Genomic DNA, 104,307 nt, shown 5'->3' on the forward strand with positions numbered 1-104,307 from the left:
CCTTCGGTCGCCGTTTCATGCTGATCTGTGCGAACTGGTTCGTCTATTATCTCTGCATGGAAGCCTGGCGCGCGGCCTCGTTTGCCCGCAAGGGACCGAAGATCGCCTTCACGCCGCATCGTCCCCGGCCCTGGTATTTCGTCTGGCCGGCCCTTCATGCCGCTGGCGGCCATATCGTCTCGCGGCCCGAAGACGCCGACATTGTCATGTGCTTCGAGGACGCCACGAAATCGACCCTGCCTCCGGCTTTCGACGGCAAGCCAACACTCAATTTTGGCTGCAATGACGTGACCAAGAGCAAGGTCGCCCAGGTATTCGAGGACGTCTTCGGCTATCCGCTCCATGTCGACCCGGCCACCCATGACGGCCAGATGGTCGAAAAGTCCGAGATCAACGGTGCCCATGATGGCCAGGTCATTTCCGGGCCGCAGCAGGCCCGGCCCGGCTTTGTCTACCAACGGGTTGTCGATAACCGCACCAATGGTGATCTGGTTGAAGACTATCGCTGCCTCGTGATCGGCAAGTCCATTCCGCTCGGCTTCATCAAGCGGCGCCCGATGGAACGCCGCTTCACCAATGCCAACACCGAAGTCCAGCTGGTCGAACCGATCGCCTATCTGTCGGCCGAGGAAATTACCAAACTGCTCGAATTCGCGAGCCGCATGGGTCTGGAATGGGGCGCACTGGATGTCCTGCGCGACCGGACGGACGGGCGAATCTACGTCGTCGATGTCAACAAGACCAATATCGATCCGCCTATCGCCCTGCCCCTGCACCAGAAGCTGAAGGCCACCCGCCGTGTTGCCGGTCTGCTGCGCGAAATGGCCGGGATGAGTCCCGACTAATTCCGCGCGTTTCGCTGCTTACGGATAAAGACGGTCGGTCTGCCAGGGGGATGCCGGCGACTCGCGCCGGAACACCAGCCGGTCATGGAGGCGGAAGGGGCGGTCCCGCCAGAATTCAAACGATTGCGGGACCAGCCTGAACCCGCTCCAGTGGGGCGGGCGCGGCACCTCACCCAGCCCGAAGCGGGCGGCCTCCCGCGCCACGGCCTTCTCCAGCGCGAAACGGCTTTCCAGAGACCTAGATTGCGCCGATGCCCAGGCCCCAATGCGGCTGTCACGCGCGCGCGATGCGAAATAGGTATCCGCCTCCTCGGCCGACACCGGTTCTATTGCACCCCGCAGACGCACCTGCCGCCGCAGGCTCTTCCAGTGAAAGCACATGGCCGCTTTGGGATTGGCCGCCAGCTGCATCCCCTTGGCGCTTTCCAGATTGGTGTAGAACACGAAACCAGCGGCATCCGCGTCCTTCAACAGCACCATGCGGACATCGGGCAGGCCATCAGCGTCTGCCGTGGCCAGTGCGACAGCATTGGCGTCATTGGGTTCCTTCCGGCGGGCATCGGCCAGCCAGTCCGCGAACAGCGCGACCGGATCTGTTTCGGTAAATATCTCGACCGCATTGGCATCCGCCGTCTGCGCATAGTCCGCCTCGCTCGGTGACGGCGGGATATCCGGTGTCGCTTTTTTCATGGGCAGGCTCCTTGCGCAGGCCGTCATCTTCTACGCCCCCGTCAACCTTTCGGGAACCCTGTTGGACCTAGCCTGTCAGCATGGTGGGACAAGATCACGACCGGCAGGCCGCATTGGCGGTACTGGGCCTCGATCCCGGCGCGAACAGCGACGCGGTGCGTGCGGCCTTCCGGCGGCAGGTCAAGGCCCTCCACCCGGATCATTGCGCTCCGACACCGGAAAGCCTCTCCCGCCTCGCCGAAACCCTGTCGGCCATGCGGACGCTCGAATCGACCGGTGACGACCTCAGCGAAATCGAGATCGATGCCACGGCCGCCCGACAGGGAATCGTTCGCGTTGTCGCACGGATCGGCGGCAACCTGATCTTGCGCATCCCGGCGGGCGTTGGGGACGGTGACATCGTGACAGCCGTTGGCTCCGACACCGGGGTCCGGATACGCATACGTCCCGAATCCGGACCGATCACCGTCGCCCAGCCTGATCCCGGACCGGATCTGTCCGGATTCGTTGAACGGTTTGCCGCGCCCTCCCCGGCTTCGCGTTTTGCCGGATGGGTGCGCAGGCGGCCGCCAGCGGCGTGACGGGGAACGACCGGCGTTCTAGTCTGTCATTTCACTGCTTCCTGATCGGACCTGACCGCCCATGTCCTTCAACACGTTCGGCCGCATGCTCCGCGTCACCACCTGGGGCGAAAGCCATGGCAAGGCACTGGGCGCGGTCGTCGATGGCTGTCCGCCGGGCATTGCCCTGACCGAGGCCGACATCCAGCCCTTTCTGGATCGCCGCCGCCCGGGGCAAAGCCGGCACGTGTCACCGCGGCAGGAGCCCGACCGGATTGAGATCCTCTCCGGTACGTTTGAGGACGACCGCACCGGCGGTCCGCTCACGACCGGCGCGCCGATCAGCCTGATCATCCGCAATGAGGACGCTCGTTCGGGCGACTACAGCGCGATCCGGGACAGCTGGCGGCCCGGCCATGCCGATTTCACCTATGACATGAAATACGGCGTCCGCGATTATCGCGGCGGCGGGCGGTCGTCGGCACGCGAAACCGCGGCCCGCGTCGCCGCCGGTGCGATTGCCCGGAAAGTCCTGGGTCCGTCGATCAGGATTCGCGCGGCACTCGTGCAGCTCGGGGATCAGGAAATAGACCGGGCCCGCTGGGACTGGAATGACGTTGACCAGAACCCGTTATTCAGTCCCGATGCGGCCATTGTTCCGGACTGGGAAGCCGCCCTGGATCAGCTCCGCCGCGATGGCTCGTCAACAGGCGGCATCGTCGAAGTCGTGGCAAGTGGCCTTCCCGCCGGCTGGGGTGCCCCGGTCTACGCCAAACTTGATGCCGATATTGCCGGTGCGATGATGTCGATCCCGGCAGCCAAGGGGGTCGAAATCGGAGCCGGCTTTGCCGCTGCAGCCATGCGGGGCGAGGACGCCGCCGATGAGATGCGCAAGGGGGATGACGGCCCGGTTTTCCTGTCCAACGCCAATGGCGGGACATTGGGAGGCATTTCGACGGGACAGGACCTGGTTGTCCGCTTCGCGGTGAAGCCGACCTCGTCGATCCGGATACCGCGGCGGACGCTGACCCGGGACCTGGACGAAACCACGATTGAAACTCGGGGCCGCCACGACCCCTGTGTAGCCATTCGCGCCGTCCCGGTCGGTGAAGCGATGCTGGCGCTGACGCTGGCGGATCACTACCTGTTGCACCGTGCCCAGACTGGGCAATCGGGCGAACCTGACTAAACCGTTCATCCTGCGCTCATGGCCAGGCCGTTAACCTTGCGGCAAGGTCGCCGGACTCGAGGCGACGCCTCCAGGAAGGACCCAGCGATGAAACTGTTCCGATCGACGCTGCTGGCTGCGAGCTCCATGACGCTTGTAATTGCCGGCGCGACCGCCTTGACCGCGCCCGGTGCCCTCGCCGACGACGCGGCGTTTGAGTATGGCGATATCCAGACGATTGTAGCGCTCCAGGACCGCGGCGATGACCGGCGCGGCGGACGTGGTGCCCGAGGCGGCCGCGGCGGTAGCGATGATGGCGCACGCGGCGGCAACCGCGGCGGGCGCGAAGGTGCCCGGGGCGGAAATCGTGGCGGGCGTGACGGCGCACGCGGCGGCAACCGCGGCGGCCGCACCGACGGTCCGCGTCGACCCGATGTCCGGATCCCGGACGAAAGACCGGGCGGCAATTTCCGCGGTGGACGCGGCGACAATCGTGGCGGCGAGTGGGGCAATCGCGGTTCGCGGGGTGGCAATCGCGGGGGTGAACCTGGCCTGCATGGCGGCAACCGCGGCGGACGTGAAGGTGCCCGGGGCGGAAATCGTGGCGGACGTGAAGGCGCACGGGGCGGCAACCGGGGAGGCAACCCGCGCTTCGACAACCGCAATCGGGGTGGACGCGACGGACTCCGCGACCGCAATCGAGGGAACCCCCGGTTCGATAACCGCAACAGAGGCGGCCGCGACGGCTACCGCGGCGGCAACCGCGGCAATCCGCGTTTTGACAACCGGCACCGCGGCAACCCCCGCTTCGACCGCCACCGCGGCGGGCCGCGCTACAACTACCGCAATAACCACCGGGGCCGGTATGTCCCGCCCCGGCGCTATCGCGCCTACTCGGGCCGCTATCACCGTCCGGCGCGGGCGAGCTGGCGGTATCACACCTACTATTATGACCATGGCTATGACCGCTATAACTGGCGGTATTACGACCGGGCCTGCCATGCCAATGGCGAGAGCGTCATCGCGGGCGCACTGCTCGGTGCGCTGTTCGGCGCGGCAATCGCCGACGACGATGCAGCGGGAGCCCTCTTCGGCGGCTTCCTCGGTGCCAGTGTCGGCTATGGGCTCAACGACTGCGACCGGGGCCAGTACCGCTATGCGGTGACATACGCGTTCAACAACAACTCGCCCTACTACTGGCACAACCCCTATTCGGGTGTCCGCGGCGTTGTTTATGCCCGTGACTATTACAGCTATCGCGGCCAGCGTTGCCGGTATGGCGATGCAGAGATCTTCATGCCGGACGGGTCGGTCGAATATGACCAGGTCCGGATGTGCCAGGACCGCTATGGCCGCTGGCAGGTCGCGAACTACCAATAGGGCTTGAAGCCCGTATCTTGCATGGTGAAGCCGGTCCTGAACAAACAGGGCCGGCTTCGTTCATGTCAGGCTCATCGGACCTTGCTAGTGTCCGTATCGAACCACCGGGCAATCGGGCCCGGAGAAACGCCAAAGGGAGTTTCGCCATGACCCTGTTACGCGCCACGCTGCTTGCCGCCGCCTCGACGATGATTCTCGTCCCGGCCGCCGAAGCCCAGCATTCTTATTCCTCACAGGACTGTGAGTCCCAGCGCCAGGGCCGCCAGGTCGCCGGTGCGATTGTCGGCGCGATCCTCGGCGGAGTCATCGGTGCCGAAATTGAAGACTCGATCGACGACCGCGACAATCATCGCGGACGGTACGGCAGGGGCCGCCACCGCGGCGGACGCCATTACCGCGGTCGTGATCGCGGCAACGAGAACGACCTCGCGGTCGCCGCCGGTGCCGGTATCGGTGCCCTGGTCGGCGCCGGCGTCGCGGGTGGCAACCCCTGCGCCCCGGCCCGAAACCCGCACTATGACAGCGGCTATTACGGCGATCCGTATGACGGCAAGCCGGCCGGCTACAATGACGCCTATTACGGCGATGCGGGCTATGGCTATGACGACGGATATGACGGCTATGGCTATGAAAACGACGCCTATGTCCGCGACTATGACCCGAACACGCTGGCCGGTGGCCCGGAGGGCTATACCTACACCCAGCCGGACTACACGGGCGATGCCCGCGTCTACACGGCGACCTCGGTGACCGGGAATTGCCGCTGGATGCAGTCCCGCAGCCAGAACAGCTACGGTCAGGTCACGACCAACGACGTCTATATGTGCCAGGGATCGGACGGCATCTGGCGTCCCGCCCAGTAAGACACTTACCCCGCTTCAAAGGCCCTGCTTGCGGGCGGTGATGAGGAATTCGACATTCCCGTCGCCGCCCGTGATCGGGCTTTCAATCATTCCCCTCACCTGAAATCCGCTTCGCCCGTCGAGCCAGCGCCTGACGGCTGCAATGGCGCTTTCGCGCGCGGCGGCGTCGCGCACGATCCCCTTCTTGTGAAGGTTTTCGCGCCCGACCTCGAATTGCGGCTTGATCAGCGCCACGAGATCACAGGTGTCTGCCGCCAGCCCCAAAGGCCGTTCAAGGACTTTCGCCAGACCGATAAAGCTGGCATCGCAAACAATCAGGGCCGGAGGTTCGCCGATCCGTGTCGCGTCGAGTGTACGCGCATCCTGGCCTTCGAGATTGAGGACGCGCGGATCGCCCGCCACATCCGGGTGCAGCTGGCCGTGCCCGACATCAACCGCATGGACCCGTGTCGCGCCGCGTTCGAGCAGTACTTGCGTAAACCCGCCGGTTGACGCTCCGACATCTAGACAGGTCTTCCCCGCAGGATCGATCTGAAAGGCGTCGAGCCCGGCGACGAGTTTCAGCGCAGCGCGGCTGACATAGGGGTGTGCCGCTTCAGCCACCACGGCGGCACCGTCCGCGATTTTCTGGGAGGGCTTGGAGATCACAACCCCGTCAGCCGTCACTCCGCCCGCGGCTATCGCGGCCTGCGCCTTGGCCCGGGTCTCGAAATACCCGTGCTGAACGAGAAAAAGATCGGCGCGTTGTGGAGGCCAAACCAAGGCTGGCGATCAAACAGCCGCCGCAAGCGTTGCGGCTGCCTCATCGGACCGGCCGATAGCCTCGAGCGCAGCGGCCGCGATATGGCGGGCGTTGAGGCCTGCGGCTTCGTACATGGCGTCGGGCGTATCCTGGTCCTGGAAAATGTCCGGCAGGGTCAGGGTGCGGATCTTGAGGCCGCCATCAAGCACGCCTCTTTCGGCGAGCATGTGCAGGACGAAGGCACCAAACCCGCCGCGTGCGCCCTCCTCGACCGTGATCAGGACTTCATGTTCGCGGGCGAGGCGAAGGATGAGGTCTTCGTCGAGCGGCTTCGCGAAGCGGGCGTCTGCGATCGTCGCGGACAGGCCACGCGCACCAAGATCATCGGCGGCCTTGAGGGCTTCCTGGAGGCGTCCGCCTAGTGACAGAATGGCGACTTTCGAGCCTTCGCGGACAATCCGGCCCTTGCCGAGGTCCAGCGGCTCGATGGTCTCCGGCATCTCCAGGCCCAACCCGTTGCCGCGCGGATAGCGGAAGGCGCTGGGCGCATCGTCGATCTGGGTTGCCGTGGCGACCATGCGGGCCAGCTCGACCTCGTCGGCCGCGGCCATGACGACCATGCCCGGCAGCTGGCCGAGATAGCCGATATCGAAAGACCCCGCGTGGGTGGCCCCGTCCGCGCCGACCAGACCGGCGCGGTCGATGGCAAAGCGCACGGGCAGTTTCTGGATCGCGACGTCGTGGACGACCTGGTCATAACCGCGCTGCAGGAAGGTCGAATAGATCGCCGCGAAAGGCTTCATGCCGGCTGCCGCGAGGCCCGCGGCGAAGGTCACGGCATGCTGTTCGGCGATGCCGACATCGAAACTGCGGTTCGGGAAGCGCTCGGCAAAGGTATCGAGACCCGTTCCACTCGGCATGGCGGCGGTCACTGCCACGACGCTGTCGTCGCGTTCGGCCTCGTTGATCAGGGCTTCGGCAAACACCTTGGTGTAGCTGGGCGGGCCGCCAGCGGACTTCTTCTGCTCGCCCGTGACGACGTTGAACTTGGCGACACCGTGATACTTGTCGTCCGCGGCTTCGGCGGGAGCATAGCCCTTGCCCTTCTGCGTCACCGCATGGATCAGCACCGGGCCGTCAATGCCATCGCGGACATTACGAAGGACCGGTACGAGCTGGTCGAGGTCATGGCCATCGATGGGGCCGACATAGCGGAAGCCCATTTCCTCGAACAACGTGCCGCCCATCGCCATGCCGCGCATGTATTCCTCGGCCCGGCGGGCCGCTTCCTCGACGCCGATGGCCTTGGCCACGCCTTTGCCGAGCTTGCGGATGCTGCGATAGCTTTTCGAGGAAACCAGCCGCGCGAAATAATGGCTCATCGCCCCGACAGGCGGCGCGATGGACATGTCGTTGTCATTGAGGATGACGATCAGGCGCTGACCCAGCGCGCCGGCATTGTTCATGGCCTCATAGGCCATGCCCGCCGACATCGCGCCGTCACCGATCACGGCGATGACGTTGGAATTGCCGCCCTTGAGATCGCGCGCCACGGCAAAGCCGAGGGCTGCGGAGATCGAAGTCGAGGCGTGCGCGGCACCGAACGGGTCGTATTCACTTTCCGAGCGCTTGGTGAATCCGGACAGTCCACCGCCTTGGCGCAGCGTGCGGATACGATCACGCCGGCCGGTCAGGATCTTGTGGGGGTAGCACTGGTGTCCGACATCCCAGATCAGCGTGTCGTCCGGCGTATCAAAGACGGCGTGGATGGCCACGGTCAGCTCGACCACGCCCAGACCTGCGCCCAGATGCCCGCCGGTGACCGACACGGCATCAATAGTCTCGGCCCGCAATTCGTCCGCCACCTGTCTTAAGGTCGGCAGGTCGAAATTGCGCAGATCGGCCGGAACCGTGACGCGGTCCAGTGTCGGGGTTTCAACGGGCATCAGCTCTCGCTTTCGCTTCAGGAGCGGCGGGTGAGGACATAATCCACCGCCTCTCGCAGGATGTTTGCACGTTCACCGAAGGGATCAAGGTGATCCTTGGCCTGCGCGGCGAGACGCCGCGCCTGGTCGCGTGCCTCGGCCTCGCCCAGAATGGTGACGAACGTGGCCTTTCCTTGACCGGCGTCCTTGCCGGTCGACTTGCCCGTCTCACTCGCACTACCGGTGGCATCAAGCAAATCGTCAGTGATCTGGAACGCCAGCCCCAGATCGTGGGCAAAACCTTCCAGCGTCCGCCGCACTCCGGCATCGGCCCCGGCCAGGATCGCCCCGGCTTCGGCAGCGAACCCGATCAGGGCCCCGGTCTTCATGCGCTGCATCCGCGTAACGATGGAAATGTCCCATTGTTCCGCCGGCGCGGCCATGTCGATCATCTGCCCGCCGACCATCCCGCGCGCACCGGCCGCAGCCGACAGACGCGTCACCAACTCACAACGGCGCGCCGCGCTGGCATGGGTGTCGGGGTGGGCCATGATCTCGAAGGCCAGCGTCAACAGCCCGTCCCCGGCCAGCACGGCGGTCGCTTCGTCATACGCCTTGTGGACGGTCGGGCGGCCCCGGCGAAGGTCGTCATCGTCCATACAGGGCAGATCGTCATGGACCAGGGAGTAGGCGTGGATGCATTCGATCGCCGACGCACAGCGCAGCAGACCGCGTTCCTCGGCTCCCACCAGACGCCCGCACTCGATGGCCAGGAATGGCCGGATCCGTTTGCCCGGCCCCAGTGCCGCATAGCGCATGGCCGACAAAAGCGGCGTCTCAGGACCGTTGGCGCGCGGCAGCAGCGCGTCGAGCGCGACCGTAACCCGGTCGGCGGCCTCTTCAATCGTTTTGAGGAAATCCGCCATCAGGCCATCCGCGCGCCGCTCGGGACATCACTGTCCGGTCCGAGCAGAACGATATCGCCGGATTCATCAGGCAAACCGAGGACCAGGACCTCGGACATGAAAGGGCCGATCTGGCGCGGCGGAAAATTCACAACGGCAATGACCTGCCGGCCCACCAGGGCTTCGGGACTGTAATGGCGCGTGATCTGGGCTGAGGATTTTTTCACGCCGATATCCGCGCCGAAATCGATCCACAGCTTGATCGCCGGCTTGCGCGCCTCGGGAAACGCTTCGGCGCGCTCGACCCGACCCGCACGGATGTCGACCTTCAGGAAATCCTCAAAGGCGATTGGTGAAGCGGCCGCACCCAAGGTCATCTCAGTCGATGCCGGCCGGCTCGGTCCGCGCCGTGCCGTCTTCACCCAGCACGATTTTCTCGACCTTCAGCTCGGCGTCCTTCAGCTTCTTCTCGCAATGGGCTTTCAGCGCCGCACCGCGTTCATAGATCGCAATCGACTGTTCGAGCTCCACCTCACCGGCTTCCAGCCGCTTGACGATGGACTCCAGTTCTTCGAGCGCTTTTTCAAAGCTCAGCGATGCGATATCTGAATGGGCATTTCCGGCCATGCCGGGATCCTCCGAAAATTCAGGTCTTGCCGACGTCACCATAGAAAGGCGTTCGACGCGCGGCAACGCGCAGGAACGGCCCGCTAGCGGCCGACGTATTCGTAGCGCCGGAAGGTCCAGTACTTGTCCCCGCCATCGCGCACACAGCGATAGCCGAGACGCCGCATTTCCGGGCGCATCATGCGGTTGAACCAGCCATGCGCGCACAGAAGCACCGGCCCGTCCTCGGCGGCCTCGACCAGTTTCTTCGCCGCTTCGCGCGCCCGGCGTTCGGCCTCGCGACGTGATTCCATTCCCCGTGCCATTCCGTGCCACCAGGTGATGCGCGCGAACACGCCCCAAGTGTAGGCGCGGTACCGGCCGGTGATGGGGGGCGGCGGAAGCGCGGCTTCCACGAAGATCGGGTCAATGACCAGATCACGACCAGGCGCTGCGGCTTTCGCCGTCTCGATGGCGCGCGGCAGTGTACTGGCAAAAATGGTTTTCGCCTGCTCGGCTTCAGCGATCAGGTCGGCCGGCGGTTCCTGTCCGGGTGCGAGCCCGGCGGCGTCATAGCCCTTCCACCATTCTTCATAGCCGCGCCAGTCAACGGATTCGCGCCGGTTCTTGTCCGGGCGTCCGTGACGGGCAATCGTGATAGCGCCACGCGCGGGAGAGGATGGGGACGGATTGTCTGGCATGCGGATGGATCGTGAGGGGCTCTAGTCTGGGCGGCTTCGGCGCCGGTCACGCCTCTGCCAAGGATTGCACAAATGCGGCTGCAGACCGCCCGAGCGCAGGCAAGTCGTATCCGCCCTCCATCAGGCAGACAAGCCGCTTGTGTCCGATTTCGCCAGCCAATGCCGCAAGATGCGCTGCTGCCCACGCGAAATCTGCTTCCTGGAGTTGCAGTCCCGCCAAGGGATCATCCGCATGCGCATCGAATCCGGCGGACACCAGAATCAGATCAGGCGCGAATGCGCGCAAGGCCGGTGTGATCTCCCGCTCGATGGCCGCCCGCCAGCCCGGGCCGGACAGGCCGGCACCGACGGGCACATTCACGACATTGCCATCAAGCCCCGTTTCACCGGCCATGCCGGTTCCCGGATAGAGGGGCGACTCGTGAATGGACGCGAAGAAGACGCGCGGTTCGCGCTCGGCCAGTTCCTGGGAGCCATTACCGTGATGCACGTCGATATCGACGATGGCGACACGGCTCAGGCCATGGGTTTCCAGCGCATGCATCGCCGCAATGGCGATATTGTTGAACAGGCAGAACCCCATTGGCCGGGCTCGCTCGGCATGATGGCCCGGGGGGCGTATCGCGCAGAAGGCCGCGTCGAATTCGCCCGACAGGACCGAATCGACAGCGGCCATGCCCGCGCCGGCGGCGCGCAAGGCGGCCTCCAGCGAGCCCTTTGTCATGAAGGTGTCCCAGTCGAGACCCACGAGCGTGTCATCGTCCGGCTCGCTGGCGAAGATCCGGTCGACATGGGCTTCTGTATGGACCCGCTCGAGCGCAGCCCGATCAGCGCGTGGCGCATCGATTCGCGGCAACGCCGCCAGATCCGGCGCATTCAATGCGTCGAGGACGGATTGCAGGCGGGCGGGCTGTTCGGCATGCGCCGGCGGGATGCGGTGCTCGAACCCCGCCTTCGCAGTAATCACTCCGGTATTCATGGACCTTTGCTCGCCTTGGCTGCCACGCGCATGTTCACCGCCGCGCGGCAGTAAAGGCAAGGCGGTCAGGCGGTGATTTCCGGTCCGTGCCCATTAAAATGACCATTCGCAATCACGGCCGGTGACGGCACGCGCGACGGCAGAATGGTCACTTCGGACATGAAGTGCCGGTAGTCACAGGTCAGTTCCTCGCCTGCCGCAATGTTGCGGGTGGCATAGCCATCCCCGTCAGCACGGAATTCGATGGCCGGCCACTCACTGTGGTTGAGAAAACGGGAGTGATCGCCGTCGAGCAGGAAGGCATTCAGTCCGGCGTCGAAATAGGCGTACCGGTCTATGAAGTCCTGCAGGGGTTTCGGGCTGGCCCGGTATTGCTCGTGGCTGATCAGGCGGTCGAACATCGGGTTGAGCGTCCAGACATGTTGTCCGGCCATGATCGGCTCACCCGCAAAAACGCCGGTGCCCTCGATGGCACTCGAACCCACATAGGTATCGATAAGAAGCATGAGGCTTGTAATGACCCATCCTGCCAGCGCGTCGACGCAGGCGATGAGACAGGCGGGCCGGTAGGCCCGCAGAGTGCGACGCTCCAGCGCCTATGTTGCGCAATCTGTAAAAAACGCAAATCACATTTTTTGCGGACAAGCCGGCACCCCGGACCGGTTCCGGTCCGGGGTGGGCAAGTCGGTTTTCAGGCTGGCTTATCCGCCGACCTGACCGGTGGCACTCCCCGTGGCGGAGAATTCCGACCTTGTCATGCCGAGGACCACGGCATTGGCATCCGAATCGAAGAAGGCCGAACCGGAGGCAACCGGTTTGGAGGGGCCACCCGACCGCGTCGAGACGAAGACGCGTCCCTGACCGGAACCGCGTGTATCGACACGGTCCACCGTACCGACCTGGAAACCATCCGAGGAATAGACCCGGACGTCCGCGTAATTGCCCTCATGGCGTGCGTGGGCATTGGCGCTGGTTCCCATGGATGCGCCCGCCGGACTGCGCAGGCTGGCCCGGGGCATGCGGGGCGGTGTCGCTCGCGCCCGGCCATAGGCGGCTGCATCGGCTTCGAGCGCCTGGCGCAGGCGCGCATTCGCGTTGGCAGCGGCATAGTGCGGCAAGGAGGCACTCAGATCCGATACGAGATCGGCATTCAGAGCCATGCCGGTGCGCTGGTCGACCATCACGTCAGCGGTGTCGTTCAGCGTGCTGTCGAGCCGGGTGTCGATCTGCGTCGACTGGTCCACCGTACCGCGCACTCCGCCGACCACATCGCCGAGCTGGGCGTGGGCTCCGGCGCTCAGCGCGAGCGCGCCGACCGAAGCGAGAATAAGCGTTTTCATGGCGTTCTCCCTTACTTGAAGGAACACCCGTCAAACGCATCCGACACGCAAAGGTTCGAACTTAATGACAGATCGCGCGAAGATTGCGTGCCAAGCTCAGAGGAAACCCGAACAGCCCTACAAGGTGGATCAGGTCAGCGAGACATTCATGATCTTCACGCCCGGCGGCGCGGGCGGTTCGTCAGGCACGAAGAAGTCCGGCAGCAATTCCACGCCCGGCTCGACGCTGTACTGGTCGAGATCGGTTACGCCTTCGGCGGCGAGGAAGCTGTCGTCGATGAGGAAATTGCCGGTGAATTCCGCCGCCGGCTTGGTCAGGACGCGATACGCGACATCGGCCAGGATTTCCGGCTTGCGGCAGTTGCGGAACGCCTCTTCCCCCGCGAGCACATTGGCGATGGCCGCCGTGGCGATCGCGGTACGCGGCCAGATCGCATTCGCGCCAATCCGGCCTTTGAACTCACCCGACCAGCCGAGGATGCACAGGCTCATGCCGTACTTCGCACTCGTATAGGCGACGTGCGGCGCGAACCATTTCGCGTCCATGTCGAGTGGCGGCGACAGGGCAAGAATGTGCGGGTTTTCCGCCTTCAGAAGGTGCGGCAGGCATTTCTGCGTCACCAGGAAGGTCCCGCGCGCGTTGACCTGGTGCATCAGATCCCAGCGTTTGATGGGCGTGTCGGCTGTCGACCGCGGAAAAATCGCCGAGGCATTGTTCACGACCGCATCAATGCCGCCGAATGTCTCGACCGTCTTGGCGACAGCCGCCTCCACCGAGGCTTCGTCGCGGATGTCACAGACGATGGGCAGCGCCTTTCCACCAGCGGCTTCGACCGCCTCGGCAGCGGTATGAATGGTGCCGGCAAGCTTGGGGTGCGGCTGATCGGTTTTAGCGGCGATGACGATATTCGCGCCGTCACGTGCGCAACGTTCGGCAATCGCCAGCCCGATTCCCCGGCTTGCGCCGGTGATGAAAATGGTTTTTCCGTTCAGCCCCATGGCCTCGCGACTCCCTTCTACTTAGGTCCGGGAGCCAGACTAGGGCGAAGTTACAGCCCGCGCCACACCCGGCCGGTCGGGCAGTAATAACCGTCTTCGTCCCGGCAGCGGTGCAGGGTGAACATCACCGTCTCGGCCCGTCCGACAATTTCCGACAGGCGGACATAACCCGGACCGCCACTGCCATTGATGCCGGGCGGAACACGGCTGTCCGTCGAGCTGTCCCGGTTGTCGCCCATGACGAAGGCATGCCCGTCCGGCACGCGGTAAGGGCCGGCATCATCGAGACCGCCGACATCCGACTGTTCGTAAATTAGGTGACTCGCGCCGTCCGGCAGCATTTCGTCATAAACCTCGACCTCGACGGTGGGGCCGCGGTGCATGCGGTAGACCCGGGTATCGACCGGCTCGCGATGGACCAGCTCGCCATTCACATAGAGACGGCCGTCGCGATAGGTGATAATGTCCCCCGGCAGGCCGATCACGCGCTTGATCAGGTTGCGGCGCGACTCCGGATTGCGAAAGACCACCACATCGCCGCGCTCCGGTGTCCGGCCCAAAATGCGCGCATTCCAGCTTTCGGGCAGGTAGTAGCCAAGCCCAAGCGGCAGCGAGTGGCGCGAATAGCCATAGGCCCATTTCGACACCAGAACCCGGTCACCGACTTCCAGTGACGGCTGCATGCTTTCAGACGGGATGTGGAAGGGCGCGAAGATCAGCGTGACGATGAAGAACCACACGCCAGCAACCCCGGCGATAAAGCGCACGGTTTCACCCACTTCGCCGGCAGCTTTGTCCGCCATGCGCTTGAACACTGATGTCATTTCAGTTTTACCGCCGTTCCATACGCCAATATCTCGGAAGTCCCTTCCATAATGGTCGATGTGGAAAAGCGGAAGGTAACGATCGCATCCGCGCCCATTTTCTCGGCGTCTGTGACCATTCGGCCAAAGGCCTCGTCGCGCGTCTCCTCCAGAAGGCGCGTGTATTCGCTGACTTCACCGCCGACGAGATTGCGCAAGCCCGCCACGAAGTCGCGCCCGACAAAGCGCGCCCGGACAATATTGCCCCGGGCTATGCCCAGCGTTTCGGCAATCTCCCGGCCGGGAATCTGGTCATTCATCGTAACGATCATGTCTTTGGCCCCTCCTGGGGCGGAGGCGGCGGGCCGGCCCGGTCAATCGCGGCGCTGTGAAACAGCAAGGCAATGCCTGCAGCAGGCACGGCAGCGACGATGATCCAGACCAGGGCAAATGGATAGTCAAACCGCACCCCGGCCAGCCGGTCGAGCGCGACCAGGGCGACCACGGCAGCCAGACCTGATCCGGACAGCAGATAGGCCAGCCGGGTTGTGGAACGGGACAGGGACATGCGGCTTTACCCTTGAATAGGAGTCAGGGCATGGTGCGGTGCAATGCCCGACATGACAAGCAGGACATAACTTCCATGGCTGACTCGACGCCCGTTCCGGCAAACTCCGATCCCGGCAATGATCGGATTATCGCCTCGATAGTCTATGTGCTCTACCTGATCGGGCCAGCGAATGGCTTCACCGTCCTGATCGGCGTCATTATCGCCTTCATGCGCAAGGACAAGGCCCCGGCCTGGCTCGCCTCGCACTACGAATTCCAGATCCGCACCGTGCTTTATGCCATCGCCCTCGTGCTGATCGCGATTATCGGCGTGTTCACCGTGATCCTGATCCCCTTGAGCTTGCTGATCTGGCTGTTGCTGGGGCTGTGGATCGTGGTCCGGTGCGTGGTCGGCCTGATGCGGATCGTCGATGCCCGGCCCAACCCGGACCCGACGAGCTTCCTGGTCTGAGCCTAGCGGCCCAGCGCCTCACGCCAGTGTTTGCGGCACAGTGACTTGTAATCTGACTTTTCCACGCCGACCTGTGCCCCGGACGTAACCGCGGCCCCGGCCTTGTCACGGCGCAGATTCATCGTCGCCTTCTTGCCGCAATGGCAAATCGTGCGCGCTTCGCGCAGATCGTCGGTAATGGCGAGCAAAGCCGCCGAGCCGGGAAAAAGCGCGCCCTGAAAATCGGTCCGCAAACCGTAGCACAGGACCGGGATGCCCAGGTCGTCACCGACGCGGGCCAGCTGCCACACCTGGTCAGGGGTCAGGAATTGTGCCTCGTCGACAAAGACCGCATCAACCGTGTGTGCCGTCCTGTGGTCGCGAATGGCCTTGAACAGGTCCACATCATCGCGGAAGGCATGCGCCCCGGCGCGCAGGCCGATGCGGGATTCGATCTCGCCGGCCGGGGCCGTGGGGTCCTCGGCGTGATGGACCGAAGTCCACAACATCACCTCCATCCCGCATTCGCGATAGTTGTGGGCCGCCTGAAGCAGGATGGCCGACTTGCCCGCATTCATGGCGCTGTAGGTGAAATAGAGTTTGGACACGCAGATTTCCTGTCAGGTGGGGACGATGTTCCGACTAGCGCGATTCCAGCGCCTCGTCCTCGGGCAGGAAATCCGCGCCCAGACGAATGGAGTCGACCAGCGCCGGCGCGGCGGTCAGCGTCGTTTCGGCATAGAAGCGCGCAATGTCGATCCGCCCCTCGGCGAAATCCGGATCGCCCTCGCCTTCCTTCAGCCGCCGCTGCCCGGCGACCGCACCGATGGCAAGTAGCCAGCCGCCGGTGACGTCTCCCGCCAGTTTCAGGAACTCCGTCGCACCGGTCAGGCTATCGGCGCGGTCCCGGCCCGGCTTCATCAGCCATTTCGCGGCTTTCTCCAACGCGTCGGCTCCCTTCGCCAGCCGCGCACCGATCTCCGGCAGGTCGGGATTGGACGAAGTCTGGCAGTCCTCGACCGTCTGGCGGATGTCGGTCAGCAGTTCGCGGATTGGCGCACCGCCGGCCATCGCCAGCTTGCGGCCGACCAGGTCGATCGCCTGGATGCCGTTCGTACCCTCGTAGATCGGGGCGATGCGCGCGTCGCGATAATGCTGGGCCGCGCCGGTTTCCTCGATGAAGCCCATCCCGCCATGGATCTGCACGCCCAGCGACGTAACCTCGACACCGACATCGGTGGACCAGGCCTTGGCGATGGGCGTCAGCAATTCCTCGCGACGCTTGGCAAAGGCGCGGTCTTCGGCATCCGGCTCATGCTCGGCTTCGTCGGCCGAGGTCGCGCAATGCAGGCAGATCGCGCGTGCCGCCTCGATCTTCGCTTTCATGGTCGCCAGCATGCGGCGCACGTCGGGGTGGTCGATGATCGCGTGCGGGGCCGGTTCGTCGATATCCGGCGCGCGCCCCTGGCGGCGGTCTTTTGCATAGGCCAGCGCCTGCTGATAGGCGCGCTCGGCGATACCGACGCCCTGAACACCGACAGCGAGACGGGCCGAATTCATCATCGTGAACATGCAGGCGATGCCGCCGAATTCCGGCCCGATCAGCCAACCTTTGGCACCGGACATTTCCATGGTGCAGGTCGGGCTGCCGTGAATGCCCATCTTGTGTTCGAGACCAATCGCCTTGATCGCATTGCGTTCGCCGGGATTGCCCTCCGCGTCGGGCAAGAATTTCGGGATCAGGAAGAGCGAGATGCCCTTCACCCCGTCCGGACCGCCCGGCGTGCGGGCGAGCACCGGGTGGATGATATTCTCGGCGCAATCGTGCTCGCCCCAGGTGATGAAGATTTTCTGGCCTGTAATAGACCAGCTGCCATCGCCATTGGGCTCGGCCTTGGTGCGCAGGAGGCCGACATCGGATCCTGCGCCCGGCTCGGTTAGCTGCATGGTCGAGGACCACTCACCCGTGATCAGCTTCGGCAGATAGAGCGCCTTCTGCTCGTCCGAGCCATGGGCAATCAGGGCCTCGATGGCGCTGAAGGTCAGCATCGGGCCGAGGCTGAACGCCATGTTGGCCGACTGCATCATCTCCAGAACCGCCGTGCCCAGCGCCTTGGGCAGCCCCATTCCGCCAAATTCTTCCGGGAATTGAAGGCCCTGCCAGCCGCCCTCGACGAATTGCGCGTAAGCCGCCTTGAAGCCGTCTGGTGTCGTGACCTCACCGTCCGTCAGCGTACATCCTTGCACGTCGCCGCTCCGGTTCAGGGGCGCGAGCACTTCATTGGCGTATTTCCCCGCCTCGGTCAGGATCGCGGTGACCAGATCCGTCGAGAGGTCCGGAAAGTCGCCGGACTTTTTCAGTCCGTCCAGCACGGCGATCTCGTCGAGCGTGAACAGGATGTCGTTGACCGGCGCGCGATAGCTCATGGAAGTGTCCTCTTGTCCCGAGACGGCCAAGATAACGCGGCGGCGGGCCACGTCGACCGTGGAATTCCGTCGCACGTCGCTGTGGCCGGATCGTCAACAGCGATTTTCCATTGCGGCAGCATGACGCGCGCGCGGAAGCGAGTAAAATGAGACAATCAACAGATCATCTGATCTCTGGACGGAAGACAGCCATGACCATGACGAACCGGTACTCCACCGTTGCCATAATCCTGCACTGGACCATCGCAGTCCTGCTGGTCTCGATGATCTTCTTCGGCTGGTACGCTGACGACCTGCGCGAAGCGCTGCCGCAAGGCGGTGCCACGCTGGGCGAAGTCCGGACTGCATTCAGCTGGCACAAGACGTTCGGGATACTTGTCCTTCTGCTCAGCCTGGTCCGGCTCGGATGGCGGTTGACGCATACGGCTCCGCCCCTCCCCGACGCCATGCCGGCTTGGGAGAGGTTCGCGGCCCGGTTTACCCACGTCGCCTTTTATGTCCTGATGATCGGCATGCCATTGCTGGGCTGGCTGGCCGCCTCGAGCTCGGGTATCGGCAGCTTCCTGTTCGACAATCCGCAAATTGTCCTTCCAGACCTGCCTGTCCCCGAATCGGAAGCCTTGCACGACACCACGGCCTGGCTGCACGGCCGCGGAGCCTGGGCCATTCTTGTTCTGCTGGCACTTCACGCAGGCGCGGCCCTCAAGCACCACATTCTCGACAAGGATGACGTGCTCACTCGCATGCTGCCCTTCCTGCCCCGCCGTTAGAGGAAACCCATGTTCAAAACCGCGTTGATTGCGCTGCTGGCGGCTCCCGCTGCCTGGGCGAGTGACTGGGTCGTGGATACCGATGCCAGCACGATGACGTTCGAAACCGAAGCCTTCGGCGGGCCGGTGTCCGGCGAGATCACGGATTTTGAAGCCGATATCCGCCTTGATCCCGACGCGCCCGGTGATGGCCGGATCGAAGCCCGCGCTGGCGTAGCCTCAGTCGATGCCGGCTCGAGCGAATTCAACGATCCGCTTCAAAGTCGAGCCGGGTTCAACCCGGAAGCCCACCCCGATGCGCGCTTTGTTTCTACGGCGATTTCAGAGGTGATGGATTGCGAAGCAGAACCACCCGCGCGCTGCTTTTCTGCCGACGGCGAACTGACGATCAGGGGTGAAACACGCCCTGCCACGCTGGACTTCCGCCTTGCGATCGACGGCGCGCGCGCGACAGCCGACGGCCAGCTGGTCGTGCACCGGGACGATTTCGGAATTGGCGGCTCGGCCTGGGGCGACGCCGCGGTCGACGTGACGGTCAATATCCATATTGAGGCCACAGAAGCGCCCTAGGCTTGCCGGGCAGCACAGCCCGGCGATACTGCGCGCCATGACCGCCGCCATCCTGCCTGCCGACGACACGAACGCGCTGGAACGCGCCGCGCAGATATTGCGCGAGGGCGGGCTTGTCGCCATGCCCACCGAGACGGTCTATGGCCTCGCTGCCGATGCCGCGAACGGGAGGGCCGTCGCCCGGATTTACGAAGCCAAGGGCCGCCCGCGTTTCAATCCGCTGATCGCCCATGTCTCGGGTCTCGACATGGCCCGGACCTGCGCCGAAATCGGGCCTTTGGCCGGAACCTGCATCGCGGCGTTCTGGCCAGGCCCGTTGACGCTGGTTCTGCCGCGGCGTGCCGATGGTCCGGTCAGTGATCTGGCGAGCGCGGGCCTCGACACGATAGCCCTGCGCCAGCCTGACCATCCTGGTGCCCTGGGCTTGCTCACCACATTCGTCGGACCGCTTGTTGCCCCCAGCGCCAATCCGTCCGGCGGAGTCAGCCCGACGACCGCGGCCCATGTCGCGGAAGGGCTGGGCGACAAAATCGACCTGATCCTTGATGGCGGACCGTGCCGGGTCGGCCTTGAATCGACGGTTATCTCCCTCGTCGGCCCGAAGCCGGCCCTGTTGCGCCCCGGCGGCATCGCCCGAAAAACAATCGAAGCGGTGATTGGTCCCCTTGCCCGGCCTGCGCCGGATGGTCCGGTCGCGTCACCGGGTATGCTGGCCAGTCATTATGCGCCGCGCACGCCGCTACGGCTGAACGCCAGTTCGGCACGTCCCGGAGAGGCTTTCCTCGGATTTGGCAATACCCCGCGCGCCACACTCAACTTGTCCCGTAAGGGAGATCTCGCCGAGGCCGCCGCCAACCTGTTTGCCCATTTGCGCACGCTCGACCGGACCGGCGCGGTTCGGATCGCTGTTGCACCCATCCCGGTTGAAGGCCTCGGCGAAGCCATCAATGATCGCCTGGAACGCGCTGCCGCGCCGCGAGGACTGGCATGATCAACACCGCCACACTGGACCAGCTGAAAGCCGCGCTGGGGCCGAAAGGCTGGAGCGACGACCCGGCGGAACTGGATCCGCACGTCACGGACTGGCGGGGGCGCTATCGCGGCGAAACCCCCATCCTTTTAAAGCCCGCCACGACAGCGGAGGTCGCCGAAGCGGTCAGGATCTGCGCCGCGAACGGCATCGCCATCACCCCGCAGGGCGGCAATACCGGGCTGGTCGGTGGCGCAACGCCAAAGGGCGAAGTGCTGATCAGCCTCAAGCGCATGACCGCGATTCGCGAGACCGATACGGCCAACGACTCCCTCACCGTCGAAGCCGGCTGCATTCTTGAAACCGTGCAGGAGACCGCGCGCGAGGCCGGCCGCCTCTTCCCCCTGAGCCTGGGCAGTCAGGGCAGCGCCACGATTGGCGGGCTCATCTCCACCAATGCCGGCGGCGTCCATGTCCTGCGCTACGGCATGATGCGCGACCTGGTCCTCGGGATTGAGGCCGTCCTGCCTGACGGCCAGATCTGGAACGGGCTGCGGGGCCTGCGGAAAGACAATTCGGGATACGACCTCAAACAGCTTTTCATCGGGGCGGAAGGCACGCTCGGCATTGTCACGGCAGCAACGCTGAAACTGTTTCCCCGTCCCGCCGAAACCTGCGTTGCCTGGGCTGCGGTCGCCTCGCCGGACGATGCGGTTACCCTGCTCGGCGATCTGAAAGCTGCGACAGGCGGTGCCCTCTCGGCTCTGGAACTCGTACCGCGCAATGCGCTCGACCTGGTGCTGAAGCACATTCCAGGTACGCGCGACCCGTTGGACAGTCGGCATCCCTGGCATGTGCTCGTGGAAATCGGCGCGGCGCGTAACGGCGAAGGGCGCGCCATGATGGAAGCGGGCCTCGGCCATGCACTGGAGTCCGGCCTGGTGAAGGACGCTGTGATCGCTGAAAACGAGGCCCAGGCGCTGGCGCTCTGGCAATTGCGCGAGCCTATCGCGGAAGCGGAGAAAGCGCACGGCAAGGCGGCCAAGCACGATCTGTCGATCCCCGTTTCGCGCATGCCCGCCTTCATCAAGGAGGCCACGGCGCTGATCGAGTCCATGATCCCGGACGCGAATGTCATCGCCTTTGGCCATGTCGGCGACGGCAATGTCCATTTCAACATCGCCAGCCAGCAGCCCGGCACCGGAGAAGACTTCCTCGCCTCCTGCCGCCCGGCGACCGAGGCCGTGTTCGAACTGGTCACGCGATATAATGGCTCGATTGCCGCCGAGCACGGGGTCGGCGTTCTTAAAAGCGCGGATCTGGCCGCGCGCCGCCCGCTCGATGTTGCGCTGATGCGCAGCGTAAAGGCCGCGCTCGACCCGGAAAACATCATGAACCCGCGAGTGCTGATCGCGGACTGACCCTTTGACGCGGACCCACCCGCCGCTACATGGGAAGGCAAGGAGGCTCAATTCCCCATGCTGATTCTGCTCTCGCCGGCCAAACGGCTCGATTTCGATCCCGCCCCGATTTCCCCGGCCACGACCGAACCGGAATTGATGGATCGCGCTGCGATCCTGTCGAAGACGACCCGCAATCAGACGCGGACGAAGATCAAGTCGATGATGGGCCTGTCGGACGATCTCGCCCAACTGAACTATGAGCGCTTCCGGGCCTTCGACCCGGCGAAGAATGCCGACGGTCAGCCAGCGATCATGACGTTTGCCGGCGAAGTCTATCGCGGTCTGGACGCCCGATCGATGAAGGCCGGCGATCTCGATTGGGCGCAGGACCGGTTGCGCATGCTGTCCGGCCTTTACGGTGTGCTGCGCCCGCTTGACGCCATTCAGCCCTATCGGCTCGAGATGGGTACCAGGCTGAAGACCCGCCGCGGCGAGACGCTCTACGATTATTGGGGTTCCGACATCGCGAAGACGCTCAACAGGACGCTCGATGGTCACAAGAGCCGGACCATTCTCAATCTTGCGTCCAATGAATATTTCCGCGCGGTCGACAAGAAGACGCTCGACGCCAACGTGATCGACGTCGCCTTCAAGGAGATCAAAGGCGGCAAGGCCCGCTCACTCTTCATGTTCGTCAAGGTCGCACGCGGCCTGATGGCGCGCTGGATCATCGACAACCGGATTGACGACCCCGCGAAGTTGAAGGACTTCAATGTCGAGGGCTATCGCTTCGATCCCGAAGCCAGCACCGACACCACGCTTGAATTCTCGCGGCCCCAACCCGCGCCGAAAAGAGGCTGATCACACGACATGTCCGGCATAAAGACCGATCTCTCCGGCCAGACGGCCGTCATCACCGGCTCGACGAGCGGCATCGGGGCGGCTCTCGCCGAGGGCCTCGCCGCGAACGGCGCGAATATCGTCCTCAATGGCCTCGGTGATCTCGATTCCATCAAGGCGCTGCGCGCCCGCATCGCAAAGGACCATGGCGTCGAGGTGCGCTATCACGCGGCGAACATGCTCAAGCCTGACGAGATCGCGGAAATGATCGCTTTCGCCCAGTCCGAGTTCGGGCGGGTCGACATTCTCGTCAACAATGCCGGCATCCAGCACGTCGCCCCGGTCGATGAATTCCCGACCGAGAAGTGGGATGCCATTCTGGCCATCAATCTCAGCTCGGCTTTCCATACGATCAAGGCGGCGGTGCCGATCATGAAGGCACAGGGCCGTGGCCGGATCGTCAATCTGGCGTCAGCCCATGCCCTCGTCGCCTCGCCCTTCAAGTCCGCCTATGTCGCTGCAAAACATGGCATTATGGGGTTGACCAAGACCGTCGCCCTGGAAGTCGCCGAGGCCGGTATCACCGTCAACGCGATCTGTCCGGGCTATGTGAAGACGCCGCTGGTCGAAGGCCAGATCGCCGACACCGCCAAGGCGCGCGGGATCAGCGAAGAAGAGGTCGTTCGCGACGTCATGCTCGCCGCCCAACCGACCAAGAAATTCGTCATGTATGACGAGCTTGTCGGCGCGCTGCTTTACCTGGTGTCGGACGCCGGGGCCTCATGCAACGGCACCTCGATCTCGGTCGATGGCGGCTGGGTAGCGAAATAAACCCAGGGCACCAGTCTAACCTTTCGCGGCCTCGAGATACCCGTCGGGTGCCGGTTGCAGCATGTCCTTGATCACCGGCAGCGGTGATTCGGCGTTCAGCCAGACATCCCACTGATCGGGCCCGAGAATGACCGGCATCCGGTCGTGATAGTCAGCCACATCACCATTCGCCGCGCAGGTCAGGATCGTATAGGTCAGCTTCAGTTCGCCACTGTCTAGCTTTCGCTTTTCCCACAGACCGGCGAACACCATCGGCGATCCATCCGGCCGGGTGAAGCGATAGCGGGTCTTGGCCCCTGGCTCGCCCTGCCACTCATAGAAAGCCGAGGCCGGGGCCAGCGCCCGCCGTTTGGCAAAGGCGGTGCGGAACATCGGTTTGTCCTCCACCGTCTCGGAACGGGCATTGAAGATCGGCCGCGACGGCGGCTCGCGCATCCAGCCCGGCTCCAGCCCCCAGCGCATCACGACGGCCTTGCGGGTGCCGTCGGCACCCAATGCGACAACGGCTCCGGCGGCCGTCGGCGCGATCTCTCCGGCCGGTAATGTGTCGCCGGTCAGGCCAAGATTGAACAGCAAGGCCATCTGGGCAGCCGAGTCCGATATGTCGTAGCGTCCGCACATGGGTCGATTTCCTGAATTGTCCCGCTAACCTGCCGCCCTGGAAGCCAAGGTCAAGGAGTGCCCGAATTGAGCGACGGTCAACGCCCCCTCGCCTGCGTCGGTGTCGTCTGCCGCAAAGGGGATCAGGTCCTCCTGGTAAAACGCGGCCGTGAACCGCTGAAGGGCCGTTGGTCCATTCCCGGCGGCAAGCTCGATTTCGGCGAAACGGTCCGCGAGGCCGCGCTGCGTGAGCTCGCTGAGGAAACTGGCGTGACCGCCCGCATCACCCGCCTCATCGACGTGGTCGATTCGATCATGGACGGACAGCACTATGTGCTGATTGATTTCGAGGCCGAATGGGTGTCGGGTGAACCGGTGGCTACGGACGATGCCGCCGATGCCCGCTTTTTCCCCGTGGAGGACGCCATAAAGCGGGTGGAATGGGACGAGACACGGCGCGTCATCGCCCCGCCTTTGCCGCAATCGGGCACTTAAAGCATCTGCCATGAACCGCTTCGCCGCCCTTGCCTGTCTCCTGCTCCTGTCCGGAGCCGCCACCGCGCAGAAGCCGGACGGCGAGGACGCGGAGCGCGATCCCTTTGCCGATCCGGGGCGGTCCCTGCCCTATCTCGCCTACACGCTCGGCGAACTGCACTACCTCGCCTATTCGTGCGAGGGCAGCTCGGCCCAGCAATGGCGCGCCCGCATGATCGAGCTTCTCGAGCTGGAGGCACCTGTCTCCGGCAATCGCCGCGAACGCCTGATCCGGGCCTTCAATGACGGATACCAGGTCCAGCGGAGCAGCCGAATCCGCTGCGGGGCCGAAGCAGAGGCTGAACGCCGGGAACTCAGCGTACGGGGACAGCAATTGTCGGACGCCTTACTGGCATCAGTACTGGAATAGCCCTACCAGGCCGACGTCCGGGCCTCGCCGGAAAACACCTCGCGCAACCGCCGCTGCGTGCCGCCGGTTATGCCTTCAGGCGGATGATAGGGATCAAACCAGCCGGTTTCGGCAATTTCCCCAGCCTTCTCACCACCGCACACTTGCCAGTGCCGCACCCGGTAGAGCAGGACGTGATCACCGCGGAAAACCCGCTCATTGGAATAGATGCCGAACAGGTCCGGTGGCGCGGTCGGCGCTATGCCCGCCTCTTCGGCCAGCTCCTTGACGAGCGCGTCTTCAGCGGTTTCGCCGCGCTCGATCCCGCCGCCGGGGAAAAACCAGCCATCGACATAGGTGTGCCGGACAAGGAGGACGTGACCTGCGTCATTTTCGACCAGGGCCCGCACCCCCATCGTCATTGGCCGCCGTACACGCCACCAGGCCTGCATCAGCGGGCGCAGTACCGGTTCGGCTTTGACACGAAGGCTCATGCAGATGACCTACACTTCCCGGCATCCTTGTGCTAGCCGGGGAGGGAAAGGCGCGGTATGACTGCGCCAAATCCGGATCAACTCCATTTCAGGGAGTCACGCGCATGTTCTCACTCGTCGCGCTCGGCAGCGTTGTCGGCATCTTCGCCCTGCTGAACCTCATCGAATTCAAGCGTCTCGACTGACCGGCCACGGCCTCACTTCAGACCTGAATGTCCCTGACGCTTGCCCTCGCCCTGATACTGATCGGGATCGTCGTCCTCCTGTTTGGCGGCGATCTCCTGATCCGCGGAGCTGTTGCCCTCGCCGGACGATGGAAGCTTCCGTCGCTTCTGGTCGGGCTGACCATTGTCGCGTTCGGAACGTCGGCACCGGAACTCGTCGTCTCGATTGATGCCGCGCTTTCGGGTGCTCCGGGGCTGGCGGTGGGGAATATCGTCGGATCGAACATCGCCAACGTGCTGTTCGTGCTCGGCGTCCCAGCGCTGTTCGGAGCCATTGGCACATCTAGCCCCGGCGTCAAACGCAACGCGCTGATTGCGCTGATTGCCAGTGGTGCACTCATTTATGCGGGCCGCGACGGCGCGATCGACCTGATCGAGGGTGCGGTGCTGTTTGCGTGCATCGTTGCTTTTATCGGCTATCTCGGTCTTCTGTCGCGCCGAAAGCCGGATGACCCGATGGTCGCCGAATTGCTGGAAGCCGAGACCGCACCGGGCCTGCCCAAATCATCAGCGACGATCGCCCTGATGCTGATCGTGGGCATCATCGCCCTGCCTGGTGGTGCCCACATGATCGTGCTGGGCGGGTCGCGGGCTGCCGAGCTTCTCGGCGTCAGTGACACCGTGATCGGTCTGACCGTCCTGGCACTGGGCACGTCATTGCCCGAATTTGCCACCGTCCTCGTCGCCGCCTTCCGCCGTCAAGCCGATCTGGCCATCGGTAATGTGCTCGGCTCAAATGTGTTCAACGTCTTCGCCGTGGGCGGCGGGGCCGCTCTTGCCGCCGGTGCCGCCGGAACCGAACTCACCGTCGCCGCCTCCTTCATGGACTTTGATTTCTGGGTGATGCTCGGCGCGAGCACGCTCCTCTTCTTGTGGATCCTCACCAGCCGCCCCATCGGGCGTGTGATGGGCGGGCTTTTGTTCCTGGGCTATGGGGCGTATATCGCCGCCCTCGCCTACATGAACCAGATCCAGCTGCCCTGACAGGCCCCTCGCCCATGCCGAACACACGACTGGAAATCTCGAAGGACTTTACCTTCGAAGCGGCTCACTATTTCGAGCACAAGCCGGATGCTCATCCGTTCAAGCGCATGCACGGACATTCCTTTGCCGGCACGGTGACGCTCGCCGGTCATCCCAATGACGAGGCCGGCTGGGTCAAGGATTTCTGGGAAATCGAGGCGGCAGTGAAGGCCGTGATCGACACGATTGATCATCGCCTGCTCAACGAGATCGAAGGCCTGGAAAAACCCTCCCTCGAAGCAATAGCCGCCTATGTCTTCGACCGGCTGGAGCCCACACTTCCGGGTCTCGTCGCGGTCGAAATCCGCCGGCCCTCCTGTGGGGAGAAAGCGGTTCTCCGCCGGGGCTGACCCCGCCTGCCGATATTGCCATACTGCTCCGAAACGCCATTTCGGAGATCTCAGTCATGCGCCTCTTCGCGACCGCCGCACTTGCTACCGTCCTCACCGCTCCAGCGCTCGCCGGCCCCGATGCCTTTCATCCCGGATCGCTGATCCCGGAGTTTGGTAATGTCGCCGCCGTCGATACGACAGTCGATGTGCCGGAAACCCTGCGCCTCAGTTTCGATACCGCGACCGAAGCCGAACCGGGCGAGCTCCATCGCACACTGACCTCGGCCGCGCGTTTCCTGAACATGCATGCTGAGGCGGGGGTCGATCCGGCGAACATCAACCTGGCCGTCGTGGTCCACGGTCGCGCGGTACGCGATGTCGCGAATGCAGACGTCTATGGCGCGGCCCACGACGGCGCGGAAAACGCCAACGAAGCGCTCATCGCTGCGCTCGTGGCGCAGGGCGTGCGTATCTATGTCTGCGGCCAGTCAGCGGCTTATTACGATGTGGGAACCGGCGATCTTCAGCCCGGTGTCGACATGGCGCTGTCGGCGATGACCGCCCATGCCATGCTCCAGGCCGAGGGATACGCCATCAATCCGTTCTGACGCATATTATTTCCGGCGGAAGCGGGTGAGTCCGACCGATTCGGCGTGCTCATAGACATCGGTTTTGCGCGTGGTAACGGCCGCGGCGAGCACCGGTCCTGGCACGAGGGCCGCGTCGAGAATTTCCCCGCACAGCGTTTCCTGCAGGTCAAACTGGCGTTCCTGCAGCGTCTCGATGGCGTCGAGCAGATAATCGTAATCGACAACGCCGCCGATCGAATCCGAACCGTCCCAGTCCTTCGCACTGACGACGGTGACGACATCGACGCGGATACGCTGACGGCGGCCGCGTTCATGGTCATGAATGCCGATCTCGATATTCAGCATCACCCCGTCGAGCCGATAGACGAATACGTCGTTCCCGGCTGAACCGGTGAGCGCGTCCTCGATGATCTGGGCCAGATTCATGACCGGTCCTTTCCGTCGAACATCACATCGTGCGGGCGCGGATCGAGATGCTGGCCCCCGTCAATGGCAATCGTCTCGCCTGTCATGGATGGCGTCGCAAGGATGAAGCGCACTGCACGGACGATGTCCGCCGGCTCTGCCCCGCCCTGCATCGGATTGTTGCGGTGGGCGCGTTCGAAATCAGCCTGGCTCTGGCCAGCAGATGGCAGGGTGATGCCCGGCGCGATTCCGTTGACCCGCACACGCGGGGCAAACGCCATCGCCATGGTTTCGGTCGCCGCCAGCAATCCGGCCTTTGACAGCGTGTAGGAGAAGAAATCCGGATTGAGATTGAAGAGCTTCTGGTCGAGCAGATTGATCACACAGCCGGAACTGCGCCCCGTATGCCCCTTCGCCATCGCGGACGCCAGCAGCGCCGGGGCCATCAGATTGACCTTCAGCGCCAGCTCCATGCGGTCATGGTCGATGTGCTCGGGCGCATCGAACTCGAAGACGGAGGCGGAATTGACCAGGATGTCAATCCGCCCCAGCCCGTCCATGAAATTGGCAATCCCGCCCGTGTCGGACAGGTCAAACCCGGCAGTCCGTGCCTGACCACCGGACGCACGAATTGTCTCAACCGTGGCGTCGGCCTCGTCTGCCGAGGTGTTGAAATGAACGATCACCTCATGCCCGTCCGCAGCGAGGCCCTTGGCGATCTCTGCACCCAGCCGCTTGCCAGCGCCGGTCACGAGCGCGATTTTGGTTGTCATGAAAGCCTCCCGACCCGACCGGCCACCGATTGACGCGGGCGACGTTCCGGCCCCGCCGCCAGAAGATGGTGCCGGGCGGAGCGGACCGCAAATTATCGCTGCATATGTGAAGAATCTGCCCGGCAAGCCCGGTGTCTACCGCATGTTCGGCGAGGACGGCGAAGTGCTCTATGTCGGCAAGGCAAAAAACCTGAAAAACCGGGTGTCGAACTACGCCAAGACCGGCGGTCACACCAATCGCATCGCCCTGATGATCGCCCTGACCCGGTCGATGGAGTTCGTCGTTACCGCGACCGAGACCGAGGCGCTGCTGCTCGAAGCCAACCTGATCAAGCGCTTGAAACCGCGCTTCAACATCATCCTGCGCGATGACAAGTCCTTCCCCTACATCCTCATCCGCAAGGACCACGCTGCGCCGCAGATCCTGAAACACCGTGGCGCGCGCAAGAAGAATGGCGACTATTTCGGCCCATTCGCCAGCGCTGGGGCGGTCAACCAGACACTCAACACGCTGCAGAAAGCCTTCCTGCTGCGCACCTGTTCGGACAGCGTCTATGAGGGCCGCACACGCCCCTGCATGCTCCACCAGATCAAGCGTTGCGCCGCGCCCTGCGTCGGGCTGATCAGTGAGGACAGCTATGGCGCGCTAGTCGATCAGGCCGAAGCCTTCCTGCGTGGCAAATCGAATGCCCTGCGCGAAGGCCTCAGCAAGGAAATGGCCGAAGCCTCCGACGCGCTCGACTTCGAAACCGCAGCGCGACTGCGTGATCGCATCCGCGCTATCGCAGCCGTCACGACCGACCAGGGCGTCAATCCCGATGGCGTTGAGGAGGCCGACATCGTCGCGCTCGCACAGGATGGCGGGAAGAGCTGCGTGCAGGTCTTCTTCTACCGGGCCGGGCAGAACTGGGGGAACCAGTCCTTCTTCCCGCGCCATGAAGCCGACGCCGAACCGGCGGAAATCATCGCTGCCTTCCTTGCCCAGTTCTACGACGACCGCCCCGCCCCGTCCCTGATCCTCACCTCTCATGCGCCGGAAGATTCGGACCTGATCGCGGAAGCGCTGACGATCCGGGCGAACCGCAAGGTGACGATCCATGCGCCGTCACGCGGCGAAAAGAAGAAACTCGTCGCCCAGACCCGCAACAATGCGCGTGAGGCGCTGTCGCGCCGCCTATCGGAAACCGCGACCCAGAACCAGCTTCTGAAGGGTGTGGCGAAAGTCTTCGGCCTCGACGCCCCGCCCGAGCGGATCGAGGTCTACGACAACTCACACATCCAGGGCACGAATGCGCTCGGTGCGATGATCGTGGCCGGACCGGAAGGCTTCTCCAAACCCCACTACCGCCGCTTCAACATGAAGGGCGACGATGCGGGAACGAATGACGATTTTGCCATGATGGCGGCGATGCTTCGCCGCCGCTTTTCGCGGCTGCTGCGAGAGCGCGAGGATGGGGCTCCCGTGCCCGACCTCGTCCTGATCGACGGCGGCAAGGGCCAGCTTTCCGCGGTGATGGAGGTCATGGCCGATCTCGGTCTGGAAGACATCCCGGTCGCCGCCATCGCCAAGGGGCCGGAGCGCGATGCGGGCCGCGAGGCCTTCTACATGCCGGGAAAACCGCCCTTCAAACTGCCGATGAATGACCCGGTGCTCTATTATCTCCAGCGCCTGCGCGATGAAGCCCACCGCTTCGCCATCGGCGGACACAGGGCCAAGCGCCAGCGCGCCATTCGCGACAATCCGCTCGATGGCATTCCCGGTGTCGGCCCGTCGCGCAAGAAGGCCTTGCTTGCCCATTTCGGTTCGGCCAAGGCTGTGGAACGTGCCGCCCTCTCTGATCTCGAAGGTGTCGACGGGGTCTCGGGCGCGATGGCCAAACGCATCTATGACTGGTTCCGCGAGGGCTGAAATGATCCGCCAGATACCGAATATCCTGACGCTACTGCGCTGCGCGGCCGGTCCGGCGGGGGCCGTCTGCCTGTGGATCAGCGCGTCGGCCGCCAGTGAGGCCGACGCCGAGCAGTGGTGGCTCTATGCCCTCATTCTGTTCATCGCCGGTGCGATAACCGACGGGCTGGATGGATGGCTGGCGCGCAAGTTGAACGCCGTCTCGAACTTCGGCGCAGTGATCGACCCGATTGCCGACAAGATTTTCGTCGCGTCCTTTCTGGTTGTCTTTGTACTGATGGCGGACGGCTGGATCATGATCGCGGCACCGGTGGCCGCCATTCTCGCCCGCGATGTCGTGATGACAGGGGTCCGTTTCGCCCGGCTGGGCCAGTCGTCAAACCCTTTGCCCGTGACCTTTTCCGCCAAGATGAAGACGGTCATGGAAATGGCAGCAATCGGTTGGTTTTTCCTGCTCCGTATTCTGGTCGAGGACGGCGGGAGCTGGGCCTATGAGACCTGGATTGTCCTCCTCTGGCTGGCGGCTGCGCTGAGCCTCTACACGGGCCTCGGCTATCTGCTTCCCCGGCGCGGGAAAAGCGGCTAGGACGCGAAGACCATGGCCAAGACGTCCGATAATGACGCACACATTCTCGTCGTCGACGATGACGACCGGATCCGCAATCTGCTGAAACGCTTTCTCGGCGAGCGCGGCTTCCGCGTCAGCGCAGCCCCGGATGCGGCCAAGGCCATCGCCATGTTGCGTTCGGTCGAGTTCGACCTCCTCATTCTCGACGTGATGATGCCGGGCATGAACGGGTTCGACCTGACGGCCGAGGTCCGCAAGACAGGCGACACGCCGGTCATCCTCCTGACCGCGCGCGGGGAGGCCGAGGATCGCATCAAGGGGCTGACCCTGGGGGCTGACGACTATCTGCCCAAGCCCTTCGAACCGGAAGAACTGGTTCTCAGGATCGGCGCGATCCTGCGCCGCTCACGCGTGGTCGAGACCGGCCACACCAAGGTCCGCTTCGGCAACTGGACTTATGACATTAGCCGCGAAGCGCTCGAGCATAATGGCGAACGTGTCCGCCTTACCGGTGGAGAAGCGGCCTTGCTGACCGCGCTGGCGACAACGCCCGGCGCGACCGTCAGCCGCTATGATCTCTCGGAAACCGCGGGAGGCGGCGAACGCGCCGTCGATGTCCAGATGACAAGGCTGCGGCGCAAGATCGAAGCCGACCCCCGCCAGCCCCTGCACCTGCATACCGTGAGGGGTGAAGGTTACAAGCTGATGGCCGACGCCGTCTTCGAGGACTAGGATCGCGGCATGGGTCCGCTCAAACGCTATCTGCCCAAGGGGCTGTTCGCCCGCTCGCTGCTGATCTTCGTCTTCCCGGTCGCGGTAATGCAGGCCCTGATCGCCTGGGCCTTCTTCGAAGAGCACTGGGAGACTGTCACCAGCCGCCTGTCGGAGAGCGTCGCGGGCGATGTCGCGATGATGACCGAACTGTTCGAACAGACCGGCGAGGACGAGATCGCGTTTGAACCGCTCGCAGAGACCGCCTACCGGACCATGCGCCTGTCGGTGGATTTCCGCCCTGGCGAGACGCTGCCGACCAGCCGCCGAACCTCCTTCTTCCGGACGCTCGACCGAACCCTGCGGCGGGCCCTGACCGCTGATATCGACCGCCCGGTCTGGTTCGATACCACGCGCTATCCGGCCTATGTCGATATCCGGGTCGAAACCGAGACCGGCGTGTTGCGTTTCATTGCCGTGCGGGAGCGGGTCTTCGCCACGACGGGCCATATCTTCCTGTTGTGGCTGGTCGGCGCGACGGCGCTTCTAAGCCTCGTCATGGTTGTTTTCATGCGCAACCAGGTCAAACCCATCCGCCGCCTCGCCGAGGCCGCCGAGCAGTTCGGACGCGGCCAGGACGCGGAGAATTTCAAACCCGCCGGGGCCCGCGAGGTGCGTCAGGCTGCCCACGCCTTCCTTGAAATGCGCGGACGCATCAAGCGCCACCTTGAACAGCGCACCGAAATGCTCGCCGGGGTCAGCCACGACCTCCGGACCCCGCTGACCCGGCTGAAGCTGCAACTCGCTCTGTTGCCGAAGACCGACGAGACCGAAGAGGCCCGGCGCGATGTCTGCGAGATGGAAATCATGCTCGACGAATATCTCGCCTTCGCACGCGGTCAGGCCGGCGAGGAAACGCAGACTACCGACCTCACCGCCCTGGTTCGCGAGACGGTCGAGGATACGCGCCGCACCGGCGCTGCCGTGACGCTCGAAGCCGAGGACGGGATCTTCGCCGACATCCGCCCCGGCGTGATCAAGCGCTGCATGGCCAACTTGCTGACCAATGCCGTGACCTATGGCGAGACGGCCGCGGTGTCGGTGCGGAAAAAGGGCAGCCGGGTGGAAATCATCTTCGACGATGACGGTCCGGGTATTCCGGCCGAACTCCACGAGGAAGCCTTCAAGCCGTTCTCCCGGCTTGATGACTCCCGCAATCTCAATACCGAAGGGGTTGGGCTCGGCCTTGCCATCGCCCGGGATGCCGCGCGGGGCCATGGCGGCGAGATACGCTTGTCGGAAAGCCCGATGGGCGGCTTGCGGGCGACGTTGACGCTTCCGGTGTAGACGGCCCTAACGGCCCGTACCCGAACCCAGCTTGCGCGATTGGCGCTCGGCGGCATTGATCGCCCGGCGCATCATTTCCGGCAAACCGCCGCCTGCCATCATCACGTCTATCGCGGCCTGGGTCGTACCGCCCGGAGACGTCACAGCCCGGCGCAGGGTTTGCGGGTCCTGACCGGTCTTCTCCATCAGGGCCGCGGCCCCGATAATTGTCTCGCGCGCCAGCTTCTCGGCCAGCGGGCGCGGCAGACCTTCACCCACGCCCGCGCCGGCCAGCGCTTCGGCCAGCAGGAAGACATAGGCCGGTCCCGAACCGGAGACGGCTGTGACCGCGCCCATCAGGCGTTCGTCCTCGATCCATTCGACCGGACCGCCAACCTTGAGCAGTCGCTCGGCCTCTGCCTTGCGCGCCTCACCGGCCTCGTTGGCGATGGCCACGGTGATTCCCTTGCCGATGGAGGTCGGCGTATTGGGCATGGCACGGATGATTGGCCGGTCGCCGAACACTTCCTGCATGTGCCGGATTCCGGTCCCGGCGAGGATGGAAACGATCGCACAATCCTCGGGCAGAACCTCGGCGAGCGCGGGGGCTGCCTTCTCGAAATGCTGGGGTTTGAAAGCCAGCACGACAAGTCCGACCTCCTTGGCCATGCGCGGTCCCAGCGCCTCGACTCTTTTCAGCCCGTGCTTGCTGACAAGGGCCTGCCCGGGATCGCTGAGCGACGGTGCGACGACCAGCAGGCGCGCCGGGTCGAGGCCGCGCTTGCCGCGCAGCCAGCCTTCGGCCAGGGCACTTCCCATGCGGCCGGCTCCAACGAGCGCGATGCGGCGTGTGTCAGGCACGGTCTGGTCTCAAGCCTCCCCGGCGGTTTCGAACATGGCAGCCTGCGCGGCTTCTTCCACACTCTTGCCGCCCCAGATCAGGAACTGGAAGGCCGGATAGAATCGTTCGCCGGCTTCGCGCGCTGCCCCCAGCATCAGGGTAGCCTGGTTCGGCGACAGGGTTTCGCCCGCCGGAACCGGTACCGAATGGCGGTACATGACCCCGCCGTCCTCGGCCCAGACATCGAAATGCCCGAACCAGAGTTTCTCGTTCAGGCGTGCAGCGAGCTCGCAGACCTCACGATAGCGGTTGGCTGGTGTTTTCAGCTCCAGGCTGGCGCAGATGTGGATCGCGTCGAGCTCGGGACGCCAGGCAAACCAGATCTGGTGGTCGCGCCAGGCTCCCGGCGCGCTCAGATGCAGCTCGCCGCCATCATCACGTTCATAGGGCAGCTGTTCGGCGATGACGGCCTGCTCTACCGCGTCGAGCGGATCGCTGACCAGCGTGGTGTATTCGGAGGCAAGTTCCATGTTTTCCCCCTCGTGGCGGGCGTTTTCAAACGAATCGCGCCGCTCGCTTCGACGGTAGGGCCGAAGCGGCGGCGGGCGCAACTTGGCGCAGTGAGATCAGGGACGGGTCAGGACGATTTGCGGGTCGTCTTCTTCGCAGCCGCTTTCTTCGCCGGAGCCTTGCGGGCCACAGGTTTTGGTGCCGCGGCGGCTTCCAGTACCGCGATACGCTGTTCCAGCGCTTCGACCTCGGCCCGTGCCGAAGCGGCAACAGCTTTCACCGCCTCGAATTCCTCGCGCGGGACCAGATCCATGTGCGCGACGAATTTCTCGGCCTGCGCGCGCATCGCCGTCCGCGCCTCGTCGCCCGCGGCCTGCGCTGCAGCGAAGGCGTCGGTCATCAATTCAGCGAAATCGTTGAGAAGCGGGTTGCGTGTCTGCATGGAAAAGCGCCATTACCTTTGTCTTCGTTCTCCCCTATATGCGGTCGGACGCCCGGCCATGCAATGTGGCACCCTGGCACGAGGGAAATTGCGAACCATGATGTCCTGCATTCCGGCCTTCGACCTGATCGATCCCATTATCTTCACGATTGGCCCGTTCGAGGTTTTCGGCCGCGAACTGCAATTCGATCTGCGCTGGTATGCCGTCGCCTATATCGCCGGGCTGATGATTGGCTGGCGCTACATGATCGCGCTGGCGCGCCGCCCGAAACTGTGGACGCCGCACGGCGGCAAGGAACGCGCTTCGCCTTTCAATACGGAGGACGTCGACGACCTGTTGTTCTGGGCCGCCATCGGCGTCATCGCCGGAGGACGGCTCGGCTATGTCCTCTTCTACCAGATCAACGCGATCTGGGAGCGTCCGCTCTGGATCGTCACTGGAATAGTCGAAGGCGGCATGGCCTTCCATGGCGGCCTGATCGGTGTCGGCCTCGCCCTCTTCTTCGTGTCGCGCGCCCGCAAATTGTCGCTATGGAATGTGGCTGACGCAGCGGCCGTCGTCGCGCCCATCGGCCTGTTCTTTGGACGGCTGGCGAATTTCATCAATGGCGAGCTGTGGGGCCGGGCTGCGGACGTGCCATGGGCGATGCGGTTCGCAACCGACCCGGCCGGACTCTGCCGTCACCCCAGCCAGCTCTATGAAGCGGCACTGGAAGGACTGGCCATCTTCGCCATCGTCAATATCGCGACCTGGCGCTTCCGCTCGCTGGCACGCCCGGGTCTGAATACCGGCCTGTTCCTGCTCTCCTACGGCCTGTTCCGGGCGCTGCTCGAAACCGTGCGGGAACCCGACAGCCACATGCCGGAGGCCCTGCAGGGCTATGTCACCATGGGCATGCTGCTCTCCATCCCGATGATCGCCGTTGGGGCCTGGCTCGTGCACCGCGCGCTGAAAACCGGTTCTCCGGCCCGGGCCTGAGGGTTTTCGTGACAGAGTCGACAGTCACGGAACGGCTAAAGGCCCGGATTCGCGAGACCGGCCCGATCAGCATCGCCGCGTTCATGGGCGAGGCGCTCTTCCACCCGCGCGACGGCTATTACGCCACCAAGAATCCGATTGGCGCGGGCGAAGATTTCATCACCGCGCCCGTCATCAGCCAGATGTTCGGCGAGCTGATCGGCCTGTGGTCGGCGCAAATCTGGATGGACATGGGCCGGCCATCGCCCTTTCACCTGGTTGAACTCGGCCCTGGCACCGGAACCATGATGGCCGATGGCCTGCGCGCCGCGCGCGCAGTTGACGGATTCGCCGCTGGCGCTTCCGTCACCCTGATTGAAGCCAGTGCTGCGCTGAAGGCGGTACAGGCCCGCACCCTCGGCGATTCAGGCGTCGCCCTGCGGTGGGCTGACGGACTCGAAAAGGTAAAGCCCGGACCGGCAATCATCTGGGGCAATGAATTTCTCGACTGCCTGCCGGTTCGTCAGGCCGTGCGCAAGGACGATGTCTGGCACGAACGCCTGGTCGGCTTCGTACCGGATGATGAGAACACGCTCGCCTACGTCCTCGGCCCGCCTCTTGGTCAGGACGACGCGCTGGTTCCTGACCGCCTGACGGACGCGCCGGATGGCAGCCTGGTCGAACTCCGGCCCGGTGACCGGCAGCTGGTCGACGCGCTGGCCAACCGGTTCGGGCAGTCACCGGGCGTCGCTCTTTTCATCGATTACGGCCCGGCGCAAAGCGAGACCGGTGATACGCTGCAGGCGATCCGGTCCCACGAGAAAGTCGACCCCTTGAGCGAACCGGGAACAGCCGACCTCACGGCCCGGGTTGATTTTGAAAGCCTCGCCTCGGCCGCACGCGACGCCGGGCTGACCGTATCCGGTCCCGTCACGCAAGGTGCCTTCCTGACCGGACTGGGAATCGAAGCCCGCGCCGCCGCGCTCCTTCGCGCCAACCCTGGCCGCAAGGCCGACATCGCCCGCCAGCTGTGGCGGCTGACCGATCCGGGTCAGATGGGCGATCTGTTCAAGGTCATCGCGATCGGCGCGCCTGATATGCCTCAATTGCCGGGATTTGACCGGCCCGGATGAATTGACGGGTTTAATGCTTGGCCCCGGTCTGATAAGCGGAGGCCCGGTTCGGGCACAGACGAGGCAGGCATGGCGGGGCGCTCTCCAATGAAGCTTATGGCCGGTACGGCGAATCGTGACCTGGCGAAAGCGATCGCCAACTATCTCGACTCGCCGTTGACCGAGACGGATATCGAACGGTTTTCCGACGGCGAAATTTTCGTCCGTATCGCCGAGAATGTGCGCGGCGAAGATGTCTTCCTTATCCAGTCGACATCCAATCCGGCCAACGACCACCTGATGGAATTGCTGATCTGCATCGACGCGCTCAAGCGCGCGAGCTCGAAGCGGATCACGGCGGTTGTCCCCTATTTCGGATATGCGCGTCAGGACCGGAAAACGGGGGGCCGGACGCCGATCACGGCCAAGCTGGTTGCCAACCTGATCTCGCAGGCTGGGGCCGACCGGGTGCTGACGCTCGATCTGCACGCCGGCCAGATCCAGGGATTCTTCGACATCCCGACCGACAACCTCTTTGTTACACCGGTTTTCGAAGATGACATCCGCCGCAAATACGGCGAGTCCGACCTGATGATCGTTTCCCCTGACGTCGGTGGTGTGGTTCGCGCCCGCGCGCTGGCCAGCCGTCTGAACGCCGATATCGCCATCGTCGACAAGCGCCGCCCCAAGGCCGGCCAGTCCGAAGTGATGAACATCATCGGTGATGTTGATGGCCGCCGTTGCATCATCTTCGACGATATCGTCGATTCTGGTGGCACGCTGTGCAATGCCGCCGCGGCATTGAAAGAGCGCGGCGCCATTTCGGTCGCCGCCTATGCGACGCACGGCGTCCTTTCGGGCAAGGCCCGCGAGCGGATCGACAAGTCCGAACTGACCGAACTCGTGGTGACTGATTCCATCGCGGTCGGCGATGGATCCTTCAAGACCAAATCGGTTCGGGAATTGTCGATTGCGCCGCTGCTGGGTGAAGCGATCCGCCGGATCGCGAACGACGAGTCGGTGTCGAAACTCTTCGACTAGGCCGCGTCTTCCGCATCGTCACTGGACTCGTCGACCCGCTCACACGCTTCGGTTTCCTTCTGGGCCTTGATCCGCGCCTCGTCCTGGGCGCGCTTCCACGGCCCCTGGAAGATCGGATCCTGGCGGCGGCGGCGGTCCGGGCCAAAATATCCCGGTACCCGCACGAAACGTCGGGGCCGCTCGATCAGTGACACCATACGATTATAAATGTCGATCGGGCGGACAGGTTTGGCGAGATATTCGTTTACGCCAGCATTGATCGCCTCGATGACGCGCGTCTTGTCGGTATGCCCGGTGACCATCAGCAGCGGCAGGTACTTGTTCGGACTATCTGAATCATTGCGGACATAGCGGGCAAAATCGAGCCCGGTCATCTCGCCGTGGAGCATGTAGTCGACGACCACGATGTCCGGGTTGAATTCATGAAGTGTGGTGATGGCAGTTTCGGCATCGCGCGCTTCCTCGATCACACGCACGCCGAGCCCCTGAAGAATAACCCTCAGGATTTTCGACATGTGCTGATTGTCCTCGATGATGAGGACGCGCACGCGATCAAAACTGCCGGACATACGTCTTGGATTACCCGGGCTGCAAAAGAACGTTCGAACAGTGTCAGATTGCCCTCGCGGCCCTTAACCAAGGGTTATGCCCGCAGAGACGGAATGGAATTTTCCCGGGCCTGTGTCCGACGTATCGGCGACTTTGGCCGCCTCCCCCTGAACCGGCAAAGGGGTTCATGCGTATTCCTGTGCGAGACCAGTTCAGGAGACCCCATGCCCTTGCCCCGAGTTCTAGTCGCTGCTGCTGCGACCCTTGCCGCAGCGGCCTGCAGCAATCCGCCCGACCGGCTGGCCGGGGATACACCACCGCCCGTGGCCCCGAATGTCGATCTCGACCGCTATCTCGGCACGTGGTTTGAAATCGCCCGCGCCGACCACGGCTTTGAACGCGGCTGCCACGGTGTGTCTGCTTATTACGAGTACCGCGAGGACGGCGATATCCGGGTCATCAACCGCTGCTGGAAGGACGGGCTCGACGGTGAGCTTGATATCGCGGAAGGCCGCGCACGCCTCATCGAGCCGGGTGAGAGCGCGAAGCTGGAAGTCAGCTTCTTCGGTCCCTTCTTCGGCGATTACTGGATACTCGACGTGGCCGAGGACTATTCCTGGGCCGTCGTATCTGAACCCGCCGGCCGCTATCTCTGGATCCTCTCCCGTGAGCCGCAGATGGACGAGAGCGTTCTGGATGCCCGCCTGACTTTCCTGCAGGGGCTCGGTTACGACACCGAGGGCCTGATCTATCCCGACCAGTGGGAGAGCGCGGAAGCCGCGCCGCGTGACGGCCTTCCAGAATCCGCCGGTTAGGACACACTGCCGGGCGGGGTCGCTGGATCGATGGGCAGGCCGGCCGCCTGCCTCCGTTTCAGCACACGCAGCCAGCCGTGAATGCCTTCAGCGTCGAGCCCGTGCAGCATCAGACGGTGCCCGGCCTCGAAGGTTGAGAGCGGTACCATGGGGTGGCCATTCTTGATGAAACCGAGGTGATAATCGGTGCCGAGAATTTTCGCGATATAGATGGCAATGGTCTCGTCGAGCTGAAGCGAGTTGGCAGCCCGGACGAAATCATTCTTCGGCAGGAAGAGCGCGTAGAGCGGCGTGTAGAGCTCAATCGCGGTCTGGATATCGGCGAAATTGAGCGGCCCGTCCGGGAAGTCCTCGAATTCAAATGGCCCGTCGGTAATCATCGACAGGTCGAGCGTGCCCGGCGGTGACAGATCCCGCCCCTGCGCGCGCAGATCGCGGTTCAGCTCGATGATGAAATTGTAGATATTGAGGTCGTGCTGGAGAAAGACATTGTCTTTCAGATCGGCCAGTGTCTTGGGCCGCAGCGGGAAACTCTCGATCGTCACCGGACCGGCATTCGCCTTGATGAAAGCGAGAATCTCCGTGCCGATATTGAAATGCCGCATGATCAGCAAATTCGCGTCCGGCGTCGCGAACGTCTTCAGCCCCCAGTGAATGAGGCTGTGCAGCGCCTTCGGCAGATTTGGCCAGTGCAGGAAGACACGCCGGACAATGTGGACCAGCACGAAGAAGACAAAGACGAAGGGCCGCAGGAAGGGCAGCAAAAAGCGCCGCGAATAGGAATCATGGCCGCGTAAAAGCGCGGCCTTTGCGTCGTCGTCTATGGGCAAGCTGGTATCGAGCCACAACGCCAGCCAGGGATCGGGGTCCTTCGGATCATAGTCCGCCGCGTCGAACCGCTTTCCGAGCCGGTCGGGCATATTAGAGGATGTCCCCGATCTGCATGGCGTAGAGCCGTCCCGTCACCCGTGCGCAGGTCACGATCCGGGTTTCCAGAGCGGAATCAAGGGGAAGCAGGCGCAGCATGTCCTCGAACTCCTCCATGTGATCAGCGTCATTCTCGCCGTGATAAAGGAGGAAAGAGACCGCCTTTTTGTCCAGTCCGAGCTGGTCGGCGACGGCCCGGCCCCAGCCGGCGGCCTTGGTGGAGCCCAGCCCTTCGATGATGAACATTGCGCCAATCATATCAAAGGGATCGGGCTTCGAGGCGGTGTGAAACATCCAGGCCGAGAGTGCTTCGGAACCCGGGTTTTTGTTTGCCGTTCTTATGGCGTCTCTTGTCCCTCCCGTGGCACAAAAGTCGTCTTCCAGTAGTCGGTAGTCGCGGTGTTCGGTCGCGGCATGGCGGATCAGGGTCGAGCGCAACTCGAAATGGTCTTCAGAAATGTTCGACGCCGCCCGCGCGATCCAGCACGCCCCGTCGACGACCTGCTGGCGCAAATTGACCAGGAAGGCCTGATAGTCGGTAAGCCGGAGTTGTCCCCGGTTCAGCTTCCGGATGAGGTCGGTTGCCTCCAGTTCGCCCTCGAACTCGGTCCAGACGATGGCGAGCTTCCTGAGGACCGACTGGACGGCAGCGTCCTGGATATCCTTGGCAGCGACTGGGGCGTTCATGGGCGCGTCTCCTTCTCCGGCGCGACGGCGGTCAAATGCATGAAGCCGACCATGGCGCGCCCGCTTTCCGGCACGATACACAGGATTCGCTCGCCCGGCATGAAAGCGCGAGCAGCGAACAACTCCTCCAGCATGATCCAGATCGAGGCTGAACCGGTATTGCCCTTGGTCCGGAGGTTATTGAACCAGCGGTCCTCGTCGATCATCCCGCCCGTGGAGTCGAGGAGACCGATAATCTCCTCGCGCAGGGATTTCGCCGAGTAGTGCAACAGGAGGCGGTCAATCTCACCAGGGATAATGCGGCCGGCATCCACTTTTTTGAGATACTCCCCGATCCAGGCGCGGATGATGGTTTTCAGGAGGGTGAAGTCCTGCATCAGGGCGATGGCACCGGCTTCGAAGGCGGCCTGTGGTCCTTTCGCGGACCAGCCTCCGGTGAGGTCATGCGCCCTGCCCGGCGCGGCCCCGGCCCACATGCACGGGTCATAGCGGTGGGCGAGCGAGACCATGTCGATCCAGTCCACCCGCAGCGAGACGTGCTGAGGGGAAGGCGCGGGCCGCATCCACACCGCCCCGGCCCCGTCGGAGAGCGTCCACCGCAGGAAGTCGGCCTGCATCCCGAGCCGGCCCTTCGCGTCGATGAGGGCGGAGCCGTCATAGAATTCCGGGCGGAACCAGCGCGAGGAAAACTCGCTTGCCGCGGCGACGGCGGTGTCAGCCTCGCCGGCGCGGATATTGAGCCAGGCGGTCTTGGCGGCCATGAGGGCCGAGGCGCAGACCGACTGGAAGCTGGCGACTTCGAGCGGCCCCACACCAAGCTCGGCCTGGACCTGCACGCCATGGCCGGGGACGAGGAGATCGCCCTGCGTCGTGGCGGTAGCGAGGAGGTCGAGCGCGGCCAAACTCTCGCCGGCGGACTCGGCGGCGGCGCGCACGGCTGCGGCGCACATGTCGGCCCCGGAATGGCGATGCGTGCCGTCCGGGTCGAGCGCGTAATGGCGGGTCTCGATCCCGTTCCAACGCAAGGCCCGCCGCCCGAGCGAGGAGGCCCGGCCCTCGACCTGGCCGAGATAGCGCTCCATGTCGGCACTGGCGACCGGATCGCCGGGGAGAAACGCCCCCGCGCCGGTGATGTAAACGTCGCGCAAGCCTTGGCGCATGACACCTCCCGTCTTCCCCCGCGCCCCGATGGGACGGGGACAATGGGGCCTAAAAAAGGAGGCGGACGCAAGGCGGAACAAACTGGAAACCTGCGCGCCGATACCCTACATGGGAGCGATGGCACGACTCACGGCAGACGACAGCGCGATGCGCGACATGGGACAGGCGGACTTCGTCCTCGACAAGATCGCGACAACCCCGGCGCTGTGGACCCCGCACCGTCCCGAACGCCCGGAGAAATCCGAAGGCGGGGTGCGGTTCAAGTGCGTGTCGGACTTCGAGCCGATGGGCGACCAGAGAACGGCCATCCCCGAACTCGTCGACAACCTCAATGCCGGGGAACGGGACCAGGTTCTCCTCGGCGCGACGGGCACGGGCAAGACGTTCACCATGGCGAAAGTCATTGAAAAGGTTCAGCGCCCCGCGCTGGTCCTCGCCCCGAACAAGACGCTCGCCGCGCAGTTATACGGCGAATTCAAGAGCTTCTTCCCGGACAATTCGGTCGAGTATTTCGTCTCCTACTACGACTACTACCAGCCCGAAGCCTATGTCCCGCGCACCGATACCTTCATCGAGAAGGAATCCTCGATCAACGAGGCCATCGACCGCATGCGCCACGCCGCCACGCGGGCGATCCTGGAACGCGATGACGTCATCATCGTCGCCTCGGTCTCCTGCATCTACGGCATCGGCTCGGTCGAGACCTACACCGCGATGACGTTCGAGCTGAAAGCCGGCCAGACCATCGACCCGCGCGCCGCCGCGAAAGACCTCGTCGCGCTCCAGTATCAGCGCAATGATGCCGCCTTCCAGCGCGGCACGTTCCGGGTCAAAGGGGACGTGCTGGAAATCTTCCCGGCGCACTACGATGATCGCGCCTGGCGGGTGGACTTCTTCGGCGACGAGATCGAGTCCATCACCGAATTCGACCCGCTGACCGGCAAGGCCCAGGCCGATCTCAAATCGATCAAGGTCTACGCCAATTCGCACTATGTGACCCCGCGCCCGACGCTCCACCAGGCGATCTCCAGCATCAAGACCGAGCTGAAAGAGCGCCTGAAATGGATGGAGGAGAACGGCAAGCTGCTCGAGGCCCAGCGCCTCGCCCAGCGCACCGAATTCGACATCGAGATGCTCGAGGCCACCGGCGTGTGCAACGGGATCGAGAACTATTCGCGCTATCTCACCGGCCGCAAGCCGGGCGAACCGCCCCCCACATTGTTCGAATACCTGCCCGAGGACGCGCTCATCTTCGTTGACGAGAGCCATGTCGCCATCCCCCAGCTCGGCGCGATGTACCGGGGCGACTTCAACCGCAAGAAGACGCTCGCCGATCACGGATTCCGGCTTCCCTCCTGTCTCGACAACCGGCCGCTGAAATTCGAGGAATGGGATTTGATGCGCCCGCAGACGATCTGCGTCAGCGCCACGCCCGGCGGCTGGGAGCTGGAGCGAACGGGGGGCGTCTTCACCGAACAGGTGATCCGCCCGACCGGCCTCATCGACCCGCCGGTCGAGGTCCGCCCCGTGGCGAAAGACGGCGCGAGCCAGGTCGACGATGTCATCGCCGAGGCCCGCGCGACGGCGGAAATGGGCCTGCGCACCCTCGTCACCACGCTCACCAAGCGCATGGCCGAGGATCTCACCGAATACATGCACGAGCAGGGGCTGAAAGTCCGCTATATGCATTCCGATGTCGACACGGTGGAGCGGATCGAGCTGATCCGCGATCTGCGCCTGGGGGCGTATGACGTGCTCGTCGGCATCAATCTCCTGCGCGAGGGGCTCGACATTCCCGAATGCGGCCTCGTCGCCATTCTCGACGCCGACAAGGAAGGCTTCCTGCGCTCAGAGACCAGCCTCGTCCAGACGATCGGCCGTGCGGCGCGCAATTCCGAATCGAAAGTCGTGCTCTATGCCGACCGCATCACCGGCTCGATGGAACGCGCGATGGACGAGACCGCCCGTCGGCGCGACAAGCAGACCGCCTACAATCTCGAACACGGCATCACGCCGACCACCATCGTGCGCGGCGTCTCCGACGTGCTCGAAGGCGTGATGGAAAAAACCGCCAAGGGCCGCTCGGCGCGCGCCCGGGACCGTAAACGCTTGACCGCGCGCGAAGAGAGCGCAACATTCGATCCCAACAATCTGCGCGCGCATATCGCCGAACTTGAAAAGCAGATGCGGGAAGCCGCGGCGAATCTGGAATTCGAGGAAGCGGCGCGGTTGAGGGACGAGATTAAAGGGTTGGAGGGGGAGTGATTTATGTGGAACCTACGTACTTTTACTTTCCAAATTTAGGGCCTCTATGGCCTACGGCGTAGCTCAGCCACGTTCAGAAGAGATTAAATGAATATCGATAAATTTGAAATTCACGGACTATTCGATCGCCATGATGTCAGTTTAGATATCGAAGAAGGTCGCCGTATAATAATTGGCCCAAACGGGTACGGCAAAACAACTATTTTAAATTGTATGTACTATTTTGTTAGCAGACAATGGCAAAAACTTGAACGGATACCCTTTCGAGAAGCCTCGATAACTATTGGATCCGAAAGCATAAAGGTCACTCATGATCAGCTACGTTTTCTAGATAAACGTGGTCATCGCTACATGCGTAGATTTTACGACTTGGCACGCCACACAGATCTATTGGATCAGATTCGAACTAGCAGCTCACCAAGTCCTAGTCTAATTCGTCATATCGCCCGAATCACAAACTCAACACCACATGCCGCAGAACAAATCTATTGGGCTTCTCGTGAAGAAGAACCAGATTTATTTTCTGAGCACATTCAATCAATTAATGCATTCATGCGAGAGAAATTTCCTCATAAATTTTACTACCTCCCCACTTATCGACGAATTGAAAAAGATTTGTCGGATATTTTCCCCCACTTAGATTCTGAGCGCTTGCCGTCGAAATTCTTACGCGGCGATAGTGAGAGATCGATCGTCGAAATAATTCAATTTGGTATGGATGACGTAGAGTCTATTTTCAAGGACGCAACTTCCGAGGCGCGATCCTATTCACATTCAGAACTCAATAATCTTGCCGGCCGCTATTTAAAAGAAGTTATTTTGAAGTCGCGTAGGAACTACGAAGATCAACCGGTCGACGTCGTGAGCGATGTTGAAATATCATTAAAGAAAGTGAACGAAAATGTACTTTCTGACGGCGAAAAACAAAGAGTATTAAATCTTGTAAAAGAGATTGAACAAAAAGAATCTCTTAGCAATGACGACAGCTACGTTCTATCCTACGTACAGCTATTGAATGACGTAATTAGCAACATCACTAAAAATGATAAAAAAATAACGAATTTTGTAAATAATATTAATCAATACTTACTTCCCTCTAAGTATCTAGAGTTCGATGATATCAATTATGAAATAAGCATTATTGAATCGAAGAGAGAAAATTTGTTAAGTTTGTCAAGTTTATCGTCAGGTGAAAAACAAATCGTATCATTGTTCTCACATTTGTTTTTACAGAATGAAGATCCTTTTTATATTTTTATTGACGAACCCGAACTATCACTGTCTGTGCCTTGGCAACGAAACTTTTTGGAGGATATATCGCGGCATTCAAACTGCGAGCTATTGGTATCAGTTACGCATTCTCCGTTTATCTGGGAGAATAGCCTCGAAAACTATGCGACCGATATTCGACAGCTGATCATGGGCGATTGATGAACGCCGATTTTCGACAGCTGCACCTTGAAGCACGCCACTCCCCTCAGTCTTTGGTCCAGGATCTCGCGAGCCGGACTATAGGCGTTGATTTCTATGCCCTATTTGTTGAAGGCGATGTGGATGCAATTTTTTACGCACGACAACTGCGGCTATACTCGGATCGCGCGAAGTCAGTCAAATACGTCTGTGGTGGCAAAGGGGCTGTACTAAAATGTTATCACCTAGCCACAAAAGTTATCTCTAATTCAGATAATTGCCTTTACTTCGTCGATAGAGATTACAACATCGAAGACTGGGTAAAAGATAACGGATGTTTTTATATAACCCCGTATTATTCCGTTGAGTACTTTATATGCAACATGAATGCATTATCGGGATTTCTCACCGATCACGCTAACTTAGACGATCATCAAGTAGATGCTTTGCTCGATGGACTCTCGAATTTGGAGACCGTGGCGAATTTGACAGCGGATACAAGGGCGTTATTATATATCGTTGCGTTGAAAGTATTGCGAAATTTAAATCCTTCTGCGTCAATTGATAGAATTCGTGCAGTCGATTTTGGCGGTATCAATGAAGCAGGGTGCATCACTGGTCGGCGAACTAGGCGTCTAACATTAAAAAAACAAATAGGAATATGCGGAGTTGAGGATCGGCTACCAACGATCACGGAACTAAAAGCGGAAATGAGTACTGCGGATGATATCGCGATAGCTGAAGTTTTACGCGGAAAACATTTTTCCGAACTCTTATACAATCTGATCCTTGAGCGAGCGCGAGCCCTCTTAGATACGGCCAATGACAATGATCGACGTTCGCTCGAACGTATAAGAAAAACGAGCCAGGTAGAGTTTGTAGAGCAGGTATTGGTTCGAAGAGTATTAATTACAGATGTCGAAAATTATTTTCGCTCTCGATTTATTCCTAGATCGCGGGGCGCCGATTAGTTGGTGCTTTTTCGTTATCACTAGATTCTCCATACTCCCGGCCATGCCCCGGCGCGTGAGTACGCCCGAAACGAGAGCGCGGATGCAGGCCGCCGCCCGCGTCCTGCGGCGCGGCCGGGGTCAGCACCTGACGGGCCGCGATCTGGACCCCGGCGTTCGCCGGGGGAACGGGTTTGGTTTTTAAGTCCTGATAGCATGGGCGCCCCTCCTTCCCCTCGAGGGGGAAGGTGCTGAGCGAACGCGAAGCGGAAGGGGTGGGAAACACAGGCGTTGGAGTAGCCCACCCTCTCCGTCCGCTTCGCGGACACCTCTCCCCTCAAGGGAGAGGAGGGTGCTCCTGAATGGTGACCTCTGTCCTCCCTCATGCTGAGGTGCGAGGGCCGAAGGCGCGAGCCTTTCAAGCACGCTGTGCGTTTGAACCCTCCTTCGAGGCTGCCTGACGGCAGCAACTCAGGATGAGGGGATTGTCTGGAACGAAGACCCCTCACCCGGCCCTGACGGGCCACCCTCTCCCTGGAGGGAGAGGGTGATATCCCGGAACCCGGCCAGGGGCGAAAACGTTTTAAAGGCAGAGGCCCCGAGCGCCTCACGGTTCGACCCCCCTCGTTTCCGTTCGAGGGGAACTCGCCCGCTCCGGTTTCCTGACCATTCCGGGGCGGGCTTTTTTTTCGTGATCACAGCAAACCCCACCCCTACCCTCCCCTCGAGGGGAGGGAGGACGCGCAGCGTCAGGGTGGGGTAAACTTACCCGAAGGTGCGTTCGATGACGTTGCGCTTGTCGCGGTCCGGGAAGAAGGCGGCGGAGAAGCTGGTCGCCACGATGGCGATGATCACGCGCGCGATGATGGTGAAGAAGAGGAAGGTGATCTGCTCGTCACCCAGGAAGATGCGCACGAAATTGTTATAGCGGTTGGGAAGCCCGGTATGGGTCAGCCAGTCCTCGACCAGTTCCGCGCCATTGATGATCCAGTTGAGCCAGTCCGGCGCATAGAGCCCCAGCGTGACCAGCATCGCGGTCGCCAGGATGAAGGCCAGGAACAGCGTCGCGCTGACCGAACCGATGCGGGCGAAAATCAGACCCATGCGGGCACTCCCCTTATTCCGTGTGCTGGCAGCGACACTAGCACGAAGCATGCCGGACCGCCGCCCCTCCTCGCCTAACGCGCGAATTCGCCGGCACGTTCCTTGTGGGCGGTTCGGGCAGGTGTGCGCCCCCCTTCGCAGGCCTTCCGCTTCAAAGGAAAGAAAGGCGGCGCGCCGGCGTTCGGGCTGGAAGACCGCGAGGGAGGTGGATCCGCCCGCCGTCCGGCCGGCGCACCGCGAGGGGCGCACGAGGGGGAGAGTGCGTTAAAGCGGCTGAATACAGGCTGACGGGCGACGCCTTGCTTTGGCCGTGAAACCGCCTCAGCGACGCCGGACGAGGCGCACCGCGATGAGCAGGACGAGCGCGCCGGCGATGGCGGCGGTAAAGGTCAGTGTCAGCCCGAAGGGCAGGCCGGGGACGAAGGCGATGTAGAGCCAGCCCGCCGCGACCGCACCAACAAGCCCCAGCGCCAGATCGGCGAGCAGGCCGAAGGGCCGGTCCCTCGTCACCAGACCGGTGACATGACCGGCGGCAAGGCCGGTCAGCGCAAACAGCGCCAGCGGGATGAGGGTCGCGATCAAAGGGCAGGCTCCAGCGTCTGTCGTTCGCGCCGCAGGCGAAACGGAACGGCCGAATTCGCCTTCACGTCTTCCCTTTGTGGTTAACGCATGATTAACTTCGCGTCCCGCTGGGGGGCGGATACTTCTATTCGGGGGACCGAAACATCATGAAACACCTTATCGCAGGCCTGGCGCTCGCCGGGCTGATGACCGCGCCCGCGCTTGCCGATGGCATGGACAATGCCGTGGGCAACACGGTGCGCGTGATCATCGACGAGGCCGGACACGGCTTTGACGCCTTCTTCGACGCGGATGGCTCCTACTCCGACAGCCTCGGACGCACCGGTGCCAGCTGGACCTGGTCGGACGGCCAGCTCTGCATCGTGCCGCCGGCCGAGGCCGAGGGCGCGGAACCGGCCTGTGGTCCGTGGGACGGCTCGCTCGCCGTAGGTGGCAGCGAGACCACCTCGGACTGGTCCGACGACGGCTCCTCGGTCACCATCTCGATCCTGGAAGGACGCGGCCACGAGGCACCGACCCCGCCGCCCGCCCAGTAAGCCTTCATCACAAGCCTACCCTTCGTAACAAACCTGAAAACGGGCGGTCCGGGGAAACCCTGGCCGCCCCTTTTTTGTCCGCTTATCCCCCAGGGGGCGAGTTATGCTACACTTGCAACCGGGAGCTTTACCGACGAGAGCCTAACATGAACCGGCCGGACCGCGCCGCCATTCACGCCGCCATGACCACGAAGGGCTACCGCCTGTTCGAGAACGCGAAGGGGTTCGACCTCAACATCGTCGGTATCCGGTCAGCCAGCACCGTGCCCGACCGGTTCGATGACTGGATCACGGTCAGCTATCGCGACGGCGTAGCCGGCGACTGGGCCTTTTACGCTTGGCCGGGCACGACCGATCCGGGGCTCTACTATCTGCGCAGGCCGCTGAACGTGCACGGCACGGCGATCCTCAAACCCGGCCAGTACCGGTCCAGCCACGCCATCCGCAAACACCAGGGCCGGTATGAAGCCGTCTGCCAGAAGCCCGGCACAAACCTTCCCGTCCACCGCGACCGCAATGAAGACGGCACGATCGACCTGGATGCCGAGGTGATGACCAACGGGACCGGTATCAATATCCACCGCGCGGGTGACACCCGCGCCTCGACCGTGGTCGGCAAGTGGTCGGCAGGCTGTCAGGTCTTCGCCGACCCGACGGACTTTGATGTCTTCATGACGCTGGCCCGGCGCGGCCGAGACATTTATGGCAACGGCTTTACCTATACGCTGCTGGAAGACGGCGACCTCTAGGGTCCCGCCCCCAATTTCCGGGTCGCGCCGGCGCACGCCATGCGCTAGAGCGGTGCGATGACCGAGACGATGCTTTCCCGCTGTCCCTGGGCACCGGATGACGATCCGCTCTATGCGGCCTATCACGACACCGAATGGGGCGTGCCCGAGTATGACAGCCGCGCCCTGTGGGAAAAGCTGATCCTCGACGGCATGCAGGCGGGGCTCGCCTGGATCACGATCTTGCGCAAGCGCGATTCACTGCGCGCCGCCTTTGACGGCTTCGATCCGGACATCATTGCGGGATATGGCGAGGCCGATATCGCCCGTCTCCTCGCCGATCCGGGCATTATCCGCAGCCGGTCCAAGATCGTCGCGACCATCGGCAATGCGCAGGCCTATCTCGCCATGCGCGAGGCGGGCGAGGATTTTTCCGCGTATCTGTGGGGCTTTACCGGTGGCCGGCCGATCCAGAACCGCTTTACCGCGATGCGCGACGTCCCCGCCAAGACGCCGCTAAGCGAGACGATTTCGAAAGACCTCAAGAAACGCGGTTTCAAATTCGTCGGGCCTGTGATCGTCTATGCCTTCATGCAGGCGGTCGGGATGGTCAATGATCATCTGGTCGCCTGCCCGCGCCACCTGCCGGTGCGCAAGATGGGAGAGACTTCATGACGCGACGTCTGGCGATTGCATCATTCGCGCTGCTGGCCACCGGGTGCAGCACACTGAACTGGGAACGCGACGAGGACGGCCCGCAGGCCCGCGACATGAGCCGCGCCGAATGCGGCCTGGGCGGTGCCCATACACCCGCCGGACCGGGCGATTGGGTCTGTGAAACCAATGGCGACACACATCGCCAGACGCAAAACCCGGTTTATCCCGCCGAGGATTAGGCGTATTGCGCCACTCCTAAAGGATTCCTGTACTACATACGCGGCAGAGCTCGCATCCGAGCCAGAGGCAAGTCATTCCATGATCGCAACGGCAATCCAGTCCACCGGCCTGTGGACACCGGGCGAAGTGCTGACCAACCAGGAGCTGGTGGAGAGCTACAACGCCCATGTCGTCCGCTACAATGCGGAGAACGCCGATGCGATTGCCCGGGGCGAGCTGGCCGAGAAACAACCCTCCTCGACCGAATTCATCGAGAAGGCTTCGGGCATCAAGGCCCGATACGCGATTTCCAAGTCCGGCATTCTCGATCTCGACCGGATGAAACCGGACATTCCTTTCCGACCCGATGACGAGCTGTCCTGGATGGCCGAAGCCGGTGCCGCGGCGGGCAAGGACGCACTCGAACGTGCCGGGTGGGGTCCGGCCGATGTCGACGGCGTCATCTGTTCGGCAACCTCGATGCAGCGCGCCTACCCCTCCATGGCGGTGGAAATCCAGCAGGAGCTGGGCATTGGCGGCTTTGCCTACGACATGAGCGTGGCCTGCTCGTCGGCGACATTCGGCATCACGGTCGCCTCGAACCTGATCACGTCAGGACAGGCGCGCTCGATGCTGGTCGTGACGCCTGAACTCGCCACGCCTCAGGTCAACTACAATGACCGCGACAGCCATTTCATCTTCGGCGACGCGGCGACCGCTGTTCTTGTGGTCCGGGAAGACGATGCGACGGACGGTTGGTCCATTCGCGGCATGAAGATGAAGACAGAATTCTCCAACAATATCCGCACCAATCTGGGCTTCCTGAACCGCTGCGAGACACCGCAGCGCAGCGAAGCGGATCAGCTTTTCTCCCAGCAGGGGCGCAAGGTCTTCAAGGAAGTCTGCCCGATGGCGGCCGATTTCATTCTTGAGCACATGGGCGAGCTGGGCCTGACACCCGATCAGGTCAAACGCCTGTGGCTGCACCAGGCGAATATCAACATGAATTCCATGGTCGCGCGGAAGGTTTACGGCCGTGACGTTGCGCCGGAAGAAGCGCCCATCATCCTCGATGAATTTGCCAATACGGCGGGCTGCGGTTCAGTGATCGCCTTCCATCGGCATAATGATGATTTCGTGCCTGGCGAGACGGGGCTTATCTGCTCCTTCGGCGCGGGCTATTCTATCGGTTCGATATTCGTGGAGAAGCGGGCTTCGTGACTGACTGCGTTATACGTTCTACCGGCTGGCACGCGCCGGATGCCAGGATCACCAATGCTGAACTGGTCGAGGTGTTCAACGCCTATGTCGACCAGTTCAATACCGAGAATGCGGCCGCCATCGAGGCCGGCGAAACACAGGCGATGCTGCCCTCCAGCGAGGAATTTATCGTCAAGGCCTCCGGTATCCAGAACCGTCATGTTCTCGACCGTGACGGTCTGATGGACATTACACGGATGCGTCCGCGCCTGCCGCACCGGCCCATCGATGAGCTGTCCGTCCAGGCCGAGTTCGGACTGATCGCCGCCAAGGCGGCGCTGGAAAAGGCCGGCCGTTCGGCCACTGACGTCGACGGCATCATCGTTGCCAGCTCGGCCCAGCAACGCAACTTCCCCGCCGTCTCCGTCGAGATCCAGAACGCACTCGGCATCGAGGGCTGGGCCTACGACATGACCATGGCCTGCGCCTCGGCCCTGTTCGGCCTGCAGCAGGCCCGCGACATGATCCGAGCCGGATCGGCCAATTCAGTGCTGATCATCAGCCCGGAGATCATGAGCGCGATCAACCATTACCGCCGCCGGGAAGTGCACTTCATCTTTGGCGACGCGTCGGCCGCCATCCTGGTTGAACGGGCCGATATCGAACCGGGCGGCTGGCTGGTGCGCGGAACGCGCCTGCAGACGGCTTTCTCCAACGCCCTGCGGTCCGATTTCGGCTTCCTCAATCACGCCGAATTCGAGGAAGGCGAGGAATTCGAGGCCTTTGTCGACCAGGACGGCCACCGTGTCTTCCGCGACGTCATCCCGTTCGCGTCATCGGTTTGCGAAGCCCTGATCGCCGATTGCGGCCTGACCGGCGCGGACATCAAGCGCGCCTGGATGCACCAGGCCAATATCCGCATGGTCCACGCCATTTCCAAGCGCGCGCTGGGTCGCGACCCGACGCCGGAAGAAGCTCCGGTCATCCTGGACGAGTATGGCAACACCTCGTCCTCGAGCGTGGTCATGACGTTCGACATGAATTCCGCTGACATGACGGCCGGCGAAAAAGGCATCATGGCCGCCTTCGGGGCCGGCTATGGCTGCGGCACCGCCATCGTGGAAAAACGCTGATCGCTTCCATTGCCCGAAAGGCACGCCCATGACCGCCACCCGCCTGATTACCGCGTCCACGCTGGTCCTCGCCCTCACCGCCTGCTCGGGTGGCAACGACCCAGCCACCGGTACCGATGAAGCCGCCGCGGCCGATACCGTCATCGACACAGTCGAGGCGTCGGCCGGCGACATGACCGACGACAGCTCCGCCGGCGAAACCGGCACTGACGACGCCGACGCGGACGAAGAGGCAGTCGGCCTGCCGGGCATGGATATTTACCTGGCCGGGCTCAGCTGGGTCGACGGCGTACCGTCCATTGGCACGCCGCGAAACGTCACCAACCAACCCGGCTATGACAATCAGCCGGCCTTCGTGCCCGGCAGCCACGATTTCTATTATTCGGCCGAGTCCGAAGCCGGAACGACCGATGTCTATCGCTACAATTCGGTCGACGGTACCCGCGTCCAGGTGACCAACACGCCTGAGGACGGGGAGTATTCTCCCCGCCTGCTGTCGGACGGCGCGTCGATCGCTTTCCTGCATCAGGACGCGGCCGGAACCCAGCTGATTACGCGCACCGATCTGGACGGCGGCAACCGCGAGGTCATGATCGACCTGCACCCGGTCGGCTATTTCGCCTTCAGCCCGGACGAACGGCAGGCTGCCATGTTCGTCCTGACCGAACCCTTCTCGTTGCAGGTCGCTGATCTGGATGCCGGGACGGTCGAAACGGTCTACGAGAACATCGACCGGGCGCTTTATGCGACGCCGGACGGCACCGGCGCGATCTTCACGACCCCGCGCGAGGATGGCGGCTTCCAGGCCATGCACTATGGCTTCATTGATGGCGAAACCGCCTACCTGTTCGACCTTCCGGGCCTGTCACAGGATTATGCGCTCGCCTCGGCTCCCGATGGCCTGGCCGGCGCGTTCGCGTCCGATGACGGCATGCTGGTCTGGCGCGATGCCAACAGCGCCGACTGGACGCCCGTGGGCGATCTTTCCGCCTTCGGCCTGACCGGCATCACCCGCATGGCTGTCAGCGACGATGCTTCGGTGATCGCCATCGTGGCCGCGGAGTAACATCGCTGTCGGCTGCAGAAGCGCCCCTCTCCCCTTGGGGGAGAGGGTAGGGTGAGGGGTAAATGGAACGACCCGGAACCAAACAAGCCCGACAGCTGCGCCGCACACCGACAGATGCCGAAACGCGGCTCTGGCGTTACCTGAAAAACCGCAACCTCGAAGGCTGGAAGTTTCGTCGGCAAGCGCCGATAGGTCCCTATGTGGCCGACTTCTTTTGTCCAGATGCCAAGCTTATTATTGAAGCCGATGGTGGCCAGCATGCGCTAGAAGTAGCCAGAGATGCCCGCCGGACCCGTTGGCTGGAATCCGAAGGCTATCGGGTGATCCGTTTCTGGAATAACGATATACTTTCAAACACGGACGGCGTTCTGACCGTAATTCTGGAGGCGCTTAGCGCCACCCCTCACCCCAACGCTCTCCCCTAAAGGGGAGAGGGAATCTGACCGAGAGCGACAATCCTGATGCCCCGCCAGAGCTTCTATTTCTTCGACATCGACGAGAACATGCTGCACCTGCCGACGCGGTCGCACCTGCTCAACACGATGACGGGTGAAGAGAAGTCGATGACCCAGGCCGAATTCGACGGCATCCGGGGCTATCTCGGCGTTGCCGGAGACTGGGAAGACTGGGCCGCGCCGCCTGAGCGCGCTTTCCGGGAATTCGCGGACGGCAAGGACCGCAATGGCGAGGAATATCTCCTGCGCGATATCCGCCGGGCGCTCGACGCCGGTGATGGCTGGATGGGGCCGTCCTGGGATATTTTCAAGTACGCCGTCCTGCGCCGGCGCCCGATCGCGATCATCACCGCACGCCAGCATTCCGAAACCATCATCAAACAGGGCATTTCCCTGCTGAAAGAGGCCGGGAAAATTCCCGAGGAGCCCAATTACCTTGCCGTGTTCGGCGTCTCCAATACGGCGGTACGAAAGGAATTGGGCGAACACCTGACCACGGCGGGCCTGAAGCGCGCCGCTATCCGGCGCTGTGTCGAGATGGGGCTGGAACAATACGGCCGCGACGAAGCCCACAGTTTCGGCATGTCCGACGATGACCCCAAGAATGTCGACCTGATCACTTCGGCCATGCTCGAATGCAAGCTGGACTATCCCGACAAGCGGTTCTTCGTCATCTCCACCAACCGGCGCCGGCATGTGAAGCTCGAAGTCCTCTCCCCGCACAAGGAAGAGTCAAAACTCCGCGCCGCCGAAGAAGACTATTACGGCTGAACCGTAATCCGGGCGGTCATGCCGTCCGCCGCTATCCCGTCCTCATGGCCTTCCAGCCGGTCGAGCCGCAGTCGCGCGATGGCGGCCTCACCCGCTGACGAGGTGATCTCGCCCAGTGGCGTGTCACCGGCCATGACCGGCGTCCCGGCGGCTGGAGCCTCAACCTCAAACGTCAGCCCCAGCGAGCGCTTGCGGATCGTGCCGCGCCGCTTCATCCGCGAGACGACTTCCTGGCCAACGAAACAGCCTTTCTTCCAGCCCACCCCGCCATAGAGGTCGAGATTGACGTCGGTCGGGAACACGTCGGCTTCCGCGTAGTCGCGCCCGAAAGCGGGCACGCCCTGCGCGATCTCGGCGGCGTCCTGGTCTGCGTCGCCGTCGCCGGCAGGTGCGTCTTCTGATCGAACTACCGCGCGCGTCGGCAAGCCGGCATGGCGCGGGTCCTCGGCCCCCTTGCCCGCAACGACAACAAGATCCTCGCGTAGGGCGATATCGGCTTTCGCGCGCAGCCGGTACATCGACAACCGTTTGACCAGCGCGTCGGCGGCCTCGCCGTGGACGTCCAGGAACACCCCGCCCTCGATCCCGTGCACAAGGAAATCAACCAGGATTTTCCCCTGCGGCGTGAGCAAGGCAGCAGGCCGGATCGCCCCGGTGTCGAGCGTTGCAAAATCCAGCGTCAGGACGCGCTGCAGGAAGTCCCGGCTTTCCTCGCCCTCCACCGAGATAACGGCGCGGCGGGCGAGGCGGGCGGGGGGAAGGGTTCCGGTGCTCATCCCCCTCATATGGACCCGCTGGATCGTCTGGCCAAGCGCCCCCCTGTAGGCTATGCCGCGACGCATGGAACGCATCCTGTTCATCACGTCGACACGGATCGGCGATGCCGTCATCAATTCCGGCGTGCTGGACCATCTCGTCCGCACACGGCCCGACGCCCGGTTCACGATTGCCTGTGGCAAGCTGGCCCAGCCCATCCTGGAAAACACCCCGCGGCTGGACCGGATCATCATCGTCAACAAGAAACCCCTGGGCCTGCACTGGCTGGGCCTGTGGCGGCGTGTCGCCGGGACCAAATGGGATCTCGTTGTCGACATGCGCGGCTCGGCCATCGCCGCCCTCTTGCGCGCTGATGTCCGCAAGACGCTGCGCTCGACGAAAATCCCGATGCACAAGGTGCGCGAGGCGGCCGGCGTGTTGCGGCTGGAACCGCCGCCCCTGCCGAAAATCCACCTGCCGGAGGATGCCGAGACGCGCGCCGCTGGCCTGTTCCCGACTGGGCGGCAGGTCCTGGCTGTCTGCCCGTCAGCCTCCCTGCCCTTCAAGATGTGGCCCGGTGACCGTTTTGGTGAGCTGGTCAAGCGCATGGTCGGTCCCGGCGGGCCGATGGCCGGCGCGCTGGTCGTGATCTTCGGCGGGCCCGGTGACGAGGTTCACGCCAAGCCGATCCACGAAGCCCTGCCCGACGCCGGCGTCTTCGACCTGACCGGCAAGCTCTACCTGACCGATGTCGCGGCGTGCCTGGCCCGCGCCCGGCTGTTCATTGGCAATGATTCCGGGGTCATGCATATCTCCGCGGCGATGGGTACGCCGACACTCGGCCTGTTCGGCCCGTCCGACGAGCGCCTTTATGGCCCCTATGGCGAACAATGCGCCGTGGTGCGGGGCGCGCGGAATTTTGATACCATCCAGGACGAGACGCCGAACTGGAAGGCCCACCCGACGAGCCTCCTGATGGACCTCTCCGTCGACGCCGCCTTCGAAGCTGCCACGCGCCTGCTGGAGCGCACCAAGACATGAGCCGGACTTTCGACCTGATCATCCGTGGCGGCGAGATCGCCAACCATGCCGGGCGCGGCCGCGCCGACATCGGCGTCACCGGCGGGCATATCGCCGACATTGGCGACCTGTCCAAGGCCGATGCGGGCGAGGTCTTCGACGCCGCGGGCCTGACCGTCCTGCCGGGCGTGATCGACACCCAGGTCCATTTCCGCGAGCCGGGCCTGGAATGGAAGGAAGACCTCGAATCCGGATCCCGCGCGGCGGTTTTGGGCGGGGTCACGGCGGTGTTCGAAATGCCGAATACCAGCCCGGCGACCACCGACATGGATGCGTTGAATGACAAGCTGAAGCGCGCCCGGCACCGCATGCACAGCGATTTCGCCTTCTATGCCGGCGCGACGAACGAGAATGCCGACGTCCTCGCCGAAATGGAAAAAGCCCCCGGCTGCTGCGGGGTCAAGGTGTTCATGGGGGCGTCGACCGGCGACCTCCTCGTCAAGGATGATGAGGGCGTTGAGCGGGTTTTGCGCGCGATTTCACGGCGCGCGGCTTTCCATTCCGAGGACGAATACCGGCTGGAAGAGCGCCGCGCCCTCGCCGTGGACGGGGACTGGCAGAGCCACACGGTCGTGCGCGACGCCAAGGCCGCCATCATGTCGACCGAGCGCCTGGTGCGCCTGGCCCGCAAGACCGGCAAGCGTATCCATGTCCTGCATATCTCGACAGCGGAGGAAGTCGACTTCCTGATGGACTGCCGCGACGTGGCGAGCTGCGAGGTCACGCCCCAGCACCTGACGCTGGAAGCGCCCGACGCGTATGACCGGCTGAAGGCCTTCGCCCAGATGAACCCGCCGATCCGCTCCGCCGAGCACCGCGCCGGCCTGTGGCATGGCGTCCAGAACGGCCTCTTCGACGTAGTTGGTTCCGATCACGCCCCGCACACGCGCGAGGAAAAATCCCGCCCCTATCCGCAGAGCCCGTCGGGTATGCCCGGCGTACAAACGCTGGTCCCGGTCATGCTGAACCATGTGGCTGAAGGCCGGATGAGCCTCGAACGCTTCATCGACCTGACGAGCCACGGCGCGCAGAGGATTTTCGGCATTGCCGGCAAGGGAAGGATGAGCGTGGGTTATGACGCCGACTTCACCATCGTCGACCTGAAGGCCAAGCGGACCCTCACCGAGGACTGGGTTGAATCCAAGTGCGGCTGGTCGCCCTTCACCGGCGACACCGTCACCGGCTGGCCGATGGCGACGATCGTCCGCGGCAGCACGATCATGCGCGATGACGAGCTTGTCAGCCCCTCGATGGGCGAGGCTGTTCGCTTCCAGGAGACTCTGGGCGCGGCCTAGACCTTCACCGCTTCGGTGATCTTGTAGGTCAGTGCGTCGCCATCGGCTTCGTGGATGGTAAGGTAGTCCCCCAGCCGCATCGTGTGGTCGCCGAGCCGGTAGACGGGCTCGTCCGGTCCCTCGTCTTCCTCGTCATAGTGGAAGAACCAGTTCGCGCCGCGATGGGTCAGCCAGCCATCGGCCTTTTCATCCGGGTCGGGCGAGAAGCGATCAACCGTGCAGGCCTTGCGGTTCTCCCGCCACAGATCGGCGTCGAGTTTGCCGCCCTCATCCAGTGGCGCGACGATGACATAGCCGCGATGGTCGTCACCACCGGGATAACCGGCGTCCGGATTGCGTCCGAGACGCATGACAATACGGGTCAGGGGCATGAGATCTCTCCTTCCCGCCTCCACGGGGAGGCGCTGTGCCCGCTAGTGCGCCAGAAACAGGCAGGGTCCGTCAACGGCATTCAGGAGCGACTTTGTGACGCCGCCAAAGACGAATTCACGCAATCGCGAATGGCCATAGGCCCCGGCAACGATCAGGTCAGCTCCCTTTGAGGCATCGAGAATGCCCTCAACAACATCCTCGTCCGGGTCCAGTTCGCGCACGATGGCGTGCTGCCCGCGGCCGCTGAGCCAGTCGACCAGGCGGTCGGGCGGAGCCATGCGCCGGTCTTCGAAGTCGATCCCCTTCTCCGACTGAAGAACGATGACCTTCCGGGCCTGGGTCAGGAAAGGCGCGGCCCCATAGACCGCGCGCGCGGCCTCCTTCGATCCGTCCCAGGCGACCGTTACCGTTTCAGGAGGTGAAAAACCGCCGCGCGCGACATAGACCGGCACCTGTTCGTCGATCAGCACCGCGGTCACGAAATCGGAGAGGGAGCCGCGCCCGGCGGCCGAGTCTGCGTCCGTTACCATCATGCGGGCCAGGCGCGCTTCGGAGGCGACTTCAGAGGCCATGCCCGACACACGTACGAAGCGGCCGCGGACGGCATCCAGCCCGCCGGCCTCCAGACCGTTCTGGAAACTTGCCTTGGCGGCATCGGCACAGCGATCACTTTCGTCGCGGACCGCGTCAACCGCGGTCGAAACGACCGAGGCCGCCGCGGCCCCCGGTCCGGTCCAGAGCAGATAGCTGGATGGGTCCGGCTCGATAAACAGCCCCTCCAGGTCTGCATCCACGACCCGGGCCAGCTTGGATGCGGTTCGGGTCAGGCTTTCGTCGTCCTCATGCCCCTGCAGGGTCACGATGATGCGTTCGCGGGCCATGGCTTGCCTCCCCGGGCTTCATTGCAGACGCTTGATCTTCGCCGCCACCGGCTTAGGAAGAGCGCCCCGGAGAGCATTAAAGCCGATTCAGGCCAAAAAGGATAACCGCGCAATGGCGCAAGCGAGACGCAAGACCAAGGATCAGCCCCGTGCCTGGCAACGGATGATTTCCGGGCGCCGGCTCGACTTGCTTGATCCCTCGCCCATGGACGTGGAAATCGACGACATCGCCCACGGCCTGGCCCGGGTTGCCCGCTGGAATGGCCAGACGACCGGCGACCATGCCTTTTCCGTCGCCGAACACAGCGTCATCGTCGAACGCATTGTCGGCGAGCTTTATCCCGACCTCGAGCCGAAATGGCGGCTCGCCGCCCTCCTCCACGATTCATCGGAATATGTGATCGGTGATATGATCAGCCCGTTCAAGGCGGCGCTGGGGGTCGACTACAAGGTGTTCGAGGAGAAGCTGGAAACTGCGGTCCATGTCCGCTTCGGCCTGCCCGCAAAAACACCGCTGGCGGTGAAGAAAAAGATCAAGCGCGCTGATCGTATGAGCGCCTATTTCGAGGCCACCCAGATCGCCGGATTCAGTCACGAGGAGTCCGCCGATTTCTTCGGACGCCCGCCCGCCGGGCTGCATGTCGACATCAACCCCGCTCCTCCGAAAATCGCGCAGCAGGCCTTCGTGGCCCGCTTCGAGGAATTGCTCAGGGACGTCGACGCCGCTGCGCGCAAGGACACACGCAAGCCACGGCTGAAAGCCGCGCGGGCGCGGCGGCGGTGAGTGCAACGGCGGGTCTTGCAGTCGGCCTCAACGCCGTCATTCTTTCGGTCGCCGCCGACAGTCCGCAATTGCTCGTCGTGCCCCATGGTGCGGGCGGAGCCGCCCTGCCCTTCGGGCCGTTCGATCCGGATCGCCACCGGACGTTCGAGATCGGCCTGCGGGAATGGGTCAGCGAGCAGGCGCACTTCCAGCTCGGCTTTGTCGAACAGCTCTACACATTCGGCGACCGGGGCCGCGAAGCCCCGCTTGCCGATCTGCCCGCACCATCGGAAGCCCGCATCATCTCGGTGGGCTATCTGGCCCTGACACCGGATGCGACCGAACGCCCGGCCGGCGGTGGCGTCTGGCGCGACTGGTACCGCTTCTTCCCCTGGGAGGACTGGCGCGGCGGCAAACCCGCGCTGCTGACCGATCAGATCGAACCGGCCCTGCAGCGCTGGATCGATGGAGCGGAAGGCGAAGGCCGGCGGGAATCGCGGCGCGACCGGGCCCGGATCACCTTCGGCATCGATGGGCGCGGCTGGAATGAAGAACGCTGCCTTGACCGCTATGAGCTTCTCTACAGCGCGGGCCTGGTCGCCGAAGCTGTACGCGATCGCGCCGACGGGTCGGTGGAAACCCTCCTCGGCGAAGCCATGGCCTCAGACCACCGGCGCATCGTCGCCACGGCCCTCAGCCGCATCCGCGCCAAGATCAAATACCGCCCGGTCATTTTCGATCTGATGCCCGAACGCTTCACGCTGTCAGCCCTCCAGCGCACCGCCGAGGCGGTGATCGGCTATCCCCTGCACAAGCAGAATTTCCGCCGGGCGCTTGACCGTACCGGCTTCGTCGTCGGCACCGGACAGATGGATGCGGCCACCGGTGGGCGTCCGGCCGAACTTTTCCGCTTCCGCCGCGAAGCGTTGAAGGAAGGCCCGGCCTCGGGCATCGCCACGCCAAGGCTGCGGTAGGCGGGCTTCAACCGCCAATTTTACTCCCCCTCACCCGGCCCTGACGGGCCACCCTCTCCCTCGAGGGAGAGGGAGGGGACCCGGCCTGAAGCGATAGCGAAGGCTGGGGAGGGTGAGGGGGTAAAATCCAACGATCCCCTGTTGACCTTCACGTCACGCAGCCCTATTTAGGCTCATGAAGAGCAAAAGGCGGCACCGCCCCGGTCCCGCCCTCTTTTAAGGCCCTTGTATTGCTCATTTTGAGCAAAAGGAGGCGGTGATGGATCGCTACGACTGGCAAGCCCCGAAAACGCGCATGGCAGGCACCGAGCCGCCCCGCGCGCATAATGACGCCTTGCCCTATGACGACGCGGTGATCCGCGCCACGGCTCCGATATACGAGAAGGTCAAGGACGTTATCCCGGCCGAGGAGTGGCCGGCCTATGCCCCGCTCATTCACGCGATCAACACGCTGAAAAAGGAGCGCAACGCCGTCATCCTGGCCCACAACTACATGACGCCGGAAATCTTCCACGGTGTCGGCGACATCATGGGCGACAGCCTGGCGCTGGCCCAGAAGGCGGCCGAGACCGATGCCGACGTGATCGTTCAGGCCGGGGTCCACTTCATGGCCGAAACGGCGAAAATCCTGTCGCCGGAAAAGACCGTCCTCATCCCGGACATGCGCGCGGGCTGTTCACTCGCCGCATCGATCACCGGCGAGGATGTCGCCCTGATCAAGAAGAAATACCCCGATCTGCCTATCGTCACCTATGTGAACACGTCCGCCGACGTGAAGGCGGAATCCGATGTCTGCTGCACTTCGGGCAATGCCGTTCAGGTCGTCGAATGGGCGGCGAGGGAGTGGGGCACCGACACCGTCATCATGATCCCCGACGAGTATCTGGCGCGCAATGTCGCGGCCAATACCGATATCCGAATCCTGTCCTGGAAAGGGGCGTGCGAAGTCCACGAGCGCTTCACCGCCGAGGACGTCGACGCGCTGCGCGAAGCCCATCCCGGCGTCATCGTGCTGACCCACCCGGAAAGCCCGGCAAGCGTCGTGAAAGCCGCCGACTTTGCCGGCTCGACCGCCGCCATGGCGGCCTGGGTCCGCGACAACAAACCGGCCAAGGCCGTGCTGCTGACCGAGTGCTCGATGAGCGACAATGTCTCGGTCGGCCAGGCGGAGACGCAATTCATCCGGCCCTGCAATCTCTGCCCGCACATGAAGCGGATCAGCTTGCAGAACATCTATGACGCGCTGCGCTACAACCGTCATGCCGTGGAGGTTGACCCCGAGCTGGCGCGCCGGGCGAAAGTCTCGCTCGACCGGATGCTGGCCCTGCCGCGCCCGGACACACCGCCGAGCTTCGATCCGAAACGTGAAGCGGGGCCCATAGAGCTGGTGACGGTCTAAACACCATGACCCCTCCCCCCATCCTCATCGCCGGGGCCGGGATCGCCGGCCTGTGGGCGGCGCTCAATGCCGCACCGCGGCAGGTCCTGCTGCTGACCGGGTCGCTGCTGGGAAGCGGCACCGCGACCGGCTGGGCGCAGGGCGGGGTCGCGGGCGCGCTCGGACCCGACGACGCCCCGGCCATCCATGCCCATGACACGGTCGCGACCGGGGACGGGCTGACCGATCCGGAGATTGCCGACCTCTTCGCGCAATCCATTCCAGAGCAAATCCGGGCACTGGCGAAGTTGGGCGTGCCGTTTGAAACGACTGCGGGAGATGAGTTCGCACTTGGCCTTGAAGCGGCCCATGCGCGCCGCCGCGTTGCCCATGTAAAGGGCGACCAGGCGGGTGGGGCGATCCTCTCGGTTCTGATCGAGGCGGTCCGGGCGGCGACGCACATCACCATCCTCGACGGCTGGCGGGTCGATGCCCTCCTGCCCGCCAGCGATGGCGGCTGTGGCGGCGTGCTGGCGCGGCGTCCGGACGGCACGCTGGACCGCCTTGAGGCCGCCGAGACCGTGCTGGCCATGGGCGGGGCTGGCGGCCTTTACGAGACCACGACCAGCCCGAAAGGCGCACGCGGTCAGGCCATGGCCATGGCGCACCGGATCGGCGCGGATATTCTCGATCCTGAATTCATCCAGTTTCACCCCACCGCCATCGACGCCGGGATAGACCCGGCTCCGCTGGCCACCGAAGCCCTGCGCGGTGATGGCGCAATTCTGATCGACCGCGATGACAACCGTTTGATGGCGGGCCACCCGCAAGGTGATCTCGCACCGCGCGATGCCGTCGCCCGCGCCGTGCACCGCGCCCGGATGGGCGGTCGCGGCCCCGCGCTCGACGCGCGCGGTATCGGCCCGGACTTTCCGCAGCGTTTCCCGTCCGTATTCGCCGCCTGCGCGGGGATGGGCCTCGATCCGCGCGAGACGCCGATCCCGGTCCTGCCCGCCGCGCATTACACGATGGGCGGGATCGCCACCGACCGCGACGGGCGCACCAGCCTTCCCGGCCTGTGGGCCATCGGCGAATGTGCGGCCAGCGGCCTGCATGGCGCGAACCGGCTGGCGTCGAATTCGCTCGGTGAAGGCCTGGTCTTTGGGGCCCGTGTCGCTGAAGCCCTGCGCCGCAGCCCTGAGCGCAGCGCGGCAGCCGGTGAGGCAACGCCCGCTCCCGGCCTGCCACCGCTCGCCCTGACGCGGCTGAGACAGGCGATGAGCCGCTTTGCCGGCGTGGAGCGCGACGAGGCGGGCCTGCGCCAGCTCATCGCCATCATCGACGATCTCGCCGTCCGCCATGGCGAGGCGTCCGAGCTGGTTGCTGCGCGCTTGATCGCGCGCGGGGCGCTCTCCCGGCGCGAAAGCCGGGGCGGGCATTTCCGCCGTGACTTCCCGGCGAAAACCGCCGCGCGGCACACCCGTTTCGGTCCGGCCTCCCGCCGTGCCGCGAAAGGAGCCTGAGATGACGGTCCCGCCCTTGCCCGGTCACGTGGTCGAGGACGCCGTTCGCCGCGCCCTCGCCGAAGACTCCGCCGGCGCGGGCGACATCACCTCTCTGGCAACGATTTCGGCTGATGCCGAAGGCCGCTACGAGATCCGCGCCCGCAAGGCCGGCGTTATCTGCGGCCTGCAGCCCGCGCGCGAAGCCTTACGCCAGTGTGATCCGGACATCAGTTTCGAGGCCCGGGTGGACGACGGAGCCATTGTTGAAGCCGGTCAGGCGGTCGCGCGGATCGCGGGCCGCGTCCGCCCGGTCCTGACCGCCGAACGCATCGCGCTCAATTTCCTCGGACGCATGAGCGGCGTCGCCACGCTGACCGCCGCCTATGCCCAGCGCATTGCGGGCACCGGCGCGGTCGTCACCCATACGCGAAAGACAACACCGGGCCTGCGCGCTTTCGAAATCCAGGCCGTGCGGGCCGGTGGCGGCGCGGCGCACCGCTTCTCGCTCTCCGATGCCGTCCTCATCAAGGACAATCACGTCGCCGCAGCGGGCGGTGTCGGCGAAGCCGTACGCCGGGCGAAAGCCTATGCCGGGCACATGACGCGGGTCGCCACCGAGATCGACAGTCTGAGCCAGCTCGAAGACGCCCTCGAGGCGGGGGCGGACTCCATCCTCCTCGACAATTTCAGCCTGGACGAGCTTCGCGCCGCCGTTGCTCAGACGCGCGGTCGTGCCACGCTGGAGGCCTCGGGCGGCGTGACCTTCGACACGATCCGCGCCATCGCCGAGACGGGTGTCGATGTCATTTCAGTCGGGGCGCTGACCCATTCCGCCCCGAATTTCGACCTGGGGCTGGACGCGCTCTAGTCTTCGCCCAGAACGATCTTGCCGATCTCGCCCTTGGCGGCGATCTCGTCCTTGCTCAGCCCGCAGAATTCATGCGGAAACACCAGCCAGTCCGCGCTCTCATGGACGAAATAGTCCGGCGTCAGGTCCGTCTGGTTGCGCGCCGGCTTGTAGAAGACGGTTGCGACCCGGGCCTGATGCGGGAAATTCCCGCCGCACTTCACCCGCAGCACATCGAAGACGGCCTCAATCGAGCGGCCGCTGTCAAAGACATCATCAACGATCAGCAGGCGGTGCTCCGATTTGAGCGTGTCGACCAGATAGCTCTCCCCGAAGACGTGGACGTCGCGGGCCATCGTGTCGATGCCCGTATAGGCCGAGGTGCGGATAGCGATGTGGTCGGTCTCCAGCCCCCGCCAGGCGAGATACTCCTGCACGGCAATGCCGACCGGCGCGCCGCCGCGCCAGATGCCAACGATATGGGTGGGCGCAAACCCGCTGTCATGTACGCTGCGCGCCAGGCGGATACTGTCTGCGAGCAGGCTCTCCGCCGAGATGTAATGCTTGGTCATGGTTGGAAGATTTGCCTGCTTTGGGCGCGGTGCTCAAGCGGCCGCTGTGCGGCGTGGCCCGTCCTGCATCCTCCTCTCTCCTGATGAGGACTGTCATCCCGGCTGCCCCATAAGGGCAAGCCGGGACCTTGAACACCGAGCGCCAGGGTTTCAGGTCCCGGATCGGCTTCGCCGTCCGGGATGACAGAATCGGGTTGCGGTACCCCCCCTCCGTCAGCTTCGCTGACACCTCCCCCGCAAGCAGGGGAGGACACAGTCGACAGATGACTCACCCCGCCAAACCTCTCTAGGCTGCCCGAAACAGAATGAGGCCCACCCATGCGCAAATCCCATGACCACGCCGAAGGATCGGTGACCACTCTCCACATCGACAGCCGGGCGGTGGCGAACAACATCCTCGGCGATCCGGCACGGCGCAGGGTGGATGTCTATGTCCCGGCCGGTCATGACGGCTCCGGCCTGCCCCTGCTGGTCGATCTGGTGGGCTTTACCGGTGGCGGGCCGGCGCACACCAACTGGAAGAGTTTCGGGGAGAACGCGCCCGAACGCCTCGACAGGCTGATCGGGTCGGGCGCGATGAAGCCGGCCGTTGTCGCCTTCCCCGACTGCTTCACGCGGCTGGGCGGCAACCAGTACATCAACTCCCCGGTCCTGGGCGATTGGGACGACTTCCTGGTCAAGGAGATGGTGCCCCTGCTGGAGGCCCAATTCTCCTGCGGCGGAACCGGCCGGCGCGGTGTCTTCGGCAAGTCCTCGGGCGGCTATGGCGCGATGGTCCACGCCCTTCTCCACTCGGACTTCTGGGCCGGTGCGGCCTGCATGTCCGGCGATATGGGGTTCGAGCTGATGTTCGCGACCGACTTCGCGGTGACGCTGCGCGCGCTGGCCAAGCATGACGGCTCGATCAAGACCTTCCTGGACACGCTTGAATCCAGCTCCAAACCGTCAGGCGACGATATCCACGTTCTGATGATGCTGGCCATGTGCGCGACCTATGATCCCGCACCGGAGGAATATCTGGGTATCCGCCTGCCGGTCACGACCGACACGTGCGAGCTGATCCCCGAGCGCTGGGCCAATTTCATGAAATGGGACCCGCTGGAAATGCTCGACGCCCATGGCGAGGGCCTGAAAAAAATGAAGGCGCTCTGGATCGAGTGCGGTGATGTCGACCAGTACAATCTGCTCTATGGCGCGCGGCGCATGACAAAGGCGCTGACCGCGCGCGGGATCGACCACGAGTACCGGGAATTCCCCGACAATCACTCCTCCATCGACTACCGGATGGACGAGGTCCTGCCCTTCCTGGCCGACCGTCTGAGCTAGGTCGGCGGCGCGCTGGTCGTCACGGCGACAGACGTCCCGCCACGCGCCTGTCCGCCAGAGTCCATGAAATCGACAAAGACGCGGTTGATCGCCGGATTGTTGGCGATGGCCTGGCCCTGTCCCCGCACGAAGACCGAGAAGGTCCGGACTTCATTGTTGGCGAAATTGACGGTCAGCGATGACGCCCGCGCTGCCAGGCAGGCCCCATTGGCCTGTCCGGTGGTTTCGCAGATCTCCAGGCCCAGATCGGGTGCGGGCAGTGCCAGCGGTCCCGACAGCGACACCGGCGCAGCCGCAGCCGCCATGCCGGAACGCGGCGTAATGGTGATCGAGCCGGTCGCGCCGATATTGACCCCGGCCAGCGCGAAGGCCGACGCCCCGGACACGCCACCGAGATAGACGGTTCCGTCACCGGACGGCGTTGCCGAGATCGCGATCACATCCGGTGCCGCCACCGTGCCGGACGCCATGCCCAGCGTGTTCACGCCCGGCAATATGCCGGACTGCGCGCCATCGCAGGCAAAACGGAATTCCAGCGGTTCGGCGGTAAACGGGATGGCCCCGTTGAAGAATTCCTGGACCGGCGTGAAGGCGATCAGGAATGACTGGGACTGGCCCGCCGGAATGGTCACGGGCGTGTTCGGGGTCCCGGTCAGCGCATTCGTGTTCGGATCGGTCGTCTGGTAGCTGAACCCGCCCTTGATCACGTTCAGCAGGCTGATCCCGCAATTGGTCGCTGCGGCCTGTCCGCCATTGGCGATGGTGGCGAACGCCGTCGCGGTACTGCCAAACGGAACCGACCGGCTGTTGGGCAGGACCGAGGCGGATAGCTGCGAGTTCGCGATGGTCACGGTGTCATTGACGGTGAATTGCTCGGGCGGCGTTCCGGCGGAATCATCGGCATCGCCCGTATCCGGGTCGACCGAGGTAAAGGCGACCGAGATCGCCTGCTGGCCGCCAGCCGGATTGGTGAAAATGCCCGACCGCAGGAAGGCCATGATGTCGGACGAGAACCCGGCCGTGCTGAAATTGGTCGAACCGTCTCCGCCGCGTGGCAGGGTGATGGTCAGGACATGGTTCTGCTGCCCGTCCTGGGAATATTCGATCTGCGGTTTCAGCGCATTGAACTGACCGTTCAGATTGGCATCGACCCAGGCACTGTCCGCATCAATGGAATAGACCGGAAAGAGACGGTCCGGGCCCGCCGAACCGGCATTGAATTCAAAACCGTACGCCCCGATCCGTGTACCCGCAGGCCCCAGGGCATCGAATCCGTTGAAGATGAAGGCCGCCGGCAGGGTGATTACGACGGTGCGGGCCTGGCGCTGGCCCACCGTGATTTCGGAATCGATCCGGAACCCCATGGGGCGGTCCGGCGACAGGTCGCTGAAAATCACAGTGTGCTGAGGCGGTTCTGTGAACACTGCCGGTCCGCTGGCATCCCCGGCGGTCTCCGGTCGACTGGCCTCGAACTCCTGGCAGGCGGTTAGAAACACCGCCGCTGCCACTATCATCCACAGCTTCATGACACCCTCCCCGTTTCGCCTCTAGGGGGAAAGGTTAACACCGCGGGAGGGGTAGCTGCAAAAAGGCCGCCGGTTCATCGGAACCGGCGGCCTAGGTATTCGTTATTCCGGTGAAGCGATCAGGCTTCCCGTTCGCGCTCCAGTTCGGCGCGCTCGCGGCGGCTCGGGAAGCGGTAAAAGACGTGGGTGCCGATCTGGCGCGTCTGCACCAGCGACCCCGACCAGTGCGGGTTGACCGCCGTGGTGTGGTAGTGAGTGGCGTTGCGTGTCACCGGCACGGCAAAGCCGAGCGCGGCATGTTCGGCGACCAGCTGGGCCCGGCGCCAGGCGCGGCCACGAACCGGACGGTTCATCGACCCGTCGCAGGTAAAGCTGAATTGGCAGCCCGTAACGCGCTCTGAACCCTCATAAACGACACCGCAGATCGAGTCGGGATAAGCCCGGTGACGAACGCGGTTGAGGATCACCTCGGCCACGGCCGCCTGGCCGGCGAAGGATTCGCTGCGCGCTTCGTAATAGATGGCCGTCGACAGGCAGTTCAGCTCGTCCGCGTTGTACTCGGCGCGCCGGATGTGCGTGCTGTCAAAGGTCCGCAGCTCGGTCAGCGGACGCGCAACGACGCGCACGCCGTCTGCCATGTCCGGCTGGACCTGCAGCGAGGCCATGGAGAGCGCAGCCGGGCCGTCCCAGCCCAGCGCGTCTTCCGATTCGAGATACCGTGCAGCCATGTCCTGCCAGTAGCTGGCATCGTCCTGCACACTCGCCCGGGTCGCAGCCAGGGGCAGCGTCACGGCCACAGCCGCTACCACACCCAGAACACCTGCGCCCTTGAGCATCCGGCTCCAGTGAGCCGAGAAGAATTTCGTCGCCGTGGCGGTCATGTAACCCCGTCTCGTCGATGCAGTCTTTTCAATCAGTGATTTACCATGAATCACTGAACAGACCATGAAATTAGCGGGCCCGTCTAAATGGCCTTTCAAACGCCGTCAACGGGAACTTCTGCCCGCAGATGGGCAACTGCCATGCAATTATCAAGGGACTCCAGTAATGGCCAAGTCGATTCAAGACTTTACGGTCTGGACTTGAGCGCGGCCTGTGCGGCAGCAAGTCGCGCTATCGGCACGCGGTATGGCGAGCAGGACACATAATCGAGGCCCACGGACTCGCAGAAATGGATCGAGGCGGGATCTCCACCATGCTCACCACAGATCCCGAGCTTCAGCGTGTCCCGTGTCTTGCGGCCGCGTTCGGCGGCCAGGCTGACCAGCTCACCCACCCCGTCGGTGTCGATCGAGACGAAGGGATCCTTCTCGAATATCCCGGCATCGAGATAATCGCCGAGGAATTTCCCGGCATCGTCGCGCGAAAGGCCGAACGTCGTCTGGGTGAGATCATTCGTCCCGAAAGAGAAGAATTCCGCCGCTTCGGCAATCTCTCCGGCCCGCAGGGCGGCGCGCGGCAGTTCGATCATCGTGCCGATCAGATAGACCGGGGCCTTGCCGGTTTCCTGCTGGACCATCTTGGCCACGCCTGCGACCCGGGCTTTCAGGATTTCCAGTTCCTTCGCCGTGGCGACGAGCGGGATCATCACCTCGGCAACCGGCTGGACGCCGGTCTTTTTCTCGACATTGACCTGTGCCTCGAAAATCGCGCGCGCCTGCATCTCGTAGATTTCCGGGAAAGTGATCCCCAGGCGGCAGCCACGGTGGCCCAGCATCGGGTTGGTCTCGCCCAGCGACCGGGCGCGCTCCATCAGCGCGGTCGCGGACAGGCCGGTCGCGGCGGCAACGTCGCGCACATCGTCCTCGGTATGGGGCAGGAATTCGTGCAGGGGCGGGTCGAGCAGGCGGATCGTGCAGGGCCGGTCCTCCATGATCTCGAAGATCGACTCGAAGTCGGCGCGCTGCATCGGCAGGATTTTTGCCAGCGCCGCGACGCGGCCTTCGCGGTCGTCCGACAGGATCATCTCGCGCACCGCCGCGATACGGTCGGCGTCGAAGAACATGTGTTCGGTCCGGCACAGGCCTATGCCTTCCGCGCCGAATTCCTTGGCCGTCTGCACATCGGCAGGGGTTTCGGCATTGGTGCGCACCTTCATGCGCCGCGCCTTGTCGGCCCACACCATCAGCTTGGCGAAGTCACCGGCCAGTTCCGGCTTGAACATCTTCACTTCGCCGGCCAGCACTTCGCCCGTCGCGCCGTCAATCGTGATCGTATCGCCCTCTTCCACCCGGCGGCCCCCGGCGGTGAAAAACTTGCCCGCATAGTCGATCTTCATCATGCCCGCGCCGGAGACGCAGGGCCGGCCCATGCCGCGCGCCACAACGGCGGCGTGGCTGGTCATGCCGCCGCGCGCGGTGACGATACCTTGAGCGGCGTGCATGCCGTGAATGTCTTCCGGGCTGGTTTCGATGCGCACGAGGATGACTTTCTCGCCCGCCGCGGCCTTGCTTTCCGCGACATCGGAATCGAACACCACCGTACCGCACGCCGCACCCGGCGAGGCGGGCAGACCGGTCGCGATCACGTCGCGCACGGCGTCCGGCGCGATGGTCGGGTGCAGAAGCTGATCGAGCGCGGACGGTTCGACGCGCAGCACCGCTTCGTCTGTCGTGATCAGGCCTTCCTCGGCCATGTCGACGGCGATCTTCAAAGCGGCATTGGCCGTGCGCTTCCCGTTGCGGGTCTGCAGCATCCACAAACGGCCGCGCTCGACCGTAAACTCGATGTCCTGCATGTCGCGATAGTGGCGTTCCAGCGTGTCAAAGACCGCCGCCAGCTCGGCATAGCTCTCGGGCAGCGCCTCTTCCATCGACGGCTCGCGGTCGCCCATTGCCTCGCGCATGGCCTTGGTCAGGCATTGCGGCGTGCGGATGCCGGCGACCACGTCCTCGCCCTGGGCGTTGATCAGGAATTCGCCGTAATAGCCTTTGTCGCCGGTCGACGGGTCGCGGGTGAAGGCGACGCCCGTCGCGCTCGTCTCGCCCATGTTTCCGAACACCATGGCCTGGACATTGACCGCCGTGCCCCAGCTCGCCGGGATGTCGTGCAGGCGGCGATAGGTGATCGCCCGGTCGGTCATCCAGCTATCAAAGACCGCGCCGATCGCGCCTTTGAGCTGTTCGCGCGGATCGGACGGGAAATCATATCCGAGCGCGCTGGCCGCAGCGGATTTGTACTGTGAGACGATCTCTTCCCAGTCGTCTGCCGAGAGCTCGGTGTCGAGCGTGTAGTCATTCTCTTCCTTGAAGGTTTCAAGGATTTCCTCGAACAGGGAATGATCGACGCCCAGCACGACATCGGAATACATCTGGATGAAGCGCCGGTAGCTGTCATAGGCGAAACGACGGTCGCCGGAGAGCTTGGCGAGCCCTTCCGCCGTTTCGTCATTGAGCCCCAGATTGAGGACGGTATCCATCATGCCCGGCATGGAGGCGCGCGCCCCGGAACGCACCGAAACCAGCAGCGGATCGGACGGATCGCCGAACGACTTGCCGGTCACCTTTTCCAGCCCGGCCAGTGCGGCGTCGATCTGGGCATCCAGCCCCGCCGGATAGGTCTTCCCGCCGTCATAATAGGCGTTGCAGACATCGGTGATGATGGTGAAGCCGGGCGGAACGGGCAGGCCGAGATTGGCCATTTCCGCGAGGTTCGCGCCCTTGCCGCCGAGCGTGTTGCGCATCGACGCATCGCCCTCGCTGGACCCGCCCCCGAACGCATAGACCCATTTTTCAGCGCTCATGCCTGTTTTTCCCATCTTCTCTAATGCCCCCCTCACCCGGCCCTGACGGGCCACCCTCTCCCTCAAGGGAGAGGGAAAGTGCGGCGCGATAAAGCCCTCTCCCGCCGGGGAGAGGGTTGGGTGAGGGGTCTTGTAACCCGTCTGGCCCCTCTATCCTTCGAGGCTGTTTCGCAGCACCTCAGGATGAGGGAGATTCCTTTTTTCCTCACCCTGAGGTGCCGCCGCAAGGCGGCCTCGAAGGGCGAGGATGTAATTCACCCCAAAATGTCATCCCGGACGCGAAGCGATCCGGGACCATGATCTCTCATCTCCACCCCACCCTTACCCTCCCCTCAAGGGGAGGGAAATGCGCCTCTCCCTCCCCCTCGGGGGAGGGCCGGGGTGGGGGGCTAACCCTCAATCTTGCCGAAATCGGCAACCGCATGTGCGGCCATCCGGATCGCGGCGAGCAATCTCAGCCTGTTGCGGCGCAACATGGCGTCATCACTGTTGACTGTCACTGCGTCAAAGAAGGCATCAACCGGCGCGCGCAAAGTGCTCAGCGCGGCCATCGCGCCTTCGAAATCCTCGTCGGCGACTTTTGCCTCGGTCTGCGCCCCGGCAACCGACAGCGCATCGGCGAGTGCGATTTCTTGCGGCTCGCGAGTACTGTCCAGATAGGTGCCTTCCAGCGCGCCTTCGCCGATATCGGCGGCAAAGGCACCGGCGTCCTTCTTTTCCTCGGCTTTCAGGATATTCGCCGCGCGGCGATAGCCGGCGAGCAGCGCCGCCCCGTCCTCGGTCTCCAGGAAGGCCTGTAGCGCGCGGGCGCGGTTGGTGACGCGCACCAGATCATCATCGCGCGATCCATCATTCATTGGGGCAAACACCGCATCGATCACATCGAAGCGCACGCCCTCGTCCTTGAGAACGACCTTTACCCGCTCTGAGAAGAAATTCAGAAGGTCGGTCGTGCGCTGGAAAAAAAGTTCTGCCGCTTTGCCGCTGGTGAGATCAGTCCAAGCATCATGGCGTTCGTCGCTTTGTTCTGCTTGGGCCAAATAGTTCGCATGGAGTGCTTTGCGAAATTCAAGTCGACCAGCGCCGACATTCAGAATTCGAAACACCCCCAGCGCCGCGCGTCTCAGGGCAAACGGGTCTTTCGAGCCGGTCGGTTTTTCGTCGATGGCCCAGAAACCCACCAGCGTGTCGAGCTTGTCGGCGAGCGCGACCGCCGCGCTGACCGGCGCGGTCGGCACATCGTCCGACGGGCCCTGCGGACGGTAGTGATCGCGGATCGCATCGGCGATCTGCCGGGCTTCGTCTTCGGTGAGGCCGGATAAATCCTCGCCGGTGGATTGCCCCCCACCCCTGCCCTCCCCCGAGGGGGAGGGAGAATCGCCATCATCACTCCCTCCCCTTGAGGGGAGGGTTTGGGTGGGGTGAGAAGGCGGATTGCGCCATTGTTCCAGCGCGTAATACCTTCCCATCACGCCCTGAAGCTCGGGAAATTCATAGACCATCTCTGACACGAGATCGGCCTTGGCGAGGCGCGCAGCACGTTCGGCCAAGTCCGGATCGGCCCCGACAGCCGGAGCCAGTTCGCGCGCCAGCGCGGCGACACGCTCGACCTTGTCGGCGACGCTGCCCAGCTTCTCGTGGAAGGTGACTTTCGACAGCTCCGCCGCCATGTCCGAGAGCGGCTTCTTGCGGTCATTGTCCCAGAAGTGGCGCGCATCCGAGAGGCGCGCAGAAAGCACGCGCGCATTGCCGGCGGCAATCGCCTTGCCGCCATCGGGCGCAGGCTGGTTCGCCACCACGACGAAGTTCGGTGCCAGTGCGCCCGCCTTCGGGTCGCGCACGGCAAAGTATTTCTGGTGCGTCTTCATGGTCAGCTGGATGACCTCGCCCGGCAGGTCGAGGAAGCTTTCATCCATCTGGCCGAGCAGCGGCACCGGATGCTCGACGAGACCCGTCACTTCCGCGAGCAGGCCCGCATCCTCGATCAGTTCCAGCCCGGCGTCGGCGCAAACCTTGCGCGCGCCCTCGAGGATGATCGCCTCGCGTTCGGCACGGTTGGTCAGCACCCCGCCCTGTTCGCGCAGCGTTTTTTCGTAGCTCGTAAAGTCCTTCACCGCGAACGGGCCGCGACCCAGCACGCGGTGGCCTTCGGTCTCGTTTCCGGCCGCGATGCCGAACACGTCAAACGGCACAACCGCGCCATCGAACAGGCAGACTACGCGCTGCAGCGGACGCACCCAGCGCTGCGCCGTCGCGCCTTCACCGAACTTCATCGACTTCGGCCAGGGGAAATCCCTCGCCAGCGCCGGGACGGCCTCGGCGATCACGTCGGCGGTCTTGCGGCCCGGCTTTTCGATAATGGCGACGTAGAACTCGCCCTTCTTGTCTTCACGTGTCTCGCAAGCGTCGAGACTGTCGATCCCCGCCCCGCGCATGAAGCCTTGAAGCGCCTTTTCCGGCGCGGCGGTGCGCGGCCCCTTGCGCTCCTCGCGCACGTCTTCGGTCTTTTCCGGCAGGCCCTCGATCACGAGGCCGAGGCGGCGCGGCCCGGAGAAGGTGGTCAGCGTCTCCCAGCTGAGACCCGCATCTTTCAGCGCAGCGGACAGCAGCCGTTCGAGATCGCCCTCGGCCCGGACCTGCATCCGCGCGGGGATTTCTTCGGAGAGGAATTCAAGAAGAAGCTGAGCCACGTGACGCCGGTCCTATCGCGCGAAGACTTTCTGGAAGGCCGGGCGCGACTGAACCGCCTCCAGATACGGTTTGAAGGACTCGCGCATCTCGAACATGCCGAATTGCGTCGCCCAGCCGATCGCCCCGCCGATCAGCACGTCGGCGGCGGTAAACCACTCGCCGAAGAGATACGGGCTGGCTTTCGCGAGGCGCTGGTCGAGCACGTCGATGACAAGCTCGACACTGCCCCAGCCGGCCGACTGGCGCGGGATCTCGACCTTGGTATTGGCCTGCATCATCGCCGGGTCGATACACGCCGATTGATACGCCACCCAGCGCAGATATTCGCCGCGTCGCTTGTCATCGAGGCCCGGCGCGAGATCGTTCGGCGTCTTGAACTTGTCGGCGAGATAGATCGCGATGGCGGTCGTCTCGGTCACGATCGTGTCGCCATCGACGATGACCGGGATCTTGCCCATCGGGTTGATCGCCAGGAATTCCGGCGTCCGCATCGAGCCGTCTTCATAGGCGACCGGCATGATCTCGTATTCGGTGCCGATTTCCTCGAGCAGCCAGTGCGTCAGCGCCGCTCGCGATTGCGGATTGTGGTAGAATTTGATGGTCATGCGGTTTCCCTCTCCAGCGCCACCCACGCTTCCGCGCAGCCCTTGGCCAGCTCGCGCACCCGGGCGATCCAGCTGGCGCGTTCGGCGACCGAGATCGCCCCGCGCGCATCGACCAGATTGAAGAGGTGCGAGGCTTTCAGGCAGAAATCATAGGCGGGCAGCGGTACCGGTTTGTCGAGCGAGAGCAGCGCCTTGCACTGGCGTTCGGCGTCGGCAAACCAGCTCTTCAGCGTCTCGACATCGGCATGTTCGAAGTTGAAGGCCGAATACTGGCGCTCGGCCTCCTGGAAGACGTCGCCGTATTTTAGGCCCGCCCCGTTGAAATCGAGATCGTAAACGTTCTCAACGCCCTGCACATACATGGCGAGGCGTTCGAGACCATAGGTCAGCTCGCCGGACACGAGGTCAACATCCAGCCCGCCGACCTGCTGGAAGTAGGTGAACTGGCTCACCTCCATCCCGTCGCACCAGACTTCCCAGCCCAAGCCCCACGCGCCGACGGTCGGGTTTTCCCAGTCATCCTCGGCGAAGCGCACATCGTGCAGCGTGCGGTCGATGCCGATGGCGTCGAGCGAGCCGAGATAGAGGTCCTGCAGATTGCCCGGGCTCGGCTTTAGCAGCACCTGGAACTGGTAATAGTGCTGGAGCCGGTTCGGGTTCTCGCCATAGCGCCCGTCGCTCGGCCGTCGCGAGGGCTGGACATAGGCCGCGCGCCACGGCTTCGGCCCCAGGGAGCGCAGCGTCGTCGCCGGGTGCAGCGTGCCCGCCCCCACCTCGACATCATAGGGCTGCAGGATCGCGCAGCCCTGGTCGGCCCAGTAACGTTGCAGGGTCAGGATCAGATCCTGGAAGGAAGGCGCGCGCTTGGCCGTCATGATGGAAGCGTTTTTCCTTGATTCCGGCGCGGGAGTCGCCGGTCCGTCAAAATCGCGCGGACACTAGGAAAGCGCGCCCGCCGGATCAAGCCGCGCTAGCGGCGCTTGATAGGCATAAGCGCCCCCGCGATGAAAGCCGCAATGACCAGGATCAGGAGGGTTAGGCCGAGCATGCGGTGACCTAGCCCGGCAAATCCCTGGCCGGCAAGCGGGAACCTTTTTCGAACTGGTGCCGTCCAATGGGTCAGAACGGGCGGAGACCGGCATGCCAGCAACAGCCAGAACAGACGACCACACGCATGCCGTGTCGGACGGAGCCTTGCTCGAGCTGGCCCGTGACCGGTCCGAACCGGCCGCCCGCGAATTCATGCAGCGGTACAATCAGCGTCTGTACCGTGTGGCCTACTCGATCCTGCAAAGCGCGGCCGATGCCGAGGAGATCGTCCAGGACATCTACGTAAAACTGTTCACCGGACAGGCGGTCTTCAAGGGCAATGCGGCGATGGCGACCTGGCTGACGCGTATCGCCGCCAACGCCGCGCTCGACCGGCGACGCACGCAGCGCCGTCGTACACGGCTTCTCGAAGAACGGGGCATCGCCATGATCCGCACGCGATCAACCGATACCGATGACACGCCGATCAGCCATGCCAGCCCCGAATCCGACACCGCCCGATATGAGCTCGCCCGGCGTCTCGAAGCCGCAATGGAAAAAATCTCGGACACGTTTCGCCCGGTCTTCGTGCTTCGGGAAATTGAGGGCTTGAGCATCGAGGAGACGAGCGCCGCGCTGGGTCTGGCGGTCAATACCGTCAAATCGCGGCACGCCCGGGCGCGCAGGCAGCTCGCCGCCATGTTGGAACCGGACTGGCGCGACATTCTCCAGGGCACTTTCCCCTTCGCAGGCACCCGCTGTGCGGATCTGGCCGACCGGGTGATCCACCATCTCCAGACGCAATGGAAAGGAAGAAACTGATGACTTCGACTACGGATTCCATGCCGTCCCGCCGCGGCTTTCTGGGCGGCAGCGCCAAGACGCTCTCCTCGGCCGGGCTGGTCGCGATGATGGGCTCAGGTGCCGCGCTGGGGTTTCAGTCCAGCGGCAACCCGGAACAGGATGTCCAGCTGCTCAATGCGGCCATTGCGCTCGAACATGAAGGGATCGCCGCCTATACCATCGCCGCCGGCAGCGGTCTTCTCGCCCCGGAAGTCGTCAATATCGGCGTCATTTTCCGCGGCCACCATCGCGAACACCGCGATGAACTGATCCGGGCCGTCGAGACATTGGGCGGAATGCCCGTCGCGGCAGAGAGTGACGCGCACTATGCGGAAGCCCTCAACGCCGGATCCTTGCAAAACCAGGCCGACGTTCTGCGCCTGGCCTATGGCCTCGAGGTCGGGGCGGCAAATGCGTATCTGGGGCTGATCCCCTCACTCAGCACGACTGAACAGCACCAACTGGCAGCCCGCATGGCCGGGGATGAAGCCTTCCATGCGGCCATCCTCGGCAATGCCATCGGGGAAGCCATTCCCACTGCCGGGCTGATGTTCGGCTGATGACCCGGATGACGTGCCACCTCCCCCCGGCCCGTCGCTGGGCGCTCGCAATGACCGCCGTGATTGCGAGCATGGCTGCCGGCTTTACGCCGGCAGCCGCCCAGGACGTGGCTGAAGCCAACCCGCTCCTGACCGGTGACCTGACAAGAGGCGAACGCCTTTACCGGCAACGCTGCGCCGCCTGCCATGCGCTGGATGCCAATCGCGCCGGACCCTCCCACCGCGGCGTCGTTGGACGCGAGGCCGGCACCGTCTCTGGCTATCGATACACGGCTGCCTTGCGTGACTCCGGTCTCATCTGGACACCCGAAGCACTCGATGAGTGGCTCGCCAATCCCCCTGCCATGGTGCCGGGCACATCAATGGGCGTTCGCATCCCCAACGCGCAAGCCCGGGCCGATATCATAACCTGGCTGGCCGAACAGACGGATCCGCCGTCCGAAACGGACTAGACTTGGCGCACCGTCCGCCACACTGGGGTGGACCACCGCTGTCAGGACGCTGGCTCCTCCAGTCTTCCCTGAATTTCCAGCAAGTCCGCCCACGCCTTCGCCTTTTCCTGCGGGCGGCGCAGGAGGAAAGCCGGGTGGAAGATCGGCATCGTGTCGACGTGCTCGCCAGGCTCGAAGTTTTCGTCCTTCAGCCGGTATTCCGCCCAGCGGCCCCGCAGCCGCATGATCCCGGTCGAGGCGCGCAGGAGCGCCTGCGCCGAAACCCCGCCCGCCAGCACCAGGATTTTCGGCTTCACCAGTGCGATATGCCGCTCGATGAAGGGCAGGCAAAGCGCCACCTCGTCGGCTGACGGATTGCGGTTCCCGGGCGGGCGCCAGTTGACGATGTTTGAGACGTAGAAATCTTTCTCGCGGTCGAGCCCGATGGCAGCGAACATCCGGTCGAGCAATTGCCCCGACCGGCCCACGAAGGGTTCACCCTGTTCGTCCTCCTCGCGGCCAGGGGCCTCGCCGACAATCATCAGATCGGCCTTTGGATTGCCGCGCGCGAAAACCGTGTTGCGCGCCGTGCGTTTCAGCGCGCAGCCTTCAAAGGCTTCGATGGCCGCCTTCAGTTCGGCGAGCGTCTTGGCCGCACCAGCGGCCTTTCGGGCATCCGCCTCGCTGCCACCCGAATCACCGAAGCCGGCGGCCTGGGCCGCGGCGGCCGTGGCAGGCCGGGGGGCGGCCCGTTCTTGCGGCTTGGGAACGGCACGCGCGGGCGCAGCGGGCTGGCGCCGGGGCAAGGGATCAGACTCGATACCCATCTCGGCCCACCAGGCGGCGAGGCTTCGATACGCCTTTTCGCGATCATCTTCGGGGCTTTGCGTGGACGACATCACAACGGAGACCTAGCTTGAAGCCGCAAACCTAAGCTAAGACGGGGCAGAGGCGAAACCGCTTCGCCAGCAAACAGGAGACGAGCGCACATGGCCGACACAGGCGTCGAACGCGAATCCATGGATTATGACGTCGTCATCGTCGGCGGCGGCCCGGCGGGTCTGGCCGCCGCGATCCGCCTGAAACAGATGGCCGTCGAGGCCGGGACCGAGCTCAACGTCGCGCTCCTGGAAAAAGGCGGTGAGATCGGCGCGCACATCCTCTCCGGCATCGTCATGGACCCCAAGGCCATCGACGAATTGATCCCGGACTGGAAGGAGAAGGGCGCGCCCATCGACACGCCCGTCACCGACGACAAATTCCTGGTCCTGTCAGAAACCGGGGCGACCGCGCTTCCGACCTTCGCCTTCCCGCCGCTGATGAGCAATCACGGCTGCTATACCGGCTCGCTCGGCGCGATGTGCAAATGGATGGCCGACCAGGCCGAGGCTCTGGGCGTGGAAATCTATCCCGGCTTCCCCGCTGCCGACCTCGTCATCGAAGACGGCGTCGTGAAAGGTATCGTGACCGGTGATTTCGGTGTCGCGAAGGATGGCAGCCAGAAAGACGGCTACCAGCCCGGCATGGAATTGCGCGGTAAATATGTGCTGATCGCGGAAGGCGCGCGCGGCTCGCTCGCCAAGCGGCTGATCGCCGACTATGGGCTTTCCGAAGGCCGCGAACCGCAAAAATATGGCATCGGCCTGAAAGAGCTGTGGCGGGTGAAGCCCGAACACCACAAGCCCGGTCTCGTCCAGCACACGATGGGCTGGCCCCTGACCAGCGACACCGGCGGCGGCAGCTTCCTCTATCACTGGGGCGACTGCATGGTGTCGGTCGGCTTTGTCGTCCACCTCAATTACAAGAATCCATACCTCTCGCCATTTGGCGAATTCCAGCGCTTCAAGACGCATCCGAAGATCAAGGGCGTGTTCGAGGGGGCCGAGCGCCTCAATTACGGTGCGCGGGCGATTACCGAAGGCGGCTATCAGTCGGTTCCGAAACTGGTCTTCCCCGGTGGCGCGCTGATCGGCTGTTCGGCCGGTTTCGTGAACGTGCCCCGCATCAAGGGCAGCCACAATGCGATGAAGACCGGCATGCTCGCCGCCGAGGCCGCCTTCGAGGCGATCGGAGCCGGGCGCGAAGGCGACACGCTGGACGCCTATGAAGCCGCCTACGCGGACTCCTGGGTGGCGAAGGATCTGAAGAAAGTCCGCAATGTCAAACCGCTCTGGTCGAAATTCGGCGCGGTGATGGGTGTGCTTTTTGGCGGCATGGACATGTGGACCAACACGCTGTTCGGGTTTTCCGTCTTTGGCACGATGAGCCATGGAGGCACGGATGCCGAGGCGCTGGAACCGGCGGAGAAACACACGCCGATCGATTATCCCAAGCCCGATGGCGTGCTGACCTTCGACCGCCTCTCCTCGGTGTTCATTTCCAACACCAATCACGAGGAAGACCAGCCCGGACACCTGAAGCTGAAAGACCCGGCGCTGCAGAAGGCGAGCGAGTGGGATGTCTATGCGGGGCCCTCGACACGGTATTGCCCGGCAGGGGTCTATGAGTGGGTCAAGGATGAGCAGTCCGGCGAGATGACCTTCGTGATCAACGCGCAGAACTGCGTCCACTGCAAGACGTGCGACATCAAGGATCCCAACCAGAACATCAACTGGACGACGCCCGAGGGCGGCGGCGGTCCCATCTATGTGAACATGTAGAACCGCGCGCCGCGCTTGCCTAAAACGCGCCGGGGTTCCAGCATGCGGGCCATGAAACACCTGTTGCGCCTTTGCCTGACGGGCGGGCTAAGCCTCGCCGCTGTTGCCTGTTCGGCCACGGCAACCGGACCCTTCATGGCCGCCAGTGAGGACGAGGAACGCTCGGCATACGGGGCCTATCTGGCCGCTCGCATGGCGGGGTCGGAACGCGATACCCGCAACGCGTCCGACTATTATGCCCAGGCGCTCGATCGCGCGCCGGACAGCGGCTTCCTTCTGGAACGCGCCTTCATTGCCGCGCTGATGGCCGGGGATACCGACCGCGCCGTCGAAACCGCCGGCGACGCCGCCCGCGCGGCTGACGAAAGCCGCCTCGCCCGGCTCTTCCTGGCCGCCGATGCCCTCGCCGAGCGCCGCTACACGCAAGCGGCAGGCTGGCTGGAAACGGACGGCTTTGGTCCCTTCAATGCCTTTCTGGCCGACGTGCTGGGCGACTGGTCGAATGCCGGTCTCGGCAATGCGGAAACGGCAATTGCGCGGACCGAAAGCGAGCCGCCCCCCAGCTTTGCCCTGGCCTTCCAGACGCTGCACCGGGCCATGCTGCTCGAAGAGGCCGGACGGTTCGAGGAGGCCGGAACGGTCTACTCGGCCGCGATGAACCAGACCCCCTTCCGCCGGATGGCGGTGGAAATGCTCGGGGCCAATCTGGAACGGCGCGGCCAGCGCGAGGACGCCCGCACGCTCTACCAGAGCTATCTCGCCAGCGAGCCGTTCGAGCCGACGATTACAGAGGCCCTTGCACGGGTTGAGGCCGGACGGCGAGCGCCGCGCCCCCTGACCATCCAGCAGGCCGCAGCTCGCGCTATCTATGGGCCGGCCGCGCTCTTCGCCTCACAAGCGGAGATGGACCTGGCGGTGATCTATCTGCGCCTCGCCCAGCGTCTTGACCCCGACTATGCCTCGACCCGAGTCCTGCTCGCCGCGACACTGGAACGCCTCGAACTGCACGACGCCGCGCTGGCTGAATATGCCGCCGTGCCGGAAGGCCCGTTCAAGCGCTCGGCCGAAATCGACCGCATCTATCTGATCGCACGGACGGGCGATCCCGATACGGCGATGACGCTGGCCCAGGCACTGGTCGCCCGCGACAACGACATCGAGGCGCGGATGATGCTCGCCGACCTGCACCGCTGGCAGGGCAATCTCGAGGAAGCCCAGGCCGGTTATGGCGAGGTCATCGCCGAACGCCTCGCCAACGGCCAGCAGCCGAACTGGCAGCTCTACTATTTCCGCGCTGCGGCGCTGGAGACGCTGGGCCGCTGGGACGAGGCTGAACCGCTCTTCCTCGCCGCGCTGGAGATCGCCCCCGGCGAAGCGCAGATCCTCAACTATCTCGGTTATGCCTGGGTCGTCCGTGGCCAGAACATCGAGGAAGCCTTCACCATGATCGGCCGCGCCGTCGCGATGGAGCCCGATGCCGGCTATATCATCGACAGTCTGGGCTGGGCCCACTATGTGCGTGGCGATTACGCCGAGGCCGTGACCCATCTCGAACGCGCCGCCGCCCTGTCGCCCGACAGTCCGACCATCAATTTCCACCTCGGTGATGCCTATGCGCAGGTGGGCCGCCATCTCGAAGCGCGCTTCCAGTGGCAACGAGCCCTGGAGCTCGACCCCGACGAGGAGGAGATCGAGGCCCTCCATGCCCGTCTCGAGACCGGACTGCCGGCCGATGCCGCGGACGATACGGCGGTCGTGGAAAGCCAGGTCAACAACGAGCCGTGATCAGCCAGTTCGCGCCGGCCAAGGTCAATCTGACCCTTCACGCCGGTCCGGTCCGGGACGACGGTTACCACCCCCTCGACAGCCTTGTCGTCTTTGCCGACTGGGGCGATCACCTCGCCGCTGTCGCCTCTGACAAGCTGGAACTCACACTCTCCGGGGAAGGCGCGGAGCAACTCGAGGCCGAGGGCAACAATCTCGTCCTGCGCGCCGCCGAGGCGCTGCGCAAGGCCGCGCGCCTGCCGGTGTTTGCCGGCGCGAAACTGCATCTGACCAAGGCGATCCCGATGGGGGCCGGGCTGGGCGGCGGATCGAGCGATGCAGCCGCCACGCTGCGCGCGCTCAATCGGCTCTGGCATCTCGACTGGCCGCTCGACCGGCTGATACCGGTCGCCGCAGAAATCGGGTCGGATGTCCCCGCCTGCCTGCACGCCCGGCCGCTGCGCATGACGGGCCGGGGCGAGATCATTGAAGCGCTTAAAGTCTGGCCTGTTCTCGATGCGGTGCTTTGCCTGCCCGGTTTGCAGGTCCCGACCGGCAAGGTGTTCGCCGCATTCGACACTGGCGAGCCGACCGCTCTGCCCCCGCCGGGCGATCTGCCCTCCGCCAAGACGGCCAAGGACGCGCTCGCCGTCGCAGCGGCGGGCCGGAACGACCTTGAACGTGCCGCCATCAGCGTGGAGCCACGAATCGGCAATGTGCTGGCCGCGCTCAATGGCGCTCCGGCGGCGCGCCTTGCCGGCCTGTCCGGTTCAGGGTCCACCTGCTGGGCGCTGTTCGACAGCCGGGCGCAGGCGAAAACCGCAGCTGAAGCCCTCGCCGCCGCTCATCCCGAGTGGGTCTTCAAGCCTGTTCGGCTTGCGGGCACACGCTAGGCCCATGACACCTCTTACGAAAACCGTCCGCGCGGTGTAGGAGGCTCGCCATGATGGCAATCCTGATGGCTTCACTGGTTCTGGCCTTCGCCACCGCCCTGACTAGCGGCGTCCTGGTGATCCGCGCCGGTGTGCTCGATCATCCCAATGCCCGCTCCAGCCACGAGCGCCCCACCCCGCGCGGTGGCGGTCTGGCCGTCATGGCCGGAGTTGGATTGGGAGGCTTGTTATTGGCTCTGACGGGTCAGGCCGGTCTGGACCTCGTCCCCGTCCTCGGCGCGGCGCTGGCGGCCGGGGCGCTGGGCCTCGCCGATGACCTGTTCGCGCTGGGGGCCAAGGAAAAATTCGCGATCCTGCTGGCCATATCGCTCTCAGCCGCCTTCGCCATCGGACCGGTGACCGTGCTCGATTTCGGCCCGGTCGGATTGCCGCTCGGCTACTGGATCGGGATTGGCGGTTCCGCCCTGTGGATTTTTACGGCTGCGAATGCGGTCAACTTCATGGACGGATCGGACGGATTGATCGCGGCCGCCCTAATCCCCGCCAGCGTCGGCCTCGGGCTTGTCAGCGGTGAGATGACGGGCTTCCTCCTCGCCGCGTCGATGGCGGGCTTCCTCTACTGGAACCGCCCGCGGGCAAAACTTTTCCTTGGCGATGCCGGGTCGCTCTTCGCCGGGACACTCTTCGCCAGCGCAGCCCTGGCTGCAGTCAACGGACCAGGTGGCGTCAGCGTCTGGATCGCGCCCCTCCTCGTCCTGCCGCTTCTGGCCGATGTCCTCCTGACGCTGGCGGCCAAGCTGCGCGCGAAGAAGCGCCTGTCGGAAGCTCATCGCAGCCATGCCTACCAGCTCCGTCTGCGGATGGGCGAAAGCCACCTGCCCGTCGCGGCCTTTTTCGCCTTTTCCGGACTGATGATCGCGCTGGCGTCCTTTTCGGCGTCGCGGATCGGCGGCGTCGCGCCAATCCTGACCTTCCTTGTGATGACAGCGACGTTCAGCTGGTATCAGGTCCGGGTCCGGGCGCGCGCGAAGGCGTCGGGTCTCGACCTGACGGAATAATCAGTAGACGCGGTCGACGACGAAGTCGGCAAGGTCGCCCAGCGCCTGCTTCCAGACATTATCCGGGAAGATTGACAGCGCTTCGCGGGCGGTCGTGGCATGAACCCGGGCCGCTTCCAGCGTGGCATCAAGTGCGCCATGGGTGACGATGATTTCCTGCGCGCGCTCGAAATCGCCCTCGCGCTGGTCCTTCTGCGCGATGACGCGTTCCCAGAACTCACGCTCGTCGGCGGTCGCGTTTTCCAGCGCCAGGGCGACCGGCAAAGTCACCTTGCTTTCGCGGAAATCGTCGCCGGTATTCTTGCCGAGATCGGCGTCGAACCCGCCATAGTCGAGCATGTCGTCCACCAGCTGGAAGGCGAGACCGATTTCCCGGCCATAGGTATCCAGCGCAGCGATCTCGGCCTCGGACCGGTCAGCAATAATGCCAGACACTTCGGCGGCAGCGGCAAACAGGGCCGCCGTCTTGGCTTCGATAATGGCGCGGTAGGATTCGACCGACACGTCGATATCGCCGGCGGCAGCAAGCTGGCGCACCTCGCCCTCGGCGATGATGCTGGCGGCGCGCGACAGCGAGTGCAGCGCGCTCAGCGAGCCGGCATCGACCATCAGCATGAAGGAGCGCGCGAACAGGAAATCGCCCACCAGCACGCTCGGCGCATTGCCCCAGACCACATTGGCGGCCTTCTTGCCGCGCCGCAGCCCGCTTTCATCGACGACATCGTCATGAAGCAGCGTCGCGGTGTGGATGAATTCAACTGCCGCAGCGAGTTTGAGCTGGGCGTCGCCCTCATAGCCGAGCATGCGCGCGCTCGCGAGCGTGATCAGGGGACGGATCCGCTTTCCGCCCGCCTCGACGAGGTAATGCGCGAGCTTCGGGATCAGGGGCACGGGACTGCCCATGCGCTCCAGGATCAGGGCATCGACCTCGCGCATGTCGTCCCAGGCGAGGGATGCGAGCCGCTCGGCCGCATTCGTCTCCTGCCCGGCGCTCTTGTCGGCCTTGACGCTGATATCCAAGATTTCGCCTCTTAAGAAGCCATTGGCTTGTTCGGTGCCAGACAATAGGAATGGCCGCCGCGCGCGGCAAGCGCCGGACACTGCGCCTATGGTCGCAGCCGGTCAGGAGAATGGGCATGAAGGAAATCCTGCGAACCAATGATCCGGTGAAACTCTCCTTTGCGCAGGCCGTGATGAAGGAAATCGGCGTGGAATGCTTCGCGCTCGATGGCGGCATGTCAGGGCTCTACGGCAACGGACTGCCTTTCATCGAACAGCGCCTGATGGTCGATGACCGCGACGCCCACCGCGCCCGGACCGCGCTCGAACAGGCGCTAGCGGACAACGGGTCCTGATGGCGACGACCTGCGATCTTTTCCTCGACGGTCAGGTGTCCGTCAGCCAGCCCGCTGACGGCTTCCGCGCCGGTATCGACGCGGTCCTGCTCGCGGCCGCCCTATCGGCCAAGCCGGGAAGCCTGGTTCTCGATGCGGGATGCGGCGCGGGAACGGCGATGCTGTGCGCGGCGCACCGGATGACGGAGTGCCGGTTTCTGGGCCTTGAAATTGACCCGGCCATGGCCGCGCTGGCGCGCCGGAATATCGAGGCCAATGTCATGACCTCCCGTGTCGAAGTCATCGGAGGCGATGTCGCTGATCCGCCAGATCTGCCAACAGTCAACCGGGTCTTCTTCAACCCGCCTTTCTTCGATGATCCGTCCGCGCTACGCGCCCCGAAACCCGGCAAGCAGGCCGCCTACACCTCGCCAACGGCCAATCTTGAGGCCTGGATAAGACTCACCCGACGCGTACTGCGCCCCAAGGGCCGCGTTGTGCTCATCCACCGCGCCGATGCGCTCGGCGATGTCCTCGCCCTGATTGGCAAGGGTTTTGGTGATGTCGCGATCAAGCCGATTCAACCCCGCCCCGGCAGCGATGCCAAGCGGGTCATCATCTCGGCAAAGCGCGGCTCGAAATCCCCGCTCCGCCTCCTCCCGCCGCTGGCCCTGCATGACGATGCCGGCGGCAAGTACAGCGCCAAAGCGGAGGATATTCTGCGCGGGCGCGCCGTCATCGAGATGGGATAAAGCGGTGTACGGGGATTCCCCGGACACGCCGGGGAATGACGCCCACCAAGCATGCCACCCTGATGGCTTCGCCATCCTCCCTCCCCTCGAGGGGAGGGATGGGGTGTGGTGTGTCTGCCTGTGGATATTAACCCATTTGTTCTTGTTCTGTTCCGCTCTCCCTGCCATGGTTCAGGGCATGAACCGGCACACACTCATCGACCGAACACCAGAACCGCGCCGCGTCCCTGATTCGGATTGTTCCGAAGTTGCGTCCGGCAATCCGACGGCCTGCCTCGGGGCACTGCCCCCGCCCCTGCAGCCACGGGGACGCGGCGCGCGCTCCAATGTCACCGGCCGGTATGAGAGCTATGGCTACGAGCTGTTCGACGACGGCTGGACCGAAGCCGACCCGATGCCGAAACAGCTGCGCACCGTGACCATCAAGGACACGTCACGCACCATCGTCACCAGCAACAACTCGCCCGACATTTCCTTTTCGCGCTCGGTCAATCCCTATCGCGGCTGTGAGCATGGCTGCATCTATTGCTACGCAAGGCCCAGCCATGCCTATTGGGGCTATTCGCCGGGCCTCGATTTCGAAAGCGTCATCTTCGTCAAACCCGATGCGCCAGCCCTGCTCGAGAAACAATTCTCAAGCCCGCGCTATGTCCCCGAGCCCATCGTCATCGGGGCCAATACCGATCCCTACCAGCCGCGCGAGCGCGACCTGCAGACCACGCGCGAGCTGTTGAAAGTGTTCGCGCGCTACAACCACCCGGTCAGCTTCATCACCAAGTCGGCGCTGTGCCTGCGCGATCTCGATATTCTCGCGCCGATGGCCAAGAAAGGCCTTGTGCGGGCGGCCATCTCGGTGACCACGCTCGACCGGCGTCTGGCCCGGGACATGGAGCCGCGCGCCGCAACGCCCGGAAAGCGGATCGAGGCGATCCGGGGTCTCGCTGATGCCGGTATTCCGGTGACGGTAATGGCCGCGCCGATGATCCCGGCGCTCAACGACCGCGAACTGGAAGCCATCCTCGAGGCAGCCGCCGGGGCCGGAGCGATGACGGCCGGCTATGTGCTGCTGCGCCTGCCGCTGGAGATCAAGGACCTGTTCAAGGAATGGCTGGCGACGACGCGGCCCGATGCGGCCAGCCATGTCATGTCACTGGTCCGTCAGACCCGTGGCGGCAAGGAGTATGACACCGCCTGGGGCAAGCGCGGACGCGGGGACGGGCCTTATGCCAAGCTGCTCGCCGCACGCTTCCGCAAGGCGGTCGCCCGCCTGGGGCTCAACCGCCCGGCCCGGGGCCTGCGTATGGATCTGTTCGAACGCCCGCTGGGGACGGCGACCCAGGCCAGCCTGTTCTGATTTCCGTCCGGCGTCATCGCCCGGCTTGCCGGGGTGTTGTCGTTGCGGCAGAGATGCCCCGGACAGCCGCAAGCCACGTCGGGACATGACGCAGAATTGAATGGACATTTCGCCAATCATAGCCGGGATTGACGAGGCAGGCCGCGGGCCGCTGGCCGGGCCGGTCGTCGCCGCGGCGGTGATCCTCGATCCGGCGCGCCCGATCGAGGGACTGGCGGACTCCAAGAAACTCAGCGCGAAACGCCGCGAGGCGCTGGCCGGACTGATCCGCGCGAACGCCATCTACGCTGTTGGTATTGCCGAACCGGAAGAGATCGACCGGCTGAATATCCTGCACGCCACCATGGCGGCCATGTCACGGGCCGTTTGCGCTTTGCCTGTCCGGCCCGACCGGGCCCTGATTGATGGGAATCGCGTTCCCGACGGCCTGCCCTTTGACGCGGACTACGTGATTGGCGGCGATGCCATCGAGCCGGCAATTTCGGCGGCCTCAATCATCGCCAAGACGGTCCGCGACCGGCTCATGACCGACGCCGAACAGCGGTTTTCCGGCTACGGTTTCGCTGGTCACAAGGGCTATGGCGCGGCGGCCCACATGACCGCGATCCGCACGCTCGGCCCCTGCCCGATCCACCGGCGCAGCTTCGCTCCCATCCGCCAGGGGCGGCTCGTTTAACCGCCCGTTAGGCATGTGAACCGAGAATCCGGCCCCAAGAACAAGCGGATGGAATGGGGCGTTCAAGGTGAAACTTCCAATAGATCAGATTGTCGTGGGCGACTGTGTGGCCAGCATGAAGGCCCTGCCCGACGCGTGCGTTGATCTCGTCTTCGCCGACCCGCCCTACAATCTCCAGCTCGGCGGCGAACTGCACCGCCCGGACAATTCCCGTGTCGATGGCGTTGATGCCGAGTGGGACCAGATCGGCAATCACGACGATTACGACCTGTTTTCGTGCGCCTGGATGGAAGAGGCGAGCCGTATCCTGAAGCCCGACGGGGCGATCTGGGTGATCGGCAGCTATCACAACATTTTCCGGCTCGGCACCTTCCTGCAGGACATGGGCTTCTGGATCCGCAACGACATCATCTGGCGCAAGTCCAACCCGATGCCGAATTTCAAGGGCACGCGCTTCACCAATGCGCACGAGACCCTGATCTGGGCGACCAAGACCAAGGACGCGAAGCCGACCTTCAACTACGCCGCGATGAAGGCGCTGAATGACGGCGTACAGATGCGGTCCGACTGGACCTTCCCGATCTGCTCGGGGGCAGAGCGGCTGAAACTGGAAGACGGCAAGAAGGCGCATCCGACCCAGAAGCCCGAAGCTCTTCTGCACCGGGTCCTGCTGGCAACGACCAACCCGGGTGACATCGTGCTCGATCCCTTCTTCGGCACCGGCACGACGGGCGCAGCGGCGCGGCGTCTGGGACGCCATTTCATCGGCCTGGAACAGGACATGAATTACGCCGAGATCGCGCGCGGACGCATCGCGGCGATTGAACCGGGCAGTGCGGACGCCATCGACGTCACCAAGTCCAAACGCGCTGAAGTGCGTATCGCCTTCGGCTCGCTGGTCGAAAGCGGGCTCGTGAAAGCCGGCGACAAGCTCTACGACGCCAAGGGCCGCGCCCGGGCGACGGTGCGCGCCGACGGCTCGATCAAGGCGGGCGACAAGACCGGCTCGATCCACCAGATCGGCGCGCTCGTGCAGAACGCCCCGTCCTGCAATGGCTGGACCTTCTGGCACTTCCGCTCCGGGGACGGGCTTGCCCCCATCGACGAGCTGCGCGCCAAGGCCCGCAAGGCGCTCGCCGACCTCGGCTAATCGGCCACAAGCGCCACGACTTTTCCAAACAGGCTGGGCAATGCCTGCCCGTCCATGTCCGCACGCGCTACGAAACGCCCGTCCGGCGGTTGCCAACCTTCTGGCGCTTCGGCCCGGACGACGGCGAGGTCGAGCGTGAAATGGGTAAAGACGTGCCGCACCGTCCCGCAGGGCTGCCAGTTCGCGGCAAACGGCGGCGCATCAGCCGGCGCGGCCTCACCCCATTCGGTCGAGGGGACTTCCATCATCCCACCGAGCAGCCCTTTTTCCGGACGCTTGCGCAGCCAGATCGCACCGCGCCGCGTCACGGCGTAGGCAATGCCGCGCCGGACCGGCTTTCTCGTCTTCACCAGCTTGCGCGGATAGTCGATTTCCACGCCCGCGGCATGGGCCGCGCAATGGGCGGCCCACGGACAAGTCGCGCAATCAGGAGATCGAGGTGTGCAAACCGTCGCGCCGAGATCCATGATCGCCTGCGCATAGTCGCCAGGCCGGTCTGGGTCCGCCAACACCGCCGCCCGCTTGCGGATATCCGGCTTGGCTTTCGGCAAGGGGGTTTCAATACGGAAAAGCCGGGTCAGGACCCGCTCGACATTGCCATCCACCACGCTGGCCGGCTTGTCGAAGGCCGCCGCGCGGATCGCATTGGCGGTGTAGTCGCCAATACCCGGCAGGGTGCGCAGCGTGTCGAGGTCATCCGGGAAACGGCCCGCCATCTCCCCGGCCACCATCCGTGCGCAAGCCAGCAAATTGCGGGCGCGGGCGTAGTAGCCAAGCCCCGCCCAGGCGGCCATGACGTCATCGTCGTCGGCCTCGGCCAGGGCCTCGACCGTCGGCCAGCGCTCCAGGAAGCGGTGCCAGTACGGAGTCGCATGGGGAACCGTGGTCTGCTGGAGCATGATCTCTGACAGCCAGACGGCGTAGGGATCGGCGACAGCCCCCTTCGCGCGATCCTCTGGCCGCAATCGCCACGGCAAGGTCCTGCCCGACCGGTCGTACCAGTCCAGCAGCGCTGTTCTCAATTGGGAGACTGCCAGCTTGGTCATTGGTGCTACTATTGCGGCCTTGTCACTTGTGTGGGTACGGCTTCCCGGAGACGATGGCAGCATGACCAGACCCCCTCGTCCGTCAACGCTGGAAAGCGCCGCCTCACGTTACCTCAACGCGCGCCGCGGACGGCAGGCCTGGTCCGGGCCACCATCGGTCAGCCGGGCCGTGGCCAAGGTGATAAAGCCTCTCTCGGCCCGATTTGGTCCGGGTGTTGATGCCCTGGCCGAACGCTGGACCGAGATTGTCGGCGAACGGCTATCGGCATGGAGCGCGCCTGACGCCATCCGGGGCAATACGCTGTTCATCGTCGCCAAGGGTCCGGCCGCAGCCATCATCGAGGCCGAGGCCGCCCGGATACTTGAACGCGTCGGCGATTTCGCCGGCACACGCGCACCGACCCGCCTGCGCGTCCGCCAGGGCAATCTGCCCGGCCCGGCGCGTCCTGCTCCGCCCTTGCGTACGAGCGGCGGCAACCTGCATAAAGACGTAGAGAGACAACCCGCCGACAGACTAGGGTCGGCGCTGGACCGTTTTGACCGCGCCGTGCGCGCGAAGACCGACACAGGGGAATGACGAGCATGCTGACCAATCGCCGGATTCTGACCGCAGGCCTTCTGGCCGCCGCCACCGCCCTGACCGCCTGCGGCGGGGGCGGGTCTTCAGACACCGGCCGCACCGCCTACGAACGGGATACGGACCGTTCGCGGGGCTCCGCTGACGCACCGGTCACGGTCATCGAATACGCCTCGGTCGCCTGCCCGCATTGCGCGGATTACCACGAGAGCGTCTATCCGATGGTCGAGGAAGAATTCATCGAGACCGGCCAGGTCCGCTATGTCTTCCGTGAAATGATCACCGGTTCACGCCCGCTCGCCGTGACCGGTTTCATGCTGGCCAATTGCGCCCCTGATGACCGCTATTTCGACATGCTGGACCTGCTGTTCCAGCAGCAACGCGCCATCTTCACCAGCGCCCAGCGCCCCGGCGGCGCGTTGGAGGAATACCGCACGATAGCCCGCGCGGTCGGCATGAGCGATGCCGAATTCACTGAATGCCTGAACTCGACCGAGCGGCGCGACGAAGTGCTCGACGCTCACCAGCGCGCGGTCGATGACGACATCCAGTCCACGCCGACCTTCATCATCAACGGTGAATTGCTCGACACCCGCCGCGGTGACGGCATTGTCATCTACACGCTCGGCGGCGAACCGCTGATGATCGACGGCGAAACCGTCCCGGCGCTGCAGAATGAATCCACCTTCCGCCGCATCCTGAACCATGTCGTGGCCGAGGCCGGCGGAACGCCGTCGCCCGACATGCCGACCGATGGCGAGATGGATAGCGACATGCCTGAAGTCGAGGAGAACGACGACAGTGCGCCGCAATCGACCCCGGTCGATGACACCGAATCCGGCGACGAGGGCTGATCACATGCTGTTTCGGACCGGCCTTGCTGCCCTCGCGCTCCTTTTCACGGCGGGCGCGTCTGCCCAGGATATCGCACCGCGCGGCGAAGAGCGCCCCGGGGACTTCGCGCTCGGCGACCCCGATGCGCCCGTTCTCCTGATTGAATACGCCTCGGTTGCCTGCCCGCATTGCGGGACCTGGTACAACAATGTCTGGCCCGCGGTTGAGGAAGACTACATCAACACCGGCCGGGTCCGTTTCGTGACCCGCGAGATGCTGACCGGCTCCGCACCGCTTGCGCTGGCCGGCTTCATGATGGCGCGCTGCGCCGCCGACAACCTCTATTTCGATGCACTCGACCTGCTCTTCACCCAACAGGGCGAGATTTTCCAGGCCGCGCAAAGCGAAGGCGGTGCCCTGCCGGTCTATCTCCAGATCGCCGCTGCAGTCGGGCTGAATGAAAATGATTTCACGACCTGCCTCAATAACGACCTTGTCCGGACGGCCGTGATCGCCGCGCACGAACAGGCGGTCGCGGACGGCATTCCGGCAACGCCGGCTTTCATCATCAATGGCGTGCTGGTGACGACCGAGCATGATCATAGCGGTGAGAGCCACGGCTTTATCTATATGGCCGACGGCGAGCCGCTGCTGATCGATGGTGAGCAGGTCCCTGCAACGGTAGAGGCAGACAGCTTCACCCGAATCATTGACTATTTCGAACAGCAGAACCGGGACTAACGCCGGTACGCGCAAATTGGGGGTATGCGGACGGGTCTTGATGGGCCGGATCGCGCATGAGGCGGAGGCCGGGTGAAGTTCACCACGCTCAAACTCGTGGGCTTCAAGTCCTTTGTCGATCCGACCGAGCTTCGGATCGATCCCGGACTCACGGGCGTCATCGGCCCCAATGGCTGCGGCAAATCCAACCTTCTCGAAGCCCTGCGCTGGGTCATGGGGGCCACGTCGGCCAAGTCCCTGCGCGGCTCGGGCATGGAGGACGTGATCTTCTCCGGGACCGACGCGCGGCCTTCGCGTGAACGCGCGGAAGTCACGCTCGGGATCGACAATTCGGACCGCACGGCTCCCCCTCGTTTCAACGATCATGTCTCGCTCGACGTCATCCGCCGCATCACGCGCGGCGCGGGTTCGGCCTACAAGGTCAATGGCGAGGATGTTCGCGCCAAGGATGTCCAGCTGCTCTTTGCCGACGCCGGGACCGGTGCGAATTCGCCCGCGCTCGTTCGCCAGGGCCAGATCAACGAGCTGATCGCCGCCAAGCCGGAAAATCGCCGCCGGGTGCTCGAGGAAGCCGCAGGCGTTTCGGGTCTGCGCGCACGCCGTCACGAATCCGAACTGCGCCTGAAAGCCGCCGAAACCAATCTCGACCGGTTACAGGATGTCGTCGACGACCTGGAAGTCCGCTTCGAGGCCCTGAAGAAACAGTCCCGCCAGGCTGCACGCTACCGCAACCTGTCCGGCGACATCCGGGCACTGGAAGCCGCGCTCTGGCTGCAGCGCTACCGCACGGCCAATGCCGCGCTCGACACCGCAAAAGCCGCGCTCGCCGAAAGCGAAGCCGCCGCCGAAGAGGCCATGCGCGCTGCTGCATCGGCCAGCACCGCTGCCGAAGAGGCCGGTGCCGGTCAGGGTCCGGCCCGGGAAGCCGAAGCCGAAGCCAGTGCCGCCCTGCGCCGGCTGGAACGTGAGCGTGACACGCTCGTGCGCGATGCCGCCGAGGCCGAACGCGCGGTCGAGGGGCTGAAGAACCGGCTTGTTGAACTGGCCGCCTCGGTCGAACGCGAAACCGCGATCCGTGACGATGCCGAAGCGCGGCGGGCCGCCAGTGCCGAGGAAATCGCCCGGCTGGAGTCCGCCGAAGCCGAAGAAACGGCCATACTGCAGAAGACCGCCGCTGCCCGGACCGACGCCGAAGCCAGGCGCACCGAGGGCGACGCCACCCTCGATGAAGCCGCCCGAATGCTTGCCGAAGCGCGGGCGGCCCGCGATGCCGCCGAACGCGAACGCGATGCGGCGTCTGCCCGTCTTGCCCGGCTGAACACGGCCTTCGAGACCGCCCGTGCCGCCCACGCCGCCCTCGGCGAGGCCGGTCTGGGTCTCGACTTCGACCCTGAAGAGGTCGACCGCCTGCAGGCCGCTGCCGATGCGGCCCGCGCGGCGCACGAACAGGCCGAGATCGCCCGCCGCGAAGCCGAAGGACGCGAGCGCGACGCCAATGAGGCCCGCCGCGAGGCCGAGGGTGAGCGTTCGGCTCTGGAACGCGAGATCGCCGCGCTGGAACGCATGCTCGCCCAGGAGGCGGTGGAGAACCGCGCGCTTGACGCCATCAAGGCGGCACCCGGTTATGAAAAGGCGCTCGGTGCCGCGCTTGGCGAGGATTTGGAAGCATCGCTCGACGCCGGGGCCGCCCGCGCCTGGTCAAAGGGCCGTGTCCGCGCCGAGGATTTGCCCGCGGGCTGCGAACCGTTAAGCGATCATGTCGATGCGCCCCCCGCACTCGCCGCACGCCTCGCCGCGATCGGTGTGGTCGATGCCGACGGAGCCCCTGCGGCCATCGCCGGACTGAAACCGGGTCAGCGTCTCGTTAGCAAGGCCGGCGATCTCTGGCGCTGGGATGGCTATACCGCCCGCGCTGATGCGCCCTCGCCAGCCGCAGCGCGCCTGGAACAACTCAACCGACTCGATGCCGCCCGCGCCGAAGCGGAAGCCCTCGCCCCGCGCATCGCCGACGTCCAGAAGCAGGCCGAGCTGGCGCGCGCCGCGCTCGAAACCGCCCGCGGTAACGAAGCCGAAGCCCGGCGCGCGATCGCGCCGGCTGAAGCGGCAGCGCGGGACGCGATGAATTCGCTCGCCGCTGCCCGGGAATCCGCCGCCCGCGATGCCGAACGCCGCAGCGCACTGGAAGCCGAGATCGAACGCCTCTCCGGCGAGATCGCGGAAAGCGAAGCGGCACTGGAAGCCGCTTCCGCGACGCTGGCCAATCAGGACGATCATTCGAAGGCCGAAGCCGACCTCGAGGCCGCGCGCGCCCGGGCCGAAGCCGCCCGCCGCGAGGCCGACGAGGCGCGCGGGGCCGATGAGGCCGCCAAGCGGGACGCGGAAACCCGCCGCAACCGCCTCGCCCAGCTGGCCCGCGAGCGCGACGACTGGTCCCGCCGCAGCCAGTCGGCGGAAGAGCAGATCAATGCGTTGGGTGCCGAGGACGACAAGACCCGCGCAAGCCTCGCCGACGCCGAATCGCGCCCGGGTGAGGTCGCCGCGGCGCTCGATGCCCTGTCCGAAGCGCTGAGTGCTGCAGAGACTGCGGCCGCTGCCGCCCGGGAATCCGCGCTGGATGCCGAGAACCTGGCCAAGACCGCCGATACCGCTGCACGCGCCGCCGAACGCGAAGCCTCCGCTGCGCGCGAAGCCCGGGCCGCTGACCAGGCTCGCTTGACCGCTGCGCGTGAACGGATCGAGGAGACGCTGGGCCGCCTCGTAGAAGCCTGCGGAGCCGAGCCGCAAGAGCTGGAAGCCAAGGTCGATGAGGCGCTGCTGCGCTTTGACCCCGACGAGCTCGACCGCCGGCTTGATGCCGCGCGGCAGTCCCGCGAACGCCTCGGTGCGGTCAATCTGCGCGCGGACGAGGAAGCCACCGAGCTGGAAACCCGCCGCGACGAACTGGTCAAGGAACGCGACGACCTGGTCGCGGCCATCGACCGGCTGCGCAAGGGCGTCGATTCGCTCTCGCGCGAGGGGCGTGCTCGCCTGCTCGAAGCCTTCGAGCGCGTGGATGCTCACTTCCGCAAGCTGTTCGAGACCCTGTTCGAGGGCGGCCGCGCCGAATTGCGCCTGACCGAGAGCGACGATCCGCTGGAAGCCGGTCTGGAAATCTTCGCCTGCCCGCCGGGCAAGAAGCTGGAGAACATGTCGCTCCTGTCTGGCGGCGAGCAGGCCCTGACCGCCTGCGCCCTCATTTTCGCGGTCTTCCTGTCAAACCCGGCACCGGTCTGTGTGCTTGATGAGGTCGATGCGCCGCTAGACGATGCCAATGTCGACCGCTTCTGCCGGATGCTCGACGAAATGCGCCGCATGACCGAGACGCGATTCCTCGTCATCACCCACAACCCGCTGACCATGTCGCGCATGGACCGGCTCTACGGGGTGACGATGGCAGAACGCGGCGTTTCGCAGCTGGTCTCCGTCGATCTCGCCGGAGCCGAGCAACTGATTGCCGCGGAATAGAAATAACACCGTATTTTCAATCGCTTATGTCCGCACCCCGTTTGCTTGACAGGGGATAGGGCCGAGTCTAGCTTGCGCGCGCTCGCAAGGGGGTTCCTTAAGCGGGCAGATCGATGGCTATGCCCGAACGAGACGACGCAACGCGCCAACCTTCCCGACACGCGGATCTCCAGGATCTCGACCGCCGACTGAGCGCGAAACTCGCCGCCCGGAAGCCGGAAAAAGACGACGGACCCAGCGAGACCGGAAAGGCCTGGACGACCGCGATCAAGCTGTCGGGCGACCTCCTTGCCGGCCTGTTTGTCGGTGGGGGACTGGGTTGGGGCATCGATCGGCTGGCCGGGACCGCCCCCTGGGTGATGCTGGCCGGGCTGGGAATTGGCTTCGTGGCCGGGTTGCGCAATCTGCTGCGCACGGCCAGACAGATAGAACACGAACGCCTGTCAGGCGATCGAAACGAGTGACGGAACGACGCGATGGCGATGCTTGAAACCGATCCGATGCACCAGTTCGAGGTGCAGCCGATCCTGCCGCTGCCCACGGTTTTCGGTATCGATCTGACGATCACCAACACCGCGACGATGATGATCATCATCGTGCTGCTGGTCGCCGGAGGCCTGTCGCTGCTGATGGGCAAGCGCGCCCTCGTCCCCGGACGCGGCCAGTCGATTGCCGAACTCCTTTATGAATTCGTCGCCGACATGGCGAGCTCGATCATGGGCAAGGACGGGATGAAGTTCTTCCCGTACATCTTCACCCTCTTCATCTTCATCTTTGCGGCGAACCTGCTGGGCCTGATCCCGGGCATGTTCACCGTGACCAGCCACATCATCGTCACGCTGGCGCTGGCCATGACCACGATCGCCATCGTGCTGTGGGTCGGCTTCACCAAGAACGGCCTGGGCTTCCTGAAGCTTTTCGCGCCGTCGGGCCTGCCCTGGTGGATGTATCCGATCCTCGTTCCGATCGAGGTCGTCTCCTTCCTGTCGCGTCCGTTCAGCCTGGCCATCCGTCTGTTCGCCAACATGCTGGCCGGCCACATCCTGCTGAAACTGTTCGGTGGATTCATGATCTCGCTGGTCGCCGCGCTCGGCTTTGCCGCCGGTGGCGCGCTGGCCCTGCTGGCGCTGGGGATCACCACGGCGGTGACCGGCCTGGAATTCCTGGTCGCCTTCCTTCAGGCCTACATCTTCTCGGTGCTGTCCTGCATCTACATCAATGATGCCTTGCACCCGTCTCACTAACCCTTCAAACGACACATATCATTCAAGGAGCTTTTGATATGGAACTCGACGCAGCCAAACAAATCGGCGCTGGTATTGCCGCCATCGCCCTGGGTGGTGCCGGTGTGGGTATCGGTACGATCTTCGGCAACTACCTCGCCGGTGCCCTGCGCAACCCGTCCGCAGCCGCGGGCCAGTTCACCAACCTGCTGATCGGCTTCGCCCTGACCGAATTCACCGGTCTGCTGGGCTTCGTCGTCGCGATGATCATCCTGTACGGTTGATCCTTTAGACATTCGCGCGAACTCGTAACCAAAGGACGCTCGCCATGATTACGGCGCTGCTTGCCTCGATTTTGGCCCCCGGTGAGGGAGCTGACGCCGCTCACGCGGAAGACGCCGCGCACGGTGCAGGCGGCCTGCCCCAGCTCGACCCGTCGAGCTGGCCGGGCCAACTGTTCTGGCTCGCCGTCACATTCGGCCTGCTCTTCTTCCTGCTGTCGCGGGTGGTGCTGCCGAAGATCGCGACCACGATCGAGAACCGCCGCGACCGTATCGCGGACGACCTCGATGCGGCGGCCCAGAACAAGCGGGAAGCCGACGAGGCCGTGGCGGCCTATGAGCGTCAGCTTGCCGACGCCAAGGCCAAGGCCCATGCCATTGCGGCCAAGAACAAGGCCAAGGTGGACGCAGAGATCGCCGAAGAAAGCGAAGCGGCCGAGGCCGAAGTCGCGGCACGTCAGGCGGCTGCCGAAGCGCGCATCACGGAGATGCGCACCGAAGCACTGGCCCACGTCAAGGATGTCGCCGCGGAAACCGCGTCCGTTCTGGTGGAAACCCTGACCGGCACCGCGCCGGACAAGAAGTCCACCACTGCGGCCGTCAAATCGGTTCGTCAGGGGTAAGCCATGCACTTTGATTACTTCCTGCATCCGGGCAGCGATCCGACCTTCTGGGTCTTTGTCGCCTTTGCCATCGTCGTGGCCATCGCGCTTTTCGTGCGGATTCCGGCCCTGATCGCCAAACAGCTCGACGCACGGTCCGACGCGATCCGTAACGAGCTTGAAGAAGCCCGCCGCCTGCGCGAAGAAGCCCAGGAAATGCTGGCCTCCTATCAGCGCAAGCAGCGTGAAGCCGAAGCCGAGGCCGAAGGCATCGTCGCCCAGGCCAAGAAGGACGCCAAGGCGCTCGCCGCCACTGCGCGGACCGAGCTGGCCGAGCGCATCGAGCGCCGTACCGCCATGGCCGAAGCCCGCATTGCCCAAGCCGAGGCCCACGCCGCTGCCGAGGTGAAGGCGCTGGCCGCTGACCTGGCTGCCGATGCGGCCGCCAAGCTGATTGCGGACAAGGGCGCGAAGACCGACCTCAAGGCTGATCTGAAGGCCATCGAGGACCGGCTGAACTAGACCTCAGCACAAACAATCAAAATTAAAGCGGCCCGGCGGGATCTCCCTCCGGGCCGTATTCTTGTTGGCGTTTCGCTATTCGGCGGGCGCTTCGTCCTTGTCGCCAAACAGGCGGCGAACGCGCTGCCACAGCCAGGGCCAGCGCTTCAACAGTGCGACAATGGCGGTGTGGGCTGTCTTGGAACAGGCCGCGAGCATCAACGTCCCGAGAATCAGGAGCGGCAGACCGAGCGGGATCGGCGTAATCGCGAACGGAATGGCGATGAACATCAACGCCAGACCCAGCGCAGCGCCGATCATCCGGAACACCGTGACAATGGCGTTCCCGATCGGATTGCGTTTCATGCCGTTCAGCGTCTCATTCATCGTTCTGCCACTCATTCCCGGCCATGTGCGTGCCGGACCCTCCCCTAGATGGGTCGCCTTAGCCGCCGGACAAGTCCGGCGATAGGGCGATCACGCCACATAAGCAGTGGAAAACGACCGCTTTACGGCAATTTGTAGTATACAGGAGCGGGATTGGGCCCAGCCCGATCCCCCTGTCTGACCATCGCGCCCCAGGCGGTATGCAACGATTTGACTCGATCCAGGCTCTCCGGGCCATTGCCGCATTCGCCGTCATGGCCGGTCAAAGAGCACATGCGGCGCGTAGACCTGACGACAAACCCCGCTAGACTTGGGGAGGGACGAGGGGGGAGGACGCGGTGGGACCGTCGCAGCGTATTGATAACATACAGGCCCTGCGTGCGCTCGCGGCGCTTCTGGTCGTGGTCATTCATATCCAGGCCAACGAGTTACGCGCGGCCGGCGATCCCCTGCTTTCCGGCTGGCTCTATCACGGTGTGGCCGGTGTCGACCTGTTCTTCGTGATTTCCGGTTTCATCATGGTGTATGTCACGCGCGGGCGTTTTGCCGAGACGCGAAACGCGCTGCGCTTCTGGTTCGACCGGGCAGTGCGCGTTTACCCGCCGGTCTGGCTCTTCACCGCGCTGGCCATTGCCGGATTCTATGCTCAGGGCACACAGGACTTCTGGTTCAGCCAGTCCGGCGTGGTGGAATCCTTCCTGCTCATCCCGCAACACAATCCACCCCTGCTGGGCGTGTCCTGGACGCTGCTTCACGAGCTCTATTTCTATCTGGTGTTTGGTCTGTTTCTGCTGCCCCGGGAACGCTTCCTGCCCGTCGGTCTTGGCCTCTGGGCCTTGATTGTCGCCGCTGGACTGGCGCTGGGCATCGATAGCACCTCAAATCCCTGGCTGGCCGTGGCCTTTCATCCCCACACCTATGAATTCCTTCTCGGGGCGGCTGCAGCCCTGGTCCTCTACAGGGGGTGGTATCGCTTCCCCTGGCTGATAACCGCCCTGGGTCTGGCCGCATTCCTGACCGGTGCGGTTGTCCTTGGCCTGCGCGGTCCGGACGATTATCCGGCCTGGTGGGGCCGCGTCCTCGCCTTTGGACCGGCATCAGCATTGCTGGTGCTGGGCATGGCGGCGCTGGAGCGCGACCAGGGCGTCCGTGCGCCCGTCTGGACCCGCCGCATCGGCGACTGGTCCTACAGTCTCTACCTGTCACACCTGTTGATCATCGCGGCACTCGCGCACATCTGGACGCGATTTGCCCGCCCCGGCATCGCCGACAATCTCGTCTTCATCACGCTGATGGTGATTGTGCCGGTCGTGTTTGCCGCACTGGCCTACACGTTGTTCGAGCGGCCAACCCTGCGGGCCGGGAAGCGACTGGGCGATCAGATACTGCCCCCTCGCCCCCCGGCTGACCGCAGCTAGTCTTTCGTCCAGCGCAGGACCGGGTTGCGCGCCGCCTGCGTTTCGTCGAGCCGCTTGGCCGGCGCATGGACCGGAGCCGCCTTGAAGCGGTCCGCCTCGCCGGCTTTCGCCGCCTCGGTCAGCGCCAGCATGACGTCGCAGAAGCGATCCAGCCCGTCCTTCGATTCGGTCTCGGTCGGCTCGATCAGCATGGCCCCGTGGACGACGAGCGGGAAATACATCGTCATCGGATGGTAGCCTTCGTCGATCATCGCCTTGGCGAAATCGAGCGTCGTTACGCCGGTGTCTTTCAGGAAGTTGTCGTTGAACAGCGCCTCGTGCATGCACACGCCCTCGAAGGCCGGCGACATCGCCCCTTTGAGGCGAGCGAGAATGTAGTTGGCATTGAGGACGGCATCGCCCGACGCGGCGCGCAGCCCGTCCGAGCCGTGGCTCATCATGTAGGTCAGCGCGCGGGTGAACATGCCCATCTGGCCGTGGAAGGCCGTCATACGGCCGAAGGGTTCGCCTTCTGCGTCCGCGACATGCTCGACCATCTTCCAGCCCTTGCCGTCCTTGACGACGTAAGGAACCGGCACGAAGGGCGCGAGCGCGTCTGAGAAGACCGTCGGACCGGAACCCGGACCGCCACCGCCATGCGGGGTGGAGAAGGTCTTGTGCAGATTGATGTGCATGGCGTCGATGCCGAGATCGCCCGGGCGCACCCGGCCGACGATGGCGTTGAAATTCGCGCCGTCGCAGTAGAAATACCCGCCCGCCTCGTGGATCAGGTCGGCGATCTCGATGATGTCGCGCTCAAAGAGGCCGCACGTGTTCGGGTTGGTCAGCATGATGCCGGCAATGTCGTCGCCGAGCTTGTCCTTCAGTGCCGCCATGTCGACCCGGCCCGTGGCATCCGCCGGGATTTCATCGGTCGTGAAGCCGCACTGAACCGCCGTTGCGGGATTGGTGCCGTGCGCCGATTCCGGCACCAGCACGCGGCGGCGGCCGGATTCGCCGCGCGTATCGAGCGCGGCGCGGATGGCCATCATGCCGCACAGCTCGCCATGCGCACCGGCTTTCGGTGACATCGCAACGCACGGCGTTCCCGTCAGTGTCATCAGCCAGTGGGCCAGCTCACCCATCAGCTCGAATGCGCCCTGAACGGTCGCTTGCGGCTGTAAGGGGTGCACGTCGGCAAAGCCGGGCATCCGGGCGACCTTCTCGTTCAGGCGCGGATTGTGCTTCATCGTGCACGAGCCAAGCGGGTAGAGGCCGAGATCGATGGCGTAATTCTTACGGCTCAGACGCACATAGTGGCGCATGGTTTCCGGTTCGGAGAGGCCCGGCAGGCCAATCTCGGCGGTGCGGTCCAGGCCGCCAAGACGGGTCTTGGTGCCTTTCGGTTCAGGCAGATCGACACCGGTTGTATCCGTCGAGCCGCGCTCGAAGAGGAGCGGTTCGGCCTGATCGAGGCCGCGAGAACCGGAGAACGTATCCTGATAGCCGCCCGGATCAGCGGGCGCTTCGGAGCGGGTCGGGCGGCCTTGCGTATTCATGCTCATGACAGCGTCTCCAAGGCGCGATTCCCTCCCCTTGAGGGGAGGGTAAGGGTGGGGTGAATTTCTTTGGCAGGGCATCCGGGCAAAAGGTTCTCCCCCACCCCGGCCCTCCCCTGCAGGGGGAGGGAGAAGGGTTGCATCATGCTCATGACAGCGCTCCCTTCAGGGCCTTCTCGAAGATGATGAGGTCGTTCTCGGTGCAGACTTCGGTCGCCGCGACGATCAGCACGTCGTCGAGCCCGCCGCCCGGATAGAGGCGCGCGGCCGGCACACCGGCGAGCACGCCCTGCTCGGCCAGCAGATCGACCACGCCCGCGGCCGGTTTCGGCAGGCGCAGCGAGAATTCGTTGAAGAAGGCGTCGGTGAGAAGCTCGACACCCGGGATTCCGGACAGGCGATCCGCGAGGTCGCAGGCCGTCTCGTGATTGATCCGGGCGAGACCCCTGAGGCCCTTCTCGCCCAGAAGCGTCATGTGGATGGTGAAGGCGAGCGCACACAAGCCGGAATTGGTGCAGATGTTCGAGGTCGCCTTCTCGCGCCGGATATGCTGTTCGCGCGTCGAGAGCGTCAGCACGAAGCCGCGCCGTCCGTCGGCATCGACCGTCTCGCCGGCCAGACGTCCGGGAAGGTTGCGGATGAAGTTGCGATCATTTTTACAGGCCAGAAGTCCCACATAGGGGCCGCCGAAATTGAGGCCGACGCCGATGGACTGGCCTTCGCCGACAGCGATGTCGGCACCCATCTCGCCAGGTGATTTGACGAGGCCCAAGGACACCGGCTCGGTGAAGACCGAGATCACCAGCGCGCCATGGGCATGCGCCTTCTCGCAGAGATCGGTGATGTCGTGCAGGCGGCCGAACACGTCCGGCGACTGGACGACGACACAGGCCGTTTCGTCGTCGATCGCGTCGTAGAGCGCGTCGATTCCATTGAGGTCCGCCGGCGTCGAAACCACGTCGATGTCGAGATATTTCGCCTGCGTCTTGGTGGTTTCCGCGTAGTGCGGGTGCAGCGACCCGGCGAGCACGGCCTTGCGGCGCTTGGTAACGCGGCCCGCCATCAGCACGGCCTCGCCGCAGGCGGTCGAGCCGTCATACATGGAGGCATTGGCCACATCCATGCCGGTCAGGAGCGCGACCTGGGTCTGGAACTCAAACAGGGTCTGGAGCGTCCCCTGGCTAATTTCCGGCTGGTAGGGCGTGTAGGCGGTCAGGAATTCCGACCGCTGGATCAGGTGATCCACCGTCGACGGGATGTGGTGCTTGTAGGCCCCGGCCCCGACAAAGAACGGTACCGAAGACGCCGACACGTTCTTGCCCGCCATTTTCCCCAGCGCGCGTTCGACCTGGAGCTCGCTCATGTGGGCGGGCAGAGCGACCGGGTCCTTCAGCCTGGCCGAAGCCGGCACGTCCACGAACAGATCGTCAATGGATTTGACGCCAATCGTGGCGAGCATCTCGGCACGGTCGGCATCGGTCAGGGGAAGATAGCGCATGGGTTTTTATCTCTACCGGTTTACTTTCTCCCCCCGCGTGCGGGGGGAGTGGCCGAAGGCCGAGGG

112 protein-coding genes (1 of these 112 running past the window's edge) are annotated in these 104,307 nt (G+C 64.0%); 67 read left to right on the forward strand and 45 right to left on the reverse strand.

All coding sequences use genetic code 11. The features are described from left to right. On the forward strand, positions 1-845 hold the 3' portion of the coding sequence (locus tag V0U35_RS11930; protein ID WP_330196947.1) for an ATP-grasp domain-containing protein. It extends 97 nt beyond the left edge of the window; only the last 845 of its 942 coding nucleotides appear in the window; the start codon falls outside the window, past its left edge; the stop codon is at positions 843-845. Between the two features lie 18 nt (positions 846-863). On the opposite strand, the gene pdxH is transcribed toward V0U35_RS11930, so the two are convergent. Next, positions 864-1,535 carry a pyridoxamine 5'-phosphate oxidase gene (gene pdxH, locus V0U35_RS11935; protein WP_330196948.1) on the reverse strand — a complete coding sequence of 224 codons (672 nt, stop codon included), beginning with the start codon at positions 1,533-1,535 and terminating at the stop codon, positions 864-866. 80 nt (positions 1,536-1,615) lie between these two features. Here pdxH and V0U35_RS11940 point away from each other — a divergent pair, with 80 nt between their 5' ends. From V0U35_RS11940 to V0U35_RS11955, 4 genes are all read left to right on the forward strand, one after another. Then, positions 1,616-2,116: a J domain-containing protein gene (locus V0U35_RS11940; protein ID WP_330196949.1), complete on the forward strand. Its 501-nt coding sequence runs from the start codon at positions 1,616-1,618 to the stop codon at positions 2,114-2,116. 61 nt (positions 2,117-2,177) lie between these two features. Then, complete coding sequence (aroC, locus tag V0U35_RS11945) at positions 2,178-3,284, forward strand: chorismate synthase (RefSeq protein WP_330196950.1); 1,107 nt, start codon at positions 2,178-2,180, stop codon at positions 3,282-3,284. 87 nt (positions 3,285-3,371) lie between these two features. Next, positions 3,372-4,643: a hypothetical protein gene (locus V0U35_RS11950; protein ID WP_330196951.1), complete on the forward strand. Its 1,272-nt coding sequence runs from the start codon at positions 3,372-3,374 to the stop codon at positions 4,641-4,643. Positions 4,644-4,789: 146 nt separating this feature from the next. Continuing rightward, the gene (locus tag V0U35_RS11955) at positions 4,790-5,506 is read left to right on the forward strand and encodes a hypothetical protein (protein WP_330196952.1); all 717 of its coding nucleotides are present in this window, start codon (positions 4,790-4,792) and stop codon (positions 5,504-5,506) included. 15 nt (positions 5,507-5,521) lie between these two features. On the opposite strand, the gene V0U35_RS11960 is transcribed toward V0U35_RS11955, so the two are convergent. The 13 genes from V0U35_RS11960 to V0U35_RS12020 form a co-directional block, all read right to left on the reverse strand. Next, positions 5,522-6,268, reverse strand: coding sequence for a TlyA family RNA methyltransferase (locus tag V0U35_RS11960; protein ID WP_330196953.1), 747 nt, complete (start codon positions 6,266-6,268; stop codon positions 5,522-5,524). A gap of 9 nt (positions 6,269-6,277) precedes the next feature. Continuing rightward, the gene (dxs, locus tag V0U35_RS11965; protein WP_330196954.1) at positions 6,278-8,194 is read right to left on the reverse strand and encodes a 1-deoxy-D-xylulose-5-phosphate synthase; all 1,917 of its coding nucleotides are present in this window, start codon (positions 8,192-8,194) and stop codon (positions 6,278-6,280) included. A gap of 17 nt (positions 8,195-8,211) precedes the next feature. Next, positions 8,212-9,099, reverse strand: a complete 888-nt coding sequence (locus V0U35_RS11970) for a polyprenyl synthetase family protein (RefSeq protein ID WP_330196955.1) — start codon at positions 9,097-9,099, stop codon at positions 8,212-8,214. Then, on the reverse strand, positions 9,099-9,449 hold the full coding sequence (locus V0U35_RS11975) for a tRNA-binding protein (RefSeq protein WP_330196956.1): 351 nt from the start codon (positions 9,447-9,449) through the stop codon (positions 9,099-9,101). Before V0U35_RS11975 ends, V0U35_RS11970 begins: the two co-directional genes overlap by 1 nt. Positions 9,450-9,456: 7 nt before the next feature. Then, positions 9,457-9,705 carry an exodeoxyribonuclease VII small subunit gene (locus tag V0U35_RS11980; protein WP_330196957.1) on the reverse strand — a complete coding sequence of 83 codons (249 nt, stop codon included), beginning with the start codon at positions 9,703-9,705 and terminating at the stop codon, positions 9,457-9,459. Between the two features lie 83 nt (positions 9,706-9,788). After that, entirely contained in the window at positions 9,789-10,385 is a 597-nt protein-coding gene (locus V0U35_RS11985; RefSeq protein ID WP_330196958.1) for a histidine phosphatase family protein, read from the reverse strand. 46 nt (positions 10,386-10,431) lie between these two features. After that, entirely contained in the window at positions 10,432-11,364 is a 933-nt protein-coding gene (locus V0U35_RS11990; protein WP_330196959.1) for a histone deacetylase family protein, read from the reverse strand. A 65-nt stretch (positions 11,365-11,429) separates the two neighbouring features. Next, positions 11,430-11,870: an SET domain-containing protein gene (locus V0U35_RS11995; RefSeq protein WP_330196960.1), complete on the reverse strand. Its 441-nt coding sequence runs from the start codon at positions 11,868-11,870 to the stop codon at positions 11,430-11,432. A 195-nt stretch (positions 11,871-12,065) separates the two neighbouring features. Continuing rightward, positions 12,066-12,704, reverse strand: coding sequence for a hypothetical protein (locus tag V0U35_RS12000; RefSeq protein WP_330196961.1), 639 nt, complete (start codon positions 12,702-12,704; stop codon positions 12,066-12,068). A 129-nt stretch (positions 12,705-12,833) separates the two neighbouring features. Further along, the gene (locus tag V0U35_RS12005) at positions 12,834-13,703 is read right to left on the reverse strand and encodes an SDR family oxidoreductase (RefSeq protein WP_330196962.1); all 870 of its coding nucleotides are present in this window, start codon (positions 13,701-13,703) and stop codon (positions 12,834-12,836) included. Between the two features lie 50 nt (positions 13,704-13,753). Beyond that, positions 13,754-14,506, reverse strand: coding sequence for a signal peptidase I (gene lepB / locus V0U35_RS12010; RefSeq protein WP_330196963.1), 753 nt, complete (start codon positions 14,504-14,506; stop codon positions 13,754-13,756). A 17-nt stretch (positions 14,507-14,523) separates the two neighbouring features. After that, the gene (locus V0U35_RS12015) at positions 14,524-14,838 is read right to left on the reverse strand and encodes a YbjQ family protein (protein WP_330196964.1); all 315 of its coding nucleotides are present in this window, start codon (positions 14,836-14,838) and stop codon (positions 14,524-14,526) included. Then, entirely contained in the window at positions 14,835-15,074 is a 240-nt protein-coding gene (locus tag V0U35_RS12020) for a hypothetical protein (RefSeq protein WP_330196965.1), read from the reverse strand. The genes V0U35_RS12015 and V0U35_RS12020 overlap by 4 nt, the downstream gene beginning before the upstream one ends. A gap of 75 nt (positions 15,075-15,149) precedes the next feature. Between V0U35_RS12020 and V0U35_RS12025 the strand changes: the two genes are divergently transcribed. After that, positions 15,150-15,527, forward strand: coding sequence for a DUF4870 family protein (locus tag V0U35_RS12025; protein ID WP_330196966.1), 378 nt, complete (start codon positions 15,150-15,152; stop codon positions 15,525-15,527). 2 nt (positions 15,528-15,529) lie between these two features. Here the strand turns inward: V0U35_RS12025 and V0U35_RS12030 are convergent, their stop codons facing one another. Continuing rightward, complete coding sequence (locus tag V0U35_RS12030) at positions 15,530-16,114, reverse strand: thymidine kinase (RefSeq protein ID WP_330196967.1); 585 nt, start codon at positions 16,112-16,114, stop codon at positions 15,530-15,532. Between the two features lie 34 nt (positions 16,115-16,148). Beyond that, positions 16,149-17,933, reverse strand: coding sequence for an acyl-CoA dehydrogenase family protein (locus tag V0U35_RS12035; protein WP_330196968.1), 1,785 nt, complete (start codon positions 17,931-17,933; stop codon positions 16,149-16,151). A gap of 191 nt (positions 17,934-18,124) precedes the next feature. Here V0U35_RS12035 and V0U35_RS12040 point away from each other — a divergent pair, with 191 nt between their 5' ends. Genes V0U35_RS12040 through V0U35_RS12065 form a run of 6 tightly spaced genes read left to right on the forward strand, consistent with a single transcriptional unit; the run spans position 18,125 to position 23,317 of the window. Then, positions 18,125-18,703: a cytochrome b gene (locus V0U35_RS12040; protein WP_330196969.1), complete on the forward strand. Its 579-nt coding sequence runs from the start codon at positions 18,125-18,127 to the stop codon at positions 18,701-18,703. 9 nt (positions 18,704-18,712) lie between these two features. Further along, positions 18,713-19,273, forward strand: coding sequence for a YceI family protein (locus V0U35_RS12045; protein WP_330196970.1), 561 nt, complete (start codon positions 18,713-18,715; stop codon positions 19,271-19,273). A 37-nt stretch (positions 19,274-19,310) separates the two neighbouring features. Continuing rightward, complete coding sequence (locus V0U35_RS12050; protein WP_330196971.1) at positions 19,311-20,264, forward strand: L-threonylcarbamoyladenylate synthase; 954 nt, start codon at positions 19,311-19,313, stop codon at positions 20,262-20,264. Beyond that, entirely contained in the window at positions 20,261-21,664 is a 1,404-nt protein-coding gene (locus V0U35_RS12055) for an FAD-binding oxidoreductase (protein ID WP_330196972.1), read from the forward strand. The genes V0U35_RS12050 and V0U35_RS12055 overlap by 4 nt, the downstream gene beginning before the upstream one ends. Before the next feature lie 57 nt (positions 21,665-21,721). Continuing rightward, positions 21,722-22,507 carry a peroxide stress protein YaaA gene (gene yaaA / locus V0U35_RS12060; RefSeq protein ID WP_330196973.1) on the forward strand — a complete coding sequence of 262 codons (786 nt, stop codon included), beginning with the start codon at positions 21,722-21,724 and terminating at the stop codon, positions 22,505-22,507. 9 nt (positions 22,508-22,516) lie between these two features. Then, complete coding sequence (locus V0U35_RS12065) at positions 22,517-23,317, forward strand: 3-hydroxybutyrate dehydrogenase (RefSeq protein ID WP_330196974.1); 801 nt, start codon at positions 22,517-22,519, stop codon at positions 23,315-23,317. 15 nt (positions 23,318-23,332) lie between these two features. Here V0U35_RS12065 and V0U35_RS12070 read toward each other — a convergent pair whose 3' ends face one another. Further along, a complete protein-coding gene (locus tag V0U35_RS12070) occupies positions 23,333-23,938 on the reverse strand; it encodes an SOS response-associated peptidase (protein WP_330196975.1) in 606 nt (201 codons plus the stop codon). 57 nt (positions 23,939-23,995) lie between these two features. On the opposite strand from V0U35_RS12070, the gene V0U35_RS12075 reads away from it, so the two are divergent. Together V0U35_RS12075 and V0U35_RS12080 are read left to right on the forward strand one after the other, a co-directional pair. Beyond that, entirely contained in the window at positions 23,996-24,412 is a 417-nt protein-coding gene (locus V0U35_RS12075) for an NUDIX hydrolase (protein ID WP_330196976.1), read from the forward strand. A 10-nt stretch (positions 24,413-24,422) separates the two neighbouring features. Then, the gene (locus V0U35_RS12080; protein ID WP_330196977.1) at positions 24,423-24,821 is read left to right on the forward strand and encodes a TIGR02301 family protein; all 399 of its coding nucleotides are present in this window, start codon (positions 24,423-24,425) and stop codon (positions 24,819-24,821) included. Between the two features lie 2 nt (positions 24,822-24,823). On the opposite strand, the gene V0U35_RS12085 is transcribed toward V0U35_RS12080, so the two are convergent. Beyond that, positions 24,824-25,294, reverse strand: coding sequence for an NUDIX domain-containing protein (locus tag V0U35_RS12085; protein WP_330196978.1), 471 nt, complete (start codon positions 25,292-25,294; stop codon positions 24,824-24,826). 212 nt (positions 25,295-25,506) lie between these two features. Between V0U35_RS12085 and V0U35_RS12090 the strand changes: the two genes are divergently transcribed. From V0U35_RS12090 to V0U35_RS12100, 3 genes are read left to right on the forward strand one after another with little or no spacing between them, the layout of a single operon-like run. Next, positions 25,507-26,502, forward strand: coding sequence for a calcium/sodium antiporter (locus V0U35_RS12090; protein WP_330196979.1), 996 nt, complete (start codon positions 25,507-25,509; stop codon positions 26,500-26,502). 14 nt (positions 26,503-26,516) lie between these two features. Beyond that, positions 26,517-26,891, forward strand: coding sequence for a 6-pyruvoyl trahydropterin synthase family protein (locus V0U35_RS12095; RefSeq protein ID WP_330196980.1), 375 nt, complete (start codon positions 26,517-26,519; stop codon positions 26,889-26,891). Positions 26,892-26,947: 56 nt separating this feature from the next. After that, positions 26,948-27,481, forward strand: a complete 534-nt coding sequence (locus V0U35_RS12100) for a DsrE family protein (RefSeq protein WP_330196981.1) — start codon at positions 26,948-26,950, stop codon at positions 27,479-27,481. A gap of 6 nt (positions 27,482-27,487) precedes the next feature. Here the strand turns inward: V0U35_RS12100 and V0U35_RS12105 are convergent, their stop codons facing one another. After that, a complete protein-coding gene (locus tag V0U35_RS12105; RefSeq protein WP_330196982.1) occupies positions 27,488-27,889 on the reverse strand; it encodes a dihydroneopterin aldolase in 402 nt (133 codons plus the stop codon). Further along, positions 27,886-28,641: an SDR family oxidoreductase gene (locus V0U35_RS12110; RefSeq protein ID WP_330196983.1), complete on the reverse strand. Its 756-nt coding sequence runs from the start codon at positions 28,639-28,641 to the stop codon at positions 27,886-27,888. Before V0U35_RS12110 ends, V0U35_RS12105 begins: the two co-directional genes overlap by 4 nt. Between V0U35_RS12110 and uvrC the strand changes: the two genes are divergently transcribed. Genes uvrC through V0U35_RS12130 form a run of 4 tightly spaced genes read left to right on the forward strand, consistent with a single transcriptional unit; the run spans position 28,640 to position 33,176 of the window. Next, the gene (gene uvrC / locus V0U35_RS12115) at positions 28,640-30,550 is read left to right on the forward strand and encodes an excinuclease ABC subunit UvrC (protein WP_330196984.1); all 1,911 of its coding nucleotides are present in this window, start codon (positions 28,640-28,642) and stop codon (positions 30,548-30,550) included. The two genes, V0U35_RS12110 and uvrC, sit on opposite strands and share 2 nt — an antisense overlap. Position 30,551: 1 nt before the next feature. After that, positions 30,552-31,136, forward strand: a complete 585-nt coding sequence (pgsA, locus tag V0U35_RS12120) for a CDP-diacylglycerol--glycerol-3-phosphate 3-phosphatidyltransferase (RefSeq protein WP_330196985.1) — start codon at positions 30,552-30,554, stop codon at positions 31,134-31,136. A 12-nt stretch (positions 31,137-31,148) separates the two neighbouring features. After that, positions 31,149-31,850, forward strand: a complete 702-nt coding sequence (locus V0U35_RS12125) for a response regulator (RefSeq protein ID WP_330196986.1) — start codon at positions 31,149-31,151, stop codon at positions 31,848-31,850. A 9-nt stretch (positions 31,851-31,859) separates the two neighbouring features. Then, on the forward strand, positions 31,860-33,176 hold the full coding sequence (locus V0U35_RS12130) for an ATP-binding protein (protein ID WP_330196987.1): 1,317 nt from the start codon (positions 31,860-31,862) through the stop codon (positions 33,174-33,176). Positions 33,177-33,182: 6 nt separating this feature from the next. Here V0U35_RS12130 and proC read toward each other — a convergent pair whose 3' ends face one another. The 3 genes from proC to V0U35_RS12145 all read right to left on the reverse strand — a co-directional run bounded on the left by proC (position 33,183) and on the right by V0U35_RS12145 (position 34,948). Beyond that, a complete protein-coding gene (gene proC, locus V0U35_RS12135; protein ID WP_330196988.1) occupies positions 33,183-34,016 on the reverse strand; it encodes a pyrroline-5-carboxylate reductase in 834 nt (277 codons plus the stop codon). A gap of 9 nt (positions 34,017-34,025) precedes the next feature. Further along, complete coding sequence (locus V0U35_RS12140; RefSeq protein WP_330196989.1) at positions 34,026-34,526, reverse strand: type III secretion system chaperone family protein; 501 nt, start codon at positions 34,524-34,526, stop codon at positions 34,026-34,028. A 107-nt stretch (positions 34,527-34,633) separates the two neighbouring features. Continuing rightward, entirely contained in the window at positions 34,634-34,948 is a 315-nt protein-coding gene (locus V0U35_RS12145; protein ID WP_330196990.1) for an accessory factor UbiK family protein, read from the reverse strand. A gap of 97 nt (positions 34,949-35,045) precedes the next feature. On the opposite strand from V0U35_RS12145, the gene lgt reads away from it, so the two are divergent. The 3 genes from lgt to V0U35_RS12160 all read left to right on the forward strand — a co-directional run bounded on the left by lgt (position 35,046) and on the right by V0U35_RS12160 (position 38,059). After that, the gene (gene lgt, locus V0U35_RS12150) at positions 35,046-35,927 is read left to right on the forward strand and encodes a prolipoprotein diacylglyceryl transferase (RefSeq protein WP_330196991.1); all 882 of its coding nucleotides are present in this window, start codon (positions 35,046-35,048) and stop codon (positions 35,925-35,927) included. A gap of 8 nt (positions 35,928-35,935) precedes the next feature. After that, on the forward strand, positions 35,936-37,039 hold the full coding sequence (locus V0U35_RS12155) for a class I SAM-dependent methyltransferase (protein WP_330196992.1): 1,104 nt from the start codon (positions 35,936-35,938) through the stop codon (positions 37,037-37,039). A gap of 87 nt (positions 37,040-37,126) precedes the next feature. After that, positions 37,127-38,059 (forward strand): ribose-phosphate pyrophosphokinase, encoded by a 933-nt coding sequence (locus V0U35_RS12160; protein ID WP_330196993.1) that lies wholly within the window; start codon positions 37,127-37,129, stop codon positions 38,057-38,059. On the opposite strand, the gene V0U35_RS12165 is transcribed toward V0U35_RS12160, so the two are convergent. Further along, entirely contained in the window at positions 38,056-38,628 is a 573-nt protein-coding gene (locus tag V0U35_RS12165; RefSeq protein WP_330196994.1) for a response regulator, read from the reverse strand. The genes V0U35_RS12160 and V0U35_RS12165 overlap by 4 nt on opposite strands. A gap of 204 nt (positions 38,629-38,832) precedes the next feature. Here V0U35_RS12165 and V0U35_RS12170 point away from each other — a divergent pair, with 204 nt between their 5' ends. Further along, positions 38,833-39,423 carry a lipocalin family protein gene (locus V0U35_RS12170; protein WP_373696408.1) on the forward strand — a complete coding sequence of 197 codons (591 nt, stop codon included), beginning with the start codon at positions 38,833-38,835 and terminating at the stop codon, positions 39,421-39,423. Here V0U35_RS12170 and V0U35_RS12175 read toward each other — a convergent pair. Genes V0U35_RS12175 through V0U35_RS12185 form a run of 3 tightly spaced genes read right to left on the reverse strand, consistent with a single transcriptional unit; the run spans position 39,420 to position 42,197 of the window. Continuing rightward, positions 39,420-40,343 (reverse strand): DUF6999 family protein, encoded by a 924-nt coding sequence (locus V0U35_RS12175; protein ID WP_330196996.1) that lies wholly within the window; start codon positions 40,341-40,343, stop codon positions 39,420-39,422. The genes V0U35_RS12170 and V0U35_RS12175 overlap by 4 nt on opposite strands. 1 nt (position 40,344) lies before the next feature. Beyond that, positions 40,345-41,037, reverse strand: coding sequence for an iron-containing redox enzyme family protein (locus V0U35_RS12180; protein ID WP_330196997.1), 693 nt, complete (start codon positions 41,035-41,037; stop codon positions 40,345-40,347). Next, a complete protein-coding gene (locus V0U35_RS12185) occupies positions 41,034-42,197 on the reverse strand; it encodes a 3-oxoacyl-[acyl-carrier-protein] synthase III C-terminal domain-containing protein (RefSeq protein WP_330196998.1) in 1,164 nt (387 codons plus the stop codon). The genes V0U35_RS12180 and V0U35_RS12185 overlap by 4 nt, the downstream gene beginning before the upstream one ends. Before the next feature lie 118 nt (positions 42,198-42,315). On the opposite strand from V0U35_RS12185, the gene uvrB reads away from it, so the two are divergent. From uvrB to V0U35_RS12200, 3 genes are all read left to right on the forward strand, one after another. After that, a complete protein-coding gene (gene uvrB / locus V0U35_RS12190; protein WP_330196999.1) occupies positions 42,316-44,463 on the forward strand; it encodes an excinuclease ABC subunit UvrB in 2,148 nt (715 codons plus the stop codon). An 87-nt stretch (positions 44,464-44,550) separates the two neighbouring features. After that, positions 44,551-45,894, forward strand: a complete 1,344-nt coding sequence (locus V0U35_RS12195) for an AAA family ATPase (RefSeq protein WP_330197000.1) — start codon at positions 44,551-44,553, stop codon at positions 45,892-45,894. Next, positions 45,894-46,844: a DUF4435 domain-containing protein gene (locus tag V0U35_RS12200; RefSeq protein ID WP_330197001.1), complete on the forward strand. Its 951-nt coding sequence runs from the start codon at positions 45,894-45,896 to the stop codon at positions 46,842-46,844. Before V0U35_RS12195 ends, V0U35_RS12200 begins: the two co-directional genes overlap by 1 nt. A 744-nt stretch (positions 46,845-47,588) precedes the next feature. On the opposite strand, the gene V0U35_RS12205 is transcribed toward V0U35_RS12200, so the two are convergent. Together V0U35_RS12205 and V0U35_RS12210 are read right to left on the reverse strand one after the other, a co-directional pair. Further along, positions 47,589-47,927, reverse strand: coding sequence for a hypothetical protein (locus V0U35_RS12205; protein ID WP_330197002.1), 339 nt, complete (start codon positions 47,925-47,927; stop codon positions 47,589-47,591). A 321-nt stretch (positions 47,928-48,248) separates the two neighbouring features. Then, positions 48,249-48,509, reverse strand: coding sequence for a GlsB/YeaQ/YmgE family stress response membrane protein (locus V0U35_RS12210; protein WP_330197003.1), 261 nt, complete (start codon positions 48,507-48,509; stop codon positions 48,249-48,251). Between the two features lie 146 nt (positions 48,510-48,655). Here V0U35_RS12210 and V0U35_RS12215 point away from each other — a divergent pair, with 146 nt between their 5' ends. The 9 genes from V0U35_RS12215 to V0U35_RS12255 all read left to right on the forward strand — a co-directional run bounded on the left by V0U35_RS12215 (position 48,656) and on the right by V0U35_RS12255 (position 55,274). Further along, positions 48,656-49,045, forward strand: coding sequence for a hypothetical protein (locus tag V0U35_RS12215; protein WP_330197004.1), 390 nt, complete (start codon positions 48,656-48,658; stop codon positions 49,043-49,045). Between the two features lie 146 nt (positions 49,046-49,191). Further along, complete coding sequence (locus V0U35_RS12220) at positions 49,192-49,794, forward strand: hypothetical protein (RefSeq protein ID WP_330197005.1); 603 nt, start codon at positions 49,192-49,194, stop codon at positions 49,792-49,794. Between the two features lie 57 nt (positions 49,795-49,851). After that, complete coding sequence (locus V0U35_RS12225; protein WP_330197006.1) at positions 49,852-50,448, forward strand: DNA-3-methyladenine glycosylase I; 597 nt, start codon at positions 49,852-49,854, stop codon at positions 50,446-50,448. Continuing rightward, positions 50,445-50,669: a hypothetical protein gene (locus V0U35_RS12230; RefSeq protein WP_330197007.1), complete on the forward strand. Its 225-nt coding sequence runs from the start codon at positions 50,445-50,447 to the stop codon at positions 50,667-50,669. Before V0U35_RS12225 ends, V0U35_RS12230 begins: the two co-directional genes overlap by 4 nt. 79 nt (positions 50,670-50,748) lie before the next feature. Further along, on the forward strand, positions 50,749-51,870 hold the full coding sequence (locus V0U35_RS12235) for a beta-ketoacyl-ACP synthase III (protein WP_330197008.1): 1,122 nt from the start codon (positions 50,749-50,751) through the stop codon (positions 51,868-51,870). Beyond that, the gene (locus V0U35_RS12240; protein WP_330197009.1) at positions 51,867-52,982 is read left to right on the forward strand and encodes a beta-ketoacyl-ACP synthase III; all 1,116 of its coding nucleotides are present in this window, start codon (positions 51,867-51,869) and stop codon (positions 52,980-52,982) included. The genes V0U35_RS12235 and V0U35_RS12240 overlap by 4 nt, the downstream gene beginning before the upstream one ends. 28 nt (positions 52,983-53,010) lie before the next feature. Beyond that, complete coding sequence (locus tag V0U35_RS12245; protein WP_330197010.1) at positions 53,011-54,048, forward strand: TolB family protein; 1,038 nt, start codon at positions 53,011-53,013, stop codon at positions 54,046-54,048. Positions 54,049-54,110: 62 nt separating this feature from the next. Further along, positions 54,111-54,473: an endonuclease domain-containing protein gene (locus V0U35_RS12250; protein ID WP_330197011.1), complete on the forward strand. Its 363-nt coding sequence runs from the start codon at positions 54,111-54,113 to the stop codon at positions 54,471-54,473. A gap of 36 nt (positions 54,474-54,509) precedes the next feature. Continuing rightward, positions 54,510-55,274 (forward strand): type 1 periplasmic-binding domain-containing protein, encoded by a 765-nt coding sequence (locus tag V0U35_RS12255; protein ID WP_330197012.1) that lies wholly within the window; start codon positions 54,510-54,512, stop codon positions 55,272-55,274. Here V0U35_RS12255 and ygfZ read toward each other — a convergent pair. Next, a complete protein-coding gene (gene ygfZ, locus V0U35_RS12260) occupies positions 55,265-56,116 on the reverse strand; it encodes a CAF17-like 4Fe-4S cluster assembly/insertion protein YgfZ (RefSeq protein ID WP_330197013.1) in 852 nt (283 codons plus the stop codon). The genes V0U35_RS12255 and ygfZ overlap by 10 nt on opposite strands. On the opposite strand from ygfZ, the gene V0U35_RS12265 reads away from it, so the two are divergent. Then, a complete protein-coding gene (locus V0U35_RS12265; protein ID WP_330197014.1) occupies positions 56,115-57,071 on the forward strand; it encodes a glycosyltransferase family 9 protein in 957 nt (318 codons plus the stop codon). The genes ygfZ and V0U35_RS12265 overlap by 2 nt on opposite strands. Beyond that, positions 57,068-58,405: a dihydroorotase gene (locus V0U35_RS12270; protein WP_330197015.1), complete on the forward strand. Its 1,338-nt coding sequence runs from the start codon at positions 57,068-57,070 to the stop codon at positions 58,403-58,405. The genes V0U35_RS12265 and V0U35_RS12270 overlap by 4 nt, the downstream gene beginning before the upstream one ends. Here V0U35_RS12270 and V0U35_RS12275 read toward each other — a convergent pair. Together V0U35_RS12275 and V0U35_RS12280 are read right to left on the reverse strand one after the other, a co-directional pair. Continuing rightward, on the reverse strand, positions 58,402-58,776 hold the full coding sequence (locus tag V0U35_RS12275) for a hypothetical protein (RefSeq protein WP_330197016.1): 375 nt from the start codon (positions 58,774-58,776) through the stop codon (positions 58,402-58,404). The two genes, V0U35_RS12270 and V0U35_RS12275, sit on opposite strands and share 4 nt — an antisense overlap. 42 nt (positions 58,777-58,818) lie before the next feature. Further along, positions 58,819-59,658, reverse strand: coding sequence for a universal stress protein (locus tag V0U35_RS12280; RefSeq protein ID WP_330197017.1), 840 nt, complete (start codon positions 59,656-59,658; stop codon positions 58,819-58,821). 112 nt (positions 59,659-59,770) lie between these two features. On the opposite strand from V0U35_RS12280, the gene V0U35_RS12285 reads away from it, so the two are divergent. The 5 genes from V0U35_RS12285 to nadC all read left to right on the forward strand — a co-directional run bounded on the left by V0U35_RS12285 (position 59,771) and on the right by nadC (position 65,146). Next, positions 59,771-60,442, forward strand: coding sequence for an HD domain-containing protein (locus V0U35_RS12285; RefSeq protein WP_330197018.1), 672 nt, complete (start codon positions 59,771-59,773; stop codon positions 60,440-60,442). Then, a complete protein-coding gene (locus V0U35_RS12290; protein ID WP_330197019.1) occupies positions 60,439-61,395 on the forward strand; it encodes an NUDIX hydrolase in 957 nt (318 codons plus the stop codon). The genes V0U35_RS12285 and V0U35_RS12290 overlap by 4 nt, the downstream gene beginning before the upstream one ends. A 259-nt stretch (positions 61,396-61,654) precedes the next feature. Further along, positions 61,655-62,794: a quinolinate synthase NadA gene (gene nadA, locus V0U35_RS12295; protein WP_330197020.1), complete on the forward strand. Its 1,140-nt coding sequence runs from the start codon at positions 61,655-61,657 to the stop codon at positions 62,792-62,794. A 5-nt stretch (positions 62,795-62,799) separates the two neighbouring features. Then, a complete protein-coding gene (locus tag V0U35_RS12300) occupies positions 62,800-64,296 on the forward strand; it encodes an L-aspartate oxidase (RefSeq protein WP_330197021.1) in 1,497 nt (498 codons plus the stop codon). Between the two features lies 1 nt (position 64,297). Next, entirely contained in the window at positions 64,298-65,146 is an 849-nt protein-coding gene (gene nadC, locus V0U35_RS12305; RefSeq protein ID WP_330197022.1) for a carboxylating nicotinate-nucleotide diphosphorylase, read from the forward strand. Here the strand turns inward: nadC and V0U35_RS12310 are convergent. Then, on the reverse strand, positions 65,143-65,697 hold the full coding sequence (locus V0U35_RS12310) for a phosphoribosyltransferase (RefSeq protein WP_330197023.1): 555 nt from the start codon (positions 65,695-65,697) through the stop codon (positions 65,143-65,145). The genes nadC and V0U35_RS12310 overlap by 4 nt on opposite strands. A 318-nt stretch (positions 65,698-66,015) precedes the next feature. On the opposite strand from V0U35_RS12310, the gene V0U35_RS12315 reads away from it, so the two are divergent. Next, on the forward strand, positions 66,016-67,023 hold the full coding sequence (locus V0U35_RS12315) for an alpha/beta hydrolase (RefSeq protein ID WP_330197024.1): 1,008 nt from the start codon (positions 66,016-66,018) through the stop codon (positions 67,021-67,023). Here the strand turns inward: V0U35_RS12315 and V0U35_RS12320 are convergent. From V0U35_RS12320 to V0U35_RS12345, 6 genes are all read right to left on the reverse strand, one after another. Then, complete coding sequence (locus V0U35_RS12320) at positions 67,020-68,549, reverse strand: hypothetical protein (protein ID WP_330197025.1); 1,530 nt, start codon at positions 68,547-68,549, stop codon at positions 67,020-67,022. The two genes, V0U35_RS12315 and V0U35_RS12320, sit on opposite strands and share 4 nt — an antisense overlap. 119 nt (positions 68,550-68,668) lie before the next feature. Next, entirely contained in the window at positions 68,669-69,430 is a 762-nt protein-coding gene (locus V0U35_RS12325; protein ID WP_330197026.1) for a cell wall hydrolase, read from the reverse strand. Positions 69,431-69,618: 188 nt separating this feature from the next. Continuing rightward, on the reverse strand, positions 69,619-72,291 hold the full coding sequence (gene ppdK / locus V0U35_RS12330; RefSeq protein WP_330197027.1) for a pyruvate, phosphate dikinase: 2,673 nt from the start codon (positions 72,289-72,291) through the stop codon (positions 69,619-69,621). 389 nt (positions 72,292-72,680) lie between these two features. Then, positions 72,681-74,981 (reverse strand): glycine--tRNA ligase subunit beta, encoded by a 2,301-nt coding sequence (glyS, locus tag V0U35_RS12335; protein WP_330197028.1) that lies wholly within the window; start codon positions 74,979-74,981, stop codon positions 72,681-72,683. A gap of 12 nt (positions 74,982-74,993) precedes the next feature. Further along, positions 74,994-75,587: a glutathione S-transferase family protein gene (locus tag V0U35_RS12340; protein WP_330197029.1), complete on the reverse strand. Its 594-nt coding sequence runs from the start codon at positions 75,585-75,587 to the stop codon at positions 74,994-74,996. Continuing rightward, on the reverse strand, positions 75,584-76,462 hold the full coding sequence (locus V0U35_RS12345; protein WP_330197031.1) for a glycine--tRNA ligase subunit alpha: 879 nt from the start codon (positions 76,460-76,462) through the stop codon (positions 75,584-75,586). The genes V0U35_RS12340 and V0U35_RS12345 overlap by 4 nt, the downstream gene beginning before the upstream one ends. Before the next feature lie 265 nt (positions 76,463-76,727). Here V0U35_RS12345 and V0U35_RS12350 point away from each other — a divergent pair, with 265 nt between their 5' ends. The 3 genes from V0U35_RS12350 to V0U35_RS12360 are packed head-to-tail and all read left to right on the forward strand — an operon-like array spanning position 76,728 to position 78,471. Next, positions 76,728-77,438: a sigma-70 family RNA polymerase sigma factor gene (locus V0U35_RS12350; protein WP_330197032.1), complete on the forward strand. Its 711-nt coding sequence runs from the start codon at positions 76,728-76,730 to the stop codon at positions 77,436-77,438. Continuing rightward, the gene (locus tag V0U35_RS12355) at positions 77,438-78,019 is read left to right on the forward strand and encodes a ferritin-like domain-containing protein (RefSeq protein ID WP_330197033.1); all 582 of its coding nucleotides are present in this window, start codon (positions 77,438-77,440) and stop codon (positions 78,017-78,019) included. The genes V0U35_RS12350 and V0U35_RS12355 overlap by 1 nt, the downstream gene beginning before the upstream one ends. Before the next feature lie 50 nt (positions 78,020-78,069). Next, positions 78,070-78,471, forward strand: coding sequence for a c-type cytochrome (locus tag V0U35_RS12360; RefSeq protein ID WP_330197034.1), 402 nt, complete (start codon positions 78,070-78,072; stop codon positions 78,469-78,471). Between the two features lie 41 nt (positions 78,472-78,512). On the opposite strand, the gene V0U35_RS12365 is transcribed toward V0U35_RS12360, so the two are convergent. Then, a complete protein-coding gene (locus V0U35_RS12365; protein ID WP_330197035.1) occupies positions 78,513-79,349 on the reverse strand; it encodes a uracil-DNA glycosylase in 837 nt (278 codons plus the stop codon). A 90-nt stretch (positions 79,350-79,439) separates the two neighbouring features. On the opposite strand from V0U35_RS12365, the gene V0U35_RS12370 reads away from it, so the two are divergent. Genes V0U35_RS12370 through V0U35_RS12385 form a run of 4 tightly spaced genes read left to right on the forward strand, consistent with a single transcriptional unit; the run spans position 79,440 to position 84,825 of the window. After that, positions 79,440-81,110, forward strand: a complete 1,671-nt coding sequence (locus V0U35_RS12370) for an electron transfer flavoprotein-ubiquinone oxidoreductase (RefSeq protein WP_330197036.1) — start codon at positions 79,440-79,442, stop codon at positions 81,108-81,110. Between the two features lie 42 nt (positions 81,111-81,152). Next, positions 81,153-82,895: a tetratricopeptide repeat protein gene (locus V0U35_RS12375; protein ID WP_330197037.1), complete on the forward strand. Its 1,743-nt coding sequence runs from the start codon at positions 81,153-81,155 to the stop codon at positions 82,893-82,895. Continuing rightward, positions 82,892-83,767: a 4-(cytidine 5'-diphospho)-2-C-methyl-D-erythritol kinase gene (locus tag V0U35_RS12380; RefSeq protein ID WP_330197038.1), complete on the forward strand. Its 876-nt coding sequence runs from the start codon at positions 82,892-82,894 to the stop codon at positions 83,765-83,767. Before V0U35_RS12375 ends, V0U35_RS12380 begins: the two co-directional genes overlap by 4 nt. Positions 83,768-83,817: 50 nt before the next feature. Further along, complete coding sequence (locus V0U35_RS12385; RefSeq protein WP_330197039.1) at positions 83,818-84,825, forward strand: MraY family glycosyltransferase; 1,008 nt, start codon at positions 83,818-83,820, stop codon at positions 84,823-84,825. Here the strand turns inward: V0U35_RS12385 and V0U35_RS12390 are convergent, their stop codons facing one another. Continuing rightward, a complete protein-coding gene (locus V0U35_RS12390; protein WP_330197040.1) occupies positions 84,826-85,845 on the reverse strand; it encodes a polyprenyl synthetase family protein in 1,020 nt (339 codons plus the stop codon). A gap of 50 nt (positions 85,846-85,895) precedes the next feature. On the opposite strand from V0U35_RS12390, the gene V0U35_RS12395 reads away from it, so the two are divergent. From V0U35_RS12395 to V0U35_RS12415, 5 genes are all read left to right on the forward strand, one after another. Beyond that, positions 85,896-86,180 (forward strand): putative signal transducing protein, encoded by a 285-nt coding sequence (locus tag V0U35_RS12395; protein ID WP_330197041.1) that lies wholly within the window; start codon positions 85,896-85,898, stop codon positions 86,178-86,180. Then, on the forward strand, positions 86,180-86,911 hold the full coding sequence (locus tag V0U35_RS12400; RefSeq protein WP_330197042.1) for a tRNA1(Val) (adenine(37)-N6)-methyltransferase: 732 nt from the start codon (positions 86,180-86,182) through the stop codon (positions 86,909-86,911). The genes V0U35_RS12395 and V0U35_RS12400 overlap by 1 nt, the downstream gene beginning before the upstream one ends. Positions 86,912-87,089: 178 nt before the next feature. Continuing rightward, on the forward strand, positions 87,090-88,265 hold the full coding sequence (locus V0U35_RS12405; protein ID WP_330197043.1) for a PA0069 family radical SAM protein: 1,176 nt from the start codon (positions 87,090-87,092) through the stop codon (positions 88,263-88,265). A 100-nt stretch (positions 88,266-88,365) separates the two neighbouring features. Then, positions 88,366-88,941, forward strand: a complete 576-nt coding sequence (rnhB, locus tag V0U35_RS12410) for a ribonuclease HII (RefSeq protein ID WP_330197044.1) — start codon at positions 88,366-88,368, stop codon at positions 88,939-88,941. 115 nt (positions 88,942-89,056) lie between these two features. Continuing rightward, on the forward strand, positions 89,057-90,091 hold the full coding sequence (locus V0U35_RS12415) for a site-specific DNA-methyltransferase (RefSeq protein WP_373696410.1): 1,035 nt from the start codon (positions 89,057-89,059) through the stop codon (positions 90,089-90,091). Here V0U35_RS12415 and mutY read toward each other — a convergent pair. Beyond that, entirely contained in the window at positions 90,088-91,137 is a 1,050-nt protein-coding gene (mutY, locus tag V0U35_RS12420; protein WP_330197046.1) for an A/G-specific adenine glycosylase, read from the reverse strand. The two genes, V0U35_RS12415 and mutY, sit on opposite strands and share 4 nt — an antisense overlap. 61 nt (positions 91,138-91,198) lie before the next feature. On the opposite strand from mutY, the gene V0U35_RS12425 reads away from it, so the two are divergent. The 9 genes from V0U35_RS12425 (at position 91,199) to V0U35_RS12465 (ending at position 99,421) form a co-directional block, all read left to right on the forward strand. Further along, positions 91,199-91,714: a DciA family protein gene (locus tag V0U35_RS12425; RefSeq protein ID WP_330197047.1), complete on the forward strand. Its 516-nt coding sequence runs from the start codon at positions 91,199-91,201 to the stop codon at positions 91,712-91,714. A gap of 5 nt (positions 91,715-91,719) precedes the next feature. Continuing rightward, positions 91,720-92,568 carry a DsbA family protein gene (locus V0U35_RS12430; protein WP_330197048.1) on the forward strand — a complete coding sequence of 283 codons (849 nt, stop codon included), beginning with the start codon at positions 91,720-91,722 and terminating at the stop codon, positions 92,566-92,568. Between the two features lie 4 nt (positions 92,569-92,572). Further along, positions 92,573-93,289 (forward strand): thioredoxin domain-containing protein, encoded by a 717-nt coding sequence (locus tag V0U35_RS12435; RefSeq protein WP_330197049.1) that lies wholly within the window; start codon positions 92,573-92,575, stop codon positions 93,287-93,289. Between the two features lie 72 nt (positions 93,290-93,361). After that, positions 93,362-96,793 (forward strand): chromosome segregation protein SMC, encoded by a 3,432-nt coding sequence (smc, locus tag V0U35_RS12440; RefSeq protein WP_330197050.1) that lies wholly within the window; start codon positions 93,362-93,364, stop codon positions 96,791-96,793. A gap of 119 nt (positions 96,794-96,912) precedes the next feature. Continuing rightward, on the forward strand, positions 96,913-97,257 hold the full coding sequence (locus tag V0U35_RS12445) for an AtpZ/AtpI family protein (protein WP_330197051.1): 345 nt from the start codon (positions 96,913-96,915) through the stop codon (positions 97,255-97,257). A 12-nt stretch (positions 97,258-97,269) separates the two neighbouring features. Then, positions 97,270-98,037: a F0F1 ATP synthase subunit A gene (locus tag V0U35_RS12450; protein WP_330197052.1), complete on the forward strand. Its 768-nt coding sequence runs from the start codon at positions 97,270-97,272 to the stop codon at positions 98,035-98,037. A gap of 38 nt (positions 98,038-98,075) precedes the next feature. Continuing rightward, on the forward strand, positions 98,076-98,300 hold the full coding sequence (locus V0U35_RS12455) for a F0F1 ATP synthase subunit C (protein ID WP_330197053.1): 225 nt from the start codon (positions 98,076-98,078) through the stop codon (positions 98,298-98,300). 44 nt (positions 98,301-98,344) lie between these two features. After that, positions 98,345-98,920 (forward strand): F0F1 ATP synthase subunit B family protein, encoded by a 576-nt coding sequence (locus V0U35_RS12460; RefSeq protein ID WP_330197054.1) that lies wholly within the window; start codon positions 98,345-98,347, stop codon positions 98,918-98,920. Positions 98,921-98,923: 3 nt separating this feature from the next. After that, the gene (locus tag V0U35_RS12465; protein ID WP_330197055.1) at positions 98,924-99,421 is read left to right on the forward strand and encodes a F0F1 ATP synthase subunit B family protein; all 498 of its coding nucleotides are present in this window, start codon (positions 98,924-98,926) and stop codon (positions 99,419-99,421) included. Positions 99,422-99,496: 75 nt separating this feature from the next. On the opposite strand, the gene V0U35_RS12470 is transcribed toward V0U35_RS12465, so the two are convergent. Then, positions 99,497-99,787: a hypothetical protein gene (locus V0U35_RS12470; RefSeq protein WP_330197056.1), complete on the reverse strand. Its 291-nt coding sequence runs from the start codon at positions 99,785-99,787 to the stop codon at positions 99,497-99,499. 338 nt (positions 99,788-100,125) lie between these two features. Here V0U35_RS12470 and V0U35_RS12475 point away from each other — a divergent pair, with 338 nt between their 5' ends. Further along, positions 100,126-101,205 (forward strand): acyltransferase family protein, encoded by a 1,080-nt coding sequence (locus V0U35_RS12475; RefSeq protein ID WP_330197057.1) that lies wholly within the window; start codon positions 100,126-100,128, stop codon positions 101,203-101,205. Here V0U35_RS12475 and gcvPB read toward each other — a convergent pair. After that, on the reverse strand, positions 101,202-102,749 hold the full coding sequence (gene gcvPB / locus V0U35_RS12480) for an aminomethyl-transferring glycine dehydrogenase subunit GcvPB (RefSeq protein ID WP_330197058.1): 1,548 nt from the start codon (positions 102,747-102,749) through the stop codon (positions 101,202-101,204). The genes V0U35_RS12475 and gcvPB overlap by 4 nt on opposite strands. Positions 102,750-102,891: 142 nt before the next feature. Then, on the reverse strand, positions 102,892-104,241 hold the full coding sequence (gene gcvPA / locus V0U35_RS12485; RefSeq protein ID WP_330197059.1) for an aminomethyl-transferring glycine dehydrogenase subunit GcvPA: 1,350 nt from the start codon (positions 104,239-104,241) through the stop codon (positions 102,892-102,894). Positions 104,242-104,307: the final 66 nt, after the last annotated feature.

The sequence above is a fragment of the Hyphobacterium marinum genome, from assembly GCF_036330325.1.
Classification (GTDB): domain Bacteria; phylum Pseudomonadota; class Alphaproteobacteria; order Caulobacterales; family Maricaulaceae; genus Hyphobacterium; species Hyphobacterium marinum.

Coding starts and splice junctions, on each gene's coding strand:
- gcvPB (WP_330197058.1), bottom strand. CDS start 102,749: ATGAGCATGAATACGCAAGGCCGCCCGACCCGCTCCGAAGCGCCCGCT.
- mutY (WP_330197046.1), bottom strand. CDS start 91,137: ATGACCAAGCTGGCAGTCTCCCAATTGAGAACAGCGCTGCTGGACTGG.
- V0U35_RS12110 (WP_330196983.1), bottom strand. CDS start 28,641: ATGACAACCAAAATCGCGCTCGTGACCGGCGCTGGCAAGCGGCTGGGT.
- V0U35_RS11940 (WP_330196949.1), top strand. CDS start 1,616: ATGGTGGGACAAGATCACGACCGGCAGGCCGCATTGGCGGTACTGGGC.
- V0U35_RS12245 (WP_330197010.1), top strand. CDS start 53,011: ATGACCGCCACCCGCCTGATTACCGCGTCCACGCTGGTCCTCGCCCTC.
- V0U35_RS12095 (WP_330196980.1), top strand. CDS start 26,517: ATGCCGAACACACGACTGGAAATCTCGAAGGACTTTACCTTCGAAGCG.
- V0U35_RS12035 (WP_330196968.1), bottom strand. CDS start 17,933: ATGAGCTATCGCGCGCCGGTCAACGACATCCTGTTCACGCTCGACGAG.
- ppdK (WP_330197027.1), bottom strand. CDS start 72,291: ATGAGCGCTGAAAAATGGGTCTATGCGTTCGGGGGCGGGTCCAGCGAG.
- rnhB (WP_330197044.1), top strand. CDS start 88,366: ATGGACATTTCGCCAATCATAGCCGGGATTGACGAGGCAGGCCGCGGG.
- V0U35_RS12160 (WP_330196993.1), top strand. CDS start 37,127: ATGAAGCTTATGGCCGGTACGGCGAATCGTGACCTGGCGAAAGCGATC.
- V0U35_RS12215 (WP_330197004.1), top strand. CDS start 48,656: ATGAAACACCTTATCGCAGGCCTGGCGCTCGCCGGGCTGATGACCGCG.
- V0U35_RS12385 (WP_330197039.1), top strand. CDS start 83,818: ATGATGGCAATCCTGATGGCTTCACTGGTTCTGGCCTTCGCCACCGCC.
- V0U35_RS12015 (WP_330196964.1), bottom strand. CDS start 14,838: ATGATCGTTACGATGAATGACCAGATTCCCGGCCGGGAGATTGCCGAA.
- V0U35_RS12345 (WP_330197031.1), bottom strand. CDS start 76,462: ATGACGGCCAAGCGCGCGCCTTCCTTCCAGGATCTGATCCTGACCCTG.
- V0U35_RS12370 (WP_330197036.1), top strand. CDS start 79,440: ATGGCCGACACAGGCGTCGAACGCGAATCCATGGATTATGACGTCGTC.
- lepB (WP_330196963.1), bottom strand. CDS start 14,506: ATGGCGGACAAAGCTGCCGGCGAAGTGGGTGAAACCGTGCGCTTTATC.
- V0U35_RS12195 (WP_330197000.1), top strand. CDS start 44,551: ATGAATATCGATAAATTTGAAATTCACGGACTATTCGATCGCCATGAT.
- V0U35_RS12130 (WP_330196987.1), top strand. CDS start 31,860: ATGGGTCCGCTCAAACGCTATCTGCCCAAGGGGCTGTTCGCCCGCTCG.
- yaaA (WP_330196973.1), top strand. CDS start 21,722: ATGCTGATTCTGCTCTCGCCGGCCAAACGGCTCGATTTCGATCCCGCC.
- V0U35_RS12470 (WP_330197056.1), bottom strand. CDS start 99,787: ATGAATGAGACGCTGAACGGCATGAAACGCAATCCGATCGGGAACGCC.
- uvrC (WP_330196984.1), top strand. CDS start 28,640: ATGAAAGCCTCCCGACCCGACCGGCCACCGATTGACGCGGGCGACGTT.
- V0U35_RS12250 (WP_330197011.1), top strand. CDS start 54,111: ATGGAACGACCCGGAACCAAACAAGCCCGACAGCTGCGCCGCACACCG.
- V0U35_RS12050 (WP_330196971.1), top strand. CDS start 19,311: ATGACCGCCGCCATCCTGCCTGCCGACGACACGAACGCGCTGGAACGC.
- V0U35_RS12275 (WP_330197016.1), bottom strand. CDS start 58,776: ATGCCCCTGACCCGTATTGTCATGCGTCTCGGACGCAATCCGGACGCC.
- V0U35_RS12225 (WP_330197006.1), top strand. CDS start 49,852: ATGACCGAGACGATGCTTTCCCGCTGTCCCTGGGCACCGGATGACGAT.
- V0U35_RS12280 (WP_330197017.1), bottom strand. CDS start 59,658: ATGGCCCGCGAACGCATCATCGTGACCCTGCAGGGGCATGAGGACGAC.
- V0U35_RS11950 (WP_330196951.1), top strand. CDS start 3,372: ATGAAACTGTTCCGATCGACGCTGCTGGCTGCGAGCTCCATGACGCTT.
- pgsA (WP_330196985.1), top strand. CDS start 30,552: ATGATCCGCCAGATACCGAATATCCTGACGCTACTGCGCTGCGCGGCC.
- V0U35_RS12315 (WP_330197024.1), top strand. CDS start 66,016: ATGCGCAAATCCCATGACCACGCCGAAGGATCGGTGACCACTCTCCAC.
- V0U35_RS12460 (WP_330197054.1), top strand. CDS start 98,345: ATGATTACGGCGCTGCTTGCCTCGATTTTGGCCCCCGGTGAGGGAGCT.
- V0U35_RS12375 (WP_330197037.1), top strand. CDS start 81,153: ATGCGGGCCATGAAACACCTGTTGCGCCTTTGCCTGACGGGCGGGCTA.
- V0U35_RS12450 (WP_330197052.1), top strand. CDS start 97,270: ATGGCGATGCTTGAAACCGATCCGATGCACCAGTTCGAGGTGCAGCCG.
- V0U35_RS11995 (WP_330196960.1), bottom strand. CDS start 11,870: ATGCTTCTTATCGATACCTATGTGGGTTCGAGTGCCATCGAGGGCACC.
- V0U35_RS12175 (WP_330196996.1), bottom strand. CDS start 40,343: ATGCCCGACCGGCTCGGAAAGCGGTTCGACGCGGCGGACTATGATCCG.
- V0U35_RS12265 (WP_330197014.1), top strand. CDS start 56,115: ATGGAACGCATCCTGTTCATCACGTCGACACGGATCGGCGATGCCGTC.
- V0U35_RS12340 (WP_330197029.1), bottom strand. CDS start 75,587: ATGACCATCAAATTCTACCACAATCCGCAATCGCGAGCGGCGCTGACG.
- V0U35_RS12065 (WP_330196974.1), top strand. CDS start 22,517: ATGTCCGGCATAAAGACCGATCTCTCCGGCCAGACGGCCGTCATCACC.
- V0U35_RS12395 (WP_330197041.1), top strand. CDS start 85,896: ATGGCCGCCGCGCGCGGCAAGCGCCGGACACTGCGCCTATGGTCGCAG.
- V0U35_RS12220 (WP_330197005.1), top strand. CDS start 49,192: ATGAACCGGCCGGACCGCGCCGCCATTCACGCCGCCATGACCACGAAG.
- V0U35_RS12430 (WP_330197048.1), top strand. CDS start 91,720: ATGCTGACCAATCGCCGGATTCTGACCGCAGGCCTTCTGGCCGCCGCC.
- V0U35_RS12005 (WP_330196962.1), bottom strand. CDS start 13,703: ATGGGGCTGAACGGAAAAACCATTTTCATCACCGGCGCAAGCCGGGGA.
- V0U35_RS11985 (WP_330196958.1), bottom strand. CDS start 10,385: ATGCCAGACAATCCGTCCCCATCCTCTCCCGCGCGTGGCGCTATCACG.
- V0U35_RS12040 (WP_330196969.1), top strand. CDS start 18,125: ATGACCATGACGAACCGGTACTCCACCGTTGCCATAATCCTGCACTGG.
- V0U35_RS12165 (WP_330196994.1), bottom strand. CDS start 38,628: ATGTCCGGCAGTTTTGATCGCGTGCGCGTCCTCATCATCGAGGACAAT.
- V0U35_RS12125 (WP_330196986.1), top strand. CDS start 31,149: ATGGCCAAGACGTCCGATAATGACGCACACATTCTCGTCGTCGACGAT.
- V0U35_RS12415 (WP_373696410.1), top strand. CDS start 89,057: ATGAAGGCCCTGCCCGACGCGTGCGTTGATCTCGTCTTCGCCGACCCG.
- V0U35_RS12445 (WP_330197051.1), top strand. CDS start 96,913: ATGCCCGAACGAGACGACGCAACGCGCCAACCTTCCCGACACGCGGAT.
- V0U35_RS12350 (WP_330197032.1), top strand. CDS start 76,728: ATGCCAGCAACAGCCAGAACAGACGACCACACGCATGCCGTGTCGGAC.
- V0U35_RS12100 (WP_330196981.1), top strand. CDS start 26,948: ATGCGCCTCTTCGCGACCGCCGCACTTGCTACCGTCCTCACCGCTCCA.
- V0U35_RS11990 (WP_330196959.1), bottom strand. CDS start 11,364: ATGAATACCGGAGTGATTACTGCGAAGGCGGGGTTCGAGCACCGCATC.
- V0U35_RS12360 (WP_330197034.1), top strand. CDS start 78,070: ATGACCGCCGTGATTGCGAGCATGGCTGCCGGCTTTACGCCGGCAGCC.
- V0U35_RS12085 (WP_330196978.1), bottom strand. CDS start 25,294: ATGAGCCTTCGTGTCAAAGCCGAACCGGTACTGCGCCCGCTGATGCAG.
- aroC (WP_330196950.1), top strand. CDS start 2,178: ATGTCCTTCAACACGTTCGGCCGCATGCTCCGCGTCACCACCTGGGGC.
- V0U35_RS12090 (WP_330196979.1), top strand. CDS start 25,507: ATGTCCCTGACGCTTGCCCTCGCCCTGATACTGATCGGGATCGTCGTC.
- V0U35_RS11955 (WP_330196952.1), top strand. CDS start 4,790: ATGACCCTGTTACGCGCCACGCTGCTTGCCGCCGCCTCGACGATGATT.
- V0U35_RS12080 (WP_330196977.1), top strand. CDS start 24,423: ATGAACCGCTTCGCCGCCCTTGCCTGTCTCCTGCTCCTGTCCGGAGCC.
- V0U35_RS12365 (WP_330197035.1), bottom strand. CDS start 79,349: ATGTCGTCCACGCAAAGCCCCGAAGATGATCGCGAAAAGGCGTATCGA.
- V0U35_RS11980 (WP_330196957.1), bottom strand. CDS start 9,705: ATGGCCGGAAATGCCCATTCAGATATCGCATCGCTGAGCTTTGAAAAA.
- V0U35_RS12145 (WP_330196990.1), bottom strand. CDS start 34,948: ATGCAGACACGCAACCCGCTTCTCAACGATTTCGCTGAATTGATGACC.
- V0U35_RS12045 (WP_330196970.1), top strand. CDS start 18,713: ATGTTCAAAACCGCGTTGATTGCGCTGCTGGCGGCTCCCGCTGCCTGG.
- V0U35_RS11970 (WP_330196955.1), bottom strand. CDS start 9,099: ATGGCGGATTTCCTCAAAACGATTGAAGAGGCCGCCGACCGGGTTACG.
- gcvPA (WP_330197059.1), bottom strand. CDS start 104,241: ATGCGCTATCTTCCCCTGACCGATGCCGACCGTGCCGAGATGCTCGCC.
- V0U35_RS12180 (WP_330196997.1), bottom strand. CDS start 41,037: ATGAACGCCCCAGTCGCTGCCAAGGATATCCAGGACGCTGCCGTCCAG.
- V0U35_RS12300 (WP_330197021.1), top strand. CDS start 62,800: ATGACCCCTCCCCCCATCCTCATCGCCGGGGCCGGGATCGCCGGCCTG.
- V0U35_RS12020 (WP_330196965.1), bottom strand. CDS start 15,074: ATGTCCCTGTCCCGTTCCACAACCCGGCTGGCCTATCTGCTGTCCGGA.
- V0U35_RS12405 (WP_330197043.1), top strand. CDS start 87,090: ATGAACCGGCACACACTCATCGACCGAACACCAGAACCGCGCCGCGTC.
- V0U35_RS12325 (WP_330197026.1), bottom strand. CDS start 69,430: ATGACCGCCACGGCGACGAAATTCTTCTCGGCTCACTGGAGCCGGATG.
- V0U35_RS12200 (WP_330197001.1), top strand. CDS start 45,894: ATGAACGCCGATTTTCGACAGCTGCACCTTGAAGCACGCCACTCCCCT.
- V0U35_RS12055 (WP_330196972.1), top strand. CDS start 20,261: ATGATCAACACCGCCACACTGGACCAGCTGAAAGCCGCGCTGGGGCCG.
- V0U35_RS12140 (WP_330196989.1), bottom strand. CDS start 34,526: ATGGAACTTGCCTCCGAATACACCACGCTGGTCAGCGATCCGCTCGAC.
- V0U35_RS12285 (WP_330197018.1), top strand. CDS start 59,771: ATGGCGCAAGCGAGACGCAAGACCAAGGATCAGCCCCGTGCCTGGCAA.
- V0U35_RS12105 (WP_330196982.1), bottom strand. CDS start 27,889: ATGAATCTGGCCCAGATCATCGAGGACGCGCTCACCGGTTCAGCCGGG.
- V0U35_RS12025 (WP_330196966.1), top strand. CDS start 15,150: ATGGCTGACTCGACGCCCGTTCCGGCAAACTCCGATCCCGGCAATGAT.
- nadA (WP_330197020.1), top strand. CDS start 61,655: ATGGATCGCTACGACTGGCAAGCCCCGAAAACGCGCATGGCAGGCACC.
- V0U35_RS12400 (WP_330197042.1), top strand. CDS start 86,180: ATGGCGACGACCTGCGATCTTTTCCTCGACGGTCAGGTGTCCGTCAGC.
- V0U35_RS12205 (WP_330197002.1), bottom strand. CDS start 47,927: ATGGGTCTGATTTTCGCCCGCATCGGTTCGGTCAGCGCGACGCTGTTC.
- lgt (WP_330196991.1), top strand. CDS start 35,046: ATGATGTCCTGCATTCCGGCCTTCGACCTGATCGATCCCATTATCTTC.
- V0U35_RS12235 (WP_330197008.1), top strand. CDS start 50,749: ATGATCGCAACGGCAATCCAGTCCACCGGCCTGTGGACACCGGGCGAA.
- V0U35_RS12455 (WP_330197053.1), top strand. CDS start 98,076: ATGGAACTCGACGCAGCCAAACAAATCGGCGCTGGTATTGCCGCCATC.
- V0U35_RS12185 (WP_330196998.1), bottom strand. CDS start 42,197: ATGCGCCAAGGCTTGCGCGACGTTTACATCACCGGCGCGGGGGCGTTT.
- V0U35_RS12255 (WP_330197012.1), top strand. CDS start 54,510: ATGCCCCGCCAGAGCTTCTATTTCTTCGACATCGACGAGAACATGCTG.
- V0U35_RS12000 (WP_330196961.1), bottom strand. CDS start 12,704: ATGAAAACGCTTATTCTCGCTTCGGTCGGCGCGCTCGCGCTGAGCGCC.
- V0U35_RS12320 (WP_330197025.1), bottom strand. CDS start 68,549: ATGAAGCTGTGGATGATAGTGGCAGCGGCGGTGTTTCTAACCGCCTGC.
- V0U35_RS12170 (WP_373696408.1), top strand. CDS start 38,833: ATGCCCTTGCCCCGAGTTCTAGTCGCTGCTGCTGCGACCCTTGCCGCA.
- V0U35_RS12270 (WP_330197015.1), top strand. CDS start 57,068: ATGAGCCGGACTTTCGACCTGATCATCCGTGGCGGCGAGATCGCCAAC.
- V0U35_RS12435 (WP_330197049.1), top strand. CDS start 92,573: ATGCTGTTTCGGACCGGCCTTGCTGCCCTCGCGCTCCTTTTCACGGCG.
- ygfZ (WP_330197013.1), bottom strand. CDS start 56,116: ATGCGTCGCGGCATAGCCTACAGGGGGGCGCTTGGCCAGACGATCCAG.
- V0U35_RS12355 (WP_330197033.1), top strand. CDS start 77,438: ATGACTTCGACTACGGATTCCATGCCGTCCCGCCGCGGCTTTCTGGGC.
- V0U35_RS12230 (WP_330197007.1), top strand. CDS start 50,445: ATGACGCGACGTCTGGCGATTGCATCATTCGCGCTGCTGGCCACCGGG.
- nadC (WP_330197022.1), top strand. CDS start 64,298: ATGACGGTCCCGCCCTTGCCCGGTCACGTGGTCGAGGACGCCGTTCGC.
- pdxH (WP_330196948.1), bottom strand. CDS start 1,535: ATGAAAAAAGCGACACCGGATATCCCGCCGTCACCGAGCGAGGCGGAC.
- V0U35_RS12465 (WP_330197055.1), top strand. CDS start 98,924: ATGCACTTTGATTACTTCCTGCATCCGGGCAGCGATCCGACCTTCTGG.
- dxs (WP_330196954.1), bottom strand. CDS start 8,194: ATGCCCGTTGAAACCCCGACACTGGACCGCGTCACGGTTCCGGCCGAT.
- uvrB (WP_330196999.1), top strand. CDS start 42,316: ATGGCACGACTCACGGCAGACGACAGCGCGATGCGCGACATGGGACAG.
- V0U35_RS12070 (WP_330196975.1), bottom strand. CDS start 23,938: ATGTGCGGACGCTACGACATATCGGACTCGGCTGCCCAGATGGCCTTG.
- V0U35_RS12310 (WP_330197023.1), bottom strand. CDS start 65,697: ATGACCAAGCATTACATCTCGGCGGAGAGCCTGCTCGCAGACAGTATC.
- V0U35_RS12425 (WP_330197047.1), top strand. CDS start 91,199: ATGACCAGACCCCCTCGTCCGTCAACGCTGGAAAGCGCCGCCTCACGT.